Origin of the sequence: Edwardsiella piscicida, from assembly GCF_021733145.1 — a bacterium.
GTDB lineage: Bacteria > Pseudomonadota > Gammaproteobacteria > Enterobacterales > Enterobacteriaceae > Edwardsiella > Edwardsiella piscicida.
Genome location: NZ_CP090968.1, coordinates 2006142 through 2121484 on the forward strand (window position 1 = coordinate 2006142; position 115343 = coordinate 2121484).

Here is a 115343-nt window from a genome sequence, read left to right on the forward strand (position 1 = left end):
ATGAAAAACCGTCAATTCATTTTACTCCTCTCTCTTCTTCCCCTCACGACCCCACTGGCTTACGCTGCGCCTACCCGCGCAGCCCTCAGCGGTAGCTACCAGGCCGGCGGCGCGCTGGCCGATAGCCAAAACGCCATCGCCTTGGGCAACGGCGCCCATGTGACGACCGGAGCCCACAGCGCCGTCGCCGTCGGGGTCGGCGCCGCGATCACGTCATCCCTTGATGGCATCGCCATCGGCAGCCAAGCCGCGATCCAGGGCAAGGCCGACGGCGCCACCGCCATTGGCAGCGGCAGCCAGATCGACAGCAATAACGTCGGCAGTAACGCCATCGGGATCAATAGCCATGTCCACGCCGATGCCGCCGGCGCCAATGCCATCGGCGACACCGCCAGCGTCGGCAGCGCGGCCGCGGGCGCTAACGCCATTGGCACCTTTAGCCGCGTCGGCGACAATGCCAGCGGCGCCGTCGCCTTGGGCAGCGACGCCAGCGTCGGCGACAACGCCCGCAGCAGCGTCGCCATCGGCGATCATGCCAGCGTGGCCAGCGGCACCACCAACGCCGTCAGCATCGGCGATCACAGCACTAACCAGCGCAGCCAGAGCGTCTCATTCGGCGACGCCGCCCATCAGCGCCAGCTCACCCACGTCGCCGCCGGCACACAGTCTACCGACGCCGTGAATCTCGGGCAGCTGAACAGCGTGGCCAAGGCAGGACAGCAGCGTCAGCAGCAGCTGCTGCACAATAGCGTCAGCATTCACGCTAACCAGCAGAATATTGCCGGAAACAGTCAGCAAATCGACGATAACGGTCAGCAGATCACCGCCAACGCGCAGGAGGTCCGCGACAACGGCCAGCGTATCCATCGCAATGCGCAGACAATTCAGCGTAACTGGCGAGCGGTCAATGCGTGGCAAAGCGGCGTCAGCCGTCATCTTGGCGCCATGCAGCATCAGATCGACAACAACCGCCATGAAATGCGGCAGATCGCCGCCAAAGATGCCGCGCTGGCCGGACTATTCCAGCCCTATAGCGTCGGTAAGTTCAACGCCAGCGCCGCGCTGGGCGGCTATAAGGATCAGCAGGCCGTCGCCGTCGGCGTGGGCTACCGCTTTACCCATCAGCTGGCGGCCAAAGCCGGCGCCGCCTTCAATGACAACTCGCTGGAGTATAACGTCGGCGTCAACTACGAATTTAACTGAGTTACCCCCGCCCCAGCGGACGCTGACGGAGAAAAAAGCAGAGGGGATGCGGGAGGAAGAAACGAAAAACCCCGCGCGATGCGCGGGGTTTGAATTTGGCGGAAGGACAGAGATTCGAACTCTGGGAGCTGTTACACTCGACGGTTTTCAAGACCGCTGCCTTAAACCACTCAGCCATCCTTCCAATGGCTGAGGATATTAATCGGCTCCGAGCCCCTTGTCCAGTCCTAAAATCATCTTTTTACTCAACCGGCTAGCAAATGAACAGCCCCTTTGCCCCACCGCTGCTCAACCCTGTAGCCGACGGGTTTTGACGTCGCCCAGAGACGCTTTTAGCATCTTCATCGCCGTATTCCAGCGACTGGCGCTATGGCAGGCCAATGCATACTTGGCCACGCAGCGTGCGACCTGCAACCTTCTGCTATTCATAGGCTCCTCCTCGTCAACGTATTTCAGATAAAGCCTATACCCAACGGGTTCAATATTTGTATGAGAAATGTAAAGTTGACGGAGGATTTAACGACCGCGGTAACGCGGCCGCGGCGATCGGCTACGGCGCCTGGATCACGATCGCAACGCGTCGGTTCTCCGCCCGGCCCTGACGGGTCGCGTTGTCGGCGATCGGGTTGCTTTTCCCCATGCCGCGCGTCGTCAGGTTCGCCCGCGGCATCCCACCGCTGGCCATGGCATCCGCCACCTTATCGGCCCGCTTCAGCGACAGCTGCTGATTGTACTGATCCGTTCCGTAGTTGTCGGTATAGCCATCGAGACGAGCGTGCAGGATAGCCACCTGCGACAGCGCATGCCCAAGCTCGGCCACATGCGCCTGGCTCTCCGGACGCAGCGTCGCCTGATTATTCCCGAATAGCACCTTCTCCGACATGCCAAAGCTCCACCCCTCCGGCGTCGGCGTAAAGCCCTGCTGCTGCAGGACGGCAATCTGCTGAGGCGAAAACGTCGCCTGATGCTGACAGCCGCTTAACAGCGCGCAGCCCAGCGTTATCCCCAAAGCCCAGCCCTTTCGTTGTTGTATTCGCATCGTGGTGTGATTCCCTTGCCTGTTAAAGTACGCTCCAACCGCCGCCGCGCTGCTTACTGCGATACATGGCGGCATCGGCCTTATCCAGTAGCGCGGCCGGTTGGCTATGAGGAGACGACAGCGTAAAACCGATACTGAAGGTCATACTGACCCGGACGCCGTTGCTCAAAACAATCGGCTGCGGAACCGCCTGCAGGATGCCGCGGGCGACCCGCTCCGCCTCTCGCGGCGCTTCAATATTGCGCAGCAGGATGGCAAACTCATCCCCGCCAAGGCGTGCCACCATATCCGTCTTGCGGATCTGCTGGCTCAGGCGGCTGGCCACCTCCACCAGCACCCGATCCCCCGCCGCATGGCCCCAGGTATCGTTAACCGCCTTAAAACCGTCTCCGTCAAGAAACATGACGCAGACCCGCTCCTGGCGCGGATTAAAACTCTCCAGCATGTTCATAAAGCAGGTGCGGTTAGGCAGGCCGGTCAGCGGATCGTGCAGCGCCTTATAGGTCAGCACCCCATTTTCATTGATCAGCAGCGTATGCTGCGATTCGACCTCCGTCAGCAGGCTGTTAAAGCCCCGGCTCAGCTCCTCGATCTCGGCGATCTGTGAATGGGGCACCCGTAATGAATAGGTGCGCTGCTCGCGCACCTGGCGGGCCACTTTGGCGATCGCATACAGCTCGTCCACAATGCCGGCATGCATACGCCGCACCAGATACAGCGACAGCAGGGCGATCAGGATCAGGCAGCACAGCAGCCCCAGCAGCAGATAGCCCAAGAAACGCATCAGCATCGAGCCGTCCGCCTTCAGGGTCACAAAGCCGATCAGCTGGCCATTGTGTTCGATAGGGCCGCTGACCGAGCTGGGCAGCAGCCAGCCGCGCAGCAGGCGGTTTAGCGACTCATGGGACGGCGTAGAGGAGTTCCAGCGCACCCAGACCTGATGCTGTACATCGGTGATCGTCGCCTCGGCGATCTGCTCGCGCTTGGCTATCATATTCAGGGCATCCAACGCCGCCGGCTTATCGTTAAAGACCACCGCCGCCTCGCTGGTGTAGCTGATGGTCATGGCCACCAAATGCAGGTTATGCTCCGCGTAGGTACGCAGCGTAAACAGTGACAGCAGCGACAGCGGAATACCGGCCAGCAGCAGCGTCACCGCAATGATCATGATATGAATACGCTGAAACATGCGGCGCAGCGTCGGGCGATCCGTGCGTGATCTGGCTCTCTTGGAAAATAAGCGTTTCACCCTGTTACCCTTTTTTCTTTGCCAAGAGCAGCACATTAGGGTTTACCTGTATGTTACTGCGTGCCAGCGTATCCAGATTCAGCTCAAAAGTGACGTTATGCTCCCCCACCTGCAGACAAAAGGCGCTGCCTTTAACGCATTCACGGTTACCTTCCGCGATCGTCAGCAGGCCTTTTCCCTGCAGCTGCGCCATAACAGACTGCTGCAGCGCCGGACTGATATCGCCGTAATAGGCCACGTCGCACCGCTGTAAAATATTCTGCGGTGCAAAGGCAACCTCCTGTACGGTAAGCCGCGGCGTAGGCGGCATGGATAGCAGCTGCCGGGCATAATGCGTCGGTGGAATAATGCATAGACGAATGGGTTCAGACGGCGTCGGCCAACGGGTAAAGCTAATCATCCCGGTTACGATACGCGCGACATCACGCTCCCGCATACTCTGCAGGCTATCTGCCGGTAATGCGGCGACAGCCATACCGGCCGGCAGAAGTGCGCCTCCTGCCAGCAAACTGACGGCCATCATACCCACTAGCCATTTTTTAAGCGGATGAAACATTGTGACATTCATGCAGCAGGCTCAGCGACTCCCCGGTATTTTCTCTGATGCTCAGGGACGCGGCTCCCTGCAACCATCCGCCCCGAGGATGAAACCATTAAGTGTAAAAAAAGTACACAAGTAAACAATAGGATTTTTCTTGCCCCCGCGCGAATCCGCGCGGAAAGCCGCGTCGCTCCCCGCAGAGAGAGATGACCCTCTCACCGCGCCATTATTTATATACGGCGCTTAAATCCCCTTACTCTCTATCGGTGCATTTGCCGTTTTCTTTAATCACGGTCGATCGGGGATCGCGGCACAATAAGGGGAGCGGATTAAAATCCAATTATATATTGCGCAAGATAAAAGCCTATTGGCCATGGCCTAAACGGCGCGGCGGGTTATTTCATTTATTCAACGCAATTTTTGCTAAGATAGGCCGCACGGCCAGCGGGAGACAATACGATGGGAAAGCGGATCCTACGCGAACAGTTAACGATCCAGTGCATGATACGGCTCTATCAGTCCGCGGCGCCCGATGCGCTGCACACCGAGGCAACCCATTTCGATCAGCTGTATCAGTATGCCTGTCAGCGCCTGGCGCGCTGCCCGTTCGGCGAGGACAAACCCGCGTGCAAACGCTGTCCAATCCACTGCTATCAGCCGGCCAAGCGAGAGGAGATGAAGGCGGTGATGCGCTGGGCCGGGCCGCGCATGCTGTGGCGCCACCCTATTCTGGCCCTGCGCCATCTGTTGGACGATCGGCGGCCGGTGCCGCCGCTGCCGGAAAAATACCGCCGCCGGGAGCGCCGCTGAAGGTCGGCGACGCCCGCCCCGGAGGCGTTTAGCGCACCACCAAGACGCTGGTGGTCGCGTAGCGCACGATCTTGGTGGCGTTAGAGCCCAGCAGGTAGGTGGACATACTGGGGCGACGCGAGCCAACGACGATCAGATCGGCGCCGATCTCCGCGGCCTCCTTCAGCACCTCATCGTAGATAGACCCCTTCCGGATCTGGCAGGTCACGCTGCTGGGGTCGCTCAGGGCGATCGTCTCCGCCAGCGCCTGCATCTTATTCATGCACTCTTCCGCCAGAATATCCTCAAAGCGCAGGGTCTCTTTATTCAGGCGACTGAGTGAACAGTCGGGCACCTGCATGACATAAAGCAAACAGATCTGCACGGCCTCCTGGGCCGCCAGCGCGTTGACCTCCTGCAGCGCGGCCTGAGTCAACGCCATCTCGTCCAGATCGACAGGAACCAAAATCGTCTTATACATCGTTAATCTCCTGTTACGCTTGCCTGATGGGATGTTATCACCGCCATACCCAAAAAGGGGCATGGGCGTCCGGTTTATGGAGCCAGTTAACATTTTTCCCTACTGGCAGGCGGATTAGGAGAATAATTAATCAAACAATGGCACAGGACGGCCATCATCATCCACCGCGACAAAGTTAAACTGGCCGTTAATCACCTCTTCCCGGCCCTCGCGGTACATGTCTTCCAGGAAGATGGTCACGCTTACCGTCAGACTGGTGCGCCCGACGCGCGTCACTCGCCCATCCAGCTCGACGATAGAGCCCGAGGGGATAGGATGCTGAAAGTTAATCCGCTCGGTGGAGACCGTCACCAGACGCTTACGGCAAAAGCGGGTCGCGGTAATAAAGGAAACCTCGTCCATCCAGGCCAGGGCGGTGCCGCCAAACAGCGTAGCGTGGTGGTTGATGGTGGTAGGAAACACGACCTTAGCAACGCGGGTCGCCGATTGCGTTATTTTTTGTTCGATAGCAGGTGAGTTCATTGCGATGGTATACAGCTGATATGGATCGTATAGAGCCGACGATATTAACACAGGCCAGGTGCTACCCAGGCCACATATTTTACCATTCCTGGCTATAGCAGATTGAAATTCTGCATAATACGCACCATATACACTATATGAATAGTCGGTGTCCCGCGGCGAGCGACGCACGGTGGCATCGACGCTCAGCCAGGGCGGCCCCACCGGCGCCGGGACGCGCTGAGCAAACGCCGGCGCACCGACGGTGCCACGGGCGCCCGCGACGCGGGATCCCCCCACATAACCCCTGAGGAATGGGATAGATAGATGGCAGATGCGTTAATCGGATTTGTTCTGCTGGTCAGCCCCTGTGGCCACGATGCCTGTGATGCCCTGCCGGTCACAGAGGATATTTACCCGACCCGCGTCGAGTGCCAGCGGATGATAGATCGCCTGCACCAGCGTCGCCCTAACGTGGTGTTATTCTGCGGTGAAGTCTATCGCGATGAAAGTGAAAAGCCGCGCTAACGACGCGGCGAGGGGATAGCGGTAAATTGGGGCGCGCCGCCGACCTGCGCCCGTCGAGGACGACAGACGCGCCCCACCGCGAACTACACCGTGCCGCCTGCGCTACGCGCGCGGCGCCTAGCGCTCCTCGCGTACCGTGGGTTCACGGGGACCGAATGCAATAAGCGCCAAGAGACTGACCAGATAACTGACATGGCAGCTACGCAGGATTTGCCTGAACAGCTTCATGTGTGACTCCTTTGGAGGGATACCCAGTCTTACTCTACCCGTTCGCCCATAAAGCGCCAGTCCGCCGCATGATGGGGCTCACACTCCCGCCATCTTTCTTTATGTCCCCCCGCGGGACTCCTGACACAGACCAATGACAGCCCCATGACGCCGAATACGGCGATGCTCCCCCTGCCCCATCCCATTCGCCGAGCGACGGGATCGCGCGCGTCATCGCGAGAGGCAGAGGCAGAGGCAGAGGCAGAGGCAGAGGCAGAGGCAGAGGCAGAGGCAGAGGCAGAGGCAGAGGCAGAGAGTTTAAACGATTTGAATGAGTTAAACGATTTGAATGAGTTAAACGGTTTGAACAGTTTGAACGACTTGAACGGCTTGAACGGCTTGAACGGCTTGAACGGCTGGAACGGCTGGAACGGCTGGAATACGTCGATGGCTGTCGGGCACGCAGCCCGATAGGCCGCGTGCGTGCCGCTATGCTTAGTAGTAGTTCTGTGAGGTCAGCTGCAGCAGAACCGAGTTCAGATCGTGCATAAAGGATTTAACTTGTTTCATCTTAAACTCCTTAAAAGTGTGAGCTATATCTCTATTTCGAGAGAGATATTAGCGCATTCCCGGCATTAATCAACACGCAATCCAAACTTTTTTTTAATCATTCAAAATATTTTTGAGCCAAACGCCTCGCCAGACCGCGCCCCGCCTGGCATCTCCCCGTTTCACGCTGACGGCAAATGTTATGCAATATGAGTCAGTGTTGACGATACGTCAGCCATCACCAGGTGGTGTGTAAACAGAAACCAAGCGTCGTGGCAACAAATACCGGCGGCGCTTTTTGACCGCCTCAGAAAAATTGAACTAGCCTATTGAGAGAGCGCACGATGAATCTAACCAGGATCCCCCATGGCACTCCATACGACGCAGACAGTCACTCCCACGACCGCCGCCTATCGCCTCTCGCTGGCGGTGCTGGTGCTGGGCATCCTGTTATCCGCCGCCGGTGCCCGTTGGCTGTATAACCAAATCAAAAGCAATACAGAGGCCGACTTTGCCCGCAACGTTGAACGGGTCTCCGGCGAGATCAGCCGACGCTTTACCCAGCCCCTCTACGGGCTGAGCGCCGTCAGCGGGCTATACACCACCTATCACCAGGTCAGCTACGACCAGTTTAGCGACTACGTTCGCGCGCTGGATCTGCCCAGAGAGTACCCCGGGGTACGCGGCATCGGCTTTATTCAGCGCGTGGCCCGCGCCGATCTATCGCGCTTTGTGCAGCAGGCGCGCATCGACGATAAGATCGACTTCACCCCCCACCAGATCCAGCCGCAGCGCGATCCCGAGCTGTACCTGGTTAAATACGTCCAGCCGCTGACGCCCAACCAGGCCGCGCTGGGGCTGGATCTGCGCTCCGAAGCGGTGCGCTGGGCCGGGCTGCAGCAGGCCATCGACAGCGGTCTTCCCACCCTGACCGGCCATATCCACCTGGTTCAGGACAGCAAACAGCAGCCCGGGGCGCTGCTCTACCTGCCGGTCTACGCCGTCGATGCGGCGCTGCTGCAGACCCCGGAGCAGCGCCGCGCCGCGCTGCTCGGCGTGATCTACTCCCCGCTGGTCATCGCCGATCTGCTCAACAACATTCCCGAGTACGCCTCCGGGCGGGTAGATATCGAGCTGTATGACACCCGCGGCGAGATGAACAGCGACAACCTGATCTTTGACGCCGACGGCAGCAAGCGCCTGCAGCACGGCATTATCGATGACCATTCGCCCCAGGAGATGCGCGCCCGCGTCTTTATCCACACCCTGCCGCTATCCCTGCCGGGGCGTACCATGATGCTGCGCATCAGCAGCACCTCCCATTTTGAGGCCTCGATAAACTACTACTCACCCTGGCTACTGTTTACCTTCGGCGTACTGCTGAGCGTGCTATTCACCAGCCTGCTGCGCCAGCAAATCCTTGGCCGCTTCCGCGCCGAACGGCTGGCGCAGGGCATGACCGCCGATCTGGAGCGTCTGGCGCTGGTGGCGCGCAACACCTCCAACGCGGTGATCCTCACCGACCCCCAGCGGCGGATCACCTGGGTAAACGATGGCTTCGAGCGCATCACCGGCTATCGCCACGACGACGTTCTCGGCAAGGTGCCCGGCGCGCTGCTGCAGTGTGAAAAAACCGATCCGCGGGTGATACAGGCGGTGCACCAGGCGCTGGATCGCGGCCTGGCGTTTAAGGGGGAACTGCTCAACCGCGGCCGCGCCGGCGAGGAGTACTGGATCGAAATGGAGATCCAGCCGCGCTACGACGCGGAGCACCGACTGATCGGTTTTATGGCCGTCGAATCCGATATTACCGAGCGCAAGAATACCCAGCACCGGCTGGAGGCGGCGCTGCGCGACAACGATGCGCTGCTGGCGACGCTTAACGTGCACGGCATCATCGCCATCACCGACCGCCACCGTCGGCTGATCGAGGTCAACGACGCCTACTGCCAAATCACCGGCTACCCGCGCGAGGCGCTGCTGGGGCAGCCTCCCTCTATCGTTAACTCCGGTACCCAGTCCCCGGCCTTCTGGCGCCAGGCGTGGGAGCTGCTGTTGGCGGGGCAACCCTGGCGCGGCGAGGTGTGTAATCGGGCCAGAGATGGCCGGGTGTACTGGGTCGATACCACCATCGCGCCGTTCAAAGACGCCGACGGACAGATCGATAAATACATCTCCATTCAGTTTGATATTACCCAGGCCAAAACGCTGCAGACCAACCTGAGCATCGCGCGCAACCAGCTGCTGCGCGCCACCGAGGTCGCCGAACTCGGGGTGTGGAGCTGGAGCATGGCCGACGGTACGCTGATCTTTGACGAGACCATGAACGCCATCTACGCCATTCCCCCGGAGATGCAGGACCCCCACCGGCTGTACGCCTACTGGCACACGCTGATCCACCCGGACGACGTTGAAGAGGTCGATGCCACGCTGCAGGAGACCCTGCGCGCCGGACAGGGGCACGTATGTCGCCAGCGCTTCCGCATCCGGGTCGGCGATCAGGAGCGCATCATCGAATCCGCCGCCGTCGTCGAGCAGCAGGGCATCGGGGATACCCTGATGCTGGTCGGCATCAACCGCGACATCACCCGCCAGCGCCAGGCCGAAGCCACCCTGCAGGCCGCCAAGCTGGCGGCGGAAAACGCCAATCAGGCCAAGTCTGCCTTTTTGGCCAATATGAGCCATGAGCTGCGCACCCCGCTCAACGCCATTCTGGGCATGCTCACCCTGCTGCTGAAATCCGGCCTGACCCACCGTCAGGCCGACTACGCCACCAAGAGCGAGGCGGCGGCGCGCGCGCTGCTGCGCCTGCTCAACGACATTCTCGACTATTCCAAGATCGAGGCCGGCAAAATGGAGCTGGAGACCGAGCCCTTCAGCCTGTGCAACCTACTGCAGGATCTGGCCGTCATTCTCTCCAGCAGCTCACGCCAAAAGCCGGTCGAGGTGCTCTTCGATATCGATCCGAGCCTGCCGCACTGGCTGGTCGGCGACAGCCTGCGACTGCAGCAGGTCCTGATTAATCTGGGCGGCAATGCGCTCAAGTTTACCGAACGGGGCGAGGTGACCCTCTTTATCAGGCTGCTGGCCCAGGATCAGCAGACGGTCACCCTGCACTTCGGCGTTCGCGACACCGGCATCGGTATCGCGCCGGAAAAACAGCGCGCCATCTTCAGCGGTTTCTCTCAGGCCGAGGCCTCCATCACCCGCCGCTTCGGCGGCACCGGCCTTGGGCTCTCCATCAGCCAACGCTTTGTCACCATGATGGGCGGCACCCTGCAGGTTGAGAGCGAGCCCGGCAAAGGCAGCCTGTTCCACTTCACCCTGACCCTTCCGCTGGCCGCGGCCGACGCGCACCCCGACGATCAGTCGCAGCGTCTGACCCTGGCCGGGCTGCATGTCCTGATGGTGGATGACAACCCGACCGCCTGCACCCTGCTGCAGCGCATGGGGACCACCCTGGGCTGGGAGGTCGACACCGCAGGCTCCGGCGAGCAGGCGCTGGCGCGCATTGCCGAGCAGCAGCGCGCGGGCACCCACTACGATGTGATGTTTGTCGATTGGCTGATGCCGGGCCTGGACGGCTGGCAGACCATTCAGCGCCTGCACCAGCAGATACCGGATACCTCGATGCCGCTGCTGGTGATGGTGACCGCCAACGATCGCGACTGCCTGCTCCAGCGCAGCAGCGAAGAACAGGGGGTACTGGATGGCTTTCTGGTGAAGCCGGTCACGCCGCAGATCCTGCTGGAGACGGTGCTCAGCGCGCTGCATGCGCGGCAGGAGTCGAGCCAGCAGGCGATCGCCCTGCCGGCCCCGCGCGCGCGCGCCACGGGCAAACAGCTCAGCGGCGTCCGTATCCTGGTGGTGGAGGACAATCTGAATAACCAGCAAATCGCCCGAGAGCTGCTGGAGGATGAGGGCGCCAGCATCACCCTGGCCGCCCAGGGACAAGAGGCGGTCGACCGCCTGCGGGCCAGCCCGCAGGGGTTTGACCTGGTGCTGATGGATCTCCAGATGCCGGTCATGGACGGCATCAACGCCACCCAGTATATCCGCCGCCACCTTGGCCTGCGCAGCCTGCCGATCATCGCCATGACCGCCAATGCCATGGCCTCCGATCGCCAGGAGTGCCTGGCCGCCGGGATGAATGACCACATCGGCAAGCCCTTTAACCTGCGAGAGCTCATCCATGCGATTCAAAAACACCTGCCCACCCTCCCGGCGCCCGCGCCGGAAACCGAGCCGCCCCCGCCGCCGTCGGCCCTGCCAGAGGGGCTGACGCAGGCGGCGGCCCAGGCGGGAATTTCGCTGAGCGGCGCGCTGGAGCGGCTGGAGGGCGACCTGGCGCTCTACCAGCATCTGCTGAGCCTGTTCCTCGGCGAGCTGCACGATTTTCCCGACAGCTTAACCCGTCAGCTGGACGACCAGGATCTGGCCGCCGCGACGCGCTCGCTGCATACCCTGAAAGGGCTGGCCGCCCAGCTGGGGCAGGATGCCCTGTTCACCGCGGCGCGCGACGGCGAGGCCCGTCTGCGCCAGGCGCCCGGGGGACTGTTGAGCGCCGAGCTGCGCGAGACGGCGCTGGCCGTCGCGACGCTGTGCCGCCGCCGGGAGCCCGCGCTGATCGCGTTTTGTCAGCGCCTCGCCGACGATCTGCCGCCGACGGCGGCGGCGGCGACGCAGGCCCAGCCGCCCGCGCCGCCGCTGCAGACCCAGCTACACGATCTGATCGCCCTGCTGGAGCGCAGCGACATGGCGGCGCTGGAGCAGATGCGGCGTCTGGCCGCCAGCCCGCAGGGGCAATCGCTGGGCGACACGCTGAAAACGCTGGATGCCGCCGTCAATCGGCTCGACTTTAATCGGGCACAGGCGATTTGCCGCCAGTGGCTAGCCCAAGCATCGTCAACCGATAAGGAAATGGATTGATATGTTAGACCAACTGACTCCCTACAGCGCCTTTAACCTGCCCGGTCGAGAACGACCGCGCCTGCTTATCGTCGACGACGAGCCGATCAATATCCAGATCCTGTACCAGCTGTTCGCCGACGATCACACTGTGTTTATGGCCACCAATGGGCAGCAGGCCCTCAATATCTGTATGAACCAGCACCCCGATCTGGTCCTGCTGGATATTGAGATGCCGGAAATGAACGGGCTAGAGGTCTGCCAACGCCTCAAGGCGTCGCCGCAGACACAGGATATTCCGGTGATCTTCATTACCGCCCATATCGACGAAGCCATGGAGACCACCGGGCTGCGGGCCGGGGCGGTGGACTTTATCAGTAAACCCATAAACCACAACATTGTGCGGGCCCGGGTGAATACCCATCTGCTGCTGAAGATGCAGTCAGACCTGCTGCGCCAGCTGGCCTATCTGGATGGGCTGTGCGGGGTGTACAACCGCCGCTATTTTGACGTCCGTTTCGCCCACGAGTGGCAAAACGTCCAGCAGCACCAGATCCCGCTGAGCCTGATCCTGTTCGACGTCGATCTGTTCAAGGATTACAACGATCTGTATGGCCATCTGCGCGGCGATGATGCGCTGCGCCAGGTGGCGGCCACCCTGCGCGGAACCCTGAACCACCCCGGCGATCTGGTGGCCCGCTACGGCGGCGAGGAGTTTATCTGTCTGCTGCCGGCCACCCCGCTGGCCGATGCCCTCGCCTGCGCGGAGCGGATGCGCAGGAGCATTCTGGCGCTGAGCATCGAGCACGCCCGCTCGCCGGTCTCATCCTACCTGACCGTCAGCGCCGGCGTCTGCAGCGTCACACTGACCGGCGACGCCCGGGGCGTCGACTTCCTGCAGCAAACCGACTCGCTGCTCTACCAGGCCAAGTCACAGGGGCGTAACCGCTGCTGCGCGGCCCAGTTCAACCCGGAGGCCTAGACCGTACTCCGTCGCGGGACGCGTGCCAGAAGCATCGACGCCACGCACAGTGGCGGCCCCCAGCCTGGCCCCCCAAGCGCGACGGGGGGATTCATTCTTCGCCACGCTTTGTGCTACATTGAGCCCCGGCGGGCCTTCCCACGGCCGGGTACAGTCGGCGGAAAACGGAGAGATCAACATGAAGAAAATGGGTACGCTGCTGCTCCTGGGCGGTCTCTCCCTCGGCGTCAGCCTGCTGGGCGTCCTGCTGTTCCTGGCGGTGATCTATCTGGACAAGGCGCGCTTCTTCGCGCTGCTGCATCAGCTTTAACCCGGCGATAGCCTCTGCGCCGCCGCGCACCCTTTTCCCTGCGCCTTTCCCTGCGCCTGCCGGCGCCGCGCCACGCGATAGCCCTTATCCCCCTATCTCCCGATGACCTACGCCGCGGCACCCCCCCCAGTCTCCGCAGACGCTCTCCACTACGCCTCACCACGCCCACGCCCCCGGCATTGCACCCACATTGGTTAACCAAATACCCTAAAAACAATTAATTTGGCATACCAATATTACATTCATGATTAATATCACACATTAATGTTTATTTTTTATGTACTATCGCCTCATCGTTTTCACGCTGTGGAGACCCGCTGTTTTACGCATTGGCAAGGCTGTGGCACTACCCCAAACATAACAAAACCAACAACCGAATAACCAAGAGATTACTATGAAAAAGATCAAGAATTTTCGGTGGTATATGATCTTGCTGGTCTGCTTCATTACCATCATTAACTACCTCGACAGAACCGCGCTCGGCATCGCGGCACCCACGATCATGGAGAGTACCGGGATCACCAAAGAGCAGTACTCCTGGGTGGTCAGCGCCTTTCAGCTGGCCTATACAATTGGTCAACCAATCATGGGATTTTTCATTGATACCATCGGCCTGAAGCTCGGCTTCTTTATCTGCGCCATCGTCTGGGGGCTGGCCACCATGGGGCATGCGCTGACGGGCACCTGGCAGGGGCTGGCCTTTATGCGTGGCCTCATGGGATTCAGCGAGGCCTCCGCCATTCCCTCCGGCGTCAAAACGGCGTCGACGTGGTTTCCGGCCAAAGAGCGCGGCATTGCCACCGGGGTCTTCAACATGGGCACCTCATTCGGCGCCATGCTGGCGCCGCCGCTGATTGCCTGGTGTATCCTGTTCCACAGCTGGCAATTCGCGTTTATCGTCTCCGGTAGCCTGGCTATCGTCGCCGCCTTCGTCTGGTATTTTTGCTATAAGGATCCCAAAGAGGCCAAGCGCCTCTCCGATGAGGAGCGCCGCTATATTGAGGCGGGGCAAGAGTCGTTTCTGCAGTCCGCGACCCAAGAGAAAACCTCGGTTCGCCATATCATCACCCAGCGCAACTTCTGGGGGATCGGCATCGCCCGCTTCTTGGCCGATCCGGCCTGGGGAACCATTAACTTCTGGGTGCCGATCTTCTTCGTGGAGACCCTGCACTTCAGCCTGAAAGAGATCGCCATGTTTGTCTGGCTGCCCTTTCTGATGGCGGATCTCGGCTGTCTGGCCAGCGGCTTTGTGGCCAAGTTTTTCAACGACCGCGGCGTCACCCTGATCAACTCGCGCCGCATCACCTTTACGCTGGGCGCGCTGCTGATGACCACCATCGGCCTGGTCAGTATCGTGGAGAATCCCTATATCGCGGTGCTGCTGATCAGCATCGGCGGCTTCGCCCACCAGCTGCTGTCGACGGTGGCCGCGACGCTGGGTGCGGATTTGTTTAAGAAGAACGAGGTGGCGACGGCGGTCGGGATGGCCGGCGCCTGCGCCTGGTCCGGTCAGCTGATCTTCAACCTGTTTATCGGCGCCTTCGTCGGCATCATCGGCTTTGGTCCCTTCTTTATCGCCCTGGCGGTGTTCGATCTGATCGGCGCCCTGGCGCTATGGCTGCTGATCGTCGACCGCCCGCCCGCCGTACACGGCGGCGATGCGCCCCTGGCTGAACCGCGCTAACGCCCAGCGGGGCGGCCACGCCGCCGCCCTGCGCTGCGGGGTTAACGGCTCAGGATCCGGATGGAGCGGATGCGGTCGTTAAACCCGGTCGCCTCCTGCTCCCCGCCGCTGCGGGTATAGTATCCCCCGCTGTAATCTGTCCCTTCGTAAAAACGCACCGTCCACCCCTGCGGCACCGAGAACGAGGAGATACGATCGGCGAAGCGGTAGCGGGAAAGATCGGGGATGTCGCGATCGATGCTCAGCGACGCCCCGCGCTGACGCGAATCTTCATAGACCATCAGGCGATCGGCGCCCTGGCTGTAGCCCTCATCCAGCGTCGTGGTGCTGCAGGTAGCATCCTTGGGCCGACAGAACAGGCTGCCCTCGCCCTGTCCCCGCTCACAGCGCTGCCCCACCTTATAGCGGGCAATCTGCTCGCTGCGCGCGGCGTCGGCATAGACGCTGCTGAACGGCGTGAGCATACAGATAAAGATCCGCCCGCCGCTCTGTCCGCCGCGGTACCCAGATGTATTGTCGATATTATTAATAATGATGGACGCGTCGGCGCAGCCCCCCAGGGTCAGCAGCGATGCCACCAAAAGCGTTCTGAACATAAGTAGCCCTATCTAATAAGTATGCTGTCACGATAGCCCGTCGCACGTAATCCGGCGGCGGGCGCCCATAGTACCCAATAGCCCGGCGCAGGGAATTAAGGGATCGTCTGATTTTCCGCCGCGCCGAGAAGAGCCATCCGCCGTCGGCTCAGCCACGCACCCACGCGGGCAGCCACTCGCCGTGCGCCGCGATGAGATCGTCGATCAGGGCATAGATCTCATCGATGCTCAGCGCCGCGGCCGTATGCGGATCGAGCAGCGCGGCATGGTATATCCGCTCGCGGTTTTCCGTCAGCGCCGCCTCCGTCACCAACGTTTGCACATTGATATTGGTCTGCATCAGCGCCGCCAGGTGCGAGGGCAGCGCCCCGATCCGGGTCGGCTGGATCCCGTTGGCGTCGACCAGACACGGCACCTCCACGCAGCAGCCCTGCGGCAGATTATCGATCAGCCCCGCGTTACGCACATTACCATAGATCACCTCCGGCTCCCCGCTCCACAGCGCATTCATGATCCGGCTGGCATACTCCTGCGACGGCGTAATCGCGATAGGCTGCGCCGTCTGATACGCCGCCAGCTCGCGCTGCCAGTTCGCCATCTGCTCTACGCAGCGCTTGGGATACTCATCCAGCGGAATGCGATAACGCGCGATCAGATCGTCGCGTCCGGGCTTGATAAACCACGGCGTATATTCGGCCATATGCTCCGAGGACTCCGTGACAAAGTAACCCAGCTTCTGCAGCAGCGCATAGCGCACGATATTCTCGCAGCGCAGGTTGCCGTGGATGTTCGGCTTCGGCGCCCGCCCCTCTCGGTAGGCCTGCTGCAGCTGCGGGTAGAGATCGCGATACTGACCGTCTTCGCCGCGCTGCTCCAGCGAAAGATAGAAGGCCATATGGTTAATCCCGGCGCAGCGGTAGCGCAGCTGCGCCGGATCGATATCGAGATCCCGCGCCAGCTCCTCCGCCGTGCCCTGTACCGAGTGGCAGAGACCGACCTGCCGCAGCTGCGGATAACGCGCATACATGGCCCAGCTATTCATCGCCATCGGGTTGACATAGTTCAGCAGCGTCGCCTGCGGGCACTCCGCCATCATCATCTCGCCTAGCTGCCACAGGTGTGGAAAGGTACGCAGCGCGCGCATAATGCCGGCCGGGCCCAGGGTATCGCCGATGGTCTGGCGCAGGCCATGGCGCGCGCAGACCTCAAAATCGGTGACCGTGCAGGGCGTATAGCCACCGATCTGAAACGCCACCACCACAAAATCGGCCCCCTGCAGCGCCGGACGCAGCGTCGTATGGCACTGAATGCGTCCAGTGGCCCCGGTCGCTGCCATCAGCCGCCCCACGACGATCTGCGACTCGGCCAGACGCTGCGCATCGATATCCATCAGCGCGATATCCGCCCCTCGCAGCGCGGGGCGCTGGAAGACATCCCCGAGAATATTCTTCACAAAAATGGTTGAACCGGCGCCAATAAAGGCAATTTTAGGTGCGTTCATCGTCTCTCTCCCATAAAGGTCATCGCTGGGGGGCATCGTGACACGCCGGGCGGATCCACGCGTCCGCCTTCTGCCCAAAGCATTCCCATTTCCTCGGATTTGTCGATCTAGGTTCAAAAAAATAACTTTCTGGGAGAGAAATAGGTCAAAAGATGAGGAAAAGCGACAGAATAGCGGCGAGACTATCGACAGCGCGGTGATCCGGTGAGGCCTCTGCCGCACCGGAGATCAGCAGGAGGAAAACCATGGAAGCGCGTCGCCGCCAAGAGGCCCCCGCGGAGCTGATGTGCAACAGCACCGATCCGCAGCCGCACAGCCCCCTGATGCTCTATACCGAGCATCAGCGCCTGACGATCGCGCTCTGTCCGCCGCAGGCGATGGCCGCCAGCCACTGGCACGCCCAGGTCGAGCTCAATATCCCTTTCGACGGCGAGATAGACTACCGCATTCACGATCGGACGCTGCGCATCCCGCAGGGACATATCGCCCTGTTCTGGGCCTGCACCCCCCACCGCCTCGTCGATCCGGGGCGCTGTCGCAGCATGGCCCTGCTCAGCCTGCCCATGCATCTGTTTCTCGCCTGGCCGTTGGATCCGCAGCTGCTCAGCCACATTACCCACGGCAGAGTGTTGACCTCTGCGCATCCGGCGCGGCTAACGCCCGTTGAGATCGGGCGTTGGCAGCAGGATCTGCAGAGCCCATGCCCGCAGATGCGGCAGCTGGCCAGCGATGAAATCCTGCTGATGCTAAAGCGCTTTAGCCTCTCCGGCTGGCACGCCATGCAGCCCGGCGGCGACGATCCGCGCGCGGGCAGCGGCCAGGGACTCTCCCGCCATGCCTTGTTCTACGTCGGCCAGATGCTGACCTTCACCGCCGCCCACTACGATCGTGCGCTGACGATAGAGCAGGTCGCCCGGCACGTCGGCCTCAACGCCCACTATGCGATGGGGCTGTTTCAGCGGGTGATGCAGATGACCCTGAAGCAGTACATTACCGCCATGCGCATCCACCATGTCCGGGCGCTGCTGAGCGATACCGACAGAACGGTCCTCGATATCGCGCTCACGGCGGGGTTCAGCTCCAGCAGCCGCTTTTACAGCACCTTCAGCAAATACACCGGCATGTCGCCGCAGCAGTACCGTCGGCTGGCGCGCTCGGGCGCGGCGCAGCGCTCCTCAGTAGATTAATTTATCGCCATATTGCTATTTATTAGCAATAAATACTAAATTTAAATTTTTTAATAGCTGTAAAGTCCAACAAAATGGTATTTTCAGGATCAAGTCGCTAGCCAGACTCATTCATCACACATAATCAGCCAAACTCGTTGACACCCACCACGCCGTTTAACGTTGGTTTAATTTCAAAATGAATGCGTATGTAATAATTTATTACCAACGCAAGCATCGCTTTTATAAGCGTGTATTATAAGCAATTCATTAGATGCTGATTAAAATAGAACCGCCGCTTTTACAGATAGGTTCCGCTATTCTGTTAAGCGTATTAACCATGAGCGCAGCAGATGCTGCTAGCGCGCCTCAAGCGGTAAAAAATACCCTTGTCCTTTCTCAAGAAGCATTAAAAACGCACCCTCAGATTATTTTCCAAGGCATGATCCAGGCGGTGATAAAATCAGACGCCGCCGCCGTCAAGATCTTGCTGCCTCTTTATCAGGCGCAGGCAGGATACGATCCGACCCTGGCCGCATGGGGCAAGGCTATTTTAGCCAAAGAGGACGGTAACTATCGCGACGCCATTCGTTATTACCGCCGCGTCATCGCCAAGGAACCACAGCTAAATATTGCCCGACTGCAGCTGGCTATCGCGCTGTTTCAGAATAAAGACCGCGCCTCTGCGCTACTGCAATTCAATAAGCTGCGGGCTAATAGCAACGGCGAAAGAGTCAATGAGATAGTGGATGGCTATATCAGGGCAATACAGCGGAAAGACAGCTGGTCATTCAACGTAGGCGTTAACTATATTAATGAGAGTAACATTAATAATGCGCCAGACGCTAACGTAAAAATTGGTCAGTGGCAGGCTGAGAAACGGCAAAGCGGACAGGGCTTTTCCTACTATCTTAGTGGTAGCAAAACCTGGTCATTGCCGGAGGGGCTGTTCAGCGAGGTCCGTACGCTGGCCTACGGGAAGTACTTCACCAACAATCATCGCTACGATCAGGCAACGGCCCGTCTGAGCGCAGGTCTGGGCCTACGCGATATCAACGCCTCCCTGCTGCTCTTGCCCTTTATAGAGCGCGAATGGGCATCGGATAATCAGGCGCCCTCCCTTTCTAGCGAAGGAGCATCGCCGGGGCTGCGTATTGAGACAGAATACCGTCTGAGCCCTCGCTGGAAAATCGATGTTGACGCTGAGAAAAGTCACACTACGAATAAACATCACGCCCAACGCGACAGCAAAAATCATCTGCTGTCTGCGACACTCTATTATTTTCCCAGCCCCGAGCAATTTTGGTTTTGGGGTAGTGACTACCAGCGTGAAAACGTTGAGCGTAAGAGCATAGCCTTTCAGAAAATAAAGTGGCGAGGCGGCTGGGGAAATGAGTGGCCGGGCGGCATATCCAGCATCATGCAGATAAACTACGCCAATAAGTTTTACGATAGCGCTGACTTCTTCGGAATTCAGCAAAGAAATAAAGAGTACGGCGCCCTGATAACGCTCTGGCACCGTGACATTTATTACTTTGGTATCACGCCAAAAATCAACCTGTCATATTTTAAAAGTGACAGCAATCATCCATTTTATGAATACGATAAAAAAATGGTCTTCCTGACCTTTAGCAAGCTTTTTTAACGATAGGGATAACAATGAAACCACGCTATAGCACACTCTTCTTACTCTTATCCTCTGCGCTGTTGACCGCCTGCTGCGGCGGCGGCGGCGGCGGTAGCGATGCCGCGCAGGCGCAGGCCATCGCGCCGGTGGCCCCGGCCTCCCAGTCCATCGCGCCGGTAGCCCCGCCCTCCCAGCCCATCGCGCCGGTGGCTCCCGCCTCTCAGGCCATTGCGGCAGCGCCCGAGGTGCCCCCCGCCGCGCTCCCTGCCGCCGCCTTCGGTGAGCCAGGGGCGGTATACCGCGCACAGCTGCGGGAGATCGGCCCCCATGACACCATCAAGATATACGGTTTTGACGCACTCAGCCCCGACAGCGAGTTCACCGTTAAAGTCGAGGGGACCGATATCGCCATCGAGGTCACGCCCCTCCCCCAGCGCCATGAAAAGGATAGCCGCACCATTAACGATCAGACAGTCCTGACGCTGCGCGATGCCGATGGCAAGCTGGCGGGTTACTATGGCCATGTGCACACCTATACCCACCGCGAGACGGCGCAGGATGAAGACGATCAGGATCAGACAACCAGCAGCCTGGTCTACGCGGTCAACGCCAGCGAAAGGCACCGCCCTGAAACCCAGGCGGACTATGAAGGCACGCTGTTTTATAACCACTTCGATATCCAGCGCGAGGCCGCCATCCGCCTGCACTATCAGGACAACAAGATCACCGGCAATATCAAGGGCAGCGGCCTAGCCCGCGATATCGACTACGTTATCCGAGACGATGGCGGCAACACCGTCAGCGAGGAGGGCGCCTTCGGCGCCAGACTGCACCATGTCAACGCGCCGCGCAACGCGGTGAACGGCCACCTGATCGGCGGCTTCTATGGCAAAGAGGGTGAAGTCGCCGCCGGCGAAGTCAAATTTATCGATGACTACAGCGTAGAGCGCGGCGGCGTCTTCGGCGCACAGCGGGTCAAGCGCGACTGATCCGGCCTGGGCATGGCGATACCGCCATGCCCTATGCCTATGCCTCCCCGTCGGCGGCGCGCGCCAGCGTTAGGGGGATCTCCGCCCGGGCCATCGCCCGCACCGCCGCCTCCGGCAGCCCATCGTCGCTGATGATCAGCTCAAACTGCGCCAGCGGCAGGGCCAGCCAGGTCGCTATCTGGCCATACTTCGTCGAGTCACACACCAGCACCCGCTGACGGCTGGCCTGCGCCACCGCGCGCTTCACGCACACCTTCGCCTCATCGGGGGTGGTAATGCCGCGCAGGCTCCAAGAAGAGGCCGAGATAAAGGCCTGATCGATAATCACATTACGCAGCATTGCCGCCGCCGCCTCGCCGGTGCAGGAGCGGTTCTCCCGGCACACCGCGCCGCCGGTGTGAATAATTGTGCAGCTGCCGTGATCCATTAGAAAATCGGCGATCACAAAGTCATTGGTCACCACCGTCAGATCGGCCACCGCCGTCAGCTGCCGGGCAATGCTCAGCGTCGTAGTACCGGCATCCAGATAGATGCAGCTGCCCGCGGCAACCCGGCCGGCCGCCAGCTGACCAATGGCCTGCTTCTGCCGCTCCGCCATGGCCGTCTTGGCCTGATGCGACGGCTCCTGGGCCAGGCGCGCCGGCGACTGAACCCCGCCGGAAACCGCCACCACCGCCCCCTGCGCCTCCAGCTTCTGCACATCCCGCCGCACGGTCATATGCGAAACTTGCATACGACGGGTCAACTCCGCGATGCTTACTACCCCCTTCTCCGCCACGATGGTGAGGATCATCTGTCGCCGCTCTGCAGGGATCACCGGTGCCTCCTTAGTCTGTTTTCGCCAATTTTACGCCATTTATCTTACCGCAGTGTAGCCGGGCTACTATCGCAGCGCCCTATCTCACAAATATTCACGCATATGTGAATATTTGTGAGGATAAACACGGTTGCCGCGCGCCAGCACGCTTAATATTCACACAAAATAACATCCACTAACTTTAAGTAACATGGAGGGGCACTATGGCAACGACGACAGCCTACCGGGTTGGCGTAGTGGGGCTCGGCGCGATGGGAATGGGTGCCGCGCGCGCCTGTATCGACGCCGGACTGATCACCTATGGCGCCGATATCGATCCCGACGCCCGCCAGACGCTGCAGCGGTACGGCGGACGCGATGTCGCCGCCAGCGCCGTCGACTTTGCCGCGCAGCTGGATGCAGCGCTGATCCTGGTCGTCAACGGCGCGCAGGCCAAAGGGGTGCTGCTGGGGGAGAATGGCCTCGCGCGTCACCTGCGCCCCGGCACGGCGGTGATGCTCTCCACCACCCTCTCCGCCGCCGACGCCCGCGAGATCGCCACCGCTCTGGCGGCCTACGATCTGGAGACGCTGGATGCCCCGGTCTCCGGCGGCGCGCTCAAGGCCCGGGCCGGTGAGCTGACCGTGATGGCCGCCGGCAGCCAGCAGGCCTTTGCCCGCCTTCAGCCGCTGCTGGACGCCATCGCCTCCACGGTATATCCCCTGGGCGACGACATCGGCCAGGGCGCCACGGTCAAGATCATCCACCAGCTGCTGGCCGGCGTCCATATTGCCGCCGCCGCCGAGGCCATGGCGCTGGCGGCGCGCGCCGGGATCCCGCTGGAGCAGATGTACCAGATCGTCACCCACGCGGCGGGCAACTCCTGGATGTTTGAAGACCGTATGCGCCACGTCGTGGCGGGCGATTACCGGCCGCGCTCGGCGGTCGATATCTTCGTCAAGGATCTCACCCTGGTCGCCGAAACGGCCAGCGCCCTGCGCTTTCCGCTGCCGCTGGCCTCGACCGCCCTGACCATGTTTACCGCCGCCAGCAGCGCCGGACTCGGGCGGGAGGACGACAGCGCGGTGATCAAGATCTTCGCCGGTATTCCCCTGCCGGGTGTAGACGCTAAGGAGGCCCCATGAGCCGTCTGGGCGTCATCGCCGATGATTTCACCGGCGCCACGGATATCGCCAGCTTTCTGGTGGAGAACGGCGTCGCCACGGTACAGTTTAACGGCGTACCGTCGCAGGAGGCGCCGCCGACCTGCCGGGCGCTGGTCATCAGCCTGAAGATCCGCGCCTGCCCGCCCCACCAGGCGATCGCCCAGGCGCTACGGGCGCTGGCGTGGCTGCAGCGCCAGGGGTGTCATCAGTTCTACTATAAATACTGCTCCACCTTCGACAGCACCGCGCAGGGCAATATCGGCCCGGTCACCGACGCGCTGATGCAGGCCCTGCGGCTTCCCCTTACCGTCCTCTCTCCGGCGCTGCCGATCAACGGGCGCACCGTCTACCAGGGCTACCTGTTTGTGATGGATAGGCTACTGGCGGAGTCCAGCATGCGCCACCACCCCCTGAATCCGATGCGTGACAGCTACCTTCCCCGGCTGATGGAGGCCCAGGCCAGCGGGCGCTGCGCCGTGATCCCGCTACAGACGCTGGCGCGCGGCGCCGACGCAACGCGACAGGCCCTTGAGGCGCTGCGCCAAGAGGGCTACCGCTATGCGGTGCTGGATGCCACGGAGGAGCGCCATCTGCATATTCAGGGCGAGGCGTTGGCGGATCTGGCGCTGGTCACCGGCGGATCCGGGCTGGCTATCGGGCTGGCGCGCCGCTGGGCTCACCGCGCAGCCGCGGCACACGACGCCGGCTATCCGCGCGCCGGGCGGGCCATCGTGCTCTCCGGCTCCTGCTCCGCCATGACCCAGCGCCAGGTGGCGCACTACGCCGCCCGCGCCCCCTGGCGACAGATCGAGGTCGACCGCTGCCTGACGCCGGAGGCGCGCCGTCGCTACGCCGATGAGCTGAGCGAGTGGGCGCTGGCGCAGCCCGCCGCCGACCCGGCGCCGCTGCTCAGCGCCACGGTGTCCGTGCAGCAGCTGACGCAGACGCATGCCCAGCACGGCCCACGGGCCAGCCAGGCGGTAGAGGCGCTGTTCTCCGCGCTGAGCGAACGCCTCGCCGCCGGCGGGATCGTGCGCTTCATCGTCGCGGGGGGCGAGACCGCCGGGGCGGTCTCCCAGGCGCTCGGCGTCAGCGGGTTTTACATCGGCCCCACCATCGCCCCCGGCGTGCCGTGGGTCAACGCGCTGAACCGGCCGCTTTCGCTGGCGCTGAAGTCCGGCAACTTCGGCGCCGAGGCGTTCTTTACCCATGCCCAGTCGGCGTTTCCCGTATGACGCAGCGCGCAGACGCCATGCAAACCCAGCGCACTGAGATGGTGCAGCTCGCCGCCTCGCTGTTTCAGCGCGGCTACGCCACCGGCGCCGCCGGTAACCTGTCGCTGCGCCTGGCGGACGGCAGCCTGCTCGCGACGCCCACCGGCGCCTCGCTGGGGCGGCTGTCACCGCCGCGCCTGTCGCACCTGAGCGCCGACGGCGTATGGCGCGACGGCGACCAGCCCACCAAGGAGCTCCCTTTCCATCTGGCCCTGTACCAAAACAGCCCGCGCTGTCAGGCCGTAGTCCACCTGCACAGCCCCTGGTGTACCGCCCTCTCCTGCCTGGAGGGGCTGGATCCGCGCAGCGCCATCCGCCCCATGACCCCTTACCTGGTCATGCGGGTGGGCGATGTGCCCGTGGTGCCTTACCACCGCCCCGGCGACGCCCGGCTGGCCGATGCGCTGGCCGCGCTGGCGCCCAACCACCGCGCCTTTCTGTTGGCCAACCACGGCGTCGTGACCTATGGCGACAGCCTGCAGGAGGCCGTCAACAACGCCGAGGAGCTTGAAGCGACGGCCAGGCTGGTTTTCATTCTGGCCCGTCACCCCGTCCGCTATCTGAGCGCTGAGCACATCGCCCAGCTGAGGAGCTGATCATGCCGCGTTTTGCCGCCAACCTATCGACGATGTTCTGTGAATACCCCTTTACGGAGCGCTTTGCCGCCGCCGCACAGGCGGGGTTTCACGCCGTGGAGTTCCTGTTCCCCTACGGGCTGACGGCGGCCGATCTCCGCCGCCGACTGGATGCTCACCACCTGACCCTGGCGCTATTCAATACCCCGCCGGGCGACGCCAACGCGGGGCAGTGGGGGCGGAGCGCGCTGCCGGGCGCCGAGGCCGCCGCCCGCGCCGACATCGATCTGGCGCTGACCTACGCACAGGCGCTGGGGTGTCAGCGGGTCCACGTCATGGCGGGCGTCATTCCGCCGGGCGAGCGCCCCGCCGCCTGCCGCCGGGCGTTTATTCGCAATCTGCGCTACGCCGCCGACCGCTTTGCCGACCACGGCAAACAGATCCTGGTGGAGGCCCTCAGCCCCGGCATCAAACCCGGCTATCTGTTTTCCAGTCAGTACCAGGCGCTGGCGATCGTCGATGAGGTGGATCGCCCCAACCTCACCATTCAGCTGGATCTCTTTCACGCCCAGCGGGTCGATGGCAACCTCACCCAGCTGATCCGGGACGCTGCCGGACGCTATGGCCACGTCCAGATCGCCTCGGTGCCCGACCGCCGCGAGCCGGACGAGGGAGAGATCAGCTACCCGTATATTTTCAACCTGCTGGATCAGGTGGGCTACACGGGCTGGGTCGGCTGTGAATATACCCCGCGCGCCGAGACGCTCTCTGGGCTAGGCTGGCTGACCGCCCTGCGCTAGCCACGCCCCGCGGGGCATCGGATCCCGCCCAACGCCCGCCGCACGGCGGTGCATCACCACAGGAGGCCGACAGCATGTCAACCATCGCGCTACTCTCCATCGCCCTGCTCGGGGTGATCTTGTTACTGTGGCTGGTCATCCGTCTACGGGTACAGCCCTTTGTCGCCCTGCTGCTGGTCAGCTTTCTCGTCGCGCTGGCCAGCGGTATCCCGCCCGGCGAGGTCACCAAGGTGATGATCGCCGGCATGGGGGGCGTCCTCGGCTCGGTCACCATGATCATCGGCCTCGGCGCCATGCTGGGCAAAATGGTCGAGCGCTCCGGCGGCGCAGAGTCGCTGGCCAACGGCTTCAGCCGCCGTCTGGGGCCGAACCGCACCGTCGCCGCCCTGACGCTGGCGACCTTTTTCCTCGGGATCCCGGTGTTCTTTGACGTCGGCTTTATCATCCTGGCCCCCATCATCTACGGCTTTGCCAAGGTCGCCCGGACATCGCCGCTCACCTTCGGCCTGCCGGTGGCCGCGGTGATGCTGACGGTGCACGTGGCGCTGCCGCCCCACCCCGGGCCGGTCGCCGCCGCCGGGCTGCTGGCGGCAGACGTCGGCTGGCTGACCCTTATCGGTCTGGCGGTGTCCATTCCGCTGGGCGTCATCGGCTATTACGCGGCCAAGTGGCTCAGCCGACGCCGCTACGCGCTCTCCATCGAGGTGCTGGAACAGATGCAGCTCACCCCCGCCGACGCGGGCAACGCCCCGCCGCAGTCCGATCGTATCAATCCGCCGAGCGCCGCGCTGATCGTCGGGCTCATCGTGGTTCCCATCGGGCTTATCATGATCGGCACCGTCTCGGCGACGCTGATGCCGGCCGATCACCCCCTGCTCGGCACGCTGCAGCTGCTGGGCGCCCCGGCCACGGCGCTGATGATAGCCCTGCTGCTGGCCTTTTGGCTGCTGGCGCTGCGCCGCGGCTGGAGTCTGCCGCATACCGGCGACGTCATGGGCAGCGCGCTGCCGACGGCGGCGGTCGTGATCCTGGTGACCGGCGCCGGCGGCGTCTTTGGACGGGTGCTCGTGGCGTCCGGGGTCGGCGCCGCGCTGGCCGCTACGCTACAGGCCATGGCGCTGCCGCTGCTGCCCGCCGCCTTCATCATTTCACTGGCGCTGCGCGCCTCGCAGGGGTCGGCGACCGTCGCCATCCTGACCACCGCCGGCCTGCTGGCAGAGGCCGCCGCCGGACTCGATCCGCTACCGCGCGTTCTGGTCACCCTGGCCGCCTGCTTCGGCGGACTGGGCGCATCGCACATCAACGACTCGGGGTTCTGGATCGTCACCCGCTATCTTGGGCTGTCGGTGGCCGACGGCCTGAAAAGCTGGACGCTGCTAACCACCCTGCTCGGGTTCAGCGGGTTTATCATCGTCTACGGGATCGGGCTGGCTATCGGCATGTGATGCGCCGCCGCGGGCGGCAGCCCGGCGGGCTAGCGGGAGCGCGGCGCCGTATGCTCACGCGCGGCATACGGCGCCCCGAGGGGGAGGGAGAAATTACCTGCGCGCGCTGGCGTCCGGATGGGCGGCCAGCCACGCCTTCATCTCGTTGATCTCTTTCTCCTGAGAGGCAATGATGCTTTTCGCCAGCTGACGCATCTGCGGATCTTTACCGTACTTCAGCTCGACCTTGGCCATCTCAACGGCGCCGATATGGTGCGGCAGCATCCCGGCGGCGAAGGCCACATCGGGATCGTTGCTCATCATGCCCTTCATCATATCCTCATGCATGGTGCCCATGGCACCGTGCAGCTCATGGTGCATCGCCGCCGCCTGCTCTGCGGGCAGATCGGCCGCCAGCGCGGGCGCCGCGGCAGCGGCCAGTAATAACGCGCTCGCTAACGCTATCGTTTTCATACAACGCTCCTGTTCGGTGGGATACTGCAGATAATCCTAATCCCTCCCCTAAGGGGAAGGTCAAGGGGGCTTTCGCCGCACGCCCGGCGCCCGAGTCATATTCATTTCCGTTCTAACTGTTTACTTTATATTCTTTAGCGAGCTAACCGCGCCACGCTATAGTCCGGACTACCGCTCACTCACCCGGGCCCCTTATGATCACGGACTCCCTACTGGATTTAATTGGCAATACGCCGCTGCTGCGCCTATCGCGCTTCGACAGCGGCCCCTGCGAGCTGCTGCTAAAGCTGGAGAATCACAATCCCGGCGGCTCGATTAAGGATCGCGTCGCCCTGTCGATGATCAGCGCGGCGGAGCGCAGCGGCGCCCTGCGCCCCGGCGGAACCCTGATCGAGGCCAGCGCGGGCAATACCGGACTGGGGCTGGCGCTGATTGCCGCCCACCGGGGCTACCGCCTGATCCTGGTGGTGCCGGACAAGATGAGCGGAGAGAAGATCGCCCATCTGCGGGCGCTGGACGTCGACGTTCGGCTGACCCGCTCCGACGTGGGCAAAGGTCATCCTGACTACTATCAGGACTATGCCCGCCGCCTCGCCGAGCAGACGCCGGGCAGCCTGTATATCGACCAATTCGCTAACCCGGCCAACCCCGCGGCCCACGAGGAGACCACCGCCCGCGAGCTCTGGCGCCAGACCGGTGGCCGGATCGACGCCATCGTGGTTGGCGTTGGCTCCGGCGGTACGCTCCACGGCCTGCACCGCTTCTTTTCCCGCTATTCGCCGCACACCCGCTTCATCCTCGCCGATCCCTGCGGATCGATCCTGGCCGACGCGGTGCAGCACGGCCGCCACCGGGCGGCGGGCAGCTGGCTGGTCGAAGGGATCGGCGAGGACTTTATTCCCCCGCTGATGAAGACGGAGGCGATCAGCCAGGTCTACCGCATCCCGGATCGGGAGGCGATTGCCACCGCCCGCGCCCTGCTGAGCCGCGAAGGGGTGCTGGCCGGCTCCTCCACCGGCACCCTGCTCGCCGCGGCGCTGCGCTACTGTCAGGCGCAGCCCCGTGCTCAGCGCGTGGTGACCTTTGCCTGCGACAGCGGCAACAAGTATCTGTCCAAGATGTTTAACCCCCAGTGGCTCAGCCAAAACCAGCTGATTTAGCCCACCGTTGTTAAGGAGACGCCATGCGTCAGTTTGCGACCCAAAGCGTACACAGCGGCAGCCATGACGACGCCTATGGCGCGGTAATGCCGCCGATTTATGCCACCTCAACCTTTGCCCAGCGCGCGCCGGGCGAGCACCGCGGCTTTGAATACGCCCGTAGCGGCAACCCCACGCGCCAGGCGCTGGAGCAGGCTATCGCCGAGCTGGAGGGGGGACGACAGGGCTATGCCTTTGCCTCTGGGCTGGCGGCTATCGCCACGGTGCTGGAGCTGCTGGACAGCGGCAGCCACATCATCGCGCTGGACGACGTCTACGGCGGCACCTGGCGCCTGCTGGAGTGCGTGCGCAGTCGCAGCGCCGGGCTGCAGGTCAGCTGGGTGAGCCCCGACGACCTGGCGGGAATCGAGGCCGCCATTCGGCCACAGACCAAGATGATCTGGGTAGAGACGCCGACCAATCCCCTGCTGAAGCTGGCGGATCTGCGCGCCATCGCCGCGCTGGCGCAGCGCCACGATCTGCTCTGCGTCGCCGACAATACCTTTGCCTCTCCGGCGCTGCAGCGGCCGCTGGAGAGCGGGTTTGATATCGTCGTGCACTCGGCCACCAAGTACCTCAACGGTCACTCCGACGTACTGGCCGGGCTCGCCGTGGTGGGCGACAACCCGCCGCTGGCCGAGCGTCTGGCCTATCTGCACAACGCCCTCGGCGCCGTACTTGACCCGTTCAGTAGCTTCCTGACGCTGCGCGGGATCCGCACCCTGGCCCTGCGCATGGAGCGCCACAGCACCAATGCGAGCGCGCTGGCGCAGTGGCTGGCGCAGCACCCGAGCGTCGAGCGCGTCTACTATCCCGGCCTGCCAAGCCACCCGCAGTACGCGCTGGCGCAGCGGCAGATGCGCCACCCCGGCGGCATCATCTCCTGCGTGCTGCGCGGCGATGCCGAACAGGTCGCTCAGCGCATCGGGCGGCTGCGTTTGTTTACCCTGGCCGAGAGCCTGGGCGGCGTGGAGAGCCTGGTCTGTCAGCCCTTCAGCATGACCCACGCCTCGATCCCGCTGACGCAGCGGCTGGCGCGCGGCATCGCTCCCCAGCTCATCCGCCTGTCGGTCGGCATCGAAGATGTCGCCGATCTGCAGGCAGACCTCGCACAGGCGCTCGACTGAGCGCCTGTGCGAGGAGCCGTAATGAAACAAGCGGCCATCCTCCGATGGCCGCCCCGCGCCTCAGGCGGAGTAGAGCGACGTCAGCGCGCCGTGCATCTTCTCCAGCAGCTCAGAGGTGACATACTTATCGGTGACGACCTCGATATAGGCGCCGCAGTCACCGGCTTCGGCATGGCGAATCGCCTCATCCAGCGCCTCGCAGGTGGTCACCCGGGCGGTAAACCAATCGCGGCAGCCCAGCCCCGCCGGCAGTTGACTGTAGTCCCACTGCGCCAGATCGTTGTAGTAGATGTCGCCGTCCTTGCACAGCATACGCTCGACCAGATAACCGCTGTTGTTCACCACAAAGATCAGCGGCTTCAGGCCAAAGCGATAGAACTGGCCGATCTCCTGCGCCGTCATCTGGTGCGAGCCTTCGCCGGTGATCAGAATGGTGCGCTTCTCCGGCTCCGCCATCGCTACGCCGAATGCCGCCGGCGTCGCCCAGCCGATGGAGCCCCACAGGGTCTGCTGATAAAATACGGCGCCCTGCGGCATCTGGGCGAACGCCAGCCCCATGGAGGTGGTGCCGGTCTCCGCCACCAGCCGATCGTTCGGCTTCAGCATCTGCTGCCAGCGTGCGTAGAGGTACTCCGCGGTCAGCTTGCCGCTGCCGCTCACCGCGGGGATCCCCTGCACCGTCGGCATATCGTGACGGCGGGCCCGGCGGGTCACCCGCCCCACCAGTCCGTTCAGCACATCCTTCATCAGCACGTTTTCATAGACCGCCTTACCGATACGGACCGACTCCGGCTCTACGCTGATGCACTGCGCCTCGTCCAGGTTCGAGGTAAACGCCCCGGTGTTAAAGTCGCTCATGATGGTGCCGATTTGCAGTACGCAATCGCTGCTCTCCACAAACTGGCGTACCCGTTGGTCCATCAGCTGACCGACATACATCCCAACGTAGTTCGGATGGGACTCATCGATCACGCACTTATCCATCATCATGGTGGCAAACGGCAGGTTAGCGGCGTCGATCAGCGCCGTCGCCGCCTTCTGTGCGCCGTGGCGGGCCAGATAAATCCCCGGCAGCGCGCAGACGCTATCGCTGTTATTCAGCCGCTCGGCGATAACATCGATCACCGCGTTCAGGGTCAGCGGATCGCTGACGGGGGCTACCGGCTGCGGCGCGGCGCTCACCACGATCGGCATCGTGGCGTAATCGCTGGGAAAAGCCATATACACCGGCTTACGGTAGCGCAGCGCCGCCGCGATCAGACGCTCGGTCTCGGCGATGCAGTTTTCCGGCGTCATAATAGCGCGGGCGCAGACAAAGGAGGCCGTGGCCTCATAGAACGCCGTAAAGTAGCCGTTGCCCAGCGTATGGTGCACCCGCTCCCCCTGCGCCTGGACGTGGCTGGCCGGCATGCCGACCAGGTGAAACAGCGTGACCGACTCGGCGCAGGCGCCGGCGATGCCGTTTATTGCGCTCAGCTCACCCACGCCAAAGGTGGTGCTCAGCGCGGCCAGGCCCTGGGTGCGGGCATAGGCATCGGCCGCATAGGCGGCGTTCAGCTCATTACAGTTGCCTATCCAGCGCAGGCGTTTGTCCGCACAGATGGCATCCTCAATCGGGAAGGCGTAATCCCCCGGAACGCCGAAAATGTCATGAATACCCAACTCATATAGCCGTGACAGCACATATTCGATAACCGTTGTAGACATAATAAATTCCCGTTTTATCAGATTGTTCAGTAGGCGTTGGTGCTTTATCGATAGTATTTGGCCGGAGGAAAAATAATAACAACCAGTTATTTTCGTTAGGGCTATAGGAAAAATATATTTGTATTACTAATTAACCTTTACTGATACGGGGACAAATAAAGTCACGTTTCGCCATCGCCTCGCGCGTGCCCCCGTACGACGCGCCGCCCGACCCAACCGGTGACGATAATCACACGAAATCCCCGCGTGACGCGGCCTGCACGTCGCGGCGACGCGGTGTGCCCCGCCAGCGCCCCTACGGCGCAGGGTCGCCCTGAGCGTGCCGCACATATCGAGCGCTACGCTATGCCTTAGCGTTATTCTAGATAGGCCAAAAGATAATCACAGCCCGTAATGCTAAATCGCGTAACGGTTCCCCGTGCCACTATCTTATTCTGGTAAAAATAGATAAAAATCGACGTCCGTTTTCCACGCCCGCAGAAAAAGACAACGCCGCCGACGTAAGCGGCCATATCAGTTAGGAACAAGCCGCCGCAGAATACCGAAGCGGGCCATCAGCCACAGCACCGCCAGCGCCAGTCCGTGGGTCAACGTATTCTCCAGCCAGGCATGCTGCCAGAGGCCGAAGCGCACCCACTGACTGATCGCCATCACGACGTACAGATGCAAAATAAAGACATACAGCGAGTTCTGCCCCATCAGAATAAAAAACCAGCCGACGGCGCGGCTGATCGGCAGCCACAGATAGCTCAGCAGCAGATACAGGGCCAGCAGCAGGCAGGCGTCGTTCACCACCCGCAGCAGCCCCAGCTCATTCTTTCCCGCCAGCACGTTGTTGATATAGTCAAAGCGGTAGTCGGGCAGCACGTGCAGAAAGAAGCGGGCGGGGATAAAGGGGTTGGTATTATTCTGGATCACGAAGAACAGCACCAGAAATATGACCATCATCAGGCCGATCACCCGTTTGCCGGGCCGCGTTTTCGCCAGCGACTGCAGCTCGCTTTTATACCAGCCGCACATCACCCCCAGCGTATAGATAAACTGCCAGGCCAGCGGGGGAAAGGCATACTCGAACTGCGCATCGATAATATCCACGGGATACAGCTGATAGGCGATGTACAGCTCCAGCGAAATGATAAACAGCGCGCCGCCGTACCCCCGCTGCAGCATCCACACCACCAGCGGCGTCCCCAGCAGCAGATAAAAATAGAGCCCCAGGATCTGCGTCTGCTGCGGCCCTATCTGTAAAAAGAGGATCTGGTTAAGCCAGGCTTCGCGCGACTGCGCGGCAATCGGATAGAGGGAATAGATCAGCTCATCGTGACGCTGGGTAAAATGGGTTACCTCAAAGCTATTGAGCCACGGTAGCTGGCTGAGGGCCAACACCGACACAATGATCACGATATTCACCGCATACAGCGTCACCGCCCGGCGCAGCAGGGAGTAGGAGACGGTCGGCATATCGCTGTGCTGCAGCTGGCGGCGCTTCGTCTGCCCCAGCACAAAGCCGGACAGAATGACAAAGATTTCGGCGCCGGTGGTAAAGCCAAAGCGCTCTGAGGTAAACAGGTTAAAGACAGAGATAATCTCAACGTGCGTGACGATCATCAGCATCAGCGCAATGCCGCGCATAAAGTCGATGCGCAGATCGCGCGGGCCGTCCGGCACATAGCGCCAGCGGCGCAGATACCCCAGCCCCCTCACCCCTTCTCTGCGTATCCCCGTCATCAGCATGGCACTCTTCATCCACTCCGCGTCGCCGCCCTCTTTGCAGTGTAGAAACAGAGTGAAAAAAAGCCAACTTACGCGGGCGGCGCGGAGTGCCGCAGGAGACGCCCCGACACTCTGCGCCAGCGATCAGCCGACGATCGTCGCCAAGCGGTGATTGACCGGAATATTGTGGCTCTCCAGACCCGGCGTCTGGCCCCCGAGATCGAACTCGATATTGACCTGCGGCCCGAAGAACAGGCAGTGGGTCGAGCCGCCGAAGTGGAACATCCCTATCTGTTCGCCCTTCTTGACATGCTGCCCTTCATACACCGTCACATCGCAGGTGGAGACCTCGGCCATTCCGACCGCCATAAAGCAAAACAGTCCAATTTTGGGATTATCCGCCTGAATGAAGACCAGCGCGCGGGTGGCCAGCTCGGTGATATAGCCCTGAGAGGCATTCGGCCCGGCGGCGTCGTCGCCCTCGCTGAGGGTCTCGGAGTAGTAGCTGCCGGGGATCACACGCACCTTGACCACCTTACCGGAGAGCGGCGCGTGCCAGCGATGGTAGCTCAGCGCGCTGAGGAAGGCCTGATAGACAGTGCCGCCGACAAAGTGGCTGACCAGCGCATCGTTATCCATCATAAACTGCAGCGCGTAGGGCTGTGACTTGATCCAGAACCGATCGCGCAGCTGGACACGGCGGGCCAGGCGGTAGGGCGCCGACTCGCACGCATTGACGATCACGTCGTCATTGTCCGGCTCCGCGACAGGCCGCACCCCCTCGCGAAACTGACGGGTAAAGAAATTATCCCATGAGGTAAAGCCATAGTGCGGCAGCGTGGGATCGCAGATAAAGTCCGAGGCAAAGGTCGGCATTGCCCTGCGCGCATCCTCGCCAAACCAGCCGGAGCGCGGATCCTCGCTCAGTACGTAGGTGCTGTCGGCAGAGCTTAGGAACACGGCCCACGCGTCAAGGATCGTTTTGATATGCTGGTTGATGCGTGCATCCAGAAAACCGCTCCAGCCGCCCTGCGTTGCCATCGACCAGTTAAGAATGGCGTTAAACGGAAAGCCCACCAGCCCGCTCTCATCAAACTCTGGCGCATGGGTCATAATCACATTCATCAGCGCGAGCATATGCTGGTAATCGCGCACCTGGGGTAATCCCACCGGGGAAAGGGGGTGATCTTTTTCCGATACCTGATCAAACATCTGCGTAAACAGCATAAATGCTTTAGGGTCGTTTTCAATAAACTGTTTAAACGATGCAATAACCGGCAGCAGCGGCCCCGTTTGCTGCTCGGCCTTATTCATGATCTTTAGCATCCAGCTGTGAAGCGTCCGCTGATCAGAGGGCATCCATTTCCCTACCGTGTAGGTCTTTTTACAGGGTTTAGCGTTACTATTCATAACAACCTCACTATTAATGGGTGGATTATGACATGCTGTAGACTTGCGGTAAGTGTCCCGTCAGCAACATCCATAGCCCAACGACGGCGGCGATAACAATAAAGAGTGCGAACAGAATCTCCCAGCGCGTAAATACCGCTTCATGGGGCGCCTGCTCTTTACGTGCGACGATAAACACGATCAGTCCAACGGCGTAAATAGCGCAGCCCACCAGAATAAATGACAGCCCCGCGGCGTAGACCAACCAAATACCAAACAGCGTTGCGATCGCGCTGGTAATAAACGCATTGGCGCGGCCACAGCTGGCCTTGGGCGGATATTTTCCGGTCGCCATCACCTTCCAGAGAAATGCCGCGGAGCCAATATATGCCGGCAGGATAACCACCCCGGTAATAGAGAGCATCACGTTCCAGGCATTATTGGAGAAGAAGACCAACAGCATCGCCGCCTGCATGATGAGGGTGGATACCCACAGCGAGTGGGAGGCGACGCCGTTTTTATTCAGCGTAGAAAAGAACGTTGGAAAGGTCCCATCTTTGGCGCAGGCCCAGGGGAGTTCGGCAACCAACAGCGTCCATACCAGCCACGAGGAGAGCAGCGCGATAATCACGCCAATATTGATAAAGACGCCGCCCCATTTCCCCACCAGCGACGCCAGGATCGCCGCCGTCGAAGGGGGTGACATCGTGGCCAGTTCGCCCTGGGAGAACACGCCGAACGGAATGATGCTGACCAGCACGAACAGAACGGTAGCAATGATAAAGCCGAGGATCGTGGCGCGGCTGACCGTCCGCTCGTCAGACTTATCTGACATCACCACCGCCCCCTCAATCCCGATATACATCCACAGCGTCACCAGCATGGTGCTGCGGATCTGGTCAAAGATATCGCCCAGCGGCTTATCGTGCAGCGCGCGGTTATACGCCTCGCCCCAGAAGTCGATGGTCAGCATATGGTGATGAAATGAAAAGAAAAGTAGGATAGCGATAAACAGCAGAATCGGTATAAACTTCGCGATCGTACCGATATTATTCAGCACCGAGGTACCTTTCACCCCCCGCATCACCAGTATGCTCAGTCCCCAGATAATGACCGAGGCAACCGTAATCGCCTGCCAGGTATTACCGCCTTTGAAATAGGGAGGGAAAAAGAAGTTCAGCGCATCCATCAATAGTACGGCATAGCCCACGTTACCAAACGCGGCGGACATCCAATATCCCCAGGCGATAAGAAACCCGGTCAGCTTACCGAAGCCGGCGCGAGAATACATATAGATCCCGGAGGTCATTTCCGGATGAATCGCAGAGAGAATTTGAAAGGTTCTCGCCAGAGTAAATATACCCACCCCGGTGATAACCCATGCGATTAATATCGCCCCCAGCGCGGCCGACTGCGCCATATTTTGCGGGATATTAAAAACACCACCGCCAAACATCGCGCTGATGACTAATAGCGTCATCGCCAACACGCCTAGCGGCTTTGCTTTTCCTTCGTCTTGCTGATGACTATCGGACATAATTATCTGCTCCAGATGACGAAAAAATTATTATGGCAGCGCCCCCATACAGTTAAAAGCGACTTTATCGAATCAGCGTATAAATTTATCTATCCGGTGTATTTTTTAGGCTGTTAATTACTTACGTGGATAAATAGCCATGTATTATATTTGATAAGAAAACACAACTAACCGTATGATAATAAGTAAAAACACCGCCGTCAGATTATATATCAAGGTGCCCGACGGCAAATCCCGCGCTATTTTCACCGCGGCACAGATGACGGCGATGTTAAACAATCGCCGGCGCCGCGCCATTTTGTGAAATATTCTATTTAATCAGCAGGGTGGCATAATAATATAGGCGCCCGGCGCCCTTTCCACCGCCCCCGCCTCGCGGGATTCGCCGGTCCGTCTCCGCCGCGCCGATAGGGGATATAGCATCCTCATCGGCGCGAACGATTTATCCTGCCCGTCGCCTTGCCGCCTGTTAAGCCTACGCTACACTGATACGGTAAAGCGCTGTCATCATGCGAAGGATCCGGGGAGACTGCCATGCACTTTTATTTTTCACCGTTTGAAGCGCGGCGTCCCCCGCCCCCTCTGATCAACCATCCCTGGATAAACTTTCTCTGGCAAATGCTGATCGTGGCGGCCCTGCTGCTGGGGGCCAACTATATTCGCTGGCGCTGGATGGACTCCCTCAATTACGACGCGCTCTGGTACTCCGTGCCGCTGGCGTTGGCCGAAACCCTGGCCTATATCGGCACCTGTCTGTTTACCATCAACCTCTGGCAGGTGCGGGACCCTCTGCCGCATCCGGCCCCCGACGATATCCGCCAGTGTCTGGCCGACCCCGAGGGGATCGCGGCGCGCCCGCTGAAGGTCGACCTGTTTATCGCCACCTACTCCGAAGACCCCGAGCTGGTGCGTCTCTCCATTCAGGATGCCAAGCGGATCGACTACCCGCATCCCCTGGAGTATAAAATCCACGTGCTGGACGACGGCCGCCGCGACGCCATGCGCCAGGTGGCCGAGCAGGAGGGCGTCAACTACCTGACCCGCGACAATAACGCGGGCTTCAAGGCCGGCAACCTGCGTAACGGCATTGAGCAGACCGACGGCGACTTTATCGTCATTTGCGATGCCGACACCCGGGTCTTTCCCACCCTGCTGACGCACACGCTGGGCTATTTCTGCGATCCGAACGTCGCCTGGGTACAGACCCCGCAGTGGTTTTACGATCTGGCGCAGGGCACGCCGCTGCCGCACTGGCTGGCGCGCAAGGCCGGGCGCGTCGGCGCGCTGACCGGGCGACTGATCGAGCGGCTGGTCGGTCCCCTGCGCGTCGGCGAAGATCCCTTCATGAACGATCCGCAGATGTTTTACGACGTGATCCAGCGTCGCCGCAACTGGGCCTATGCCTCGTTCTGCTGCGGCGCGGCCTCGCTGCACCGGCGTGAGGCCATCATGCAGACCGCCCTGCGCCAATACGCGATGGATATCGAATACGAGATCGATCGCCATACCCACGCGGTGGACGATCCGCAGCTACGCCGGGATCTGCAGCAGGCCATGCTGCCCCACGTCGCCTATGATATGGAGCTGATGCCCTACCGTTTTCACGTCTCGGAGGATATCTATACCTCGATCATGCTGCACGGCGACCTTGAGCACCCCTGGCGCTCCGTGCTGCACCCGCAGGTCGAGTCCAAAATGCTCTCGCCGCAGGATCTGCAGACCTGGATGATCCAGCGCTTTAAATACGCCGCCGGTTCACTGGATATTCTGCTGCACGACGGCGTACTGCACAGCCGGCAAATCCGCCTGTCGCTGGCGCAGAAGCTGCTGTACGGCGCCACCTTCTGGTCCTATCTGGCCTGCCTCTGGAACCTGATTTTCCTGATTGCGCCGCTGGTTTACCTGTTCAGCGGGATCCCGCCGCTCTCCACCTACTCCACCCCGTTCTATCTGCACTTTGTGCCGTACCTGGTGCTGTGCGAGCTGGCGTTTATGTTCGGCACCTGGGGGATCGCCTCCTGGAACGGCAAAGCCAGCTATCTGGCCCTGTTCTCCATGAATCTCCGGGCGCTGGATACCGTGCTGCGCGGGGAGAAGATCCGCTTTCGCGTCACGCCCAAGGAGCGGCAGCAGGGCAACTTTCTCAGCCTGATCAAGCCACAGCTGGCCATCGTCACCCTGACTCTGCTGGGGCTGACCTGGGGTGCGATCCAGCTGGCGCTGGGGAACATCCGCGATCCCTCCGGCTATATCATCAATATCTTCTGGGGCGGTATGAACATCCTGGCGATGCTGCCGATGATCAGCGCCGCCCTCTGGCAGCCGCCGGCGGAAGACGCCGAAGGCGGGGAGCGCTGATATGAGGCTATCGACCCACCTGCTGCGCGCCAGAAGCTATATCGCCACGCTGTGCGGTTTTCTGCTGGCCCTCGCCATCGTGCTGCATATCGAGCGCCACCAGCCGCCGCCGCCCATTCCGCTGACCCTGCAGACCCTCGGCGGCGACTTTCCCCAGCTGCCCGCGACGCGCGGCCTGACCTTTCAAGAGGCCATTTGGGCGCGCATCGCCTGGCAATACTTCATCAATAACACCCAGCCCAGCGGGCTGGTCAACGCCGTCGATCGCCAGCCCTACGCCAGCCTGTGGAGCAGCGGCGATCAGCTGATGGCGCTGATGGCCGCCCAGCGGCTGGGGATCATCGGTCAGGCCGAGCTGGATCGGCGCCTGGATGCGACGCTGCAGGCGCTCGCCGCCCTGCCGCGCTCGGCGCAGCGAATGCCCTGGCAGTACTACCACAGCGCCACCCTGCAGCCCCTGTCACCGCAGACCGATGACGGGGTCACCTGGTCCGCCAACGACATCGGGCGCCTGCTCAGCGCGCTGCAGATCTGCGCCGCCCGCTATCCCGAACACGGCGCGGCGATCAACCGTCTGCTCGCCGACTGGCCGCTGGCACAGATGTTTCGCCAGCGCCCCTACGCCCCCTTCGCCCTGCGCGATACCCCGCGCTGGCGCCTGATCGGGCTGAATGACCGCCCCGGGCTCGGCTACCGCCTGTACGCCCAGGCGACGCTGGGCGGCATCACCCCCAGCGCCGCCGTTACGCTGCAGCAACCGCTGAGCGATCAGCCCACCGTTAATATCGACGGCATGGTGCTGCCCTACGATGCGCTGATCACCCTACGCCAGACCGACCACCCGCTGATCTTCGTGCAGCCCTACATCCTGGCGGCGCTGGAGTATGGATTCAGCCTCGACAATGCGGCGGTCACCTGGCGCATGGTGCTGGCGCAGGAGAGCCGCTATAACCCGCAGACGGGCAAAAACTTTATCTTTGACGATCGCGAGTCGCCCACGCTCGCCGCGCTGAGCGTCCGCCCCACGACCACGCCGCCCCCGCTGCTGTTTTCGGCCAAGGCCGCCTTCGGCTGGTACGCCCTGCTGGGCACCCCGTGGAGCGAACGGCAGCGACAGCAGGTTCTGCCGCTGCTGCAGCCTGGCCGCGGGTGGCATGATGGCCTCCGCCTGGACGGCAGCGTCAGTCCAACCCTGAGCGCCGCCACCAACGCCCTAATCCTGGAAAGTCTGCTATACCAAATACAGGGACCGCTGCGCTGTGCCTACTGCCAGCCCGACGATCCGCCGCTCTCCGCCCCCCCTGCGGGAATACAGATGCAATAAGGAATGCCTATGTCACTGCCCATGCCGCACCCACGTTCCCTCCTGCGCCTGATCGGCTTGCTGTGGCTGGCGCTGCTGCTGATCCTGGGCGGCGCCGCCGCGCGAGCTGAAACCATTCTGCCGGCGGCCGGCTACCCGCCGCGCCACGGCGATCTGACGCCGCAGGAGATGGCGGTCGCCCAGAAGGCCTGGTCCTACTTCGTCACCAACTATCAGCCGACCACCGGGCTGGTTAACGCGGCCAACGCCTACCCCTCGACCACCATGTGGGATACGGCGTCGTACATAGCGGCGCTGACGGCGGCGCGCGAGCTGGGGCTGGTGGATAAAGCCACCTTCGATCAGCGCATGATTAAGCTGCTGGCCACCCTGAATAACCTGGATCTGTTTCAGGGACAGGCGCCGAATAAGGCCTATAACACCCTGACCGCCCAGAAGGTGAACTACATCAACCAGCCGGGCGAAATCGGCTACTCCGCGCTGGATCTGGGGCGCATGCTGATCTGGCTGAAAATCATCAAAGATCGCTATCCCGAATACGCCAACGATATCGACAATCTGGTGCTGCGCTGGGACTTTAGCCATATCATCGATCCCTGCGGCACCCTGTATGGCGCCGTGCTGGACGGAAAAAATCAGCCGCTCTACGTGCAGGAGGGACGCCTGGGCTACGAGGAGTACGCCGCCGCTGGCTTCCAGCTGTGGGGGTTTAACACCTGCCAGGCCTCCCGCGCGGAGCCCTACCAGCTGGCCGATATTTATTGCGTGCTGGTCCCCTACGATGCGCGCGATCCCAGACCGACCCAGCAGCACAACTATGTCACCACCGAGCCCTATGTGCTGTATGGCATCGAGCTGGGCTGGAATAAGGCCGGCGCCGCGCGCGCGGCCGATGGCAAGGAGAACCACCCGTGGATGCATGACTTCGCCAACCGCGTCTATCAGGCGCAGGAAAACCGCTACCAGATAGCCGGGATCGTGACCGCCCGCTCCGAACACCAGCTGGATCGCGCCCCCTACTTCGTCTATGACACGGTCTTCTCCGACGGCTACGACTGGAATACCATCACCGACAAAGGGGTATACACGCCGGAGGATGCGGCCGTCTCCCTGAAGGCGGCGCTGGGAATGTGGGCGCTGTGGCAGTCCCCCTATACCGATCTGCTGTTCAGCACCATTGAGAATGCCAACGACGCGCCCAAAGGCTTTTACGAGGGGCTGTACGAAAACGGCAGCGGCCCGATCCGTGAATTCACCGCCAACAACAACGGTATCATGCTGGAGGCCCTGCTGTTTAAAAAACAGGGTAGCCTGTTCGCCCCCGCGCGCGCCGGCGGCGATGGCGCCGCCCCGTCGCTGTGGGATAAAACCCTGCTGAACGCCTTTGATGAAAGCAACCGGACCCATAATCGCCCCTACCTGTCGGCGACGCCCCATCAGAGCAGCTGGTGTAAACAGCAGGGGATCGCCCTGCGCGCCGCGCCGGCCTGCCCGAGCTGCCAGTGCGCCGCCTGCACCTTGGACGCCCCCATCCAACTGCCGCCGGTCAGCGCATCATGCTTAAAACCCTGATCGGCGCAGCCGCGATCGCTATCCTGGCGCTGACGGCCTGGTCGCTGTCGGCGCCGCCGACGGCGCTGGAGACGGGCTGGCGCTACCTCAGCCAGGGAGGCTGGCACCACGCGGGCCGACTGGGGCAGCTTACCCCCGACGAGCGCCAGTGGGCGACCATCGCCTGGCGCTATTTCCAGAACAACACCCAGCCCGACACCGGGCTGGTCAACGGCCAGGACAACTATCCGCTGACCACCCCGGCGCAGATGGGCGATACCCTGGTGGCGCTGGTCGCGGCGCAGCGGCTGGGGCTGCTGGAGGCCGAGGAGTTTGACCGGCGCCTCTCCGCGCTGCTGGCCACCCTCTCCCGTCTGCCCTTAAACGGCGCCGGCTTGCCCAACCGCTACTACGACAGCCAGCGGCTGACCATGGTGAACGGGGCGCGCCAGCCCGCCGACGACGGCTGGTCAGCCGGCGACATCGCCCGCCTGCTGCTGGGGCTGCGGCTGGTCACGCTGGCGGCGCCGCAGTACGGCGGCTTTATCGATCGCATCGTCATGGGGTGGAACTTCTGCCCTATGCTGACCCCGCAGGGGGCGCTGCAGGACGGCGAGTGGCGGCAGAATCACTGGCAAACCCGCCCTATCGCCAATCTGGCCCAAAGCCAATACGCCGCCGCCGCGATGGGGCTGTGGGGTTTTGATGCCCCGCTCAGTGCGGCGCCGCCCTATAAGCACGCCATCATCGGCCCCAATTCCATCGCGACGGCAGACCGGGATCCCCGCCTGGGCGGCGGCAACCTCAGCGTCGACTCGACCCCCTATCTGCTGGCCGGTCTGGAGTTCAACTGGTCGCCGCCGGGCAAGGCTTCGCTCACCCTGCAGGATCTCAGGTCGCGCGCCCAGTCGGTATACCAGGCGCAGGCCTGGCGCTGGCAGCGCGACGGTATCCTGACGGCGCGTGCAGACTATGCGCTCAACCGCGCGCCCTGGCGGGTCGATAACGCCGTCTTCGCCAACGGCTATCCCTGGAACGTACTGACGGAGGGGGGAGAGTTCCGCCCCGAGCTGGCGTTGACCGCAACCCGGGCGCTGTTCGGCCTGTGGGTGCTGTGGGATAGCCCCTATACCGATGCCCTGATGCAGCTGGGGCGCTGGCCGCGGGACGATCGGCGCGGCTGGTACGAAGGTCGCTTTGAGCGCAGCGGCGAATACAATCCGGTGATGACGCTCAGCACCAACGCCATGGTGCTGGAGTCTCTGCTGTATAAGCAGAACAACGGCCCGCTGATCGACCGCCTGCCGCCGCCCGGCTATCTGGAAAGCCAGCTGCGCGAGCCCCTGAACTGGCCGCGGCGCTGTCTGCCCCAGGAAGGACGTTAACGTTACTACGCCAAGGAGCGCACATGACCCGAACGCCGATCACCGCGCTGACGCTGCTGCTGAGTCTGCTGCCGCGCCCCGGCGCCAGCCAGACGCTGAGCCTGGACGGCGCCTGGCAGACCCACGACGCCAATCCCCCCTTCAGCACGCCCGAGACCCTGCGCCAGCAGGGCGAAGCCTGGCGGACGCTGCGGGTTCCCGCCAATTGGTACAGCCAGGGGATCGATCACCAGGGCGCCCTCTGGTACCAGCGCGAGTTTACCCTGCCGCCCTTGGCGCCAGACCGCATGGCCACGCTGATCTTTAACGGCGTCGACTACCGGGCCGACGTCTGGCTCAACCAGCGCTACCTGGGCGCCCATCAGGGCTATTTCCAGCGCTTCGCACTGGACGCGGCGCCGGCGCTGCGGCGCCACAACCGCCTGCTGGTGCGCGTCGACAGCCCCTTTGAAACGCCGGGGCGCGCCTGGCCGCTGCACAAACAGAGCATCAAGGGTATCCTGACCCAGCACGACACGCGTCCCGGCGGCGCCTGGTCGGCGCAGGGGCAGGATGCGAACTCCGGCGGCATCTGGCAGCCCGTCAGCCTGAAAATCAGCCGCCGGGCCGCCATCGATAATCTGCTGCTGACCCCGACCTTCTCCGCCGATGGCCAGCAGGCCTCGCTGGCGCTGCGTCTGGACTACCGCGCCCAGGAGACGCTGCCGGCCACGCTGACGCTGCAGATGACGCCCTACAATTTTGTCGGGCGCACCTACCGCCTGACGCTGCCGCTGACCCTGCGGCGCGACGGCGAGGTCGAGGCCCAGCTGCCGCTGCCGCGGGTCGTCCGCTGGTGGCCCGACGGCTATGGCTATCCCGCGCTGTACCACGTCCGCGTCGCGCTGCGCGATGCGCAGGGCGTGATGGACAGCACATCGCAGATCACCGGCATCCGCCAGTTCAGCCAGAATGCGCAGACCAAAGCCTGGTATATCAACGGCAAGCGGATTTTCCTGCGCGGCACCAACTACATCGCCTCGCCCTGGCTCGGCCAGGTCAGCGCCGCGGACTATCGCCGCGATCTGCTGATGATGAAGCGCGCCAACGTCAACACCGTGCGCGTCCACGCCCACGTCGCCGGACAGGCGCTGTACCGTCAGGCCGACGAACTGGGCATGATGCTGTGGCAGGATATGCCGCTGCAGTGGGGCTATGACGACTCCGCCGCCTTCGCCGCCGAAGCCGCCCGACAGGCCACCGCGCTGGTGCGTCAGTTTGGCTCTCATCCCTCCATCATTATCTGGGCCGGACAGAACGAACCGCCGTTCAACGCCCCGTGGATGAAGGATCTGTTCGCCGACTGGCGGCCAGACCTGAACCGGAATCTGGCTCAGCGGGTCGCCGAGGCGCTGGGACAGGATAGATCCCGCGGCCTGCACCCTTGGTCGAAGGTCGATGAACACTTTTGGCAGGGCTGGTACTTCGGTAAGGTCACCGATGTGCTGAAGCCCGCCTACAGCGCCATCATCACCGAATTTGGCGCCCAGGCCCTGCCCTCTCTGCCGACGCTGCAGACCATCATTCCCCCGGCGGATCGCTGGCCGGCCAGCGAGGATGGCCGCGATCCCGCCTGGCGAGTCTGGATGTACCATGACTTCCAGCCCGGCAATGCCTTTGGGCTGGCCGGGCTGCACCGGGGCCGCGATCTGGCCGACTTTATCACCCGTACCCAGCAGAATCAGGCGCACATCATCCAGCTGGCCGCCGAGAGCTATCGCCGCCAGCGCTTTCAGCCGGTCACCACCCTGATGCAGTTCATGTTCAGCGAGAGCTGGCCCTCGATCAACTGGGCGGTGGTGGACTACACCCGCCAGCCTAAGCCGGGGTACTTCGCCCTCCAGCGCGCCTTTCAGCCGATTCTGCCCTCCATTGAGCCGATCACCCTGCAGTGGCACCCCGGCCAGCCGGGGCAGATCGCGCTGTGGGCCATTAACGATACCTGGCGCGCCCACCCCGACAGCCGCCTGGTTTGGCAGCTGCGTCAGGGCGGTATCGTGTTAAATCAGGGGGAGTTGACCTTTGCCCTGCCCGCCGACAGCGGACAGCGGCTGCGCCAGCTGACGGTAACCCCCCGCGACCAGCAGGATATGTGGCTCTACGCCACGCTGTATGATGCACAGGGGGAACCGCTGGGGAAAAACAGCTACCGTATCGAGGTGCAGGCACCGACCCCGCGCTAGCGACGCGCGGGGCTCAAAACGGCAGCGTCCAGCTCAGGTTGAGGGTGCCCTGGCGGAAGTTGGCGTTGCGATCGCCGCGCCAGGCATAGCGCGTGCCGCTGTAGTTATCATAGTGAATCGACAGCGATCCGGGCTCATAGCCGGAGACATAGCCCACGCTGTAGCTATAGTCGGAATCCCAGGGCTGCTGCTGCCCGCGGTCTGGGTAGTAAAACGCGGAGACGCGCAGAAAGTAGTGCTGCTTCAGGGTATAGCCGCAGCTGCCCAGCAGCGTATTTTTCCCACGCTTCATCTGATTGTCCTGCAGGGAGTAGTAGCGCGGGCCATAGCTGTAGCCCACCTGACAGGACAGGCTGTCCTGGGGGAACAGCAGCAGATGCTTATTCCAGCTCTCCGGCAGGGCAAACTTATAGGCCGCGGTGATGGTTCCCTGCTCGATATAGGTCCGCCGCTGCCCCTGCTGGGGGTAAAAATGGTTGTTATCGCCATAGTTACTGTATACCAGGCTAAAGGTGCCGGGATGCCAGTCGTCATAGCCAAAGCTGTAGACAAAGTCAGTCTGATAGCGGTTGAGATCCTGCAGCGGGACCCGCACCGTCATATTGGCAAAAAAGTAGCTCAGCGGTGAATACTGAAAGCTGGCCAGCATGCGCTGGTTGACGATATTACGCATCTCGCTCTGGGTGTCGTTCACCGGCACATTTATCCACTGATGCGACAGCGGCGTGCTGTAGGTCAGCGCCGTGGAAAACGTCGCCTCACTGCCGGAGAACAGACGCGCCCATGGGGTGGTAAACACCTTTACCGGCGGCGGCGTTCCACCGCCCTGATCGGCCTGCGCCGCCAGCGGCGCAGTACAAAATAACAATGCCAAACCTACGCTAATACCAACCTGCTTATCCATTATGTTATCCGCCTATTATTCGCCGCGGCGCTCCCTATCATAAAGGATAGATAACATTTGAACCCTCTACCAGTTCGCTCAATAAAAAATAGAGCATCATCATTTAGTTAACCGTCGAGCCCTCGGCGTCGTGCCATTCAGACAAGCGACCGCACCGCCGCGCGCCGCGAAGAGGCAGAGTCGTCAATCTTCTCTATACTCAAATAAGCACTCCTCAGCCTAAGGCAGGACGTCCCGACGATGTTTATCAAATATGTCATGATCGGTATTTTGAATACCGCCTTGCACTGGGCGGTGTTTTTTACCCTGCACAGCCAGGCGGCCCTGTCGCAGTCATTCAGCAACCTGTATGCCTTTATCGTCGCCGTCACCTTTTCGTTTTTCTGTAATGCCCGCTTCACCTTTCAGGATCGCCCCACCCTGAAGCGCTATCTGCTGTTCACCAGTTTTATGGGATTTCTCAGCTGGCTGACCGGTCATCTCGGCGATCGGCTGCATATTGCGCCGCTGCTCACCGTCATGGCCTTTTCGCTGATCAGCCTGATCATGGGCTTCTTCTATTCCAAATACATCGTCTTCCGGAGCGCGGCGTAATGAAAATATCCCTGGTAGTCCCGGTATTCAACGAAGAGAGCGCTATTCCCCTGTTTCACGACGCGGTAAGGCAGTGTGACGATCTGGCGCCCTACCGCATCGAAATCGTCTTCGTCAACGACGGCAGCAGCGACCGGACGGAAGAGGTCATCTCCGGAATAATCGATGACGATCCGCTGGTGATTATGGTCAACTTTTCACGCAACTTCGGCAAAGAGGCCGCGCTGTTCGCCGGGCTGAAGTACGCCACCGGCGAGGCGATAATCCCTATCGACGTCGATCTGCAGGATCCTATCGAGCTCATTCCACAGCTGATCGCCCGCTGGCGCAACGGCGCGGACGTGGTGCTGGCCAAGCGCATCGATCGCACCTCAGACACGCTGATGAAGCGCCTGACCGCCAGCCTGTTCTACCGGGTGCACAACCAGATAGCCAACCCCAAGATCGAAATGAACGTGGGGGACTACCGTCTCATGAGCCGCCAGGTGGTCGATGCGGTTCTGATGCTGCACGAACGCAACCTGTTCATGAAGGGGTTGCTCAGCTGGGTTGGCTTTAAAACCGCCGTCGTCACCTACGCCCGCCATGAGCGGGTGGCCGGCAGCAGCAAGTTTAACTTTTGGAAGCTCTGGAACCTGGCGCTGGAGGGGATCACCTCCTTCAGCACCATCCCCCTGCGGCTGTGGACCTATATCGGCACCTCGATTGCGGCGTTTTCCCTGTTCTACGCGCTATACGTGATAATCAAAACGCTGATCTTTGACAACCCGGTCCCCGGCTATCCCTCGATTATGGCCGTTATTCTGTTCCTCGGCGGTATCCAGCTGATCGGCATCGGGGTGCTGGGCGAATATATCGGGCGAATTTACGTGGAAACCAAGCAACGGCCCCGTTTCATTGTCAAAGAGCTTAAGGGAAGAAAATGAACCATCTGCTGAAGCGGCCGCTCTCGAACCGAGATGCCTTTCTGTTTATCATCGCGCTGCTGCTGCTCTACGTGGTGCCGCTCATCCTGGCCAACGTCTATTACCGGGACGACACCGAGCGCATTCTGAACCCGGCCGCGCCCTGGTATACCTTAGGACGCCCAGGCGCCGATCTGCTGATGCGCCTGTTTACCTTCAACCTGTACGAGCTGACCGACACCGCGCCGCTGACCCTGCTCCTCGGGGTGCTGTTCTTCGCCTGGACGCTGGTGTATGCGGCGCGCCGCGCCGAGGGCACCCTCAGCATCGCCGCGCTGTCACCCTATATCCTGTTATTTTTTAACCCGTTTTTCCTGCAAAACCTCTCCTACAAATACGACAGCTTTCCCATGGTGGTCGCGCTGGCGCTCTCGATCTTAGCCTTTTTCTGCCCGCGTAACCGCGGTCTGCTCAGCTACCTGCTGCCGACCCTGCTGCTGTTTTGCGCCCTGACGCTCTACCAGCCGTGCGCCAATATCTTCATCGGCCTGTACGGCGCCAACCTGATGATCAACTTTCTCAAGGTCGAGCGGAGCCCGCTGCAGGAGACCGTTTGGGCGGCGGTGGTCATGCTGCTCACCAACTCGCTGTACATTCTGATCATCGACCACCTCTTGGCGCTGGGCGGCGGTAACCGCGGCAACATGATCGGCGCCCAGGACGCGCTGTTCTGGCTGACCCAGGACTGGTTGATGCTGAAAAAGCTGCTCACCTTTGTCCTCAGCAAGGAGCTGAAATTCCTGTTCTACCCGGCGCTGCTCTGCGTCGTCTGGATCTTTGCCCTGCGCCTGACGCAGTTCTGGCGCGCCCAGCCCCTGACGCTCAGCAGGCTGCTGTCGCTGCTGCTGATCCTCTGTTCGCCGCTGGTGCTGTTTATCGCCCTGCTGGGGCCGCTGTTCCTGCTGAAGGAGGGGGTGACCGACGTCCGCGTCCTGTGCGGCTTCTCCGCCACCCTGTTCGTGTTTGCCCACGCCGTCTACCAGGTACTGGCGCGCTGGCGCCCCGCCTGGCTGCCGCTGTGCACCCTGCCGCTGTTCTATTTCCTGGCCTTCAGCTTCCAGTACGGCAACGCGGTACGCAATCAGCGCGACTATGAGGCCCGCATATTTGGCTGGCTGAGCTATGACCTGCTCTCCCTCAACGCCACCGGCCACGGTAAGATCCTGCTCAACAACTACCCCGATACCGCGCCGGTAACCCAGAAGATCGTCGAACATCAGGCGCTGATCGACATGATGTTCAGCCCGGCCTATAACTGGACCGCCCGGCGCATCATCGCCTCCTACGGCATCAGCAATATCGACGCCGGCTGGGGGCCGGACTACCGCGATCGGCTGAATGTCCTCTGCGCTGAGCAAACGGCGCCGCTGCGCGACAATAAGTTTTACGCCATCTACGCCCTGAATGACGACACCATCGTCTGGCTGAAGAACAAGTACTTCACCGTCTGCGGCCCGGCACACTGAGACGATGCTCCCGGCGCAAAGCGCATGATTTCAGCCGGGAGTATTCACATAATGCGCGCCGCTATTCGGCGCGCATGTTTAGATAAATAAAAAAATAAAAAAATGGGCGGCCCTTTGGCCGCCCACCGAACATCATTAAACCATTACTGTTTCTGCGTCGCTTCGTTGCTCATCATCGTTTTTTCATGCGCGGCTTTCGATTTTTCCGTTGCCATGTGAGATTCTTTCTTCGCCTCTTCGTGCTTACCTTCCGCATGCAGCTTGGCGGCTTTTTTATGGTGTTTAACCACGGCCTCATGGTGCTGCGCAGCATCCTCATGCTTCACTACCGCAGTGTCTGCGGCCAGCGCTGAGAAGGAAACCACACCGGCGGCCAATGCAGCAACAGCGAATGCCTTTTTAAACATGATAATCTCCTTGTGAAATAAGTCCTGCATTAAAAACCTAGTACAACGCAGTAATAATTCAAGACCAAAAGTTAACTTTTGAAAAAAGAGCGCGCGCAATAAAAAATAGCCTGGAGAGGCTCTACAATAAGTATAAAATTATGCTATGAGCCGCCGTTGATTAACGCCGCGCCGCTACGTTGAGGCCCATGAAATAGGCACCGAGCCGCGCCTTGAATTAAATTCGCGCCCGGTTACACAAAGACACAGTTTAGCGCACGCAACCCCGGCACACTCGACAACGCGATAGCCCGGTTGCGCCGTCAAGGGGCAATCGCCCCTTCGTCGCCCGCGCGTCGCGTTGGCGACGCTTTACTCACACAGCACGTCGCAGCGGCGCCGCTGCCGCGGATCCAAAGGAGATATCCCATGTCGATTTACCCGGCGACCCCCGCCGATGCCGAACGCATCAACCCGCTGTTTATCGCCTATCGCCAGTTCTATGACGTTCCCTCCGACCCGGCACAGACCCTGCGCTATCTGCAGCAGCGCCTGACTAACGCCGAGTCGGTGATCTTTTACGCCGTCGATACGCAGGGAGAGTGCGTCGGCTTTACCCAGCTCTACCCGCTGTTTTGCTCGCTGGAGATGAAGCCGACCTGGCTGCTGTACGACCTGTTTGTCGCACCGCAGGCGCGCCGTCACGGCGTCGCGCGCGCGCTGATGCAGCGGGCGGAGGCCTTTGCCCGCGACGGCGGCGCGGCGTTTATCGGCCTGGATACCGGCACGGACAACACCCGCGCCCAGGCGCTGTATGAAGAGCAGGGCTACCTCCGCGACCGCGCCTTCTACCACTATCAACTGACCCTGTAAGCCTCCCGGGCCGGCGGGTACCCTCCGCTGGCCCTGCGCCAATCAAGGCGCCCGCCCTGCAACATCAAAAGAAAAGTCTGATATTAACTTTATTACCGACATAATTTACCATGTTACTATCTCGGTATGGCCTTTTATCAAGGATAAGCGCGTCACAGTCCGCAAGATGTATGGCGCCGTCCTGTTCGGTGTAAGCTACGCTTTCCCTGCGTCTTCCCGGATCGCAGAACGGTTGCCATCGTTCAGACAGTGATTATATTTAATAAACCGACAGAATTAATCATCCCCGTTAGGCGATAATTCAATGCAAAACAAACGATTGAAAGTCAGCTATGGCATCGCCACCCCCTTGGTCAGGGTGACCGACTTTCTGATGATTAACCTCTGCCTTATCGGTAGCGCCTGGATCTGGCTCAGTGACCAGCTCAACGTCGCCATCACTGTTAGCCTGCTGTTTTCACTCTCGTTCTTACTTATCGGTGAATATACCGGCATCTATCTGCACCGGATCAAAAAGATCAACTGCACCGAAATATCTCGCCTGGCCGCGACCCTGCTGCTGACCATCGCCTTTATCGAGGCCATCTACCTGGTGTTCCACTACCTGCTGCTCAGACACTATCTGCACCCCTTTCTGGGCCCCGATGTCATGACCTCGCTGTTCTGGTATCTGGCCCCGCTCTCCGGCCTGCTGCTGCTGCGCCTGCTGAGCTTTCTTTATCCACATGCGCCACACCCGGGTGCGGGTGGCCATTCTCGGCCTGACGCCCGGCGGACTCGCGGTAGAAAAAGCGCTGTTCAAAGAGTACGCCAACATGCGTCTCGACCTGGCCTTCTATGACGATCGCAGCGCGGGGCGCTTTAGCTACCTGACCAAGAGCCCCTACCGGGGCGCCGTCAGCCGCCTGATCGCCGAGGCCAAGGCGGGCCGCATCGACGAGGTCTATATCGCCCTGCCCATGGTCGCGCTGGAGCGTATCCGCCACTTTCTCTCTCTGCTGTCGGACACCACGGCCAACACCTATATCGTCCCCGATCTCTACTCCTACAGCACCCATGTCTCCCAGCTGCGGATGATCGGTAACATTCAGGCCATCAGCATCTTTGCCTCTCCCTTTGACGGCCCGGGCGCGCTGACCAAGCGCATCGAAGATCTGATCCTCGGCACTCTGATCATGCTGCTCATCGCGCCGCTGATGCTGCCGATCGCGCTGGTGATCCGGCTCACCTCGCCCGGCCCGGTGCTGTTCAAGCAGGCGCGCTATGGGCTAAACGGTCAACATATCAGCGTCTGGAAGTTTCGCACCATGCGGGTTCAGGAGAATGGTGACAACGTCATGCAGGCAACCAAGGGCGATCCGCGGGTAACCCCCTTCGGTGCCTTTCTGCGCCGCACCTCGCTGGATGAGCTGCCCCAGTTTATCAACGTATTGCAGGGCAGCATGTCGATCGTCGGGCCGCGCCCGCACGCCGTCGCGCACAATGAGCAGTACCGCCGATTGGTCGATAACTACATGATCCGCCACAAGGTTAAACCGGGTATTACCGGACTGGCGCAGATTAACGGCTACCGCGGGGAGACCGACACGCTGGACAAAATGGAGGGGCGGGTCCAGTACGATATCGACTACATCCAGCGATGGTCGCTGTGGCTGGATCTGAAAATCATTTTTCTTACCCTCTTTAACGGCTTTAGGCATGAGAACGCCTATTAGCCTGTTACTGCTGACCGGGCTGGGGCTAACCCCGGTCAGCTGGGCCGATCTGACGCCGAAGTCCCACATCGGGATCGCTGGCATCGATTTTCAGAGCCAGCTGGCCATCGACCGCGGCTACATGGGCAACGTGACCTATCTGCCCGCGGTCGCGCCGGCCCGCAACGCGGCCTTTTGGGGCGTCCGGCCGCAGCTACAGGCGCTCGCCGAGCGCGGGCAGGATCGCTATCAGCTCCACTACCGCGGCGACTACCGCCGCTATCGCCAGGCGGGCGCAGACGACTACCGCGATCACGATCTCGGCCTGCTCGCCCGCTGGCGCTATGGCGCCATGCAGGGGCTCACGCTGACCCTGCAGGATACCCTGGGCCACGAGCTGCGCGGACGCGGCATCAGCGAGGGCTTTCTGCCGCAGCAGTTCATCCGCTACGGGATCACCACCCCGCTGCGCACCACTCTGCAGGATGGTCAGCTGCGCTACAGCTACGGCGCCGATGAGGGGCGCGGCAAGGCGGAGATGATGCTCTCCTACCGACGCCTGCGCTACGGCAATACCCGCCAGGCGCAGCAGGCCGATGACGCGTTTTATAACTATATCCGCGAGCAGGAGTGGCACGAGAACGGGCAAACCCTTGAGCTGTTCGACCAGTACAGCCCCCAGACGCGTTTCCGCTACAGCCTGGTGACCCACCAGCGCTACTACCGGAGCAATGGCCAGAAAAACAGCAACGAATACTCTCTGCTGTACGGCGTCAAAAGCCAGCTGACCGGCAACAGCGCCATCGATGCCAACGTCTCCTGGCTGTATAAGACCTTCAACGCCGACCCTGCCCGCCCCTTCAGCGGCCTCAACTGGGACGTCTCGGCGCGCTGGCAGCCCCATCCGCAGCGCAGCGTCGTGCTGCACAGCGCCCAGCGCATCAAGGACCCCTCCCAGGTCGGCGGCTATATTTTGGTGTCCGAATACGGACTCTCCTATACTCAGGATCTGTGGCGTAACCGGCTGTCATCCACGCTGGACTACCGCTATCGCACTGAGGATTACAAAAAGCAGGCGGATAGCCGCCGCGATCGCAACGCGATCCTATCGCTGGCGTTGAACTATGACTTTCGCCCATCCATCTGCTTTCAACTCAAATACATGCGCGACACGCTGCGCTCCTCTAAGCGCAGCGACCTCTTCTATATCGGCCCCGATGAGGATCAGCCGGTGGAGAGGACCCTCGGCTATGACAACGATCTGATTATGTTTACGGCAAAGGTGCAGATTTAACGTGAAATGGATAAAACGGAACGTCCTGCTGCTGGTCGGCTGCCTGCTGACGGCCTGCAGCTCAACGCCCCCCCTGCAGGATCCGCCCGATCCGCAGCCCCGCTACCTGCTGGGCGCCGGGGACACGGTCAATATTCTGGTCGCCGGTGAGCCGGAGATGAGCATGCGCCTGACGCTAGACAGCAGCGGCACCCTCAACTTTCCCTATATCGGCACCCTGACGCTCTGCGGCAAAACCCCGCAGCAGGTGGCCCTTGAGCTCACCGAGCGCCTGCGCGGCGACTACCTGCGCCAGCCGATGGTAACCGTCAGCGTCGCCCAGTTCCGCGACTTCTTTATTCTGGGCCAGGTGAAGCGCCCCGATGGCTATGCCTACCAACCGGGGCTTACGGTAGAGAAAGCGCTGGCGCTGGCCGGCGGGTTCACCGATCGCGCCGATCACGGCGACTTGAGCATTCGGCAGGCCGGCAGCGACCGTCTGTTGAAAAATGTGGCCATGACCCACAGGGTGCAGCCCGGCGACACCGTCATCGTCGGCATGAGTTTCTTTTAGCCTATGAGACAATCCATGGTAGCGCGCGGAAGCCAGCGCGAAAGCAGTATCGATTTTGCCCCGCTGGTGCGCGCCCTGCGCCGCCAGGGCGGGAAGTGTCTTCTGGTCGCGCTGGTCGCCGGGCTGCTCGCCTACCCGCTGATCCGGATGCTGCCGCAGCACTATACGGCGCACGCCACGCTGCTGCTCAAGGCCCAGCCGGATAACATCACCCCGCTGCCGCAGGTCTCCGGCTACGATGCCTCGCGCAGCGACTACTACCAGACCCAGTATGCGCTGATGCAGTCCCGCAGCGTACTGATGCGGGTGATCAACACGCAGGGGCTGCTGCAGGATCCCGCCTTTAACGGCGGCCTGCGCGACGACGGCCCGGAGAGCCTCCGCCTGCGCCAGGCGAATGCGCTGGAGCACCTGCGACAGAACCTGACCGTCAGCGGCGTGCGCGGCACCCAGCTGGTGAGCATCGCCTATGAGTCCACCTCGCCCAGCCAGGCGGCGCAGATAGCCAATGCGGTAACGCAGGCCTATCTGGCGGAAAACGTCGCCCAAAAGCAGCGAAAAACCCTGGCGGCGCGCGACTGGAACCAGCGGCAAATGCGCGAAGTTCGCGCGCAGGTGGACGCCCAAAAGGCGCAGATAGAGGCCTACCTCAAGCAGCAGGGGATCCTGACCTTCCGCGGCGTGGACGGTTTTCAGACCGAAGAGCTGGGCATCGTCACCAACCGCCTGGCCGACGCCACCCAGCGGCGGATCGCCGCCCAGGCGCAGTATGATGAGGTACGCCAGGCCGTCGCCGGCTCGCTGGAGAACGCCCTCTCCGTCCCGGCGATTGCCGACCACGCCCAGATCCAGGATCTGCGGATTGCGCTGATCCAGACCGAACGCAGCCTGTACGAGCTGCGCAAACGCTATGGGCCGGACCACCTGCAGATCCGCCAGGCCCAGGCCCAGGTCGCCGCGGTGCAGAGCCAGCTGCATCAGGTGTTGACGGAGCTGGTCGAGGGGATCCACCGCCAATACCTGGCGGCTCAGGATGACGAGCGCCGCTATCGCCAGATGCTGACGCAGCAAAAAGTCGATTTTCAGGGGCTGACGGCCAAGCGCGACCGCTACAACTCCATGCAGACGACCCTGAACAAAACCGAAGAGCTGTATAAATCCCTCTACCAGCGGGCGCAGGAGCTGACCCTCTCCGACTCGCTGGAGCAGGCCGACGCCGAGATCGTCGATCCCGCGATCGCCCCGGTGCACCCCGCCAAACCCAACCGGACGCTGCTGCTGGCCATGGTCATCACGCTGGCGCTGACGATCGCCCTGCTGTTTAGCGTGGTGCGCGCCGCGCTGGATACCCGGATCTACACCCTGAGCCAGCTGGCCCGGCGACTGCGCCTGACACCCCTGGGCGAGCTGCGCGTCTTTGACGACGCGGGCGATGGCGCGCGGCTGGCGCAGGCCATCATGAGCAATCCCGCCGAGGCCGAGGCGCCGTATGCCATGCGCACCCGTCTGCTGCTGGCGTCATCGCCCGCACAGGTCCTGGCGCTGGTCTCCGTCGACGCCCGCGAGGGCCGCTCGCTGTGCGCCGCGCTGCTGGCCCGCGCCTTCAGCGCGGATCGTCGTACCCTTCTGATCGACATGGACTATCTCAATGACGACGGCCTGTCGACCGCGCTGGCGCCGGCAAGCGACGCCGGCCTGGCCCCGTGGGTGATGAGCGACGCCGATGCGCCGCCGTGCGTCCCGCTGAGCGGGCAGCTGGATTTCCTGCCGCGCGGTACCCTGAACGGCTCTGCGCTGCTGCTGCTCTCCTCGCCGCAGCTGGCGCAGCGGTTGACCGAGCTGCGCCGCCGCTACGCGCAGATCGTCATCGACCTGCCGGCCCTGAGCCAGGCTCAGGATAGCCGGCTGGGCGCCGCGCTGGCCGACGCCTGCGTGACGGTGGTTCAGGCGGGCCGCCTCCCTACGCCGCCGCTGATCCAAGCGCTGGCGGCGCTGGACGGACTGCCCCAGGCCGGCGTCATCCTTAACCGGGTCACCCGCGCCAATCTGGAGAGCCGCGAGGCGCTGCGGGCGCTCAGCGTGGGCATGGCTCTGACGCTGCCGGCCACAAAACCATGAACCTGCTGCGCGGCATCTCCACCCTGGCCGGATCGTCGGTGCTCTCCCAGCTCATCGGCGCCCTCTCCCTGTGGCTGGTCTCCCACCGCTATGGCATGAGCGAGGTCGGCACCTATGGCCTGATGTACAGCATGGTGCTGATCGGCGCCCAGGTCAGCACCTTCGCCTCACAGCTGCTGATCCCGCGCCAAACGGCGGAGACGCTGGGGCAGAACGTCGCGTTCTGCCTGCTGCAGAGCCTGCTCCTGGCGCTGCCCTATGCCCTGCTGTGCGCCTGGCTCTTTCAGCGCAGTCCGCTCCAGCTCTACCTGCTGACCTGGAGCTACGCCCTGGTGCTGATCGCCGAAAACCTGTGCCTGCGCGATGGGCACTACCGCGCCCTGGCGCTGCAGCGCCTGGCGATGTCCGGCGTCGTCGTGGCCGCCCTGCTGCTGACGCGCAGCCCCGCCCAGTTCTACTGGGGCTGGACGCTGGCCATGCTGCTGCTGATGCTGATCTGCCTGCTGTGCCGCCTGCGCCACCAACGCCTCACCCGCCGCCAGCTGGCCCCCGCGGCCAATCTGGCCTTCGCCCGCGCCCACTGGCGCCACCTGAGCCGGGTCGGCAGCGCAGAGGTGCTGGCCATGGCCAACAACAACCTGCCCATTATCCTGATCAACTTTTGGTTCTCGTCGCTGACGGCGGGCTACTTCGCCATCGTCAGCCGCTTTTGTCTGGCGCCGGTGATGATCGCCGGCAACGCGGTGCGCAGCGCCATCTTTTCCCGCTGGTCGGCCGACTTCCGCCAGCGGCGCTTCAACGCCGCAGAATACCGGCGAATTCGCCTGCTGCTGCTGGGATTGGGGGGCGCCGCCGTCCTGGGGGTGGCCACGCTCTATCCGCCGGTGATGCACCTGGGGCTGGGCCACGGCTGGGCCGACTCCATCCCCACCTCCCGCTATATGCTGCCCTATCTGTTCGCCGCGTTGGCCATCAGCCCCCTGACGGTCATTGAGCTGATCTTTGGCTCCCACGCCTATTTCCTGCGGATCCAACTCGATCAGCTGGCGATTATTCTGCTGGCGCTGCTGGCGCTGCCGGCTCTGGGACCAGGCTACGGCGTCAGCCTGCTGCTGTTCTCCAGCCTGACGCTGCTGCGCTATGGCTTTATCTTCCGGCGCATGAACCGACGGGCGCAGCAGCTGCGCCAGCGAGGGGTGACGCCATGCGCCTGAATACCGGCACTTATTTACAGGCGTACCTCTATATCACCCTGATCGTCTGCGGTACGGCGCAATACTTCAGCGGCATCGGCGCCATTCTGTGGATCCCCTTCTTTATGACCCTGGCGATCCCCGTGCTGATGCTGCTGCAAAACCGCACCGAGCGGCTGGATCTGACGCTGCCGGAGCGGATTATTCTGCTGCTGTACCTGGCCTTTATGGCGCTGAGCACGATCTCTACCCTGCTGCAGGGGGGGCTGACGGTGACCCTGGTCGGGTTCAAAAACGAGCTGGCCCTCTCCCTGATCGCGATGAGTCTGCTGCTCGGCTTTTGTCGCGAGTCGCAGGTCTACCGCCTGCTGCGCAGCCTGGACTGGGTGTTCTACGCCCAGTTTCCACTGGTGATCATCCAGATCCTGTTTATTCTGCCCAAACGCATCGCCCTGCGCGGCGAGAGCGAGATGTGGGACGCGGTGGTCGGCACCTTCGGCGGCGATCCGATGGGGGGCGGCAACACCGCGGCCCTGGGGCTATTTTGCCTGCTGATCATGCTGCTGAAGGTATCGGCGTACCGTCACGGCGTCATCTCCCTGCGCTCGGCGCTGCTTCACGTGGTGCTGGCCTTTGCCCTGTGCGTGGTCGGCGAGGTCAAGTTCGTCATTCTGCTGGCGCCGCTGCTGCTGCTGCTGGTCTGGGTGATGCCCAGCTACCTGCGCGGCATGGGGCGGATCAACCTGAAATCCCTGCTGCTGATCCTGCTGGGCGCGCTGCTGCTGGTGGCGCTGGCGATCCTGGTCCTCGCCTCCGGCTACACCGCCGCCTTCGGCGGCGAGCAGGGCCGCAGCGCGCTGGCCATCTTTTTTGACTCCATGGGCTATATCGTCGATCCCCATTTCATCATGCCATCCGGCGAGCTGGGGCGTCTGACCACCCTGTTCTTCTGGCTGCAAAACAACGATCTATGGGGCATCTCCAGCCAGCTGTTCGGCTACGGACTCAATGCGACCAACAGCGGCAGCAGCGTCTCCGCCGGTTATCTGCACACCCTGTTTAACCTGATCCTCGACGCCACCTCCCTAAGCATGCTGCTGTGGGAGGTCGGTATCGTCGGCACCCTGCTGTTTATCGGCCTGATCGTCGCTATCCTGGCGGCGACCTGGCCCCGCCCGTTACTCTCGCCGACGGGCCTGAGCGACGCGGATCGCTATCTGCTGAGCAGCGCCCCGGCGCTGACGATCTTTGCCATTGGCTGCCTGCTCAGCCTGCCCTACAGTCAAATACTGATGATCATCCCCATGCTGCAATGTCTGTTTTATCTGGCGCTGGGCGCCCTGCTGGTGATCCGACGCGGCGTACGCCACTACCGGGAGGCGACCAATGACTGAGCGCCCGTTTATCACCGTGAGCATTAAGACCTTTAACGAGGCGCAGGGCATCGCGGCCACGATTGACAGCGTACGGCGCCAACTGGCCGACTACCCTCACCAGATCATCGTCGCCGACGGCCTATCGACGGATTCTACCGTCGCGCTGGCGCTGGCGCAGGGGGCTCGGGTGGTCACCCTGACCCACCCAGCGGATCGCTGCTGCGGCGTCGGCCACCAGATGGGCTACCTGTTTAGCCAGGGCGAGTATCTGCTGCTGCTGGACGGCGACATGATCCTCGCCCCCGGCTTTATCGACGCCGCGGTCGACTTTTTATCCCACCATCCCGACTACGCCGGCGTGGCGGGCCAGGTCGAGATGGATGACGCCGCCAACCATGACTTTCGCTCGCGCCGGCAGCGTCTGGCGCGCATCTACCCGCTGGGCGACTGCGATCACCTGGGGGGCGGCGGCCTGTATCGGCGCAGCGCCATCGCGCAGATAGGCTACCTGACCAACCGGAATCTGCACGGCCTGGAGGAGGCCGAGCTGGGCATGCGTCTGGGGGCCGCGGGCTACCGCCTGCGGCGGCTGGCCATCCCCTACTTTCGCCATCGCTCTCACGCGCTGCCGACCGCGGCGATGCTGAAATACCGCTGGCGCAGCGGCTTTCTATGGGGGCCCGGCGAACTGCTGCGCAGCGCATGGGGCAAGCCCTACGTCGGCGCCGCGCTGCGCTGCGTCAGAAACGAGCTGCTGTTTACGCTCTACCTGCTGGCGCTGCTGCTGACCCTGCCCGCCCTGTGGTTTAGCCCGTGGCCTCTGCTGCTGATGCTGCTGCCGCTGGCCGCCTTTACCCTGCGTAAAAGCCTGCAAAGCCGCTCGCTGGCCGACGGTGCCCTCAGCGTTGTCACCCTGACGCTGTTTGCCGCCGGCCTGCTGCGCCCACAGCGCGATCCGCGCCAGCCGCCGGCGTGCCGGGAACGCGTCGCGGAGGGACGTCTATGAAGGTCGTTCTGGTCAATAAATTCTTCTTTATCAAAGGCGGCGCGGAAACCGTCTATTTTCAGCAGCGCGATGGGCTGCGGCGGGCCGGGGTTCAGGTGATCGACTTCTCCATGCAGCACCCGCGCAACGCCCCCTCCGCCTATGCGGCGGACTTTGTCTCCAACGTGGACTACCACCGGCAAGCAGGCGTCACGCAGGCGCTGAAAACCGCCTGGCGCTTTATCCGCAACGGCGAGGCCTGCCGTCGGCTGCAGGCGCTCCTGCAGCGAGAGCGACCGGATATCGTCCACTTTCACAATATTTACCACCAGCTGACCCCGGCGCTGATCGGCGTGGCGCAGCGCTTCGGCTGCAAGACGGTGCTCACCGCCCACGACTATAAAATCGTCTGTCCGGCCTACTCCTGCCTGCGCGACGGCCACCCCTGCGAGGCCTGCCTGACCGGCACGGTATGGAACGCCTTTCGCTACCGCTGCCAGCAGGGCTCCGCGACAAAAAGCCTGCTGCTGACGCTGGAGGCGCTGTGGCAGGATCTGGCGCGGGACTACCAAAAGCTCGATATGATCGTCTCGCCCAGCCGCTTTCTCCGCGATCTGCTCCAGCGCCGCCTGCCGCAGATCCCCATGACGGTGATCCCCAACGGCCTCGATGACAGCCAGCCCTTTAGCGCGGGTCAGGATCAGGGCTATTTCCTGTTCGTCGGCCGGCTCAGCCCGGGCAAGGGGGTCGCGACGCTGGCGCAGGCCCACGCGATGATGGCGCACCCGCTGCCGCTGAATATCGCCGGGGACGGCCCGCTGTTCGACGCGCTCGCCTCCCGCTTTCCGACGGCGCACTTTTTGGGCTACTGCCAGCAGGGGGCGCCGCTGGATACCCTGATCCGCGGCGCCCGGGCGATCGTCGTCCCCTCCGAAAGCTATGAAAACTGCTCAATGGCGGTGCTGGAGGCTATGGCCCAGGGTAAACCGGTGATCGGGGCGCATATCGGCGGCATTCCGGAGCAAATCCGCGACGGCGTCGAGGGGCTGCTGTTCCCCCCCGGCGATGCCCGGGCGCTGAGCGCGGCGCTGAGCCGCCTGGCGGACGATCCGGCGCTGGCGCGACGTCTGGGAGAGCATGGTCGCCGCCGCCTCTGCCGCCATTTCTCGCTGCATCAGCACACCCAGGCGCTGCTGGCGCTCTATCAACGATTACTGCGCGGACAACATCATGAAGAATAAGATAATCGTACTGGGAACCCGCGGGATCCCCAACGTGCAGGGCGGCGTAGAGACCCACTGCCAGCGGCTGTACCCGGCGATCCTGCAGCGGGCCGCCCTGAATATCTGCGTGCTGGCGCGCGCCCCCTACGTCAGCTTCCGCCGCGGCGCCTACCGCGGCGTGCAGATCCGCGCGCTGTGGGCCCCCCGGCGCCGCGCCCTCGAAGCCATTGTCCACTCGCTGCTGGCGGCCGGCTACTGTCGCCTTCACGGCGCGGACCTGGTCCATGTGCACGCCATCGGCCCCGGCCTGGTGGTGCCGCTGCTGCGCCTGATGGGGCTCAAGGTGGTCTTCACCCACCACGGGGCCGACTACCAGCGGCAAAAATGGGGCTGGCTGGCCCGGCGTATGCTGATGCTGGGGGAACGCCTGGCCGTCCGCTACGCCAATCAGGTGATCGTCATCTCCGCCGGCATCGAGGCGCTGGTTCGCCAACGCTATGGCCGCGGCGATGCCCACCTGATCCCCAACGGGGTCTGCGCCCCGGCGCCGCTGCCGTCCCAGATAGCCCGGGATACGCTGGCGACATACGGACTGCAGGCCGGGAGATACCTGGTGGCGGTCGGGCGCTTTGTCGAAGAGAAAGGGCTGCATGATCTGATCGACGCCTACCGCCTCAGCGGCGTCACGCTGCCGCTGGTGCTGGTGGGGGATGCCGACCATCCGGATGCCTATAGCCGCCGGCTGAAACGGCTGGCGCACCAGACCCCTAACGTGGTCCTTACCGGCTTTCTGCGCGGCGAGCCGCTGCAGGCGGTCTTTTCCCAGGCGGCGCTGTTCGTGATGCCCTCCTACCATGAGGGGCTGCCGATCGCCCTGCTGGAGGCGATGTCCTACTCCCTGCCAGCGCTGGTCAGCGACATTCCGGCCAATCAAGAGGTGGGGCTGTCGCCCGACGCCTACTTCCCGCGGGGCAACGTCGCCGCGCTGGCGGCCGCGCTGCGGGAGCGCGCCGCGCTGCCGCGCGAGGACTACCGTTCGCTGCTCACCCGCTACGACTGGCAGCAGATCGCTGACCAAACGCTACGGGTCTATCATCAAGCCAATCATTCAATAGGTTAACTGTGGATACCCAGACCAAACAGCCGCGGGCTGTCACCTACTTTTATCAATCCCTGGACCCGGACGTCGCGGCGGGTCTGAGCGCGGAGCAAAAGCGGGCGCTGGAAGAGGCGGTGATCGCCATGACCCTCTCCTCGCGGCACCGCATTGACATCCGCCACGGCTTTCCTTTCTTCCACGCCCGCTTCTATTTCGTGTTCCTCTTTGGCCGCGACCTGCGCCGGCGGCCCCGGGAGCACCCGCGCTGGTACGACGCGCTGATCACCCTGCTGATCGTCATCGGCCTGCTGTTTTGCACCGCATCGGTGCTGCTGGCGCTGTATATGATTAAATCCGCCCTGCATATAGATATCTTTAAAGACTATCATCTGGGCGTATGGGACTGGTTTATGTCGCTGTACGGCAATCCGCCGCAGCGCTGAGGGAGACCGCATGACGCACCGCCTACGCCGTTTACTGAGCGGCCTCTCGCTGCTCCTGAGCCTGCCGCTCTGCGCCGCCGGAGCCACCGAGTGGGTCACGGTCACCCCCCGGGCCATCGACGATATCCTGACCAACCCCGGCATCGGCGTCGCCAGCTTCCACGACGGCTACGGCGAACACCTGGGCCTGGCGCAGTACCCCGACACCGGCTATGAATACTTTCGCTTTTACTGGAACCAGCTTGAGCCGCAGGAGGGGCAGTTCAACTTTGCGCCGATCGATCGGGTCTTTGCCCTGGCCGCCGCCCATCGACCGGCCATGAACGTGGCGCTGCGCATAATGGCGCTGGATGCGCCGGAAAGCGGCTCCATGGTACCGAACTGGCTGATCCAAAAGGGAATAAACGGCAGCTGGAGCGCCAATGGCCAGACCTTTATCCCCGATCTCAGCGATCCGCGCTTTATCCGCTATGCCCAGCGTCTGATGAACGCCCTGGGCCGGCGCTACGACGGCAACCCGGCGCTCGCCTTTATCGATATTGGTCTGGTCGGCGCCTGGGGCGAGTGGCATAACAGCAACTTTCCCAGCCAGCCTCCCCTGCTGCAGCGCTACACCACCGCCCAGCTCAACCGCTATGTCGACATGCACTTCTCCGCCTTTCCCCAGACCCCGAAAGTGATGCAGATAACCGGCGGCGCTTCGCTGCCCTACGCCGTACAGCGCGGCGCCGGGTGGCGGGCCGACTGCTGGGGCGACTGGCATAACTTCTCCCACACCTGGAGCCATATGAAGGACGCCTACCCCGCGGCGCTGCAGGCCGCGCGCCAGCGCGACCCCAGCTTCAGCGAGGCCTGGCGCCATGCCCCGGTCAGCCTGGAGATCTGCGGCTATATGACCCAGTGGCAGACGCCGCTGGACTACACCCGCGCCCAGGTGCAGGCGACCTTCGACTGGGCGCTGGCGCACCATGCCAGCACCATCAATCTCAAGTCGCGCCCGGTGCCGCCGGCGTACCGCGACATTGTCGACCAGGCGCTGCGACGCCTGGGCTACCGCTTCCGCCTGGCGCAGCTGCGCTATCCGGATGCCCCGCAGGCCGGGCAACCGCTGCGGCTGGAGGCGCGCTGGCGCAACGACGGCGTCGCCCCCATCTACCTGCGCTATACCCTGGCCTATCGCCTGCGCGATAGGCAGCAGCGCACCGTTGCCCAGGGCAGCGCGCCGGACGATATCCGCCGCTGGCAGCCGGGCGAGAGCGTCAGCGACTATGCCCTGCCGCTGCCCGCCGACCTGCCCGCCGGGCGCTATGCTCTGGAGACCGCCCTGCTCGACGACCAGGGCAAGGCACAGATCAGCCTGGCCAACGACGGCCGCCAGCCCGACGGCTGGTATCGCCTGACCACCCTAACGCTGCGCTGACGTCGGTCAGCCGCAGAGGAGAGCGCACCATGACCATCCTTCGCTACATCCGCAGCGATCTGCACCGCTACGTCGGCCCGGAACGGATCGGCGTAAGGACGTTTATTGTCGAATACGTGAAAAACCCCGGGTTCAAGTTCAGCGTATGGCTGCGCCTGTGCCATAGCCGCTGCCGGCCGCTGCGGGCGCTGGCGCGGCTACAGCATTTCCGCTTTAAACGAAAGTACTTCCTGGAGATCCCCTACCAGACCCGGATCGGCTACGGACTTTATCTGGGGCACGCGGGCTGTATCGTGGTCAGCCCCACGGCGAGCATCGGTAATAACGTTAACCTGTCCCACTTCTCTACCGTCGGCGCCGTACACACGCCGGCGGCCGTCATCGGCGATCGGGTCTACGTCGGCCCCAGCGCCTGCCTCGTCGGCGCCGTCACCATTGGCAGCGATGTCAAAATCGGCGCCGGCGCCGTCGTCACCCACGATATTCCGGCGCACAGCGTCGCCGCCGGGGTTCCCGCCCGCCCGATCGGCGCCTGCGCAAACAATGACTATATTCAGTGGCCCTGGCCCGTCGAGGCGCCCACGCCGACGGAAGAGCGCTGAGACTGGACTGGGGCGGGGGAAATAACCTGCCTCAGCGCCGCTGAAAAAACAGACATCTCCGCATTGACATTAACCAATCCTAATAAAATATCAACAATCACTATATAAATATATGACTGTAACAATTTGTAATGTATCATAAGGAAAAACGAAATATAAAGGCATTGCTATGTTGTTCAAATTTTCGGGGTGGGATGAGTGCGGTATCGATGAGTATATGGAATGCTGCTCAAAATATGGCTACAACTCAGAGTCATCGCCTCATTATATTAAATTTATGTTACACCATGGTGCGGATCTGCGATTTGTCGCCTACAGAAAAAAGAAGTTGCTGGGCGCCGCCTGCCTTGATGGGAAATGGCTGGTCAATGACTTTAAAAATCCGAATAAGTCGATAAGCAGTCTGCCTATTCCCAATTCTTCGATCGTTCTGCCGTTCTCTTCGGACGTCAAATGCATTGCGCCATTCAAAACCAAGTGCCTTAGTCCGCTCAAGAAAAATATCATCAATTCGTCATTTAACCTTTTTACTAAGCGGACCGCGGCCTTTGCAAAAAACGTAAGGGAAGACTTTTCTAAAAAGACCGTCTCCACCCGACGACGTGAAATTAAAAAATTTATCGCCGACGGTGGATACTTTGTCGACGTCAGCCAACTTAGCGGTGAAGAATTATTTTCAATATATGAAAATCTATTTTTTATGCGTAGAGGCGCGATTATTCCCGAGCGAGAGATTAATATCGATTTCTTTGTTAAGTTTAAAGATGACTTTATCGGCGAGGTTCTCTACCTCAATGATAATCCCGTTGGGATCCAGCTACTCATCACCTCAACCTCGACGCTGGGCTTCTTCGTCGACTTTATCAACATTGGTTATGATATGGAGATAAAGGCGCACTCGATAGGCACTATCCTGATGTGGAACAATCTGGAAAAAGCGACCGAGAAAGCCCATGCCCTCGCGCTCCCGCTGCATTTCTCCTTCGGCTTTATGTCAGGAAAATACAAGCAGCGGTGGTGCAATCCGGTCGGCGTCGGCAGAACCCTGATATAGCCGCCCGACGGCGCTAGCGCCCATTTCGCCCCACGCCGGGCGCGCCGCCTAAGCCCACTGTGCCAGAGTGCAGTGGGCATATCGCCCCCCCTTACCAACGCCTCGCAGAGGGCGCCATCGGCAGCTGAAAATAATCTCAACTTACCTTCACCGAGATAACTATGATAGTATTTGTAATACCATTAAAATAGTATTACCTAACGAGATAATACCGTGAATAAACAACATTTATTTTTCCTCTGTATCCTATCTACCGCCCCCCTACTGCTCTCCGCCTGCGCCCAACCTGAAAGCAGCGCCGCGCGCCACGCTAAACACCTCACCTACGCCTCCGATGATAATTTCGACCCTAACTACCGCACTAAACTCTATGACTCATACCAATCCTCCATCCCCTTTTTGCAGCAGTTCTGGGAACTAGGGAAAAAAGATCGCGCCGCCGCCATCACCCAGGCTCAGCAGCAGCAGCGCATCGACGAATTTAAAAGCCAGGCGTTTCTGACCAGAATAAATGGCAAAGAGCATTTCGCGGGAAAAGCGTACAACAGCTATAGCCATCGGGAACAGAAATGGCGTCAGGCGATGTCCGATGCCATCATACAAACCTATATGGATGGTTATAACGGTATTAAGTAAGCCGTTTTCTCTGCAATCAATAAAAGATGCCCCGCCTTGGCGGGGCATCTTTTATTTCTATCGATCGTTTCTGCGGCGCAGAGGCGCGGATCCGCACGTCGAATAGCGAAAGCTCGCACCGTCAGCGCTGGCGCGCCTTAAAGCGGGGGTCGCTTTTGCAGATGACATACAGCCTGCCGCGGCGGCGCACGATACGGCAGTCCGGGTGGCGATGCTTGGCCGTTTTCAGCGAGGAGAGGATCTTCATCGGCGCGATCCCCCGCCCAGCGCGGCGGCGCGAATGCCCCGCAGAGAGAGTACATCCGCCGCCGTCGTGACACAGGGCGTCCGGCGGCACGCCGGGTAAATAGGTGGTTTCATCTCGGCTCCTAGCATATGTTATGTTATAACAATACCATTGTAATTGAGATCGGATCGCATTCGCAAGCTCAAGTTAGCCCAGTCTCGCCAGATCGCGCCGCCCCCTCCGCCTGGTCGGCGGATACCAAGGGCGCACCGCACCACACAGCGCCTGTTCCTGTTCCTGCCCCACGCCTCACATGCTAATAATTTTCATTTACATCAATATTGATATTGATTAGCGTTATCACTTTATTATTCCTACGGTATTCCAGCCATGAAAACACCCTACTCCACAGGGGTCGCCGCGCCCCGCGAAGCCGACGAGCCGCTCAGGCCAGGCGTAGACGCCGTCGCCGTCCAGCGCGCCTATCGCCGCATCCTGCGGCGGCGCCTGTGGCTCATCGCCGCGATGCTGGCCGCCATCGCCGCCTCGCTGCTGCTCGATTTCACCCTTGGGCCGTCGGATCTGTCGCCCTCACGCCTCTGGCAAACGCTGTGGCATCCCGCCGCCGCCGAGGCCGCGGCGCAGGTCATCGTCTGGGATATCCGCCTGCCCTATGCCCTTATGGCCGTCACGGTCGGCATGATCCTGGGGTTGGCCGGCGCTGAAATGCAGACCATCCTCAATAATCCGCTGGCCAGCCCCTTCACCCTGGGCGTCTCCTCCGCCGCCGCCTTCGGCGCCGCCCTGGCCATCGTGCTGGGGCTCAGCGTGCCGGGACTCCCGGCGCAGTGGGCGATCTCCGCCAATGCGCTCCTCTTCGCCCTGCTCGCCACCCTGCTGCTGTATGGTATCACCCGCTGGAGCCGCGTCGCCGCCTCCGGCGTCGTGCTGTTTGGGATCGCGCTGGTGTTCACCTTCAACGCGCTGGTCGCCCTGATGCAGTTTATCGCCAGCGAGGATACCCTGCAGGGGCTGGTGTTCTGGACCATGGGCAGCCTGGCCCGCGCCTCCTGGACGACGCTGGGGATCCTGGGCACCGCCCTGATCGTGCTGCTGCCCCTCTCCCTGCGCAGCGCCTGGCAGCTCACCGCCCTGCGCCTGGGCGAGGATCGGGCGAGCAGCTTCGGTATCGACGTCCGTCGACTGCGCCTGAGCACCCTGCTGCGCATCAGCATCCTGTCCGCGCTGGCGGTCGCGTTCGTCGGGCCGATCGGCTTTATCGGCCTGGTCGCGCCCCATATCGCCCGTCTACTGTTTGGCGAGGATCACCGTTTTTACCTGCCCGGCAGCGCCCTTAGCGGCGCGCTGGTGCTCTCGCTGGCCTCCGTCGCCGCCAAGAACCTCTTTGCCGGCGTCGTCATTCCCGTCGGTATCGTCACCGCGCTGGTCGGCGTGCCGTTTTTCCTCAGCATCCTCTTCCGCCAGCGGGGGCTCCTATAATGTCGGGTCTACAGATAAACGCGCTGAGCGCAGGCTACGGCGAGCGCCGCGTGATTGACGGTCTCAGCGTCGAACGGCTGGCGGGTGGCCAGGTCTGCGCGCTGCTGGGGCCCAACGGCTGCGGAAAGTCGACCCTACTGCGGGCGATGGCCGGCCTACACCCGGCGCGCGGCAGCCTGCTGCTCAACGGATGCCAGCTGGTGGGGTGCTCTGCGGCTCACCGTAGCCGTCAGGTGGTCTACCTGCCGCAAACGCTGCCGGAGGGGGTACGCCTGAGCGTGCTGGAGTCGGTCATGGTGGCCCGCCATGCCACCGCCGAAGGCGACGCCAACGAGCGCGAGGTGCTGGCGCTGCTGACCCGGCTGGGGATCGCCCACCTGGCGCTGCACAGCCTGACGACCCTGTCCGGCGGGCAAAAGCAGCTGGTTGGGCTGGCGCAATCGCTGATCCGCCGCCCCGCGCTGCTGCTGCTGGATGAACCCCTCAGCGCGCTGGATCTCAACTACCAGTTTCACGTCATGACGCTGCTGCGTGAGGAGACGCAAAAACGTGACATTGTCACAATTGTGGTGCTGCACGATCTGAATATCGCCCTGCGCCACGCCGATCATGCCCTGCTGCTCTCGCAGGGGCGGCGCATCGCCGATGGCCCTCCGCAGGCGGTGATCACCCCAGCCCACCTGGCCGACGTCTATGGCGTCCGCGGCCGGGTCGAGTCCTGCTCCCGCGGACGCCCCCAGCTGGTGGTGGATGGACTCAGCGCCCCGCCAGCACCCTGACCCGGTCGCGCCTCCCCGTCGCCGTCGCTCCCCGCCGCGGCGACAGGGCGCGGGATAATCACAATAACCATAATAAACATACTGTTATATAACACTGCCGCCGCCGCCAGCCGCCGCCCCGCTCCGACGCATTCTGAAATAATTTGCAACAATTATTCACTATCTCACCACGATCATCCCCGCTAGATTAATTTGAATGAAAATCATTACCATTATCATTAATAACTATGCTGGAATTATCGCTCCCCGCTAAGCTGGGTAAACAGCCGGTTTTCGGCATCCTCAATTCGCTGCTCCACCCCCTGCTGGTGGAGATGATCGCCTGCGCCGGGTATGACTTTGTCATCCTGGATATGGAGCATCTGCCCCACGATGAGGAGCGCCTGCAGCACTGCATTCATCTGGCCCAGAGCCACGGCTGCGCGCCGCTGGTGCGCGTTCCCGACGCCACGGCCAAGCGCATTGGCCGCGTGCTGGATCTCGGTGCCCACGGCATCGTCCTGCCGCAGGTCGAGTCCATCGCCGAGGTCACCGCGGCGCGCGACGCCATGCGCTTTCCGCCCCTTGGACGACGCGGTATCACCGGCGGCGGCGTCACCGGCTTCGGCACCCGACCGCTGGACGCCTATTGTCAGCAGGCCAACCAGGGACTGATGCTGATCCCGATGATCGAGTCAGCCGCCGGGCTGGCCATCCTCGATGAGCTGCTGGCGCTCGACGGGGTCGCCATGATCCTGGAGGGGGCGCTGGACATGGCGCTCAGCCTGGGGCTGGGCGCGCAGCCGACGCACCCGCGGGTGACCCGCCAGCTGCGCCGCATCGCCCGCCGCTGCCGCGCCGCCGGCGTCCCCTTCTGCGCCAACCCCCGCAGCGAACGGCAGCAGGCCGACTGGCTGCGCCGCGGGATCGACGCCTGGCTGTGCGGCGAAGATCGCGGCCTGCTGTTCCGCGCGTTACGTCAGCGGCGCGACGACCTCCGCGCCGCGACCTCCCGTGGCCCGCGCGCCACCGATCTTTCCCTGTAAAACGGATACCGCCTATGTCTCGTTCCGCACCTCTGGTCATCGTCAGTCACGTGGTCAATGCCGCCACCACCCAGGGCTTTGTTCCCGCCGCCCTACGGCTGGATCTCCCCGTACTGCTGCTGACCGATCGCGCCGCCGAACACCGCGCCTGCCTCGCTGAGCCAGTGACGGTGGTCGAATGCGATGTCTTTAATCCGCTCGCCATCCTGGAGACGCTGACGGCGCTGGACGTCACGCCCCGCGCGCTCTTCACCAACAGCGACCACCTGCAGAGCGCCTGCGCCATCGCCGCCGCCGCGCTGGATCTGCCGGGAAAACCCTGGCCCATCTGCTATGCGGCCAAGGAGAAGTGGCGTATGCGCCAGCGCTTAGCCCAGTTGGGCCTGCCCTCCCTCTGGTCGCAGCGGCTGCTGCCGGAGACCCCCATCGATCCCGACTGGCCCTGGCCGCTGGTGCTCAAGCCCAGTCAGGGCGTGGCGTCGATGAACGTCACGCGGGTCGACGATCCCGCGCAGCTGGCCCGGGCGCGCGCCGCCTTTCCCCCCGGCTGCACGCTGCTGCTGGAGCAGTACCTCGACGGACCGCTGTTCACCCTGGAGACCCTGGGCGACGGCGAGCGGCTGATCGCGATCGGCGGCTTCGACGTCACGCTCGGCGCCGCGCCTCACTTTATCGAAGCCCAGGCGCGCTGGCCGGGGACGCTAAGCCAGCGCTGGCAGGCCCAGGTCCTGGCGCAGCTGCAGCGCTTCGGCGTCGGCCTGGGGGTATGCCACAGCGAGTTTATCGCCGACGCGCAGGGGCCGCGGCTGGTCGAGATCAACTACCGCAGCATCGGCGATGGGCGCGAGTTCCTGCTGGATAGACTGCTGCCCGGCGGCTGGTTTACCCCGATTCTGCGCCTGCATCTGGGGCAGCCGCTGCCCGACGTCACCCCACCCGCCGCCGCCGCTCTGATCCACTATCTGATCGCGGAAAACAGCGGCACCCTGCACCGCCCGCCGCAGCCCCACTGCCCGCCCGGCGTCAGCTACCGGGCGCTGCGCCAACGCGGCGAGCGCATTACGCAAACCCACTCCAACAAAGACTACCTGGGCGTGCTTTACCTGCAGGCGGCGGACCCGATGCGGCTGCAGAGCCTGGCGGAGCGCGTCCTGCCATCACTGACCTGGGAGATCGCGCCATGAACCAACGCCGCTATATTACGCAGCGCATTATCGATGCCTGCCTCCGCGAGGATGTCGCCGGGGTACTGAGCCGCGCGACGCTGCGCCGAGAGGGCGACACCCACTGGCTATACGCCTCGCACTTCGCCGTTCCGCTGCGCCTGGCGGTCTCTCCCCACGACTACATGCAGTCCTGGCGGGCCACCGCGCCGCGCTGGCAGGAGTATCACGACGGCGAATGGCGCGACTGCGAGGGCTACGATGCCTGGCTGGCGCGCCTGACGCCGCCGGACGATCCCGAGGCGCAGCGGCTGTACCACGCCTACCGCGCCGAAGCCGACGCCGCCTGCGCGCAGGGCGAGCTCTGCCGCGCTATCTTCGCCGAGCAGGCCGCCGCGCTGACCCCCGATCTGGCGCGCTGCAGCTGGGGCGAGCGACTGCGCCACGCCGATCGCATGGCCAGCTTCCTCGACCACCCCTACTACCCCACGGCGCGCGCCAAATTTGGCTTCGACGCCGCACAGCTGCGCCGCTACGCCCCGGAGTTCGCCCAGCCCTTCGCGCTGCGCTGGCTCGCCGTGCCGCGCGATGCCGTCACCCTGTGCAGTGAGCAGCCGCGGCCGGCCTGGTGGCCCCGCCCCGCGCAGGTCGGGCTGCCGCCGCAGATCGCCGGCGACCACGTTCTGCTGCCGGTGCATCCGCTGACCTGGCCCCAGCTCAACGCGCTGCCGCCCGATTTTCTGCCCGCCCCCGACCCGTATCTGGAGGTCTACCCCACGCTGTCGGTTCGCACCCTGCAGCTGGCCGAGCACCCCGATTGTCATCTTAAGGTCCCCCTGGCGATGCGCACCCTGGGGCAAAAAAATCTGCGCTTAATCAAGCCCTCTACGCTGTATGACGGGCTGTGGTTCGCCGACGTTCTGCCGCGGCTGGCGCAGCGCGATCCGCTGCTGCGCGGGCGCCTGCGCCACGTCGATGAAAGCGACGGCGGCCACGTAGGCGATGAGATGCTGCTGGCCTTCCTGCTGCGCCGCTATCCGGCCCCCCGCGCCGACGAGACCCTGGCGCCGGTGGCCGCGCTCGGCAGCCCGATGCCCGACGGCGGCAGCTATCTCGCCTTTGTCCTGCGTCAGCCCAACATGCCCACGCTCTACCAATGGTGGCAGTCATACTGCACACTGATGGCCGAGGTACACCTGACCCTGTGGCTGCGCTACGGCATCGCGCTGGAGTCTAACCAGCAGAACGCCATGCTCAGCCTGGCTCCCGGCCAACCGCTGACGCTGGTGCTGAAGGACAACGACGCCGCCCGTCTCTGGCCCGCGCGCTTCTGCGCCGCCTGCCCCGATCTGGCCCCGCGGCTGGCGCAGCTGCGCGATCCGCGCATCTGCGTAGACGACGAACGGGCGCTGGCGCAGATGTTCATCACCATCACCCTGCAGCTGGACCTGGCCGCGGTGCTGGAGAGCCTGGCCGCCGCCGGCGAGCTTAACCGCGCCGCCGCCTACCACATACTGCGCCAGGCGCTGGCGAACACCCTCGCCACCCTGGCACAGCGCGGCGTCGATACCGCCTTCGCCCAACGCTGCCTGTTCGAGGATCCCCACCAGCCGGTGAAATACCTGCTGCAAAGCGGCAGCCTGCTCAGCAAGCAGGCCTCCGGCGCGGCGGACATCAACAAGTTTTACGGCCACAGCGGCCCTAACTTCCTGCGCGCCGAGACGAGCTGATATGGCGCCGATCCTGCCCATCGTGCTGGCCTGCCACTTTTTGGCCGCCTTTACCGTCCTTGGCGTACCGCTGTTTCTGCCGACGCTGCTGCGTGGGTTTTCGGTGGCGCCGGACAGCCCCTGGATCGGCCTGATCGCGACGCTGCCGACGGTCCTGATGGCCCTGAGCACCCCCTACTGGGGGCGCTTCGCCGACCGCTACGGCCGCCGCCGCTCGCTGCAGCGGGCGCTGCTGGGGCTGGCGCTGGCCTTTGCCTGGGCAGGCGTCGCCCCCTCACTGCCCTGGCTGATCGCAGCCTTGGCGCTGCAGGGGCTGGCCGGCGGCACGCTGGCGGCCGCCAACGGCTATCTTTACCGCGCCTGCCCGGGCGAGAGGCTGGCCCATGCGCTCAACTGGACCCAGTTCTCCGCCCGTCTGGCGCTGCTGACGGCCCCGCCGCTGATCGGCGCGGCGCTGGAGTTCGCGCCGTTGCAGGCGCAGCGTCTGTGGCTCTGGCTGGCCCTGCTGCCGCTGCTCGCGCTGCTGCTCACACGCTGGCTGCCGGACGATCGCGGCCCGGCCTGGGAAAACGGCGAGGATCGCCCCCAGCGCGGCGCGGCGGCGTCAACGGCGGCGCCGGCGGGCTATACGCTGCTCAGGGTGCAGCAGATCCTGTTCAGCTTCGCCATGGTCGTCACCTTTCCCTACTTTTTGCCCTACGCCCAGCCGTGGGTCGCCGGTTCGGCGATGGTCGGGGCGCTCTACAGCTGGCCCCACCTGCTCTATTTGCTGCTGCTGCCGCCGCTGCACCGCACGGCCGCGTCCCGTCATCATCTCCCGCTGGGGCTAGCGCTGCTGGCGATCGCCGCCCTGTGGCAATACGCCCTCTCGGGCGCGGCGGCGCTGCTGGCCGCCAGAACCCTGTTCGGCGTGGGCATTCTGCTGGCCTACGCCGGGCTTAACCGACGCATCGCCGAACGCCTTCGCGCCCATGACGCCGCCTACCGCCTGGCGCAGCTGGATGCCGCCGGCAAATGGGCCGGCGTCGGCGCCGGCCTGTGCGCCGCGCTGCTGAGCGCGCAGGCTTCGCCGTCGGCCCCCTTTATCGCGTCTGCCGTCGCGGCGCTTGCCGCACTGGCACTCTGTCTCGTTTTTCCCTTTAAGGAGCCCTGCCATGACCACCGATGCCCTGACACCTAATCCCGAGGTCACCGCCGTCGCCTGTCACGCGACCTTTACCGCGCTGCTGAATTGCTATATTCGCGAGTTTGCTCTGGCGGATGACGGCGTGCGTCTCTGCCCCCACGGCGATATTCCCCAGGCGCTGACCCGCGCGCAGGTGGCGGGCGAGCCCCTGCGCCTGACGCTGCCCGCCAGCGACTGTCTGTTGGCTATCCAGGCGCGGCGTTGGAGCCTGCTGGGGCGCGGCGACTTCGACATGGTCCCCTTTGTCAAATCCTTTGGCCGCCCCTGGCGCCCGCTCTCGCCGGCGCAGGCCATCGACCTGCTGCTGTCGGAGATGGCCGCGCGCCTGGAGGTGGCGCACAACGAGGCGCTGGCGGCGCAAATCGCCAACAGCAGCGCCGTGACGGCGGCGTTTCTCGCCCATGCGTTTCGCCCGGGCGCGGACTTTATCGGCAGCGAGCAGGGGCTGATCTGGGGACATCCGCTCCACCCCAGCCCGAAAAGCCGCAGTGGGGTCGACCCCCGGGCGCTGCTGGCCTGCTCTCCCGAGGTCGGCGCCCGCTTTCCGCTGTTCTGGTTTCGCATCGATCCGCGTCTGCTCAGCCAGCGGGGCATCGATGATATCGGCGGCGTACTGAGCGAGCTGGGCGGCGAGCCCCACCTGTACCCCTGTCATCCCTGGGAGACGGCGCACATCATGCGCTCCCCGCTTTATCTGCGCGCCGCGCGTCAGGGGCTGATTACCCCGCTGGGGCCGCGTGGGGCGGCGCTGGCGCCGACCTCCTCGGTGCGCACGCTGTACCACCCCGCGCTGCCGTGGTTCCTCAAGTGCTCTATCCACGTGCGGCTGACCAACTGCATCCGCAAAAACGCCTGGTATGAGCTAGAGAGCGCGGTCACCCTGAGCGCCCTGCTCAATGAAGACTTTCGTCAGCTGGAGCACGCCGTTCCCGGCCTGACCATTCTGCGCGAGCCCAACGCCACCACGCTGGACTTTAGCCCCCTCGCCCGGGCGGATGAGCAGGAGGCGGTGCGCCATCTGCAGGAGTGCTTTGGCATACTGTATCGCCAGGCCCTGCCGCTCAGCGTCCGCGAGGATGGACAGACCGCGCTGGCGGGGACGCTGTTCGGCCTCGATCGCGACGGAGCCAGCCCGCTGCAGCGCCTGATTCGCGAGTTGGCGGCCACCCGCGCGCTCGACTACCGAGAGACCGCGCTGCTGTGGCTGGATCACTACCTGACGCTGCTGCTGCCCAGCGTCCTCACGGCCTTCTTCGATCGCGGGATCGTCTTTGAACCCCATCTGCAGAATGTGCTTATCGGGCTACAGGATCATCTGCCCTGCCGCCTGTGGCTGCGCGATCTGGAGGGAACCAAGCTCGACAGCGCCCGCTGGGACGCCGCCCGCCTGGCCACCCTCTCCGACGCGGCGCGGCGCTCGGTCAGCTACACCCGCCACCAGGGCTGGCAGCGCACCGCCTACTGCCTGTTCGTCAACCATCTCGCCGAGGCCCTGTTCCGCCTGGCCGACGGCGATCGCACGCTGGAGCAGCGGCTATGGGATCGGCTGGCGCACCACCTGCAGCGCTGGCGTCACCAGCCGGAGATCGCCGCCCTGCTAGAGGGCGCGCCGCTGCCCAGCAAAAACAACCTGCGGACGCGCCTGCTGCAGCGCCGCGATCGCCACGCCGACTACACCCCCTTGCCCCACCCGATGAGGAGCCGCCCATGACGCCCTTGGTAACACGTGAAATACAGCGGCTGCAGCAGCGCCATACCCCGTTTTGCGGCTACCTTTACGATCTCTCCGCCCTGCGCGAACGCATCGCGACGATGAAGCGCCTCCTGCCCGAGCACTGTGAGCTGTTTTACGCCGCAAAGGCCAACGCCGAAGCGCCGATCCTGCACACCCTGGCGCCGTGGGTCGATGGCTTTGAGGCGGCCTCCGGCGGCGAGCTGGCCTGGCTGGCGCAGCAGTCGCTGGACAGCCGGCTCCTGTTCGGCGGCCCCGGCAAGCTGACCCGCGAGCTGGAGCAGGCCTGCGATCTGCGCGTCGACGCTCTGCACGTCGAAAGCCTGGGCGAGCTGCGGCGCCTGGCGGCGCTGGCCGAACGCCGGCGCCAGACGCTGCCCCTGCTGCTGCGCATGAACATTCCGCTGCCCGGCGGCGCGGAGACGCCGCTGATGATGGGCGGCAAGCCGACCCCCTTCGGCCTGGACCCCGCCGATCTGGCGCCGGCGCTGCGGCTCATCGGCGACGCCCGCTGGCTGCGGCTGCGCGGCTTTCACTTTCACCTGCTCTCCCACCAGCTCAGCGTGGACAGCCACCTGGCGCTGATCCAGCACTGCCTGACCCAGGTCCAGCGCTGGTGCCAGCAGTTTCACCTGCAGATAGAGATGGTCAATCTCGGCGGCGGCTTCGGCATTAACTACCGCGATCCCGCCCGCCACTTCGACTGGGCCGACTTTTGCCAGCGGCTGCCCGCCGTTCGCCGCGCCTGTCGGGCCGACCCCTGGCTGCTGCGCTTTGAGTGCGGGCGCTACATCAGCGCCCCCTGCGGCTATTACGTCATGGAGGTGCTGGACATCAAGCGCAATCTGGGCGAGTGGTTCGCCGTCGGCCACGGCGGCACCCATCACTTTCGCACCCCGGCGGCGCAGGGCCATGACCATCCGTTCCAGGTGGTGCGCCGCGACACGCCGCCGGAGATCCGCGATCGGCGCGTTACGCTGGTCGGCCAGCTGTGCACCCCCAAGGATGTCCTGGCGCGCCGCCAGCCTATCGCCGCGCTGGCGACGGGCGACTGGCTGGTCTTTCCGCTGGCGGGGGCCTACGCCTGGAACATCTCTCATCGCCACTTTCTGATGCACGCCGAGCCGCACACCGTTTGGCTCGAGTGATGCGAACGGCCCGGCGTCGAGCCCCATTCACCCCTTGAATGAGATCCATGTATGAAGCTTATGTTCCTCTCCCTCGCGTTGATGCTGTGCGTCGCCGCGCCGCTGCGCGCCGCCCCCCTGACGCTGACCGATCTGGCGGGGCGTCAGGTCACCCTCAACGCCCCCGCGCAGCGGATCGTGCTGGGCGATAGCCGTCTGCTGCTGGCGCTCAGCCTGCTGCACCCCGGCGATCCGCTGCGCGGCATCGTCGCCTGGGATGACTCCCTGCGGCGACGCGCGCCGGACATGGCGCGCCGCTACGCTCAGGCCTACCCGCGCCTGACGCAGATCCCCGTCTTCGCCAACCCCTACCGCAGCGACCTCAGCGTGGAATTTCTGCTGCCGCTGCGCCCCGAGCTGGCGATCTTCGATCTCGGCCTGCTACCGCGCCTGCGGGAGAGCGGCACCCTGGCGCTGCTGGAAAAAAGCGGCGTCGCCACCCTGTTTATCGACTTCCGCCGCCAGCCGCTGCACAACACCGTCCCCTCCCTGCGTCTGCTGGGACAGGCGCTGGGCGAATCCGCCAACGCCGAACGCTTTATCGCCCGCTATCAGCAGCTGCAGCAGCGCGTACAGCGGCGGGTGGCCACGATTCCGGACGCCGAGCGCCCCGGCGTGGTGTTCGAAAACCACGCCGGCATGACCGGCGATAGCTGCTGCGCCGTCTTTGGTCGCAGTGGCTTCGGTCAGTTTATCGAGGCCGCCGGCGGGCGCAATCTGCTGGCCGACCGCGTCCCCGACGGCGGCGGCGACGTCAATCTGGAGCAACTGATCGCCGTCCGCCCCGCGCGCTATCTGCTCAGCGGCGCCGACTGGAGCCAGCGCGGCGGCCTCTCCCTGGCGGTGCCCCTAGGCTACCAGGCGACCGAGGCCAGCACCCGACCGCGCCTGCAGCGCCTGCTGACGCGCCGCGGCTTCGCGACCCTGCCGGCCATCCGCGACGGCCAGGTCATGGCTATCTATCACCAGTTCTACGACAGCCCGTTCAACGTCATCGCGCTGGAGGCCATCGCCGCGTTTCTGCACCCGGCGCGCTTTGCCGATGTCGATCCGCGCGCGGATCTGCAAACCCTATACCGGCAGTACGCCGGCGTGGAGGAGCATGGCCTGTTTTTCCTGCGGGCCGACGCGACGCCGTAACCACCGTCCGAGCGGCGCGCAGCCTGTCCCGCGCGCGTTCGGACGTCATGACACACAACGGCACCCACCTTTTATCACCAGACTCAATAAGGGATCATAATGAAAACAGCCTGCCTCTCTCTCAGCCCCATCGCCGCGGCCCTGTTGCTCTCCGGAGCCGGTTTTGCCCATGCGGAGGAGCGCGTCGTCGTCAGCGGCAACCTGCTGGGCGACGCCCGGGCCGACGCGGTAAAAACCTACCCCGGCAGCCGTAGCGTCATCAGCAACCAGCAGCTGACCCAGGATGCCAACCGCTCTATCGATGACGCCCTGCAGCGCGTTCCCAACGTAAAGGTACAGGATGAAACCGGCACCGGGATACTGGCGCAGGTCGCCGTGCGCGGTCTGCAGGACAGCCGCAGCGGCTACGTGCAGATGCTGCTCGACGGCATACCGCTGGCGCTGGCGCCCTACGGCCAGACCGGCCTCTCCCTCTTTCCGGTCACCTTTCAGACCCTCGACAGGATCGACGTGGTGCGCGGCGGCGCGGCGGTGCAGTATGGCCCCAACAACGTGGGCGGGGTGATTAACCTCATCAGTAAGCCGATTCCCTATCGCTGGCAAAACCGGATATCGCAGCGCACCACGCTGGCCGGTCACGGGCGTAATCTGTCCGACACCTATATCAGCAGCGGCGGCATGCTGAATGCGCAGTTCGGCCTGCAGCTCGAAGGCAATCTGGTCAACGGCAGCGCGTTTCGTGAGCACAGTCGGCAACGGGTGCAAAACTACCGGATCAAAGGGCTGTGGAATATCAACGACGACAGCAGCCTGAATCTGACCTATCAGTACTATGATGCCGACGCCCAGCTCCCCGGCGCGCTCTCCGCCGCCGACTATCAGCAGGATCGCACCCAGAGCACCCGGCTGCAGGACGGCTATCAGGGGCGCACCCAGCGCCTGAGCGCGGTCTACAACACCCTGCTGGACAGGGTTGGCCCCTTCGATACCGGCGAGCTCAACTGGACGCTGTTCGGCCACCTGTCGCACCGCAGCTTCGACGTCGGCCTGAGCCAAGCCGCGGGGATGGTCTGGGCGCCGGATCGCCCGGCGGATATCAAGCAGAGCTCGCCGCGCGACTTTAAGGTCTGGGGCACCGAACCGCGCCTGACGCTGTATCACGCCGGGGAGTACCTCAATCAGAAGTTCACCCTGGGCGCCCGGCTGATCGATGAAAACATCGACTACCTGGTCCAACGCCGCTATTTGACCCAGGCTCGCCCGGACGAGGTGACCCGCGACTGGAAGTTCCATAACCAGGGCGTGGCTGGCTACCTCAGCGACGCCGTGATGCTGTTTGACGACAGCCTGACCATCACCCCCGGGATACGCTTCGAGCGGGTTAACGAGCGCTATCGCGATAACCGCAGCGGCCAAACGGTGGAGAACCGGGATCAGCAGTGGCTACCGGGCTTGACCCTGGGCTATCAGGCGACCCCCGCCTGGTTCCTGTATGCCAACGCGCAAAAGAGCCTGCGCGCCCCGCAGGTGACCCAAATCGTCAAAGGCGACCAGCGCGGCGCCGAGCTGGCCTGGAACTACGAGTCCGGCGTGCGCTACACCCCCTGGCCGGCGCTCAGCCTGCAGGCCGACTACTACCGCATCGACTACACGGACAGTAAAATAATCTACGACAACGCCAGCGCCAGCTTCGTCAACCTGGGGCGCGCCCGCTATCAGGGTATCGAAATGGAGGCCTTCTACTCCCCCGCCTTCCTGGAGGGGATGAGGCTGCACGCGGGCTACGCCTATCTCGACAGCGAGCAGCTGATCGGGGCCAACGCCGGGCGTCAGATGCCCTACGCCTCCCGTCACCAGCTGGTGCTGGATGGCCGCTACCAGTGGCGCGACACCACCTTTGCACTCTCCGGCTACTATTACAGCGCCGCCTTCTCTGACAAGGAGAACACCCGTGCCGAAACGGCGAAGGGGGATGCAGGACGCCTGCCCTCCTACACCGTATGGAACGCGCAGGTGACCCAGGCGCTGTACCACGATCGCGACAGCCAACTCTCCGGCTATATCACGGTAAATAACCTGTTTAACAAGGACTATTATTACCGCGGGATCGATACCAGCCCATGGGGCCGCCAGCCGGCGCCGGGACGCTCCGTCACGCTGGGCGTCGACTATACCTTCTAAATCCCGCGCGGCGCGCGGTAAAACGGTAAAAACGGCGCCCCGCATTGGAGGGGCGCTGTAGATGGCCTGCAGGACTCGCTAACGCGAATAAGATAAATCAATATAGGCCATCATTTCATCTAAATAGCTTCAGCAAAGCGGGGAGCTTTAGAAAATGAATGATCGATCACCGGTAAGTCAGCAGATATTTTCTTCCTTATCGCTAGCGTTTCATAATAATGCTGAGCGGCAACCGTCTCCACAAAATCAACATCCTCCCCGGCAATGTCATGGACGGCAGATTTAATTTCTTGCAAACTCACACTAAAAAACTCTTTTCTTCGATTAATCAAATTAGTCCGTTTACTATCGAAAAATTGATGGAGCGAACTCTCAAGCGCAGGGGCATCCTCACTATGAATCATTGCATGTACATCAAACAGAAATGGAACCGAAGCACTACCGAGTTCATTAACCCGATCCAGCGGGTCTAAGCGGCGAGTCATGCCAATTTTGAACACATCCTCCCCAAAAGAACCAATGTTAGAGATAATATAGACATGACCGCGTTTAGTCTGCTGTGCCATACTCAACGCTTTCTGCCCTTTACGCTCAGCATCCGTCAGTGCAGCCTGCAGCGCATCGATTTTTTCCTGATATGCTTCGGCTTGCTCGGCGGTCATTTTTGCAATTTTCGTTTCCATTTCCTTACGCGCTTTATCAAGCGCCTTCTGCGCTCTCATTTCCTCAGCCTCCGCCTCCTTGATAGCCCTGTCAATCTCTTGCTGAACTTTACGATCTTCAGCCATTTGCGCCCTTATCTCTCGCTGCTCTTCTTTCTCTGCCTGCTTCTTCATTTTATAGTGATGAACGAGATCAAGCTCCTGCGTCTTCAACTCAAGATAGTCCCTACTAATATGAATATCATTAACCTCATTTAATGAGTTTATTTTATTAAATGCAGCGTGAATACGATCATACATGATCGACCAATTTTTAAATGTACAATTGGCAATTGCCGCATCACATTCTCCGTTGAAGGCTCGGGCGGTAAGGTTTATCGCTCTCGTCGTCATTTTTTTACCCTCTGCTCTTGAGTTATGAACAGACCAATCGGTAGCGCACCAAATCGCACCGTCACGATTTTTTATACGTAATAGTTCTTTTTGTTTATCCCGGTTTTTTTTGATGGCAAGCTTAAACTCTTCGGATGTATCGAAGTCAAAATGAGGCTGATACATTCCCATTTCAGAAAACTCAACATCCTCACGATAAATAGAGATAGCTTTTTCAAGCTCATTATAAATAGCTTTCTTTTCAGCATAAGACAGGCGAAGCTTGGCAATATCAGTTTGCATGCTTTCAACTTTTACCTCGGCATTAGTTAACAATGCCGAGGCCTCGCGCTCTAACGTTAGCGCTATATTTTTAGCCTGCTCTATAGTGTCATCTGCCTGAGCTGTCGCCGTCGCCAGCAATTGCTTAGCCTCTGCCTCAGCGTCAATAATCGCGGAGTATTTCTCCAACTGTCTCGACTTACTGAGCTCTGACATCTGCACTTTTTTTAATTTTTTTAAAGAAATAGCAAAAGCCACTGCAAAAGCAAACATTATAAAAATAAAAATGACTGAGAGATACATTATGCTCACAATGAAACCATCCTTATCATTAAAAAAAAGGTCCTACCAATCTGTTAAGTAACAACGTCCACTAATGAATCATAGCAACAGCAGCAATATAGCAGAATGTGACATGTAAATCCCTTTGCACATTAAACGTAGAAGCTGGATAACGCTTTGCCTGCATAGTATATGGATAGTATTAATAATTTTATTTATAATCGACAAGTTAAATAAGAAAATAACCTCGTGAGCGACATAGTTGCCAAGAGGTATTATATAACTTCAATATACAGTTAAAAAGAGACTTGATACCTCTCGAAGCGTACAAAGCGAAGGCGGGTGATATTTACATACTATCAGAAACGGCATGACCACAGAGGATTATAGATGTTAAGCAGCTGAATATCCTTATACTTAATATTCGCTAAGGAGAGAGGATAAGCATATTACGTTTGCAATATTAATTTAAAGATAAGTCATCAAATCGACTATACCTTCTAAATCCCGCGCGGCGCGCGGTAAAACGGTAAAAACGGCGCCCCGCATTGGAGGGGCGCCGCGGTGAGCGTAGCTACTCGGCGGGCGGGATCAGGCGATCCCCGTGGTCAGCCAGAAACTGCGGCTCTGCTGCGGTGCCAGCTGCAGCAGCGTGCCGCTGCGCTGCGCCGCCAGATGGCCCTCTGGACGGCAGGTCGCCGGCAGCGCAAAGGCGGCCACCTGCTGATCGCCGTTGTACAGGATCCAGCGCGTCACGTAGTTAAAGTCGCCGCTGGAGAAGCGGGTCACAAAGGTCGTCCCGTCCGGCGCCTGCATCCGAAACTCCTGCCGCTCGCCATAGCGATCCAGCCGATCGGCGAAGAAGACGATCTCCGGATCGTAGCACTGCGGCGCATCCAGACGCGTCAGCGTCGCCTCCCCCTGACGCAGGCGTTCGGTGAAGCGCTGCCACTGCGGCGTCGGCACCACGTGGGCCGGTACCGACTCGCGCAGGATCAGCGCCGCGTCCGGGATCGTCTGGCTAAACAGCGCATCGGGAACATAGGCGTAGTTCATGTGGCACATGTACTGCAGCGGCATGGGTACCGACGCCAGGTTGGTCACCCGCATCCCGATATCGAACAGCGCGCTCTCCCCGCGCAGCACCACCGTCGGCTGAGCCCGGTAGTGATGACCGAAGCCCATCACATACTCATAGCTTCCCGTGATACTCAGGCTGTCTCCGTCCAGCTCCAGCCAAGCCTCATCCATCGGCGCACAGGGCATCTCACCGTGCAGCGGGTGGCTGTCCTCCGGCGATGGACAGCCGTTGGCCAGCAGGCCGGAGTGAAAGGCGAAACAGCCGTAGGTCTCGACCACCTGCGTCGCCGCCTTCGGCTGGCGGAACATGTTGCGCATGGTCAGATCGCGCCCATCGAAGCAGGCCTCCCAGATCATCTGCCCCATCCAGGGCAGGATCACCAGATGCCCGCGGCGGTTCTCGATCCGCAGCCCCTCTACGCCGCTGTCGTAGCGCTGCGCCGTTACGCGAAAATCATCATTGCTCAACAACGTGCGCGGCTGCGCGTCAAACAGCGACCGCCATAGCATGATTTTGCTCTTCATGATGCCTCCCCCTGCACCGCGTCGCGCGCCGGTGATCCCTGCGCCTCGCGGCTCTCACGCCAAAAATAGAGGCCGACGTAGATAAAGCAGAGCATCGAGACCAGGAAGGAGAGCTGCAGCGAATGGAACATGTCGGCCACATACCCCTGTACCGCCGGCACCACCGCCGCCCCGACAATCGCCATCACGATGACGGCGCCGGCCATCTCGGTATGTTCGTTGTCTACGGTATCCAGCGTACCGGCATAGATGGTCGCCCAGCAGGGGCCAAACAGGATGCTGACGGTAACCGCGACATACACCGCGCTGAAGCTCGGCGCCAGCGAGACATAGGCCAACAGCAGCGCGCCGATCAGCGAATAGAGCACCAGCACCCGCTGCGGGTTAAAGCGGGTCATCAGGATATTGGCAATAAACTTCCCGATGAAGAAGCAGCCGAAGCTGTAGACCATAAAGGTCGAGGCATCACGCTCGTTGATATCACCCAGCTCCAGCGCCAGACGAATGGTAAACGACCAGACGGCGACCTGCATACCGACGTACAGGAACTGCGCGACGATACCGCGGCGGAAGCGGGCGTTAGCCGCCAGATAACGCAGCGTCTCCCCTGCCGAAGGGCGTGGCCGACCGGCCGTCTGCGCCACCTTACAGGTGGGGAAGCGGGTCAGTAAGAACAGCGCCATCACCACCAGCAGCACCATGATCATGTACTTATACGGCTCCAGGGTATTCTCCAGCATGGCCAGCTTAAAGGCATGGATCTGCTCGGCATTCATGCCAGCCATCTGTTTCTCTAGGCTATCGCCCTCGGAAAACACCAGGTATTTCCCCAGCAGGATCCCCGCCGCCGCGCCGATCGGGTAAAAGGTCTGGCTGATATTCAGACGCAGCGTAGCCTGCGCCTTTGGCCCCAGCATCGAACTGTAGGTGTTCGCCGCGGTCTCCAGAAAGCTCAGCCCGATGGCGATGGCGAATATCGCCGCCAAGAACATCGTATAGGTGGCCATATGCGAGGCGGGGAAAAACAGCGAGCAGCCGGCGATATACAGCGCCAGACCCATCATAATGGCTATCTTATAGCTGCTTTTCTTAATCACCAGAGAGGCGGGGATGGCAATCAGAAAATATCCGCCATAAAAGGCGCTTTGAACTAATGCCGAGGCAAAGTTACTCAATTCGAATACGCTTTTAAATTGCGTGATCAGAATATCGTTCAATGCCGCTGCGCATCCCCAGAGTGGAAATAGACAGGATAATAAAATAAATTGAAACAGAGGTGTTCGATTCAGATAGCCATCTGGCATCTGAATGATGCTTTTATTATTCATAATGAATGCTACCTTGCTATGGTTTTATTATGCGTTCAATGCCAAAAACTCATTGAACTGTTCGATACTGGGATAGGACGATTGCGTTCCTTTCCCCGTTACGCTGAATGCGGCGAACAGTGATGCCTTCTTCATCGCCGCCTCCACATCGCCGTCCTGCACATAGTAGTGGGCAAAGCAGCCAATAAAGGCATCGCCGGCGCCGCTGGTGTCCACCGCACACACCTTGAATGCAGGCACGTGCACCTCCTGATCGCGCGTCATCCACAGCGCGCCCTTCTCTCCCATGGTGACAATGATATTATTCAGTCCCTTCTCGATCAGCGTTCTGGCCGCCGTCCGCGTATGCTCATAGGAGTCAACCGGCAGCCCGGTCAAGATCTCCAGCTCGGTTTCATTGGGGACAAAGAAATCACATTTACAGGCATAGGTCATATCCAGCTCACGCAGCGCCGGCGCCGGATTCAGCAGCACCTTAATCCCATGCTTTTTGCCAAACTCAATCGCGTGATAGACGGTTTCCAGCTGAACCTCCAGCTGTAATACGATCAGCTGGCATTTCTTTAAATCCTCCGCCGCCCGATCAATATCCTCCGGAGAGAGAAACTTATTGGCGCCCTTGATAATCAGAATGCTGTTACTGGAGTTGGCGTTAACAAAAATCGGCGCGACGCCGCTGCTGGTGCAGGGGACCTTTTCCACGTAGGTGGTATTGATCCCCCAGGACTCCAGGTTACGGATCGTATTGTCCGCAAAAATATCATCGCCGACCTTAGTCAACATCATCACGTTTGAATTGAGCTTTGCCGCCGCCACCGCCTGATTGGCGCCCTTGCCGCCGCAGCCAATTTTAAATGCCGGTGCCTCCAGCGTCTCGCCCTCCTTGGGCATCTGATTGGTATAGGTAATGAGATCAACCATATTAGAACCGATAACTGCAATATCCATGCCCTTACTCCTTAGTAACGCCAATGCAACAATGATATTGAAGTAACATTATCATGTTGCTAAAGCATCATTTGTGATTATGATCGCGATTAATCACGATGAGTCGAAGAGAATGTATACAGTGAGAGCCAGGTCAGAAAAGCGCAGCGCGGCGTGTCATGCCATCGGTCGCAGGCCGCATCGCCATATAAAAACAATAAATAACAATGTGATAAATTGACATTGCGCCGAACTAGGCTTTATTTTTTCCCTATCCGGCTGTATAGTAAGCACATATTTTATATGTTCCCAGACGCGCAAAATGTTATAGAAGAAACATTTTCATCGCCGGGAGCGGAGAAAACCCATGGAAACCAAGCAAAAAGAACGCATCCGTCGTCTGCAGGCCCTGCTGCAAAAATCCGACCGCATCCATTTAAAGGATGCCGCACGCATGCTGGAAGTTTCTGTTATGACCATCCGCCGCGATCTGAGCCCGGATAACCACCCGCAGGGGCTCCCCCTCACCCTGCTCGGCGGCTATATTGTGGCGGTCAACGCGCCGCATCCGCCGACGACCCACCCCAGGCAAAACAGCCCGCGGCATCATCAGGACGATCTGCCGATCGCGATCCTGGCCGCCGGGCTGATCGCCGACGGCGACGTGGTCTTCTTTGACAACGGGCCGGAAATGCCGCTGGTGGTCAGCCTGATCCCGGAGGATATCCGCTTCACCGGGATCTGCTGCTCACACGCCGTCTTTCTGGCCCTGCGCGACAAGCCCCAGGCCGCCGCCATCCTCTGCGGCGGCAGCTATCGACCCCAAAACGACACCTTTTACGACAACGCCAACCCCTCCATGCTCGACACGCTGAACCCGCGCAAGGTCTTTATCTCCGCCGCCGGCGTAGACGAACGCCATGGCGTCACCTGGCACGAACTGGACGATGCGGCGACCAAGCGCCGGGCCATCGCCCACGGCATCCGCAGGATCCTGCTGGCCCGCAGCGGGCTGTTCGATGAGGTCGCGCCGGTCAATATCGCCCCGCTCTCCGCCTTTGACGTGCTGATCAGCGACTGCGCCCTTCCCGGGGAGTACCCCTCATACTGCCGGGCCGCCGGGATCCAGGTCATTACCCCGGACTCCGACGCAGAGTCTCTGCTCCAGTAGCTCAGGGGCGACGTCAGGCGCTGCGCGCCCTGGCGCCGTCTCCGCCGCCCGTGCGCCAAGCGCACGCACCCCATCCCGCCCGCCGGGCTTCGCCCCCTCCCGCCGCCCCGGCCTGGCGACAATCCGACTATTGCTACAATAGACGATAGTACAATCGCTATACAGTTTACTTATGTTATTAATAACAAGGATCTCGCCCCCCTGACAAAAGGAAGCCGTATGAAAAAAATCTACCTTATCGCCGCCGTATCGGCCTGGATGGTTAACCCGGCGTTCGCCGCGACAGCGCAGTGCGTCAGCGTGACTCCGCAGCAAATCGCCGCGCTGTTTGACCAGTGGAATGCGGCGCTAAAGACGGGTGACCCGCAGAAGGTGGTCGATACCTACCAGGCCGACGCGGTTTTACTGCCCACCGTATCCAATAAAACGCGCTATACCCAGGAAGAGCGGCTGGATTACTTCAGGTACTTTCTCGCCAAGAAGCCGGTGGGCGTCATCGATAGCCGCACCATAAAAATAGACTGCAATACCGCCACCGATATTGGCACCTATACCTTTACCTTTGCGGACCGGTCGAGCGCCGCCGCCCGCTATACCTTTACCTACGCCTGGAACGGCCAGGCGTGGAAGATAGCCACCCACCATTCATCGCTGATGCCCTCGTCCTAATCCCCCCACGGTAGGATGGCGGCCAACGCGCGGGCGCCATCCCGCCCGCCTCACCGGGCGGCCGGCGTTGATGCGATGCCCCCCGCGCCTCTTCAAAAACGAAACCATAGCAACAAATTTGTTACGCTCTAGGCGGCCCTCGCCGCGGTGAAAAATAAATCATCTTATTTTTCATTTAATTAAAAAAATATCCCGTCAGGAAAAAGCTGGCACGTAATCTGCTATGGCTATGGTGACGCTGCGTTAACGCCATCGCGGGGAGAGCCATTGCAATGCGGGATCAGACTGTTAGGGATTCAGTGGTACGGGACATGGCCCGCGCCGGTCGGGCCCTTCTGCGGCTGCTGCTCGCGGATATGGCCACGCACGTCATCAAAATTGAGACGCAGGAGCACGGCGGTGACCGCCGCCGCTTCGCGTCGTTTATTCACGGAGAAAGCGCCTGACTCGCCAGGGTGCGCGATGAGCCGCGCGAGACAAAGACGCTGACGTTGACCGAAATACGAATGTGTGGCTGGCCCGCGCAGGTTAGCCTGAGCGACGTCTGCCCACGCGACGGGCTGCAGGACTCTCACCGCCGGGATCCCGGCGCCGGAGAGGCGAACGCGCATCGATGGCCTGATGGCCAGCGGCCTGACGCGGATCGAAGCGACCGCGTTTGTGCACCCGGCGGCACTCCCGCAGAGGAAGGTGTATCGACATCGTCGCGCGCTATGCGCTGGCCTCTCCGCACTCCGTGGCCACCGCTGCCCTGACCGGCAGCATCCTTTCACCGCAACGCGTCTGTGAGGTCCCCGATGGATACGCGGCTACACGGTAATGTCTGGACGTTTGGCAACAATATCAACACCGATATCATCTCACCGCCGCAGCATATGGCGCTGAGCATCGCCGAGGCCGCCCCTTACTGCCTGGCCGCCGTCAACCCCTACTTCGCCGAACAGGTGCGCCCCGGGGATATTCTGGTGGCCGGCAATAACCTGGGCTCCGGCTCGTCGCGCGAAACCTCGCCGCTCACCCTCAAGTATCTGGGGATCCAGGCGGTGGTGGCCCGCTCCTTCGCCCGCATTTTCTACCGTAACTGCATCAATCTGGGGATCCCCGCGCTCAGCGCGCCGCGCGCCAGCGAGATCCGCCAGGGCGATGCGCTCTCCATCGATATCGCCCAGGGCATTATCCTCAATATCACCCAGCAAGAGATCTACCCCTGTACCCGCCTGCCGGATCACATCATGGCGATGATCCGCGCCGGCGGCCTCGTGAACTATCTCAGACAAACCGGAGGTCGTGATGCAAACTGAAGTGACCGCACTCCCCGTCGCTATCGTGCGCGGAGGCACCAGCAAGGGCATCTTTATCATGAAGAATGCCCTCCCCACCGATCCCACCCTGCGCGATCGGGTGATCCTCTCCGTCTTCGGCAGCCCGGATCTGCGCCAGATCGATGGGCTGGGCGGCGCCGACCCGCTGACCAGCAAGCTGGCCATCATCGCCCCCGCCAGCCGGCCCGACGCGGACGTGGATTACATCTTCGGCCAGGTCAGCCTTAGCGAGGCCTTCATCGACTACGCTGGCAACTGCGGCAACATCTCGGCAGCGGTCGGCGCCTTCGCGATCCAGAAGGGGATGATCGCCGCCGACGCGCCGTTGACCCGGGTGCGTATCCATATGGTGAACACCGGACGGGTCCTGATCGCCGATGTGCCGGTCGCCGACGGTATGCCGCGGGTTGAGGGCGACTGCCGTATCGACGGCGTACCGGGCAGCGGCGCCCGCATCGAGATCGACTGGGCCGACTGCGGCGGGGAGAGCACCGGGGCGCTGCTGCCCAGCGGAGCGCCCTGCGACACCCTTGAGGCCGGCGGGCGGACGTATCAGGTTTCCATCATCGACGCGGGCAACGTCACGGTGTTTATCGACGCCGAGGCGCTGGGGCTGCGCGGCACGGAGACCCCGGCCGAGATCGGCGGCGATGCGCAGCGGATGGCGCTGATCGAAGAGATCCGCGCCAAAGCGGCGCAGCGGATTGGGCTGATCGATGACTGGCGCGCGGCGGCGCAGCGGATCCCCTATGCGCCCTTTTTCAGCATTGTCAGCCCACCGCGCGCGCATGATACCTTTAACGGAAAGCACATCGCGGCGGAGCAGTGCGACATTGTCTCACGCCTGGTGTTTATGCAGGCGGTGCATAAGGCCCACCCGGTGACGGGCACCGTCGCGCTGGGCGCCGCCGCCCGCATCCCCGGCACCCTGGTATACCAACGGATGGCGCCGGCGGCGCACGCCGGCGATCGCCTGCGCATCGGCCATCCCAGCGGGGTGATCGTGATCGACTGCGCGGTCGAGCGTCTGGGGGAGACATACCGGCTGCATAAGGCGCGGGTGACCCGCACCGCGCGGATCCTGCTGGACGGGCAATTTTACCTGCGCAACAGCCTGTTGGCTCCGACGTCCGACGGGCGATAGCGCCTCACGCCGGAGTGCGCCGCGAGGGGCCGCGCACGCGGCTCCTCTGCGCTCGCGCTCACCTGGCCGCGTTGACCAAGGAGTTTCCATGAGCGCCGAATTTCACTTTGCCTTTATTGCCCCCTACCCCCAGCTGGCGACCCTGGCACGACAGCAGGCGGCGGCGCTGGGCTGCCGCCTGACGGTGATCGACGGTGCCTTTGACGCCGTCGCCCGCCAGATCGCGCGCCTGCCGGACGATATCGCGGCGGTGATCAGCCGCGGCGGCACCGCGGAGAAAATCCGTCTGTATACGCTCAAGCCGGTGGTCTCTATCGAAACCAGCGCCCTCGACCTGCTAACGCTGCTGCTGCCGCTGCGGGGAGCGGTCACCCGGGTCGGCGTGATCAGCTACCGCCAGCCGCTGCCCGGGGTGGCGCCGATTGCCCAGGCGCTGGCGATGACGATCCGGCAGGATGTGTTCCACGGCCTCGACGATATCGACGCGCTGCTGCTCAGCGATGAGATCCGCGCCCTGGATGTCGTCATCGGCGGCATTCTGGTGGTGCGGGCGGCGCAGCGGCTCGGCGTGAGCGCGCGGCTGCTGACCGCCGACGACGACGCCATTTACCGGGCGCTGCATCAGGCGATGCTGCTGGCGCACGCGGAGGATGAGAGCCGCAATAAGGCCGCGCAGCTGGACACCATGCTGGCGACCATCGCCGAGGCGCTGATCGTCACCGACGCGCAGGATCGCATCATTCAGGTTAATCCGGCGGCGCTGGCGATCCTACGCCGCGAGCTGCCGGCGGTGATCGGCCGTGAGGTCCGTACCCTGATCCCGGACTCGCGCACCCGGGATGTGCTGAAGAGCCAGCGGAGCCAGCTGGGCCAGGTGGTGGAGGTCAACGGCGATACCTTTATCGTGAACCGGGTGCCCATCGTCAGCCAGGGGCGCAGCCTCGGGGTGGTCTGTACCCTGTCGGCTTCGCGCCTGATCCGCCACGCCGAGCACCGCCTGCGCCAGCAGGAGGGGCGGCGGCAGGGGTTTGTCGCGCGCTATGACTTTGACGATATCCTCACCGCCGATCCGGCGATGCAGGATATCAAAACCCTGGCGCGTCACTACGCTGCCACGCAGGCCAACGTCTTGATTCAAGGGGAGTCTGGCACGGGCAAGGAGCTGTTTGCCCAGAGCCTGCACCGCAGCAGCGCGCGGCGCAGCCAGCCCTTTGTGGCGATTAACTGCGCGGCGATCCCGGAGAACCTGCTGGAGAGCGAGCTGTTTGGCTATGTGGACGGCGCCTTCACCGGCGCCAATCGCAGGGGCAAGGCCGGGCTGTTCGAGCTGGCGCACGGCGGCACCCTGTTTTTGGATGAGATAGGCGAGCTGCCGCTGAGCATGCAGACCAAGCTGCTGCGCGCCCTGCAGGAAAAGGAGATCATGCGCATCGGCGGTAGCGAGGTGCTGCCGGTCGACGTGCGCATCATCACCGCCACCAACCAGGACCTGCGACGCCGGATCGATGAGCGGCTGTTCCGCGGCGATCTCTACTACCGGCTGAACACGCTGCATATCCTGCTGCCGCCGCTGCGTAGCCGCGACGACGATATCCGCCTGCTGGGGCGCCGCTTTCTGCACACCCTGGGGTGTCGCCTGGACGAGGAGCAGGAGGCGGCGCTGCTGACGGCGCTGTGCCGCCACCCGTTTCACGGCAACGTCCGCGAGCTACGGGCCATCATCGAGCGCTTCGCCATCCTCTACCGGGTGTTCCCCGCCCTGACCCCGACCCAGATCCTGCTGCGCTACTGCCAGCCAGACGAGGCCGACGGCGCGGCGAGCGGCGACGTCTTGACCTGTCGCATCCCGCTGCTGGATGACTTCAAGCTCATGACCGGCCATTGCCAACGCCAGATCGTGCAATATTATCTGGCGCGCAATCAGCAGAATCAGCAGAAGGCGGCGCGCCAATTAAATATCAGCAAAATGAGTATCTACCGTCACATTCACGACCCATCCTCGGAGGCGGATCGGCGCGAGGCGTCCGAACCATAACAAAGTTGTGACGCTTTACGCCGCGCCTGTTACCCCCGCGAAAATAAAGTGTGACGGGGGCAGCAACAGCGCGGCGTATCCCCTGGATATATTTGATTCATATCACAAAAAAATCCCATTTCCAGCTTGGCACACCTCTTGCTTTCCTCTCTGTCATCATTAAAAAGAGGACACACTATGCTGGATATCAATACCCTTATCATCCTGGCCATCGTCGCCTCCATCGCCCTTGGCTATTTCATCAAAATAAATATCGGTATATTCGCCATTATTTTTGCCTTTATCCTGGCCAACATGGCGGGCCTCTCCAGCGGAAAGCAGCTGGCGCTATGGCCGTTAAATCTCTTTTTCATCCTCTTCTCCATCACCTATTTTTATGGCTTTGCCATCGCCAACGGCACGCTCAACCGCGGCGCCCAGCACGCGATATACATGAGCCGCCACTTTCCCTGGCTGATGCCGGTGATCTTCTACCTGTGCGTGGTGGTGTTTTCCGGGATCGGACCGGGGCACTATGCCGCCTTCGCCTTTCTCTCGCCGCTGATCATGCTGATTGCCACCCAGATCCGCATGAGCAAGATGCTGGCGGCGGTGATCGTCTACAGCGGCGCCTGCGCCGGGGGCTTCAACCCCTTTACCCTGGGGGGACGGGTGGTCAACGGGATGCTGGAAAACCTGAACATTCCCGCCCCGCTGGCGCTGCACTATACCTACACCTACGCCATCGGGCTAAGCATGTTTTTGGCCCACACGGCGATCTTTGCCGTCAGCTACCTGCTGCTCAGGGGATACCGGATTCAGGCCGTGGAAAACATGGCGCGGCCGGCGCCGTTTACCGCCGAGCAGAAGCGCACCCTGTGGCTGGTCTGCGGCGTCTTCCTGCTGATCATCCTTCCGGCGCTGCTGTCATCGCTGCTACCGGCGTCGACGGCGCTCAAAGCGGCGTCCCGGGCGCTGAATCCCACCTTTCTCTCTTTCATCGGCATCGTCGCCAGCCTGCTGCTGAAGGTGGCCGATGAGCGCAAGGCGATGGAGAATATTCCCTGGTCGATCATTATCATGATCTGCGGCCTGGGGATGCTGATCAACCTGGCGGTCGATCGCGGCGCCGTTGACCAGATAGCCCATTGGGTTAACGACGTGCAGGGGGAGGACAGCCGCGGCTATGGCGTGGTGTATATCATGGGGGGCCTCTCCTCTGCCATGTCGCTGTTTGCCTCCAGCATGGGGGCGGTGATGCCGACCATGTTCCCCATCGCCGCCAAGATCCATACCGAACATACCGCCCTGCTGTTCTCGGTGATCGCGGCGTTCGCCACCTTTACCGGCTACTCGCCGTTCTCCAGCGGCGGGGCGTTGGTGCTGGCCGGCGTGGGGAACGATGCGGCCGAGAGTCGACGCCTGTTTGTGCAGCTCATCGTGCTACCGATCGCCATTATCATCTGCGCAGCGCTGCTGCTGATGCTGGTGCTCTCCCTGCGCTAGCCCACTCGCCGCGCGCACGGCGCGCGGTCCGCTATCGACGCCGCCGCGGCCGCCGGCGGGCTCACCCACCCCCTGGCGCCGCGCATCGTGACATTCCCCCATACGCACTATCCGCAGCCCCCGGCCAAATACGCTGTGGCCGGGGGTGTACCGCGATGGCTAATAACCCCAGTTATAATTCAAAATAAAAATTATTATTAACATCTATCCCGTTTACCTGGCATTGATTCTTGGCGGCAAAAATTAGGTATTATTTATCCTGACAGATAAATCACACAATTACGCGCGCGCAGTAAAAATAACACCATTCGGCATTAGCTTTATTTAAGGGGAAGTCCGCCATGCAGGCTAAATGGCTATTAAAAAGGGTGGAGTATCGGCTAAAGATACTACGCACCCTGCTGCTCAGCGATAAACGATTCAAAGCCAGACGTTTCAAATATGACTTCGGCCGTGAGATTCAACTTTCGCCGCCGCAGACGTTCAATGAAAAGATCATATTCCGCATGTTGTTTGATAGAAACCAACGCTTTACCGAACTAGCGGACAAGGTCAACGCCCGGAAATTTATCGCCCAGCAGATCGGTGAGAAATATGTGGTACCCACGCTGGGGATCTATCCTTCTTTCGATCAGATCGACCTTGACGCGCTACCGCAGCAATTCGTTATCAAGTGCTCCCACGATAGCGCCAGCGCCATCATCTGTACCGATAAGGATAAATTTGATATCGCCAGCGCGCGCGAAAAAATAAGCTTTTACTTATCTCGAAATATGTATGTCACCACACGCGAAAGACACTATAAAAATATCGTTCCGAGAATCATCTGTGAAAAATACCTGGATGTATTCGCCCACGCGGATCGCGACATTACGCCAGAGCTGTTTCGGGTACATTGCTTTGCGGGGCAGCCTCAATTTATCGAGGTGGATTTTACCGACGCCCGCGGCGAGGAGTCCGTCAATATTTATGATCCGGCGTGGCGGCGCCAGGAGGTGTGCGTAGGCTATATCGAGAGACGCTACCCCAACAACCTTGATACGCGCATCCGCAGGCCCGCCAGGCTCGATGAGATGCTGGCCCTCTCACGCCAGCTCAGCGCCGACGTCGATTACTGCCGGATGGACTGGTTCTTGGTCGGCGACGATATTTACTTCAGCGAGTTCACCTTTACGCCCTGCGCCGGGCGGATGCGCTTCTTTCCGGCCAGCGTCGACCTGCGCTTCGGGGAGCTGTGGCAACAGCGGATTCAGCCCTAAGCGCGTCGTGCGGCGCACCGCGCCCAGGGCCATCAACGCCGTGCATTGCAAGAAAAATCCGATTAAGCGCCGCGCCGAGCCTAGGCTAGAATCAGCGCATCAATCGGCACCAGGAGATAAATCAACATGAAATGGTCGGCCATCGCGTCAATCACCCTACTGCTGTCCGCGCTCAGCGCGACCGCCGTCGCCGCCGGCAGGCAGATCGACGTCGTCTTCCCCAAAGGGCATGACAGCGCACGCTACTCCGGCACCATCAAGGGGTACGACTACGACGCCTATTTCTTCCGGGCCAATAAAGATCAGCGCCTGCGCCTCACCCTGCCCAAGGAGACGGTCGCGGCGGTTTTATTCGGCCCAGGGATCGACGATGCGGTCGACTTAGGGAAATACTCTCCGGCGCTGGATAGCCAGGGGCGCTATACCCTGCCCGCCAGCGGAAAGTATGAGCTGCGGATATTGCAAAGCCGCGCGGAGGCCCGGCGCAAAGAGGTGAAGCCGTATCGCTTTACGCTGCAGATAGCGCCCTAACCCCGCCCAACGCCGCCGTGCGGGCGGCGCCGGGGCGACCGCCTGCGGCCCTACTCCGCTTTAATCTGCACGCCGATCCCGGAAACCACCAGCCACACCGCCTGCGCCGCCTGCGCCAGCCGTTGGTTCGCCCGGCCGGCGATATCGACAAAGTGGCGCGCCAGTCGGTTCTCCGGGGTGATGCTCATCCCCAGCTCATTGGTCACGATGAACACCGGCGCCGCCGACTGCTGGCACGCCGCGATCAGATCGTCCACCTGGCGCTGCAGCACGGCCTCAAGCGCCGGGAAATCCAGGGTCTCCGGCGAGGCGCCGCCGCTGGCCTCATAGAGCAGGTTGGCCAGCATGGTGGTGATACACTCCAGCACCACCCCTTCGCCGGGGCGCACCTGGTGGCGAATCACCTCGCCCAGATCGCGATACCCCTCCCAGGTGCGCCAGTGCGACGGGCGCTGGGCGCGGTGCTGCGCGATGCGCGCCGCCATCTCGTCATCGGTGACGCTGGCGGTCGCAATATACAGAATGCGCTCGCAGCGCTGAGCCGCCAGCCGCTCGACGTGCGCGCTCTTTCCGCTGCGCGCACCTCCGGTCACTAAAATCATGCCTCCGCCTCCCGATGCTCGCGCATTATTTTATAAATTGCTTTAATATCAATATGCTCTCTCATTGCGCTGGCCAGAGTATCGATCTGCTGGGCTTTGTAGGCCGCATAGTCCAGCGTCCTTTGCCGCGGCGCCAGCCCCTTGCGATGACGCAGGCTGTCCACCAGGGCGTGCGTAAAGGCATCGCTGTCGAACAGTCCGTGCAGGTAGGTGCCGATCACCAGCCCATCGTCGCTGATGGCGCCATCCGCCACCCGCTCGCCGTTTCTCTCGATAAACAGCGCCGGACGGCACCCCGCCGCCCGCTGCGTTTCTCCCATGTGGATCTCGTAGCCTTTCAGCGCCACACCGGCGGCGGCGTGCAGCCACGCCGGCGGCGTCATCGTCACCTGCGCCGCGGCCAGCGCGGTGGTTTTACGCGGCGCGAAGCGGGTGACGATATGCAGCAGGCCGAGGCCGGGCTGCGTCCCCAGCCCCGACTCCACCTCGTCGATAATGGTGCTGCCCAGCATCTGGTAGCCGCCGCAAATCCCTATCAGCGGCACCCGCTGACGGTGGGCCTGCAGCAGCGCATCGGCCATGCCGCTTTCACGCAGCCAGGCCAGATCGCCCAGCGTATTTTTACTGCCCGGTAAAATCACCAGATCGGCGCCGGCCAGCGCCTGCGGATGGCTGACATAGCGCACCCGTACATCCGGCTGCGCCGCCAGGGCGTTAACGTCGGTAAAGTTCGAGATATGCGGTATCTGCACCACGGCGATATCGATATCGCGCGGCGCCGTTTGCCGGTATTTGCCCTTCTGCAGCGCGACGCCGTCCTCGTCGTCGAGATCCACCTCGAGCCACGGCATCACCCCCAGCACCGGCACCCCCGTCAGCGCTTCAATCTGTTCAATGCCGGAGTGCAGCAGCGCCACATCGCCGCGAAACTTATTGATGATCACCCCTTTCACCCGGGCCCGTTCGCCCTGGCGCAGCAGCGCCAGCGTGCCATAGATCGACGCGAAGACGCCCCCTTTGTCGATATCCGCCACCAGGATCACCGGGCAGCGCGCCATTTCGGCCATCCCCATGTTGACGATATCGCGATCGCGCAGGTTGATCTCCGCCGGACTGCCGGCCCCCTCCAGCACCAGCGCCTCATACTGCTGCGCCAGGCTCTGGTAGACCGCCAGAATGCGCTCGCGCAGACGCGGCTTGTACTGGTGGTAGCTGACGGCGTCCATATCGGCCGCCACCTCCCCCATCAGCACCACCTGCGCTTTGCGATCGCTGGTCGGCTTGAGCAGCACCGGGTTCATCCGCACGTCCGGCGCAATGCCCGCCGCCTGCGCCTGAAAAATCTGGGCGCGCCCCATCTCTTTGCCATCCGGCGTAATGCCGGAGTTCAGCGCCATATTCTGTGACTTAAAGGGCGCCGTACGCAGGCCGTCCTGATAAAAAATGCGGCACAGTCCCGCCACCAGCACGCTTTTGCCTACGTCAGAGGCGGTCCCCTGCAGCATAATCGCCATCGCCTGCGTCATCGGGCCTCCTTTATCGCGTTGTGTCGCATACGTTGAAAAAACTCATCCTCACGCTTACACAGCGGCAGCCCCAGCTGCGTGTGCAGCTTCACCAGCCAAGGCTGCGTCAGCCCGGCCGCCCTCATCAGATCGGCGCGGGCGAAGACCTCGCCCGGCGCCCCCTGCGCCAGCACCTCGCCTTGGCGCAGCACGTAGACGGCATCGCTGACCTCGTAGATCAGATCGATGTCATGGCTGGAGATCACTACGTGGTTCCCCTGCGCCGCAATCCGCCGAACGATCGCGATCATCTGCGCCCGCCCGGCGGGATCGAGGCCCGCCGTCGGCTCGTCCAGCAGCAGGTATTTCGCCTGCAGCACCAGCGCCCCGGCGATGGCCACGCGTTTTTTCTGCCCATGGCTCAGGCACTGGATCGGCTGATGTCGAAACGGGTGCGCATCCACCAGCGTCAGCGCATCCTCTACGCGCCGGGCGATCTCCGCCTCTGCCACGCCCAGGTTGCGTAGGCTGAAGGCGATATCGCTGTCGATATCGGTATAAAAAAGCTGCTGATCGGGGTCCTGAAAGACCGTCGCCACCTGCTGACGCAGCGCCAGCAGACCGCGCTTACTGTAATCCAGCGGTTGGCCCTGCCACAGCACCGCCCCCTGCTGCGGCCGCAGTAGCCCGCTCAGGTTCATAAACAGCGTGGATTTGCCGCAGCCGTTGGCCCCCACCAGCCCGGTCACGGCGTGGGCGGCGAGATCCAGCGACACGCCCTTCAGTACCTGCGCCTCCTGATAGCGAAATCCGAGGTCGAGGGTAGCCAGCATGGTGCGTTCCTTAGAGGTGAAAATCACCCTGATACAGTTTGACATCCAGCGCGGTGGCCATCTGCTGATAGCGGATCAGCACCCGGCTAAACAGCAGCCCGACCAGCATCGCCAGGGAGCGGTAGCTCTGCGGCAGGCGCCGATAGCCAAAGCGCAGCGTCTGCGCGCGATGGATGGCCAGCGCCTCGTCCAGCAGAATAAAGATAAAGCGCCAGATCAGCAGGATCTGCTCGATCAGCAGCCGCGGCACCCGCCCCCGCTTAAGCAGCAGGAGCAGCTGAGGAAACGGCAGGTTCAGCACCAGCCAAAGCGTCGCCGCCAGCGCGGCGAGGCTGCGCCACAGGGTTTCATTGGCGGTGACGAGCCCGGCGGCGGCGATCCCCAGCCAGCGATCGCCCAGCGGCAGCCCCACCACCAGCGTCTGCGGGTCGCGGCTGACGCTGACCAGGATCGTCAGCACGCCGATCAGCAAAAAGCCAAACGGCAGCGCCATCCAGCGGCACCAGCGCCAGAGGCTGATGCGCAGCAGCCAGCAGGTCAGCGCGGCGGTCACCGCCAGCGTCACCCCCTGCCCCAGCGGCGGCAGGGTAAACGCCAGGATCATCAGCAGCAGCCACAGCAGAAACTTCCGCTCCGGCGCGACGTGGAGCCAGCGGCTCTGATAGCTCAGCCTATCAAGTCCGGTCATCACGGCGCTGCCTGCCCTTGGCGTATCCCAGAATGTAGAAGATCACCGCCGCGCCAAGGGAGCCCTGCAGGGTAAACAGCAGGCTCTCTATCTCGCCGCTGGCGGGTTGATACAGCGGCTGGAACCAGGGCTCATAGTGCGGCGCGATCGCGAGGATCTGGCTTTCGGCCTCCCCACCCGCGCCGCCGAACTCGCCCCCGTGATCGATAAAGAAAGGCAGGATCACCAGCGCAATCACCATCGCCAGCAGTATTAACGTCTTTTTCATCGCCCTCTCCTTATGCCCTAATCAGCCGGCGTTTGGTCAACTGGTCGTAGATCATGACGGTGAGCAGCCCTTCGGCAACGGCGATCGGAACCTGCGTCAGACAGAAAATGGTCATGAACTTCACGATAGAGGCGGCGGCCCCCGCCGTCGGATCCGGGAAGGCCAGCCCCAGCTGTACCGAGGTCACAACGTAGGTCATCAAATCCGCCAGCATGGCGCACAGGAAGACCCCGACGTCGCGGCGGATCCCGGCGCGACAGGCCAGCGTCCATACCCAATAGCCGACGATAGGCCCCATCACGGCCATCGACATGCCGTTGGCGCCCAGGGTGGTTAACCCGCCGTGCGCCAGCAGCAGGGCCTGAAACAGCAGGACGATGGCCCCGAGGATGGCGACCACGCCGGGCCCAAACAGGATCACCGCCAGGCCGACGCCCGTCGGGTGTGAGCAGCTGCCGGTCACCGAGGGGATCTTCAGCGCCGAGAGGACAAAAATAAACGCGCCGCACAGCGCCAGCAGCACCTTCTGATGGCTCTCCTCCTGCACGATGCTGCGCAGGCGCACCAGGCCGTACCACAGGCAGGGCAGAAAGAGCAGCCACCACGCCAGCGCCCAGGTCGGCGGCAGAAACCCCTCCATGATGTGCATCGCAAACGCCTGCTGCGGCGCCATCAGCAGCAGCAGCGCCGCCGCCAGACCACTGAATGACAGCCGCTTGAGCTGCTGTTCGAGGTTCATCGTGATCCCCCCCACCCCTTATTGACTAAAATGGTCGAAAAATACGGCAGCGCCTGCTCGTCGTCGACCTCATTCAGGTGGCGCCAGCACCGCTCGCCGGGCAGCGTGGCGTCGGACATCATCAGCGCGCACTCCAGCAGGCCGGCCTGCGCCAGCAGCGCCTTGATGCGCGCAAACCGGCCATAGACCTTCATCAGCACCAGCGTGTCATGGCGCGAGAGCGCCTGCGCGATCTCCGCCTCCGGCGCGGTGCACGCCATCACCGCCAGCGACTGCTGCTCCATCGCCAGGGGCGTCCTGGCGCGCGCGGCGATCGCGGCAAACGAGGTCACGCCCGGAACGATCTCCAGCCAGTCGGGGCTGCCGAGACGCTGGAGTAAAAAGACCCAGGTGCTGAACAGCATGGCGTCACCGAGCGTGATAAAGCCGACCTGCTTGCCGGCCTTCACCGCCGCCTCCAGCGCCGCCGCGACCGCGTCCCAGACCGCCTCTTTCTCCGCGCCGTCGGCGCTCATGGGAAAGTGACAGCAGCGCACCTCCGTCCGCGGGCCGACATAGTCGCCAACGATGGAAAGCGCCAGGCTATCGCCGCCTTTGCGTCCCGCCGGGGCGTAGAGGATATCCAGCGAGCCGAGGATCCGCGCGGCGCGGACGGTGATCAGATCGGCGGCGCCCGGCCCCGTGCTCAGGGCGTACAGTTTGCCGCTCATGCCGCCGCCTCCATCGCGCCGCTCAGCGCCTGCTGCAGGTGCGCCACGAACATCGCCCGCACGGCCGGATTTTCGCCCAGGCCGTTCAGCCACGGCGTCGCCGGGATCCCGGCGGCGTTGAACTGCGTTCGCCAGGAGTCCGCCTCCTCTGAGGCCATGTCATTGATCGCATGATCCCCGGCCACCAGCATCAGCGGCATCAGATGCACCGCGCGAACCCCCTCCCGAGCGAGGCTCTCGATCAGAATATCGACCTGCGGATAGCTCTCTACCGCCCCCACGCAGGCCGGAAAACCCTGCGCCCGCATCATGTGATCGAGGCAGGCATAGGCCGCAAAGGCGTGGTGCGTCGCGCCGTGTCCCATAAACACCACTTTCTCCTGCGCCCCCAGCGGCGGCATCTGCTGCCGCAGCGCCCGCATCAGCTGCACGTAGTCCTCATGGCTGCTCAGCAGCGGCGCCCCCAGCGTCAGGCGGGAAAACAGCGGGCGCATGCTCTGCACCTCGCGGACCACCTTCTCATACTCATCGCCGTTAATAATGTGCAGCGACTGAATCGCAACATCCTGATATCCCTGCTCCGCAAGCCGCTGCAGCGCCTGCAGCGGCGTGTCGATCGCAATGCCGTCGCGCTGCCTGAGCTTGCGGATGATCATGCCGGAGGTAAATGCCCGGAACAGATCGCGATCGGGGCAGTGGCTCGCCAGATCGCGCTCGCAGGCCGCGATATTCTTCTCACCGGTCTCGCGGTAGCTGGTGCCAAAGCTGACCACCAGAAGCGCCTTTTTCATCTCATTCTCCTTAAGCCGTGGCCAGCCAGCGCGCCAAGCGCCGTTGAAAGTCGGCCAGACTCTCCAGTAACTCCGCGCCCGTCACCTGCGGCGCCGGACGTGTAATAACGATGCAGGGAATACCGGCATCCAGACAGGGCTGCACCTTTTCCTGATAGCCGCCTTCGGCGCCGGAGGCTTTGGTTATCACCACGTCAGCCCGACAGTGGCGATAAAACGCCGCGTTAAACGCCGCGCTAAAGGGGCCGCACAGCGCGAAGATCTGCCCGACGCCGAAGCCGAGTTCGGCGCACTGCGCCATCACCTCCGCCAGTGGCAGCACGCGCACCAGCAGCGTTTTCTCCGGCAGCGCCGCGCGCCAGCGCGCCAAATCTTTGCTGCCGGTGGTCAGCAACACCCGTTCGCCAAAGCGTCGCGCCAGCGCGCTGGCCGCCTCAATGCTGGCGACGCGGTGGAGCAGCGGGTGGGTGAGATCGCTGAGCTGCTCCGGGCGCTGATAGCGGCTGAGCAGCACGCCCGCGGTGTGACAGGCCTGCGTGATGCTGCGGCTGACCAGCTCGGCATAGGGGTGCGATGCGTCGATCACCCAGCGGGTCCGGTGCGTTTCAAGCCAGGCGACCATCTCCGCCTGCGTCAGGCGCCCACAGCGCACCCGCCCGCGGATCTCGCCGGCGAGGGCCTCGCCGGTCGGCGTCGCCACCGATAGGGTGTAGGCCACCTGGGCCGCATCCAGCTGCTGGCACAGCGCCCGGGCGTCGCTGGTGCCGCCGATCACCAGCACCTCGCCAGGGTTCACAGCGCGTAGCCCCGCGGCGTGATCATCAGGCCGTCCTGCACGTAGGTGGTCTTATTGCCGACGATCACCAGGCTGGTCATATCCACCGGCGCAAAATCCATCTCCCCCAGGGTGGTCAGCCACTTCTCCTGCTTTTTACGCCCGGCGGACTTCACCACCCCCACCGGGGTTTGCGCGCTTTTGACGGCGGACAGCAGCGCAAAGGCGCGCGCCAGGTGCCCCTCGCGGCCGCGGCTGCGCGGGTTGTAGAAACAGATCACAAAGTCGGCCTCGCCGGCGGCGACGATGCGCTTTTCGATGACCGGCCAGGGGGTCAGCAGATCGCTGAGGCTGATATGACAGAAGTCATGCATCAGCGGCGCCCCGAGCAGCGACGCGGCGGCGATGCTGGCGGTCATTCCGGGGATCAGGCGAACCTCGACCGCCAGCCCCTGCCGGCCGACCAGCTCCAGCACCAGCCCCGCCATGCCATAGATCCCCGCGTCGCCGCTGCTGATCAGGGCGACGTTATGCCCCGCCTGCGCCAGATCAATCGCCGTCTGGCAGCGTTCGATCTCTTTGCACATGCCGGTCTTGATCACCTGCTTGTCGCCGGTAAAGGCTTTCACCAGGTGGGTATAGGTTTTGTAGCCGACGATGATCTCTGCCGCCTGCAGCGCCTCAGCGGCCTCCATCGTCATCATGGCCTGTGAGCCAGGGCCGATTCCAATAACGGTTAACATCCGGATGAAACTCCTAAGGTAATCGTGACGCCCTGCTCACGCAGGGTATCGCCTACGAGCTGTCCATGACTCAGCAGCCAGGCCGCCGGTCCCGAGACACTCCCGACGCCGACCGTGCGACGCACGAAGGGCGAGATCGGAAAGCGCTGCTCATGCGCGCGCAGCGCGTCGGTGGTAAAGGTGTGAAACGGGATGCGCCAGCGGGCGGCGAGCTGGATCAGCCCCGGCTCATCGCGCTTGAGCGCCGCGCTGCCAATCGCCTTCAGCGCCAGCGGATCGAGCCCCTGCGCCTCCAGCTGGCGCGCCAGCAGCGCGTCCAACAGCGGGAAGGGGGTATTCCGCCGACAGCCGATGCCGGCGACCACCCGCTGCGGCACCAGCTTCCAGTGCGGCAGCGGAATTTCCGGCAGATCGCGGCGCAGGGTGATGCACACCAGCGCATCCAGCGCGGGCAGCGCCTGCAGGTCGCTCACGGTGATAAATCCCCGCCGATCGCAGCGGCTGACCTCTGCCGCCAGCGCCGGATCCCACCACAGCCCGACCCGCCGCTGGCTGACCAGCATCGAGTTAACCTCCCGAACCGCCGAGCGCAAGTCGGCCATCCGAGCGTCAAGCTGCAGCGCAAGCGTATCCAGCGCGGCCATCTCGTTCACGTCCGTGGCGGTGGTGATCACCGGATCGGCCCCCAGCATGCCCGCCAGAGCGCGGGTCAAGGCGTTGGCCCCCCCCACATGTCCGGAGAGCAGGCTGATCACGTGCTGACCGCGCTCATCGATCACCACCACGGCCGGATCGCTGAACTTGTCATTGAGCAGCGGCGCCAGCACGCGCACGGCGATCCCCGTCGCGCCGATGAAAATCAGCGCCGAATAGTGGGGAAAGGCGCGGCGAACGGTCTGGGCGAGGCCGCCGTCGAACGGGATAAACCCCGCCTCCCACAGCGCCTCGCCGGTAAAACAGGTCAGCGGCAGCCGCGCCGCCAGCCGCTTGGCCAGTCGCACGCCGCCGGGCGTCAGGCAAAATAGCGCGATGGACTCAGGCTTTACGGTATTCATGGCTAAAGTCCGCCGCATAGAGCTTTGAGTAGTGATACTCATCGCCGAGGAAGCTACCGACAAGGATCAGCGCCGTTTTACGGATCCCCGCATCGCGCACCCGATCGCCGATGTCCGCCAGCGTGCCGCGAACGGTGCGGCTCTCCGGCCAGGTTGCCTTATAGATCACCGCGACCGGCGTAGCGGCCGGATAGCCCCCCGCGATCAGCCGCTCCGCAACCCGGTGGATCCGCTGAACGGAGAGGTAAATCGCCATCGACGTCTGATGGCGGGCGAACGACTCCAGCTGCTCACGCGCCGGCACCGGCGTGCGGCCTTCGAGGCGGGTGATGATCAGACTTTGCGCGACGTCGGGCACGGTATACTCCACGCCGAGCTCCGCCGCCGCGCCGAGAAAGGCGCTGACCCCCGGCACCACCTGCCAGGCGATGCCGCGCTTGGTCAGCTCCTCCCCCTGCTCACGCACGGAGCCGTAGAGGGAGACATCGCCCGTCTGCAGACGCACTACGGTTTTCCCGGCCCGGACCCCGGCCTCCATCAGATCGAGGATCTGCGCCAGATGCAGCGCCGCGCTGTCGTGGCACTCGGCCCCGGGGGGGCAGTACGCCAGCAGCTCAGGGTTGATCAGCGACCCGGCATAGATGACCACCTGCGCCTGCTGCAGCAGCCGATAGCCCTTGAGGGTAATCAGCTCACGATCGCCGGGCCCCGCGCCGACAAACCACACGCAGCGGGGATCGAATGTCTCAGACATGATGCTCCTCCTTCTGACAGGCGATAACAAAAACGGGATTATTCGGTTTAAAGTAGTGGCCCTTGCCGAGCGGAACCCACGACGCCGTCTGTATCTGCTGGCACGTCACGCCCTGCGCTCCCCGCTGCGCCAGGTAGGCCAGCGCGCTATGCAGGTTCTCCATCAGGATAAAGGTCATCACCAGGCGCCCGCCGGGATGCAGCTGCGCCATGGACCAGTCCATCAGCGCCGTCAGGTGGCCGCCGCTGCCGCCCATAAACACGGCGTCGGCCCGCGCCGCCACCGGCATCGGCGCGGTGCCGGGCAGAATGCTGACGTTGTCGCAGGCAAAGCGCCGGCAATTTTCCGCCAGCAGGCGCAGCGCCGCGGGGTTTTTCTCGATGGCGGTCACCCGCAGGGAGGGAAACTGCAGCGCGGCCTCAATCGACACGCTGCCGGTTCCCGCCCCGATATCAATCAGATGGCGGGCTCGGTGCAGCGCAAGTTTGCTGAGGGCCAGCGCGCGCACCGCCTCTTTGGTCATCGGCACCGTTTCGCCGCGCAGAAAAAGCTCATCGTTCATCGAGGATCACCACCGCGTTCATCTCATAGTCGGCGCGGACCTCACTGACGGGCAGCCAGTAAATCCGCTCTCTCTCCATCGCCAGGTTTTCACCGATCACCATCCAGCGATGCCCTTTCCCCCGCGCAACCAGCTGCGCGGCGATCTCTTTCGGTCCACAGCGCGCGTCGGTGACCATCGCGACCTTGCTATGGCGCGCCAGCTCATCAAAATTGACCCGGCGGCCGTGGCTGCTGGTGAGCCACATCTCGTTCATGTCGACGCCCGCCTGCGCGCAGAGATACTGCACCGCGCTGATGCCGGGGATGATGCACACATGCTCAATACCAAAGTGCGCCACGATCCGCGTGCCGATGCCGTAAAACAGCGGATCGCCGGAGGCCATGATCACCACGCGGCGCCGGCGCCGGGCCTCCAGCCAGGCCAGCAGCGCCGCGACGTTGGCGCCGAGGGTGAAGGTCTCGCCGCGAAAGGTCGGGAACTGCTGTAAATGACGCGCCCCGCCCACCAGGCTCTCCGCCTGCGCGATCGCATCGCGCGCCGCGGGGGTCATCAGATGGACGCCCGCCGGCCCCACCCCCACGACCGTCAACATTGCAGATCCGCCACGATCGCGGCGACCGGGCGGTTGCTGCCCAGCGTCTGGTTATCAAACGAGAACAGAATGGCGTCGCAGATCGGCAGATGCTGGGTAAAGCGCAGCCGCTGTATGACCCGCTGGCAGATACGTTCGGCGAGATGGTCATACAGCGACTGAAAGCCGTAGGCGTCGATATGCTCCATCGCGGCCTCGGTCGTGTCGCAGTCGCGCACCCGCGTCAGCAGCGCCAGCGGCGCGCCAAGCAGCGCCAGATGTGCCACCAGCGTCTCCATGCGCGCATCGGCCATATGGCTGTGGGTGTGGAAGATCCCGGCGGCGACCTTGATCAGTTTGCCCGGGTGGCCGACCAGCACGATCTGGCGAAACCCCAGGCGCACCGCCTCTTCGATCATATAGCCGACGAAGTTGCTCATCGTCACCACCGCATCGGCCTCGATCCCCATCTGCTCACGCACAAAGCGCTCGCCGTGGTTGCCCGGCACCAGCACCACCCGCGTCATCCCGGCGGCGCGCTTCATCTCCAGCGTCAGCGCCAGCGAACGCTTCCAGCTCTCCTCCGACATCGGCGTCACGATGCCCGTGGTGCCGATGATCGAGATGCCGCCCAGGATACCCAGGCGGGCGTTGTAGGTTTTCTGCGCCCGCGCGACGCCCTCCGGCGCAAAGATCTCGACCGCGGCGCCGCGCGTCGGGCCGATCGCCTCGCGCACGGCCGACTCAATGGTGTGGCGGGGCGTGCGGTTGATCGCCGCGCTGCCGATGGGCAAGCCAATTCCCTTGCGCGTCACGGTGCCGACCCCCTCGCCCCCCGACAGCGATATCGTGCCGCTGTCGTTGAGCGTGACCCGCGCAAAAATCAGCATACCGTGGGTCGCATCGACATCATCGCCGCCGTCTTTGCGAATGGCGGCGATGGCCTGCTCCCCCTCGATATGCGGCGATTCAACGCTCAGGTTCAGCGTGACGCCGGAGGGGGTGACGATGGAGACCTGGTGGATCGGCTGCTGGCGCAGCGCCATCAGCGCGGCGACCTTGGCGGCCGCGGTGGCGCAGGAGCCGGTGGTATAGCCCTTGCGCAGCGCCTTTCCGTGGTGCCACACCGGCGTATCGAAGGCCCGATCGTTCATTTTTCCCCCCGCAGGTGGTACAGCACGGCGTTAACGATCGCCGCCGCCACGTTGCTGCCGCCCTTGCGCCCCAGCGCCGCGATGGCGGGCAAGCCGCTGTGCGTCAGCGCCGCTTTCGACTCCGCCGCGCCGACAAACCCCACCGGCACCCCCACCACGCCGCCGACGGCGACATCGTGCTCCAGCAGGCGAAACAGCGCCGTCGGCGCATTGCCGAAGACAAACACCGGGCGCTCCGCCTCCGCCACCGCCCGATCGACCGCCGCCATGGAGCGGGTGATCCCCTGCGCCTTCGCCTGCGCCACCACCTGCGCATCGCTGATATAGCAGCGACACTCGCCGCCAAACGTGGCCAGCAGGGGTTTATTGATCCCCGAGAGGGCCATCGTCGTATCGGTGTAGATAACGGACGGCCGGCTCAGCGCCGCGCACAGCTGCGTCAGCGCATCCGGGGAGAACCAGAGGATATCCAGCCAGTCAAAGTCGGCGGTGGTGTGGATAACCCGCTTGACGATCGCCTCGTGCAGCGGGCTGGCGAACTGGTACGTCGGGCGCGTCTCACGGATGATCTCGCCAATGATGTCGAAACTTTTGGCCTCAATCGCCTGGGGTTGCTGGATATATTGCATGATCTCGTCTCCTCAGGCCGCGCCGACCAGCAGCCAGCGCACCGCCATAAACAGCGCCAGCGCCAGGGCTGACGCGACCCACATCAGTCGAATCGTTCGGGAAATATCATCTGGGGTAACCGCGCGGCGCGCATCGCCGATCCAGGGCTTCTCCACCCGCTGGCCAAAATAATCGTTCGGCCCGCCCAGCCGGATCCCCAGCGCACCGGCCACGGTCGCCTCCGGCCACGCGCAGTTGGGGCTGCTGTGGCAGCGGCGATCGCGCCAGCCGATGCGCAGCGCGCGGGCAACATCCTCGCGGCATAGCCACGCCGCCGCGCTCAGCAGCAGCCAGCTCAGCCGCGCGGGCAGGTAGTTCGCCGCGTCATCCATCCGGGCGCTGACCATGCCGATCGCCCGGTACTTTTCATGCTTGTAGCCCACCATCGAGTCGAGGGTATTGACCGCCTTGTAGGCCAGCGCCAGCGGCGCGCCGCCCAGCAGCAGGAAGAACAGCGGCGCGATGATGCCATCCACCGTATTCTCGGCGACGGTCTCCACCACCGCCCGGTTGATCTGCGGCGGCTGCAGCGACGAGGTATCGCGCCCCACGATCCAGGAGAGCTTTTCGCGGCTCGCGGCGAGCGCACCGGCGCGCAGCGGCCGTTCGACCTCCCGGGCGGCATCCGCCAGACAGCGGCCGGCCAACGCAGTAAAGATCATCCAGACCTCGACCGCCCACCCCAGCCACGGATGGATCGCCCGCGCCAGCGTCAATCCCCCCCAGGCCACGCCCCACGTCACCCCCACCACCGTCAGCCACAGCACGCCGCCGCCGATGCGCAGCGCGCCCTCGCTGCGGCAGCAGCGGCGCACGCACCGCTGCACGACGGTGATCAGGCGCCCCATCCAGCGTACCGGGTGCGGCCAGCGCGGCGGATCGCCGATCGCGGCGTCGAGGAGCCAGGCGAGGCACCAGGCCAAGAGCGTCATAGGGCCGCCCTGGCGGCCGCCAGCCAGCGGCTCAGCATCCGCGGGCGCTGGGCGAAATGAACGTGCAGATAGCTGGCAAAGGCGCTGCCGACCTGCCATCCCCCGTCCCACGCCTGGGTGGTCACCCCATCGCGCACTTTGCGACACGCCAGCAGCGCGGGGGTGTGGGGGGAAAAGTCGGAGTAGTGGAACTCATGTCCGCGCAGCGTTTCGCCGCTATCCGCCAGCAGCGTCGGCTGACGCGCCTGCGCCTCGCAGTAGCCAAAGCGGGTCAGCCGTTGCCCCATTTTACTGTGACCGGGAATAATATTGGCCATCGGGTGGATCGCCCCGTCGGCATCCTCTAGCGTGCTGCCCAGGTACATCAGCCCGCCGCACTCGGCGTAGATCGCCGCGCCGCGCCGGTGCGCCGCGCGCAGGCTCGCCAGCATCGATGCGTTGGCCGCCAGCCTCTCGGCATACAGCTCCGGGTAGCCGCCGCCCAGCCACACCATCTGGCAGTCGGGCAGCTGGGCGTCATGCAGGGGGCTAAAGCGGACGATCTCGACGCCCATGCGTTCGAGCAGCGCAACGTTGTCCGGGTAATAGAAGTTGAACGCCTCGTCCTCGGCCATGGCCAGCGTCAATCCGCGGCCGGCGTCGGCGGCGGGCAGCGCAGGCCAGGCGCCGGGCGGCAGCGACGCCATCGGGCACAGGGAGAGTAAGCGATCGATATCCAGGGTGCGTTCGAGCGCGGCGGCAAACGCCTGCCAGGGCTGCGCCCGCACGACGGACTCCCGGGCCGTCACCAGGCCGAGGTGGCGCTCAGGCAGGGAAACGCCCGCCATCTGCGGGATATAGCCGAGCACGGGAATGGCGCAGTAGTGTTCGATGGCCGTTTTAAGCAGCGCGAAATGCGCCTCGCTGTTGACGCGATTCACCATCACGCCCGCGATATTCAACGTGGGATCAAAGTGCTGAAAGCCCATCACCGTGGCGGCAATCGAGGTGGAGACCGCCTTGCCATCCACCAGGAGGATCACCGGGCAGCCGAGCTGCTTGGCCATCCCCGCGCTGCTGCAGTAGTTCGGATCGGTGCCGTAGCCGTCATACAGCCCCATCACCCCCTCGATGACCGCGACGTCGGCCCGCTGCATCCGTTCGCCAAACAGCGCGTTAAGCGTCGGTGCGGGCAGCATAAAGCTATCGAGGTTGCGGGAGGCGGTGCCGCACACGGCCGTATGCCAGCCGGTATCGAGGTAGTCCGGCCCCACTTTGTACGGCTGAACGCGCAGCCCACGCTGTTTCAATAGACTCAGCAATCCCAGCGTCACCGTGGTTTTGCCACAGCCGCTGCCGGTGCCCGCCAGAACGAACGCGTACTGCTGTGCCGCCATGCCCCTGATCCTGTTCAGGGTGGTTGGAGGGTATAGATACACCGTTACCCAGTCTTGCGACTGTATGCATCAGATCAACCCACTTCCCACCGAAGTTGTTGGTAGTTACCGACGGGCAGGTCTTCTGGCTTAGCGTCCTCCTCGCCCGTCCTTCCCAATCTTGCGATCAGTGGTGTACACGGGGTCGTCAGCATCACAGCAGCGGGGGCTGCGGGGGAGTTACACCCCCTTCCCTACCATTAATATGGCAAACCTGTCGGCTTATTACATGGTGAGCGAGCAACGCTCGCTCACCGTCACAAAGATCTCTTCATGCTCACGCCTGCGCGGCGCTCGTCGCCCATCACAGAAGTAAAGACGGCGCAATTTAGCATAAAAACCGCATGAGGGTACGTCTTCCACCCGTTATTATCATGCAAATAGCGTTACCGCTGATTCTCAGACTATCACCATAGCACGCTTTTTCCCCACGCTCCCGCCGGCGCGGCAGGGCGAGGGTGAAAAGCGTGGCTTTCCTGCCGTCGCCATGCCACTATGCGGCAAAATTATCGGTTCAAAGGTGAAGGCGTGGCCGTTGCGCAGTGCCCCGCCTCCTGCGGGGAGCTTATCCAGGGCTGGATCCTGGGCAGTGAAAAGCTGATCTCCTGCCCCATCGGGTGGTACAGCACCGTTGAAGTCAGCCGCGGCGCGCCTCGGGCGGACGAACGCCCCCTGGCCCGCGCCATGGTTACGCGCCTATTGCAGCACTGGCGCTACCCGGCGCAGATGAGCCGCGAGATACGCATCGATATCCACTCCACCATTCCGGTGGCCAAGGGGATGGCCAGCAGCACGGCGGACATCGCCGCCACCGCCGTCGCCACCGCGCACCATCTGGGGCATACCCTGGATGAGGGGACGCTCGCCGCGCTTTGCGTCTCCCTGGAGCCCACCGACAGCACCCTGTTTCGCCAGCTGACCCTGTTCGATCATAACGATGCCTCCACGCAAATCGCCTGCGCGGCGCCGCCCGCGCTCGATCTGCTGGTGCTGGAGAGCCCGCTGACGCTGCGCACGGCGGACTATCACCGCGCCGCGCGCCGGGCGGCGTTACAGGCCGGTGCCCCCGCGCTCCAGCGCGCCTGGGACAAGGTACAGGCGGCCTGCGCGACACAAGATCCCTATCGGATGGGCGAGGCCGCCACCCTCAGCGCCATCGCCAGCCAGCGGCTGCTGCCCAAGCCCGGCTTTGATGCGCTGCGGTCGCTGGTCGACGCCTGTGGGCTATATGGCATCAACGTGGCGCACAGCGGCAGCGTCGTCGGGCTGCTGCTGGATCGAGGCAAAAATGACGTCGACGAGGTTAAGTGGCGGCTAACCCAACAGCGGCTTACCCGCCATTGGCCCGTGCAGCACCTGCTCAGCATGGTGCCGGGCGGAGTCACCCTGCTATAGCCGGCGCCCTCCCCACCTTGCCCTCTGCCCGCGGCGCGGCGGCGTAGTTGACCAACCGCGCGTGAATGTGCGCCTGGGGCACCGGATCCGGGGGCGCGGATTTGCCGACGTCGACGAGCCACACCTTGCCGTTATTCATGCCCCGCGCCTCGGATAAAATAGGCCGGTCCGCCGCGCAGGAGTGAATAATGCGGATTGCCAGCGCATGCATTTCCCCACCAATAATAAATAATGCCGTCGGTACTATTTATTCATTTGCGGAATAATTTTATAGCCTATATCGATGGAGTTATATCGCATTGATGGTTAAAAATCGCAGCCTATCGCCGACCTGCGATGCGAAATAGGTCGATATCGCTTATCGAACCACCCTATTTATGCCGCGCCCGCGCGTGTTTTTTATTGATGGCGTCGGGCTCAAGGCGCTGCGGCAGCGCGCTGCCACGCACCGCAGGCGGAAAAGCGGACGCGCCGACCTCTATCAACAATAATTAAACAAATCACGACGCGCGCTACCAAATAAGCAATGTGCAGATACAATCATCTATATAAATCGATATAACCGACGCGACATAAGACTATTTGACGAAGACTATCGTCATATCGCAAAAAGACGTTCTCCTTTCACTTTCGGCATATAAAGAGTGTGCGCAATGAATATTAACGCCCTGCTGCATTTATTTCAGAAAAACCATAGTTACGATATAAACGACAATGCATCCAACCACGCCGACAGGGTGAATCTGGCCAGCTTTAGAAAAATATCAGAAGACAGCCATGATGCTCGCATTACATTCGATCTCACCATGCGTCAGTGCGATGACCTGCTAAAGCTTGGCTGCAATAAGCCGCTGGATAAAGTCCAGACGCTCTGCGATATCTGCACCGATTTAGCCAACAGGCTGATTATGGAGGCCACGTCTATCTCTCATGCCCGCCATGCGGTCAATCACCGCCTGGCGCAGGATATTGACTCCTATATCGGCTCACGCGCCAATGCGGTGCTCGACGACGTGCGGCACCAGCGGCAGAGAGAGATCCCCAAAAACGCCCGCGCAGAGATCGTGCGATCGGCGATGCTCGAGGGCGGCTACGAAAAAATCGTGGAAGAGAAAAGCGATGATAAATTACTGAGCTTTGCCAGACCCGGCCTAACCGCCGAGATAAATATCTTAGCCGACCAAAAATTATCGTTAACCAGCCGAGAAACCAACTATTTCAATAAAGAGATCAAACCGCTCATCTACGATCTCACCTACGATGCCATCGTCTCTCACCCCGAGATTGCTCAGCAGCACCTGCAGCAACAGCATTATATGCCAGCGGCGCAGGTATTAGCGCTGGTCAGAGAGAAAGCGGAGCGGTGGCTCGCGGAACATTGATCGCCGCCCGGCTCATTATCCCTCCCCCGCGCGGCCGCTGCCCGCCTAAGGCCGTTCTCCCCCGCCGCCGGCGCGGCCTCAGCTCACCCCCGCCGCGAGGCACCCCCCCTTCCCTGCGGCCAACGGGCCGCCCCTCTCCCCCTGCCGTCGCGGCATCCCCGCGACGCGGCGCCGCCGCATGTGCGCCGCACTTGCCGGAATATGATGCGCCGCTGAGAAACCGCCGGCGCAAAATTCGATAATCGGGGTTTGCCTGCGCCGAGCCACCGGGATACCTGCATGCGCTTTTTAAGAGGGTTATACCCACGACGATTACGCAATCAAATGATACTCATGGCGATCCTGATGGTCATCGTACCGACGCTGTCGATTGGCTATATCGTCGAGATCGAGGGGCGCTCCGCGGTGCTGGCCGAAAAAGAGAAAAAGCTGGCCGCCGTCGTGCAGCTGCTCGACCAGGCGCTGGACGAACGCCTGGACCACTTCTCGGCGCTGCCGCGCGCTGAGCGTATCCGGGCGCTGAATGCCGAGCTCAGCCCCATCACCGAGCGCATCACCCAGGCGTTTCCCGGCATCGGCGCGGGCTACTACAGCAAAACGCTGGATGCGATTATTACCTATGCCCCGTTCGCGCTGTATCAAAGCAACGTCGGCGTGACCATTGCCGCCGACCACCCCGGACGCGAAGTGATGCGCAGCGATACGCCGATCGTCTTTTCCGGCCACCAGGTGCGCGGCGATATTCTCAACTCGATGCGCCCCATTCGGCGAGACGGCGAGGTGACGGGCTACATCTGGGCCAATGAGCTGACGCAGGATATTCACCGTCAGGCTCGCCAGATGGATCTGCGCATTATGGCGGCGCTGGCGGCGGGTCTGCTGTGCAGCCTGCTGCTGATCGTCCTCTTTTCACGGCGCTTCAGCGCCAATATCGACATCATCACCGAGGGGATCTCGACGCTGGCGCATAAAACGCCGGCGCCGCTCCCCGAGCTGCCCGGCGAGCTGGGGCAAATCAGCCGCAGCATCAACGCGCTGGCGCAAACGCTGCGCGAGACCAAAACCCTTAACGATCTGATCATTGAAAACGCCGCCGACGGGGTGATCGCCATCGACAGGCTGGGTGCGGTCACCACCATCAACCCCGCGGCAGAGGCCATCACCGGCTATACGCGGGATGAGCTGGTGGGACAGCCCTACGCCGCCCTGTTCTCCGACTCCCATTTCGCCAGTCCGGTGCTGGATACCCTAGCGCACGGCACCGCCCACCTGGCGCAAGAGGTCAGCTTCCCGGCGCGTCATCGCACCATTGAGATCAGCGTCACCACCAGCCGCATCCACAATCCCCATGGCGAACTGATGGGGGCGCTGGTGATCTTTTCCGATCTGACCGCCCGCAAAGAGACCCAGCGCCGCCTGGCGCAAACCGAAAGGCTTGCCACGCTGGGCGAGCTGATGGCCGGCGTCGCCCATGAGGTGCGCAATCCGCTGACCGCCATCCGCGGCTACGTGCAGATCATCCGCCAACAGACCACCCAGCCAGCGCATCAGGAGTACCTGTCCGTGGTACTCAAAGAGATTGACTCTATTAATAAAGTCATTCAGCAGCTGCTCGACTTCTCCCGGCCGCGGCAAAGCCAGTGGCAGCAGGTGTCGCTCAACGCGCTGATCGACGAGGCGCTGATCCTGGTGCAAACCTCCGGGGTTCAGGCGCGGATCGCCTTCCACTGCGCGCTGGACAGGAGGCTGCCGGCGATCGTGGCCGATCGCGAGCTGCTCAAGCAGGTGCTGCTGAACATCTTAATCAATGCGGTGCAGGCCATCAGCGCGCGCGGCGAGATTCGCATACGCACCTGGCAACCCGCCCCGGCGCAGCAGGCGGTGGCGATAGAGGACAGCGGCTGCGGCATCGATATCGCGCTACAGCAAAAAATCTTCGATCCCTTCTTCACCACCAAGGCCTCGGGGACTGGCCTGGGGCTGGCGCTGAGCCAGCGCATCATCAACGCCCACCGGGGGGATATTGACGTGGTCAGCACGCCGGGAGGCGGTTCGACCTTTACCCTCACGTTACCGCGCAATCCGCCGGAGAGCCCTGCAGAATGAAAACCCGCAACCGTATTCTCATCGTGGATGACGAAGATAACGTACGCCGCATGCTCACCACCGCGTTGACGCTCCAGGGGCATGAAACACACGCCGCCAGCCACGGGGCCGAGGCGCTGCAGCGCTTTGCCGACGCGCCGCCGGACGTGGTGCTGATGGATATCCGTATGCCGACCATGAACGGGATCGACGCCCTGAAAGTCATGCGCGCCCGGCAGCCGCGCACCCCCGTCATTCTGATGACCGCCTACGCCGAGGTGGAGACCGCCGTCGAGGCGCTGCGCAGCGGCGCATTCGATTATGTGATCAAGCCCTTCGATCTGGATGAGCTGAACTTACTGATCCAGCGCGCGCTGCAGCTGCAGGCGATGAAGCAGGAGATCCGCAGCCTGCATCAGGCCCTGAGCACCCGCTGGCAGTGGGGACATATCCTGACCAACAGCCCGCGTATGATGGATATCTGCAAAGACACCGCGAAAATCGCCCTTTCGCAGGCCAACGTGCTGATCAGCGGGGAGAGCGGAACCGGCAAGGAGCTGATTGCCCGCGCCATTCACTACGGCTCGCGGCGCGCAAGCGGCCCCTTTATCAAGGTCAACTGCGCCGCCCTGCCGGAGTCGCTGCTGGAGAGCGAGCTGTTCGGCCATGAGAAGGGCGCATTCACCGGCGCGCAGACCCAGCGCCAGGGGCTGTTTGAGCGCGCCCATCGGGGCACCCTGCTGCTGGATGAAATCGGCGAAATGCCGCCGCCGCTGCAGGCCAAGCTGCTGCGGATCCTGCAGGAAAGGGAGTTCGAGCGCGTAGGTGGACACCAAACCATTCGGGTGGATATCCGCATCGTGGCCGCCACCAACCGGGATTTACAGGCGATGGTGCGCGAGGGCGGCTTCCGTAACGATCTCTTCTATCGCCTGAACGTCATTCATCTGCCGCTGCCGCCGCTGCGCGAGCGGCGGCAGGACATCGCCCTGCTCGCCAACCATTTCTTACAAAAGTTCAGCTCGGAGAACCAGCGCGAC

The 115343-nt window shown here is 62.6% G+C and carries 101 protein-coding genes, 1 tRNA gene, 2 pseudogenes and 1 riboswitch (2 of these 105 cut by a window edge); of the genes and pseudogenes, 63 read left to right on the plus strand and 41 right to left on the minus strand.

Translation table 11 applies throughout. From position 1 onward, the window contains the following. A protein-coding gene (locus L1P05_RS09130; RefSeq protein ID WP_012848739.1) for a YadA-like family protein crosses the window boundary here: on the plus strand, positions 1-1203 show its 3' portion. Its footprint begins 3 nt before the window's first position; 1203 of the gene's 1206 nt are visible here — the last part of the coding sequence; its start codon lies off the left edge, out of view; the stop codon is at positions 1201-1203. A 96-nt stretch (positions 1204-1299) separates the two neighbouring features. Here L1P05_RS09130 and L1P05_RS09135 read toward each other — a convergent pair. The 5 genes from L1P05_RS09135 to yfiR all read right to left on the minus strand — a co-directional run bounded on the left by L1P05_RS09135 (position 1300) and on the right by yfiR (position 4014). Next, positions 1300-1387, minus strand: a tRNA-Ser gene (locus L1P05_RS09135). Between the two features lie 104 nt (positions 1388-1491). Beyond that, positions 1492-1632: a hypothetical protein gene (locus L1P05_RS09140; protein WP_165362055.1), complete on the minus strand. Its 141-nt coding sequence runs from the start codon at positions 1630-1632 to the stop codon at positions 1492-1494. 121 nt (positions 1633-1753) lie between these two features. After that, positions 1754-2242: an outer membrane lipoprotein YfiB gene (yfiB, locus tag L1P05_RS09145; RefSeq protein WP_012848741.1), complete on the minus strand. Its 489-nt coding sequence runs from the start codon at positions 2240-2242 to the stop codon at positions 1754-1756. A 22-nt stretch (positions 2243-2264) separates the two neighbouring features. Continuing rightward, the gene (gene dgcN / locus L1P05_RS09150) at positions 2265-3431 is read right to left on the minus strand and encodes a diguanylate cyclase DgcN/YfiN (RefSeq protein WP_012848742.1); all 1167 of its coding nucleotides are present in this window, start codon (positions 3429-3431) and stop codon (positions 2265-2267) included. A gap of 64 nt (positions 3432-3495) precedes the next feature. Then, the gene (gene yfiR / locus L1P05_RS09155; protein ID WP_225857125.1) at positions 3496-4014 is read right to left on the minus strand and encodes a regulatory sequestration protein YfiR; all 519 of its coding nucleotides are present in this window, start codon (positions 4012-4014) and stop codon (positions 3496-3498) included. Between the two features lie 477 nt (positions 4015-4491). Here yfiR and L1P05_RS09160 point away from each other — a divergent pair, with 477 nt between their 5' ends. Next, positions 4492-4842: a nitrous oxide-stimulated promoter family protein gene (locus L1P05_RS09160; protein ID WP_012848745.1), complete on the plus strand. Its 351-nt coding sequence runs from the start codon at positions 4492-4494 to the stop codon at positions 4840-4842. Positions 4843-4870: 28 nt separating this feature from the next. Here L1P05_RS09160 and L1P05_RS09165 read toward each other — a convergent pair whose 3' ends face one another. Beyond that, positions 4871-5302: a universal stress protein gene (locus tag L1P05_RS09165; protein ID WP_012848746.1), complete on the minus strand. Its 432-nt coding sequence runs from the start codon at positions 5300-5302 to the stop codon at positions 4871-4873. A gap of 126 nt (positions 5303-5428) precedes the next feature. Beyond that, complete coding sequence (locus tag L1P05_RS09170) at positions 5429-5824, minus strand: acyl-CoA thioesterase (RefSeq protein ID WP_015461580.1); 396 nt, start codon at positions 5822-5824, stop codon at positions 5429-5431. 306 nt (positions 5825-6130) lie between these two features. Here L1P05_RS09170 and L1P05_RS09175 point away from each other — a divergent pair, with 306 nt between their 5' ends. From L1P05_RS09175 to L1P05_RS09195, 6 genes are all read left to right on the plus strand, one after another. Next, the gene (locus L1P05_RS09175) at positions 6131-6331 is read left to right on the plus strand and encodes a hypothetical protein (protein ID WP_012848748.1); all 201 of its coding nucleotides are present in this window, start codon (positions 6131-6133) and stop codon (positions 6329-6331) included. Positions 6332-6703: 372 nt separating this feature from the next. Further along, on the plus strand, positions 6704-7012 hold the full coding sequence (locus L1P05_RS09180; protein WP_041692522.1) for a hypothetical protein: 309 nt from the start codon (positions 6704-6706) through the stop codon (positions 7010-7012). A 441-nt stretch (positions 7013-7453) separates the two neighbouring features. Further along, the gene (locus L1P05_RS09185) at positions 7454-12016 is read left to right on the plus strand and encodes a CHASE domain-containing protein (protein ID WP_012848749.1); all 4563 of its coding nucleotides are present in this window, start codon (positions 7454-7456) and stop codon (positions 12014-12016) included. A 1-nt stretch (position 12017) separates the two neighbouring features. Beyond that, positions 12018-12977, plus strand: coding sequence for a diguanylate cyclase domain-containing protein (locus tag L1P05_RS09190; protein ID WP_012848750.1), 960 nt, complete (start codon positions 12018-12020; stop codon positions 12975-12977). A gap of 178 nt (positions 12978-13155) precedes the next feature. Beyond that, positions 13156-13287 (plus strand): hypothetical protein, encoded by a 132-nt coding sequence (locus L1P05_RS17515; protein ID WP_012848751.1) that lies wholly within the window; start codon positions 13156-13158, stop codon positions 13285-13287. 394 nt (positions 13288-13681) lie between these two features. Then, on the plus strand, positions 13682-14971 hold the full coding sequence (locus tag L1P05_RS09195) for an MFS transporter (protein ID WP_012848752.1): 1290 nt from the start codon (positions 13682-13684) through the stop codon (positions 14969-14971). A 41-nt stretch (positions 14972-15012) separates the two neighbouring features. Here the strand turns inward: L1P05_RS09195 and L1P05_RS09200 are convergent, their stop codons facing one another. Then, positions 15013-15567 (minus strand): beta/gamma crystallin-related protein, encoded by a 555-nt coding sequence (locus L1P05_RS09200; protein WP_012848753.1) that lies wholly within the window; start codon positions 15565-15567, stop codon positions 15013-15015. 148 nt (positions 15568-15715) lie between these two features. Next, positions 15716-17068 carry an alpha-glucosidase/alpha-galactosidase gene (gene melA / locus L1P05_RS09205; RefSeq protein ID WP_012848754.1) on the minus strand — a complete coding sequence of 451 codons (1353 nt, stop codon included), beginning with the start codon at positions 17066-17068 and terminating at the stop codon, positions 15716-15718. Positions 17069-17313: 245 nt separating this feature from the next. Here melA and melR point away from each other — a divergent pair, with 245 nt between their 5' ends. The 3 genes from melR to L1P05_RS09220 all read left to right on the plus strand — a co-directional run bounded on the left by melR (position 17314) and on the right by L1P05_RS09220 (position 20850). Next, positions 17314-18255 carry a transcriptional regulator MelR gene (gene melR / locus L1P05_RS09210; protein ID WP_012848755.1) on the plus strand — a complete coding sequence of 314 codons (942 nt, stop codon included), beginning with the start codon at positions 17314-17316 and terminating at the stop codon, positions 18253-18255. 253 nt (positions 18256-18508) lie between these two features. After that, positions 18509-19879, plus strand: a complete 1371-nt coding sequence (locus L1P05_RS09215) for a surface lipoprotein assembly modifier (protein ID WP_012848756.1) — start codon at positions 18509-18511, stop codon at positions 19877-19879. 14 nt (positions 19880-19893) lie between these two features. Continuing rightward, positions 19894-20850 (plus strand): transferrin-binding protein-like solute binding protein, encoded by a 957-nt coding sequence (locus tag L1P05_RS09220; RefSeq protein WP_012848757.1) that lies wholly within the window; start codon positions 19894-19896, stop codon positions 20848-20850. 37 nt (positions 20851-20887) lie between these two features. Here the strand turns inward: L1P05_RS09220 and ygbI are convergent, their stop codons facing one another. Then, positions 20888-21667 (minus strand): DNA-binding transcriptional repressor YgbI, encoded by a 780-nt coding sequence (gene ygbI, locus L1P05_RS09225; RefSeq protein ID WP_012848758.1) that lies wholly within the window; start codon positions 21665-21667, stop codon positions 20888-20890. 203 nt (positions 21668-21870) lie between these two features. On the opposite strand from ygbI, the gene ltnD reads away from it, so the two are divergent. The 5 genes from ltnD (at position 21871) to L1P05_RS09250 (ending at position 26906) form a co-directional block, all read left to right on the plus strand. After that, complete coding sequence (ltnD, locus tag L1P05_RS09230; protein ID WP_012848759.1) at positions 21871-22791, plus strand: L-threonate dehydrogenase; 921 nt, start codon at positions 21871-21873, stop codon at positions 22789-22791. Further along, positions 22788-24047 (plus strand): 3-oxo-tetronate kinase, encoded by a 1260-nt coding sequence (gene otnK, locus L1P05_RS09235; protein ID WP_012848760.1) that lies wholly within the window; start codon positions 22788-22790, stop codon positions 24045-24047. The genes ltnD and otnK overlap by 4 nt, the downstream gene beginning before the upstream one ends. Then, positions 24044-24682: a 3-oxo-tetronate 4-phosphate decarboxylase gene (otnC, locus tag L1P05_RS09240; protein WP_012848761.1), complete on the plus strand. Its 639-nt coding sequence runs from the start codon at positions 24044-24046 to the stop codon at positions 24680-24682. The genes otnK and otnC overlap by 4 nt, the downstream gene beginning before the upstream one ends. Before the next feature lie 2 nt (positions 24683-24684). Continuing rightward, positions 24685-25461, plus strand: coding sequence for an HPr family phosphocarrier protein (locus L1P05_RS09245; RefSeq protein ID WP_012848762.1), 777 nt, complete (start codon positions 24685-24687; stop codon positions 25459-25461). 74 nt (positions 25462-25535) lie between these two features. Continuing rightward, positions 25536-26906, plus strand: coding sequence for a GntP family transporter (locus L1P05_RS09250; protein ID WP_012848763.1), 1371 nt, complete (start codon positions 25536-25538; stop codon positions 26904-26906). A 93-nt stretch (positions 26907-26999) separates the two neighbouring features. Here L1P05_RS09250 and copM read toward each other — a convergent pair whose 3' ends face one another. Then, positions 27000-27359, minus strand: coding sequence for a CopM family metallochaperone (gene copM / locus L1P05_RS09255; RefSeq protein ID WP_012848764.1), 360 nt, complete (start codon positions 27357-27359; stop codon positions 27000-27002). Between the two features lie 194 nt (positions 27360-27553). On the opposite strand from copM, the pseudogene L1P05_RS09260 reads away from it, so the two are divergent. After that, positions 27554-28516 (plus strand): annotated as a pseudogene (locus L1P05_RS09260) (PLP-dependent cysteine synthase family protein); the annotation flags it as partial. Positions 28517-28542: 26 nt separating this feature from the next. After that, positions 28543-29685, plus strand: a complete 1143-nt coding sequence (locus tag L1P05_RS09265) for a trans-sulfuration enzyme family protein (protein WP_012848766.1) — start codon at positions 28543-28545, stop codon at positions 29683-29685. Positions 29686-29745: 60 nt separating this feature from the next. Here L1P05_RS09265 and L1P05_RS09270 read toward each other — a convergent pair whose 3' ends face one another. From L1P05_RS09270 to L1P05_RS09285, 4 genes are all read right to left on the minus strand, one after another. Beyond that, positions 29746-31392 (minus strand): alpha-keto acid decarboxylase family protein, encoded by a 1647-nt coding sequence (locus L1P05_RS09270; RefSeq protein WP_012848767.1) that lies wholly within the window; start codon positions 31390-31392, stop codon positions 29746-29748. A gap of 513 nt (positions 31393-31905) precedes the next feature. Then, complete coding sequence (gene opgC / locus L1P05_RS09275) at positions 31906-33126, minus strand: OpgC domain-containing protein (RefSeq protein WP_012848769.1); 1221 nt, start codon at positions 33124-33126, stop codon at positions 31906-31908. A 123-nt stretch (positions 33127-33249) separates the two neighbouring features. Continuing rightward, entirely contained in the window at positions 33250-34515 is a 1266-nt protein-coding gene (locus tag L1P05_RS09280; RefSeq protein WP_012848770.1) for a phosphatidylserine decarboxylase family protein, read from the minus strand. A 25-nt stretch (positions 34516-34540) separates the two neighbouring features. After that, entirely contained in the window at positions 34541-36031 is a 1491-nt protein-coding gene (locus tag L1P05_RS09285) for a basic amino acid/polyamine antiporter (RefSeq protein ID WP_012848771.1), read from the minus strand. A gap of 534 nt (positions 36032-36565) precedes the next feature. Here L1P05_RS09285 and L1P05_RS09290 point away from each other — a divergent pair. Genes L1P05_RS09290 through L1P05_RS09310 form a run of 5 tightly spaced genes read left to right on the plus strand, consistent with a single transcriptional unit; the run spans position 36566 to position 44871 of the window. Further along, positions 36566-38389 carry a glycosyltransferase family 2 protein gene (locus L1P05_RS09290; RefSeq protein WP_012848774.1) on the plus strand — a complete coding sequence of 608 codons (1824 nt, stop codon included), beginning with the start codon at positions 36566-36568 and terminating at the stop codon, positions 38387-38389. A 1-nt stretch (position 38390) separates the two neighbouring features. Next, positions 38391-39713, plus strand: a complete 1323-nt coding sequence (locus L1P05_RS09295) for a DUF3131 domain-containing protein (RefSeq protein WP_012848775.1) — start codon at positions 38391-38393, stop codon at positions 39711-39713. A gap of 9 nt (positions 39714-39722) precedes the next feature. Then, on the plus strand, positions 39723-41285 hold the full coding sequence (locus L1P05_RS09300) for a DUF3131 domain-containing protein (RefSeq protein ID WP_012848776.1): 1563 nt from the start codon (positions 39723-39725) through the stop codon (positions 41283-41285). Beyond that, on the plus strand, positions 41270-42649 hold the full coding sequence (locus L1P05_RS09305) for a DUF3131 domain-containing protein (protein ID WP_012848777.1): 1380 nt from the start codon (positions 41270-41272) through the stop codon (positions 42647-42649). The genes L1P05_RS09300 and L1P05_RS09305 overlap by 16 nt, the downstream gene beginning before the upstream one ends. A 23-nt stretch (positions 42650-42672) precedes the next feature. Then, positions 42673-44871 (plus strand): glycoside hydrolase family 2 protein, encoded by a 2199-nt coding sequence (locus L1P05_RS09310; RefSeq protein WP_012848778.1) that lies wholly within the window; start codon positions 42673-42675, stop codon positions 44869-44871. Between the two features lie 13 nt (positions 44872-44884). Here the strand turns inward: L1P05_RS09310 and L1P05_RS09315 are convergent, their stop codons facing one another. Beyond that, positions 44885-45775 carry a hypothetical protein gene (locus L1P05_RS09315; RefSeq protein WP_012848779.1) on the minus strand — a complete coding sequence of 297 codons (891 nt, stop codon included), beginning with the start codon at positions 45773-45775 and terminating at the stop codon, positions 44885-44887. Positions 45776-46015: 240 nt separating this feature from the next. Here L1P05_RS09315 and L1P05_RS09320 point away from each other — a divergent pair, with 240 nt between their 5' ends. The 3 genes from L1P05_RS09320 to L1P05_RS09330 are packed head-to-tail and all read left to right on the plus strand — an operon-like array spanning position 46016 to position 48800. After that, on the plus strand, positions 46016-46369 hold the full coding sequence (locus L1P05_RS09320) for a GtrA family protein (RefSeq protein ID WP_012848780.1): 354 nt from the start codon (positions 46016-46018) through the stop codon (positions 46367-46369). Continuing rightward, positions 46369-47295, plus strand: a complete 927-nt coding sequence (locus L1P05_RS09325; RefSeq protein ID WP_012848781.1) for a glycosyltransferase family 2 protein — start codon at positions 46369-46371, stop codon at positions 47293-47295. Before L1P05_RS09320 ends, L1P05_RS09325 begins: the two co-directional genes overlap by 1 nt. Further along, the gene (locus tag L1P05_RS09330; protein ID WP_012848782.1) at positions 47292-48800 is read left to right on the plus strand and encodes a glucosyltransferase domain-containing protein; all 1509 of its coding nucleotides are present in this window, start codon (positions 47292-47294) and stop codon (positions 48798-48800) included. Before L1P05_RS09325 ends, L1P05_RS09330 begins: the two co-directional genes overlap by 4 nt. 143 nt (positions 48801-48943) lie before the next feature. Here L1P05_RS09330 and L1P05_RS09335 read toward each other — a convergent pair whose 3' ends face one another. Next, on the minus strand, positions 48944-49207 hold the full coding sequence (locus tag L1P05_RS09335) for a hypothetical protein (protein ID WP_012848783.1): 264 nt from the start codon (positions 49205-49207) through the stop codon (positions 48944-48946). Between the two features lie 408 nt (positions 49208-49615). On the opposite strand from L1P05_RS09335, the gene L1P05_RS09340 reads away from it, so the two are divergent. From L1P05_RS09340 to L1P05_RS09415, 15 genes and pseudogenes are all read left to right on the plus strand, one after another. Continuing rightward, on the plus strand, positions 49616-50059 hold the full coding sequence (locus tag L1P05_RS09340) for a GNAT family N-acetyltransferase (protein ID WP_012848784.1): 444 nt from the start codon (positions 49616-49618) through the stop codon (positions 50057-50059). Positions 50060-50363: 304 nt separating this feature from the next. Beyond that, positions 50364-51774: pseudogene (locus tag L1P05_RS09350) on the plus strand (undecaprenyl-phosphate glucose phosphotransferase). After that, entirely contained in the window at positions 51758-53047 is a 1290-nt protein-coding gene (locus tag L1P05_RS09355) for an outer membrane beta-barrel protein (protein ID WP_012848787.1), read from the plus strand. The pseudogene L1P05_RS09350 and the gene L1P05_RS09355 overlap by 17 nt, the downstream one beginning before the upstream one ends. 1 nt (position 53048) lies before the next feature. Then, complete coding sequence (locus L1P05_RS09360) at positions 53049-53600, plus strand: polysaccharide biosynthesis/export family protein (RefSeq protein WP_012848788.1); 552 nt, start codon at positions 53049-53051, stop codon at positions 53598-53600. Between the two features lie 15 nt (positions 53601-53615). Further along, positions 53616-55718 carry a GumC family protein gene (locus L1P05_RS09365; protein WP_012848789.1) on the plus strand — a complete coding sequence of 701 codons (2103 nt, stop codon included), beginning with the start codon at positions 53616-53618 and terminating at the stop codon, positions 55716-55718. Beyond that, positions 55715-56932, plus strand: coding sequence for a lipopolysaccharide biosynthesis protein (locus L1P05_RS09370; protein ID WP_012848790.1), 1218 nt, complete (start codon positions 55715-55717; stop codon positions 56930-56932). Before L1P05_RS09365 ends, L1P05_RS09370 begins: the two co-directional genes overlap by 4 nt. Then, positions 56923-58305, plus strand: coding sequence for a hypothetical protein (locus L1P05_RS09375; RefSeq protein WP_012848791.1), 1383 nt, complete (start codon positions 56923-56925; stop codon positions 58303-58305). The genes L1P05_RS09370 and L1P05_RS09375 overlap by 10 nt, the downstream gene beginning before the upstream one ends. Next, complete coding sequence (locus L1P05_RS09380; protein WP_012848792.1) at positions 58298-59293, plus strand: glycosyltransferase family 2 protein; 996 nt, start codon at positions 58298-58300, stop codon at positions 59291-59293. Before L1P05_RS09375 ends, L1P05_RS09380 begins: the two co-directional genes overlap by 8 nt. Further along, entirely contained in the window at positions 59290-60513 is a 1224-nt protein-coding gene (locus L1P05_RS09385) for a glycosyltransferase family 4 protein (RefSeq protein ID WP_012848793.1), read from the plus strand. Before L1P05_RS09380 ends, L1P05_RS09385 begins: the two co-directional genes overlap by 4 nt. Next, entirely contained in the window at positions 60503-61615 is a 1113-nt protein-coding gene (locus tag L1P05_RS09390) for a glycosyltransferase family 4 protein (RefSeq protein WP_012848794.1), read from the plus strand. The genes L1P05_RS09385 and L1P05_RS09390 overlap by 11 nt, the downstream gene beginning before the upstream one ends. A gap of 2 nt (positions 61616-61617) precedes the next feature. Then, positions 61618-62037 carry a hypothetical protein gene (locus L1P05_RS09395; RefSeq protein WP_012848795.1) on the plus strand — a complete coding sequence of 140 codons (420 nt, stop codon included), beginning with the start codon at positions 61618-61620 and terminating at the stop codon, positions 62035-62037. A gap of 10 nt (positions 62038-62047) precedes the next feature. Beyond that, the gene (locus L1P05_RS09400; protein ID WP_012848796.1) at positions 62048-63457 is read left to right on the plus strand and encodes a DUF4832 domain-containing protein; all 1410 of its coding nucleotides are present in this window, start codon (positions 62048-62050) and stop codon (positions 63455-63457) included. Positions 63458-63486: 29 nt separating this feature from the next. Then, on the plus strand, positions 63487-64059 hold the full coding sequence (locus L1P05_RS09405; protein WP_012848797.1) for a serine O-acetyltransferase: 573 nt from the start codon (positions 63487-63489) through the stop codon (positions 64057-64059). Positions 64060-64228: 169 nt separating this feature from the next. Continuing rightward, positions 64229-65113, plus strand: a complete 885-nt coding sequence (locus L1P05_RS09410; RefSeq protein WP_012848799.1) for a GNAT family protein — start codon at positions 64229-64231, stop codon at positions 65111-65113. 213 nt (positions 65114-65326) lie between these two features. Next, on the plus strand, positions 65327-65749 hold the full coding sequence (locus L1P05_RS09415) for an Exc2 family lipoprotein (protein ID WP_012848800.1): 423 nt from the start codon (positions 65327-65329) through the stop codon (positions 65747-65749). Between the two features lie 121 nt (positions 65750-65870). On the opposite strand, the gene ykgO is transcribed toward L1P05_RS09415, so the two are convergent. Further along, positions 65871-65996 carry a type B 50S ribosomal protein L36 gene (gene ykgO, locus L1P05_RS09420; RefSeq protein ID WP_012848801.1) on the minus strand — a complete coding sequence of 42 codons (126 nt, stop codon included), beginning with the start codon at positions 65994-65996 and terminating at the stop codon, positions 65871-65873. Between the two features lie 369 nt (positions 65997-66365). On the opposite strand from ykgO, the gene L1P05_RS09425 reads away from it, so the two are divergent. From L1P05_RS09425 to L1P05_RS09470, 10 genes are all read left to right on the plus strand, one after another. Further along, positions 66366-67475 (plus strand): FecCD family ABC transporter permease, encoded by a 1110-nt coding sequence (locus L1P05_RS09425; RefSeq protein ID WP_012848802.1) that lies wholly within the window; start codon positions 66366-66368, stop codon positions 67473-67475. Further along, positions 67475-68254, plus strand: a complete 780-nt coding sequence (locus tag L1P05_RS09430) for an ABC transporter ATP-binding protein (protein WP_012848803.1) — start codon at positions 67475-67477, stop codon at positions 68252-68254. Before L1P05_RS09425 ends, L1P05_RS09430 begins: the two co-directional genes overlap by 1 nt. 227 nt (positions 68255-68481) lie before the next feature. Then, complete coding sequence (locus tag L1P05_RS09435; RefSeq protein WP_012848804.1) at positions 68482-69279, plus strand: HpcH/HpaI aldolase family protein; 798 nt, start codon at positions 68482-68484, stop codon at positions 69277-69279. 14 nt (positions 69280-69293) lie between these two features. After that, positions 69294-70463: an ATP-grasp domain-containing protein gene (locus L1P05_RS09440; protein WP_034168255.1), complete on the plus strand. Its 1170-nt coding sequence runs from the start codon at positions 69294-69296 to the stop codon at positions 70461-70463. Next, positions 70460-72172 carry an IucA/IucC family protein gene (locus L1P05_RS09445; RefSeq protein WP_012848806.1) on the plus strand — a complete coding sequence of 571 codons (1713 nt, stop codon included), beginning with the start codon at positions 70460-70462 and terminating at the stop codon, positions 72170-72172. Before L1P05_RS09440 ends, L1P05_RS09445 begins: the two co-directional genes overlap by 4 nt. 1 nt (position 72173) lies before the next feature. Beyond that, positions 72174-73352: an MFS transporter gene (locus tag L1P05_RS09450; protein WP_012848807.1), complete on the plus strand. Its 1179-nt coding sequence runs from the start codon at positions 72174-72176 to the stop codon at positions 73350-73352. Next, positions 73327-75069: an IucA/IucC family protein gene (locus tag L1P05_RS09455; RefSeq protein WP_012848808.1), complete on the plus strand. Its 1743-nt coding sequence runs from the start codon at positions 73327-73329 to the stop codon at positions 75067-75069. Before L1P05_RS09450 ends, L1P05_RS09455 begins: the two co-directional genes overlap by 26 nt. Beyond that, positions 75066-76238, plus strand: a complete 1173-nt coding sequence (locus L1P05_RS09460) for a type III PLP-dependent enzyme (protein WP_012848809.1) — start codon at positions 75066-75068, stop codon at positions 76236-76238. Before L1P05_RS09455 ends, L1P05_RS09460 begins: the two co-directional genes overlap by 4 nt. A 51-nt stretch (positions 76239-76289) precedes the next feature. Beyond that, positions 76290-77417: an ABC transporter substrate-binding protein gene (locus L1P05_RS09465; protein WP_012848810.1), complete on the plus strand. Its 1128-nt coding sequence runs from the start codon at positions 76290-76292 to the stop codon at positions 77415-77417. A gap of 99 nt (positions 77418-77516) precedes the next feature. Then, complete coding sequence (locus L1P05_RS09470; protein WP_012848811.1) at positions 77517-79598, plus strand: TonB-dependent receptor family protein; 2082 nt, start codon at positions 77517-77519, stop codon at positions 79596-79598. Positions 79599-79717: 119 nt separating this feature from the next. On the opposite strand, the gene L1P05_RS09475 is transcribed toward L1P05_RS09470, so the two are convergent. The 4 genes from L1P05_RS09475 to rbsK form a co-directional block, all read right to left on the minus strand. Beyond that, positions 79718-81226 (minus strand): SNIPE associated domain-containing protein, encoded by a 1509-nt coding sequence (locus L1P05_RS09475; protein ID WP_012848812.1) that lies wholly within the window; start codon positions 81224-81226, stop codon positions 79718-79720. Positions 81227-81787: 561 nt separating this feature from the next. After that, positions 81788-82801, minus strand: coding sequence for an aldose 1-epimerase family protein (locus L1P05_RS09480; protein WP_012848813.1), 1014 nt, complete (start codon positions 82799-82801; stop codon positions 81788-81790). Then, positions 82798-84129 carry an L-fucose:H+ symporter permease gene (fucP, locus tag L1P05_RS09485; protein ID WP_012848814.1) on the minus strand — a complete coding sequence of 444 codons (1332 nt, stop codon included), beginning with the start codon at positions 84127-84129 and terminating at the stop codon, positions 82798-82800. The genes L1P05_RS09480 and fucP overlap by 4 nt, the downstream gene beginning before the upstream one ends. Positions 84130-84156: 27 nt before the next feature. Beyond that, a complete protein-coding gene (rbsK, locus tag L1P05_RS09490) occupies positions 84157-85077 on the minus strand; it encodes a ribokinase (RefSeq protein ID WP_012848815.1) in 921 nt (306 codons plus the stop codon). A gap of 346 nt (positions 85078-85423) precedes the next feature. On the opposite strand from rbsK, the gene L1P05_RS09495 reads away from it, so the two are divergent. Together L1P05_RS09495 and L1P05_RS09500 are read left to right on the plus strand one after the other, a co-directional pair. Further along, positions 85424-86227, plus strand: a complete 804-nt coding sequence (locus L1P05_RS09495) for a DeoR family transcriptional regulator (RefSeq protein WP_012848816.1) — start codon at positions 85424-85426, stop codon at positions 86225-86227. Positions 86228-86446: 219 nt separating this feature from the next. Next, complete coding sequence (locus tag L1P05_RS09500) at positions 86447-86896, plus strand: SgcJ/EcaC family oxidoreductase (RefSeq protein ID WP_012848817.1); 450 nt, start codon at positions 86447-86449, stop codon at positions 86894-86896. Between the two features lie 296 nt (positions 86897-87192). Here L1P05_RS09500 and L1P05_RS17520 read toward each other — a convergent pair whose 3' ends face one another. After that, positions 87193-87327, minus strand: a complete 135-nt coding sequence (locus L1P05_RS17520; RefSeq protein WP_012848818.1) for a hypothetical protein — start codon at positions 87325-87327, stop codon at positions 87193-87195. Between the two features lie 366 nt (positions 87328-87693). Between L1P05_RS17520 and L1P05_RS09505 the strand changes: the two genes are divergently transcribed. The 6 genes from L1P05_RS09505 to L1P05_RS09530 all read left to right on the plus strand — a co-directional run bounded on the left by L1P05_RS09505 (position 87694) and on the right by L1P05_RS09530 (position 94672). Next, positions 87694-88197: a LeuD/DmdB family oxidoreductase small subunit gene (locus tag L1P05_RS09505; protein WP_012848819.1), complete on the plus strand. Its 504-nt coding sequence runs from the start codon at positions 87694-87696 to the stop codon at positions 88195-88197. Continuing rightward, entirely contained in the window at positions 88187-89362 is a 1176-nt protein-coding gene (locus L1P05_RS09510; protein ID WP_012848820.1) for a 2-methylaconitate cis-trans isomerase PrpF family protein, read from the plus strand. Before L1P05_RS09505 ends, L1P05_RS09510 begins: the two co-directional genes overlap by 11 nt. An 88-nt stretch (positions 89363-89450) precedes the next feature. After that, entirely contained in the window at positions 89451-91397 is a 1947-nt protein-coding gene (locus tag L1P05_RS09515; protein ID WP_012848821.1) for a sigma 54-interacting transcriptional regulator, read from the plus strand. Between the two features lie 177 nt (positions 91398-91574). Next, complete coding sequence (locus L1P05_RS09520) at positions 91575-92882, plus strand: SLC13 family permease (RefSeq protein ID WP_012848822.1); 1308 nt, start codon at positions 91575-91577, stop codon at positions 92880-92882. 506 nt (positions 92883-93388) lie between these two features. Next, positions 93389-94141 (plus strand): ATP-grasp fold amidoligase family protein, encoded by a 753-nt coding sequence (locus tag L1P05_RS09525; RefSeq protein WP_231295882.1) that lies wholly within the window; start codon positions 93389-93391, stop codon positions 94139-94141. 126 nt (positions 94142-94267) lie between these two features. Then, the gene (locus L1P05_RS09530; protein WP_012848824.1) at positions 94268-94672 is read left to right on the plus strand and encodes a PPC domain-containing protein; all 405 of its coding nucleotides are present in this window, start codon (positions 94268-94270) and stop codon (positions 94670-94672) included. Between the two features lie 50 nt (positions 94673-94722). On the opposite strand, the gene cobU is transcribed toward L1P05_RS09530, so the two are convergent. Genes cobU through L1P05_RS09620 form a run of 18 tightly spaced genes read right to left on the minus strand, consistent with a single transcriptional unit; the run spans position 94723 to position 109402 of the window. Further along, the gene (gene cobU / locus L1P05_RS09535; RefSeq protein ID WP_012848825.1) at positions 94723-95274 is read right to left on the minus strand and encodes a bifunctional adenosylcobinamide kinase/adenosylcobinamide-phosphate guanylyltransferase; all 552 of its coding nucleotides are present in this window, start codon (positions 95272-95274) and stop codon (positions 94723-94725) included. Beyond that, entirely contained in the window at positions 95271-96800 is a 1530-nt protein-coding gene (locus tag L1P05_RS09540) for a cobyric acid synthase (RefSeq protein WP_034168633.1), read from the minus strand. The genes cobU and L1P05_RS09540 overlap by 4 nt, the downstream gene beginning before the upstream one ends. Continuing rightward, on the minus strand, positions 96797-97612 hold the full coding sequence (locus L1P05_RS09545) for an energy-coupling factor ABC transporter ATP-binding protein (protein WP_015461633.1): 816 nt from the start codon (positions 97610-97612) through the stop codon (positions 96797-96799). The genes L1P05_RS09540 and L1P05_RS09545 overlap by 4 nt, the downstream gene beginning before the upstream one ends. A 10-nt stretch (positions 97613-97622) precedes the next feature. Then, positions 97623-98300 (minus strand): energy-coupling factor ABC transporter transmembrane protein, encoded by a 678-nt coding sequence (locus L1P05_RS09550; RefSeq protein WP_012848827.1) that lies wholly within the window; start codon positions 98298-98300, stop codon positions 97623-97625. Then, the gene (locus L1P05_RS09555) at positions 98287-98568 is read right to left on the minus strand and encodes an energy-coupling factor ABC transporter substrate-binding protein (RefSeq protein ID WP_012848828.1); all 282 of its coding nucleotides are present in this window, start codon (positions 98566-98568) and stop codon (positions 98287-98289) included. Before L1P05_RS09555 ends, L1P05_RS09550 begins: the two co-directional genes overlap by 14 nt. Before the next feature lie 10 nt (positions 98569-98578). After that, on the minus strand, positions 98579-99307 hold the full coding sequence (gene cbiM, locus L1P05_RS09560; RefSeq protein ID WP_012848829.1) for a cobalt ECF transporter S component CbiM: 729 nt from the start codon (positions 99305-99307) through the stop codon (positions 98579-98581). Continuing rightward, the gene (locus L1P05_RS09565) at positions 99304-100017 is read right to left on the minus strand and encodes a cobalt-factor II C(20)-methyltransferase (RefSeq protein WP_012848830.1); all 714 of its coding nucleotides are present in this window, start codon (positions 100015-100017) and stop codon (positions 99304-99306) included. The genes cbiM and L1P05_RS09565 overlap by 4 nt, the downstream gene beginning before the upstream one ends. Then, positions 100014-100808: a sirohydrochlorin cobaltochelatase gene (gene cbiK / locus L1P05_RS09570; protein ID WP_012848831.1), complete on the minus strand. Its 795-nt coding sequence runs from the start codon at positions 100806-100808 to the stop codon at positions 100014-100016. Before cbiK ends, L1P05_RS09565 begins: the two co-directional genes overlap by 4 nt. Positions 100809-100818: 10 nt before the next feature. Continuing rightward, entirely contained in the window at positions 100819-101604 is a 786-nt protein-coding gene (locus L1P05_RS09575) for a cobalt-precorrin-6A reductase (protein WP_012848832.1), read from the minus strand. After that, entirely contained in the window at positions 101601-102326 is a 726-nt protein-coding gene (locus L1P05_RS09580; RefSeq protein WP_012848833.1) for a precorrin-3B C(17)-methyltransferase, read from the minus strand. Before L1P05_RS09580 ends, L1P05_RS09575 begins: the two co-directional genes overlap by 4 nt. Next, a complete protein-coding gene (cbiG, locus tag L1P05_RS09585; RefSeq protein WP_012848834.1) occupies positions 102320-103381 on the minus strand; it encodes a cobalt-precorrin 5A hydrolase in 1062 nt (353 codons plus the stop codon). The genes L1P05_RS09580 and cbiG overlap by 7 nt, the downstream gene beginning before the upstream one ends. Further along, positions 103362-104135 (minus strand): cobalt-precorrin-4 methyltransferase, encoded by a 774-nt coding sequence (locus L1P05_RS09590; RefSeq protein WP_012848835.1) that lies wholly within the window; start codon positions 104133-104135, stop codon positions 103362-103364. Before L1P05_RS09590 ends, cbiG begins: the two co-directional genes overlap by 20 nt. Next, positions 104128-104697: a decarboxylating cobalt-precorrin-6B (C(15))-methyltransferase gene (locus tag L1P05_RS09595; protein ID WP_012848836.1), complete on the minus strand. Its 570-nt coding sequence runs from the start codon at positions 104695-104697 to the stop codon at positions 104128-104130. The genes L1P05_RS09590 and L1P05_RS09595 overlap by 8 nt, the downstream gene beginning before the upstream one ends. Beyond that, on the minus strand, positions 104687-105292 hold the full coding sequence (locus L1P05_RS09600; protein WP_012848837.1) for a cobalt-precorrin-7 (C(5))-methyltransferase: 606 nt from the start codon (positions 105290-105292) through the stop codon (positions 104687-104689). The genes L1P05_RS09595 and L1P05_RS09600 overlap by 11 nt, the downstream gene beginning before the upstream one ends. Next, entirely contained in the window at positions 105286-106425 is a 1140-nt protein-coding gene (cbiD, locus tag L1P05_RS09605; RefSeq protein ID WP_012848838.1) for a cobalt-precorrin-5B (C(1))-methyltransferase CbiD, read from the minus strand. The genes L1P05_RS09600 and cbiD overlap by 7 nt, the downstream gene beginning before the upstream one ends. Beyond that, positions 106422-107054: a cobalt-precorrin-8 methylmutase gene (locus L1P05_RS09610; protein WP_012848839.1), complete on the minus strand. Its 633-nt coding sequence runs from the start codon at positions 107052-107054 to the stop codon at positions 106422-106424. Before L1P05_RS09610 ends, cbiD begins: the two co-directional genes overlap by 4 nt. Before the next feature lie 12 nt (positions 107055-107066). After that, positions 107067-108026 carry an adenosylcobinamide-phosphate synthase CbiB gene (gene cbiB / locus L1P05_RS09615; protein ID WP_012848840.1) on the minus strand — a complete coding sequence of 320 codons (960 nt, stop codon included), beginning with the start codon at positions 108024-108026 and terminating at the stop codon, positions 107067-107069. Next, positions 108023-109402 carry a cobyrinic acid a,c-diamide synthase CobB gene (locus L1P05_RS09620; protein WP_012848841.1) on the minus strand — a complete coding sequence of 460 codons (1380 nt, stop codon included), beginning with the start codon at positions 109400-109402 and terminating at the stop codon, positions 108023-108025. The genes cbiB and L1P05_RS09620 overlap by 4 nt, the downstream gene beginning before the upstream one ends. Positions 109403-109499: 97 nt before the next feature. Beyond that, positions 109500-109674: riboswitch (cobalamin riboswitch) on the minus strand. Between the two features lie 295 nt (positions 109675-109969). Here L1P05_RS09620 and L1P05_RS09625 point away from each other — a divergent pair. The 4 genes from L1P05_RS09625 to atoC form a co-directional block, all read left to right on the plus strand. Continuing rightward, positions 109970-110836 (plus strand): GHMP family kinase ATP-binding protein, encoded by an 867-nt coding sequence (locus tag L1P05_RS09625; protein WP_012848843.1) that lies wholly within the window; start codon positions 109970-109972, stop codon positions 110834-110836. 653 nt (positions 110837-111489) lie between these two features. After that, positions 111490-112218: a microtubule-disrupting T3SS effector EseQ gene (gene eseQ / locus L1P05_RS09630; RefSeq protein ID WP_012848846.1), complete on the plus strand. Its 729-nt coding sequence runs from the start codon at positions 111490-111492 to the stop codon at positions 112216-112218. 279 nt (positions 112219-112497) lie between these two features. Further along, positions 112498-114324, plus strand: a complete 1827-nt coding sequence (gene atoS, locus L1P05_RS09635) for a two-component system sensor histidine kinase AtoS (RefSeq protein WP_071818521.1) — start codon at positions 112498-112500, stop codon at positions 114322-114324. After that, positions 114321-115343 carry the 5' portion of an acetoacetate metabolism transcriptional regulator AtoC gene (atoC, locus tag L1P05_RS09640; RefSeq protein WP_012848848.1) on the plus strand. 363 nt of this gene lie beyond the right edge of the window, so only the first 1023 of its 1386 coding nucleotides appear in the window; its start codon is at positions 114321-114323; its stop codon lies off the right edge, out of view. The genes atoS and atoC overlap by 4 nt, the downstream gene beginning before the upstream one ends.

Bases quoted from the DNA above. Each gene is read 5' to 3' on its own strand.
- L1P05_RS09250 (WP_012848763.1), top strand. From the start codon at position 25,536: ATGTCAACCATCGCGCTACTCTCCATCGCCCTGCTCGGGGTGATCTTG.
- cbiG (WP_012848834.1), bottom strand. From the start codon at position 103,381: ATGAATACCGTAAAGCCTGAGTCCATCGCGCTATTTTGCCTGACGCCC.
- cbiM (WP_012848829.1), bottom strand. From the start codon at position 99,307: ATGAACCTCGAACAGCAGCTCAAGCGGCTGTCATTCAGTGGTCTGGCG.
- L1P05_RS09355 (WP_012848787.1), top strand. From the start codon at position 51,758: ATGAGAACGCCTATTAGCCTGTTACTGCTGACCGGGCTGGGGCTAACC.
- L1P05_RS09440 (WP_034168255.1), top strand. From the start codon at position 69,294: ATGTCTCGTTCCGCACCTCTGGTCATCGTCAGTCACGTGGTCAATGCC.
- otnK (WP_012848760.1), top strand. From the start codon at position 22,788: ATGAGCCGTCTGGGCGTCATCGCCGATGATTTCACCGGCGCCACGGAT.
- eseQ (WP_012848846.1), top strand. From the start codon at position 111,490: ATGAATATTAACGCCCTGCTGCATTTATTTCAGAAAAACCATAGTTAC.
- L1P05_RS09340 (WP_012848784.1), top strand. From the start codon at position 49,616: ATGTCGATTTACCCGGCGACCCCCGCCGATGCCGAACGCATCAACCCG.
- L1P05_RS09580 (WP_012848833.1), bottom strand. From the start codon at position 102,326: ATGTTAACCGTTATTGGAATCGGCCCTGGCTCACAGGCCATGATGACG.
- L1P05_RS09370 (WP_012848790.1), top strand. From the start codon at position 55,715: ATGAACCTGCTGCGCGGCATCTCCACCCTGGCCGGATCGTCGGTGCTC.
- L1P05_RS09335 (WP_012848783.1), bottom strand. From the start codon at position 49,207: ATGTTTAAAAAGGCATTCGCTGTTGCTGCATTGGCCGCCGGTGTGGTT.
- L1P05_RS09165 (WP_012848746.1), bottom strand. From the start codon at position 5,302: ATGTATAAGACGATTTTGGTTCCTGTCGATCTGGACGAGATGGCGTTG.
- ltnD (WP_012848759.1), top strand. From the start codon at position 21,871: ATGGCAACGACGACAGCCTACCGGGTTGGCGTAGTGGGGCTCGGCGCG.
- L1P05_RS09175 (WP_012848748.1), top strand. From the start codon at position 6,131: ATGGCAGATGCGTTAATCGGATTTGTTCTGCTGGTCAGCCCCTGTGGC.
- L1P05_RS09495 (WP_012848816.1), top strand. From the start codon at position 85,424: ATGGAAACCAAGCAAAAAGAACGCATCCGTCGTCTGCAGGCCCTGCTG.
- L1P05_RS09160 (WP_012848745.1), top strand. From the start codon at position 4,492: ATGGGAAAGCGGATCCTACGCGAACAGTTAACGATCCAGTGCATGATA.
- L1P05_RS09385 (WP_012848793.1), top strand. From the start codon at position 59,290: ATGAAGGTCGTTCTGGTCAATAAATTCTTCTTTATCAAAGGCGGCGCG.
- L1P05_RS09400 (WP_012848796.1), top strand. From the start codon at position 62,048: ATGACGCACCGCCTACGCCGTTTACTGAGCGGCCTCTCGCTGCTCCTG.
- opgC (WP_012848769.1), bottom strand. From the start codon at position 33,126: ATGCTGATGACGGGGATACGCAGAGAAGGGGTGAGGGGGCTGGGGTAT.
- yfiR (WP_225857125.1), bottom strand. From the start codon at position 4,014: ATGATGGCCGTCAGTTTGCTGGCAGGAGGCGCACTTCTGCCGGCCGGT.
- L1P05_RS09480 (WP_012848813.1), bottom strand. From the start codon at position 82,801: ATGAAGAGCAAAATCATGCTATGGCGGTCGCTGTTTGACGCGCAGCCG.
- L1P05_RS09430 (WP_012848803.1), top strand. From the start codon at position 67,475: ATGTCGGGTCTACAGATAAACGCGCTGAGCGCAGGCTACGGCGAGCGC.
- cbiD (WP_012848838.1), bottom strand. From the start codon at position 106,425: ATGAACGATCGGGCCTTCGATACGCCGGTGTGGCACCACGGAAAGGCG.
- L1P05_RS09425 (WP_012848802.1), top strand. From the start codon at position 66,366: ATGAAAACACCCTACTCCACAGGGGTCGCCGCGCCCCGCGAAGCCGAC.
- L1P05_RS09530 (WP_012848824.1), top strand. From the start codon at position 94,268: ATGAAATGGTCGGCCATCGCGTCAATCACCCTACTGCTGTCCGCGCTC.
- L1P05_RS09325 (WP_012848781.1), top strand. From the start codon at position 46,369: ATGAAAATATCCCTGGTAGTCCCGGTATTCAACGAAGAGAGCGCTATT.
- L1P05_RS09305 (WP_012848777.1), top strand. From the start codon at position 41,270: ATGCTTAAAACCCTGATCGGCGCAGCCGCGATCGCTATCCTGGCGCTG.
- L1P05_RS09515 (WP_012848821.1), top strand. From the start codon at position 89,451: ATGAGCGCCGAATTTCACTTTGCCTTTATTGCCCCCTACCCCCAGCTG.
- L1P05_RS09470 (WP_012848811.1), top strand. From the start codon at position 77,517: ATGAAAACAGCCTGCCTCTCTCTCAGCCCCATCGCCGCGGCCCTGTTG.
- L1P05_RS09460 (WP_012848809.1), top strand. From the start codon at position 75,066: ATGACGCCCTTGGTAACACGTGAAATACAGCGGCTGCAGCAGCGCCAT.
- L1P05_RS09285 (WP_012848771.1), bottom strand. From the start codon at position 36,031: ATGTCCGATAGTCATCAGCAAGACGAAGGAAAAGCAAAGCCGCTAGGC.
- melR (WP_012848755.1), top strand. From the start codon at position 17,314: ATGGAAGCGCGTCGCCGCCAAGAGGCCCCCGCGGAGCTGATGTGCAAC.
- L1P05_RS09265 (WP_012848766.1), top strand. From the start codon at position 28,543: ATGCGTCAGTTTGCGACCCAAAGCGTACACAGCGGCAGCCATGACGAC.
- L1P05_RS09610 (WP_012848839.1), bottom strand. From the start codon at position 107,054: ATGCAATATATCCAGCAACCCCAGGCGATTGAGGCCAAAAGTTTCGAC.
- melA (WP_012848754.1), bottom strand. From the start codon at position 17,068: ATGAACGCACCTAAAATTGCCTTTATTGGCGCCGGTTCAACCATTTTT.
- L1P05_RS09590 (WP_012848835.1), bottom strand. From the start codon at position 104,135: ATGTCTGAGACATTCGATCCCCGCTGCGTGTGGTTTGTCGGCGCGGGG.
- L1P05_RS09180 (WP_041692522.1), top strand. From the start codon at position 6,704: ATGACGCCGAATACGGCGATGCTCCCCCTGCCCCATCCCATTCGCCGA.
- L1P05_RS09280 (WP_012848770.1), bottom strand. From the start codon at position 34,515: ATGAATAGTAACGCTAAACCCTGTAAAAAGACCTACACGGTAGGGAAA.
- L1P05_RS09520 (WP_012848822.1), top strand. From the start codon at position 91,575: ATGCTGGATATCAATACCCTTATCATCCTGGCCATCGTCGCCTCCATC.
- L1P05_RS09215 (WP_012848756.1), top strand. From the start codon at position 18,509: ATGCTGATTAAAATAGAACCGCCGCTTTTACAGATAGGTTCCGCTATT.
- yfiB (WP_012848741.1), bottom strand. From the start codon at position 2,242: ATGCGAATACAACAACGAAAGGGCTGGGCTTTGGGGATAACGCTGGGC.
- L1P05_RS09320 (WP_012848780.1), top strand. From the start codon at position 46,016: ATGTTTATCAAATATGTCATGATCGGTATTTTGAATACCGCCTTGCAC.
- L1P05_RS09380 (WP_012848792.1), top strand. From the start codon at position 58,298: ATGACTGAGCGCCCGTTTATCACCGTGAGCATTAAGACCTTTAACGAG.
- L1P05_RS09505 (WP_012848819.1), top strand. From the start codon at position 87,694: ATGGATACGCGGCTACACGGTAATGTCTGGACGTTTGGCAACAATATC.
- L1P05_RS09545 (WP_015461633.1), bottom strand. From the start codon at position 97,612: ATGCTGGCTACCCTCGACCTCGGATTTCGCTATCAGGAGGCGCAGGTA.
- ykgO (WP_012848801.1), bottom strand. From the start codon at position 65,996: ATGAAGATCCTCTCCTCGCTGAAAACGGCCAAGCATCGCCACCCGGAC.
- L1P05_RS09185 (WP_012848749.1), top strand. From the start codon at position 7,454: ATGGCACTCCATACGACGCAGACAGTCACTCCCACGACCGCCGCCTAT.
- L1P05_RS09445 (WP_012848806.1), top strand. From the start codon at position 70,460: ATGAACCAACGCCGCTATATTACGCAGCGCATTATCGATGCCTGCCTC.
- L1P05_RS09300 (WP_012848776.1), top strand. From the start codon at position 39,723: ATGTCACTGCCCATGCCGCACCCACGTTCCCTCCTGCGCCTGATCGGC.
- fucP (WP_012848814.1), bottom strand. From the start codon at position 84,129: ATGAATAATAAAAGCATCATTCAGATGCCAGATGGCTATCTGAATCGA.
- L1P05_RS09525 (WP_231295882.1), top strand. From the start codon at position 93,389: ATGTTGTTTGATAGAAACCAACGCTTTACCGAACTAGCGGACAAGGTC.
- cobU (WP_012848825.1), bottom strand. From the start codon at position 95,274: ATGATTTTAGTGACCGGAGGTGCGCGCAGCGGAAAGAGCGCGCACGTC.
- L1P05_RS09565 (WP_012848830.1), bottom strand. From the start codon at position 100,017: ATGAGCGGCAAACTGTACGCCCTGAGCACGGGGCCGGGCGCCGCCGAT.
- L1P05_RS09510 (WP_012848820.1), top strand. From the start codon at position 88,187: ATGCAAACTGAAGTGACCGCACTCCCCGTCGCTATCGTGCGCGGAGGC.
- L1P05_RS09270 (WP_012848767.1), bottom strand. From the start codon at position 31,392: ATGTCTACAACGGTTATCGAATATGTGCTGTCACGGCTATATGAGTTG.
- dgcN (WP_012848742.1), bottom strand. From the start codon at position 3,431: ATGTTTCAGCGTATTCATATCATGATCATTGCGGTGACGCTGCTGCTG.
- copM (WP_012848764.1), bottom strand. From the start codon at position 27,359: ATGAAAACGATAGCGTTAGCGAGCGCGTTATTACTGGCCGCTGCCGCG.
- L1P05_RS09550 (WP_012848827.1), bottom strand. From the start codon at position 98,300: ATGACCGGACTTGATAGGCTGAGCTATCAGAGCCGCTGGCTCCACGTC.
- L1P05_RS09405 (WP_012848797.1), top strand. From the start codon at position 63,487: ATGACCATCCTTCGCTACATCCGCAGCGATCTGCACCGCTACGTCGGC.
- L1P05_RS09595 (WP_012848836.1), bottom strand. From the start codon at position 104,697: ATGAACGATGAGCTTTTTCTGCGCGGCGAAACGGTGCCGATGACCAAA.
- L1P05_RS09195 (WP_012848752.1), top strand. From the start codon at position 13,682: ATGAAAAAGATCAAGAATTTTCGGTGGTATATGATCTTGCTGGTCTGC.
- atoS (WP_071818521.1), top strand. From the start codon at position 112,498: ATGCGCTTTTTAAGAGGGTTATACCCACGACGATTACGCAATCAAATG.
- cbiB (WP_012848840.1), bottom strand. From the start codon at position 108,026: ATGACGCTCTTGGCCTGGTGCCTCGCCTGGCTCCTCGACGCCGCGATC.
- L1P05_RS09290 (WP_012848774.1), top strand. From the start codon at position 36,566: ATGCACTTTTATTTTTCACCGTTTGAAGCGCGGCGTCCCCCGCCCCCT.
- L1P05_RS09140 (WP_165362055.1), bottom strand. From the start codon at position 1,632: ATGAATAGCAGAAGGTTGCAGGTCGCACGCTGCGTGGCCAAGTATGCA.
- L1P05_RS09555 (WP_012848828.1), bottom strand. From the start codon at position 98,568: ATGAAAAAGACGTTAATACTGCTGGCGATGGTGATTGCGCTGGTGATC.
- L1P05_RS09295 (WP_012848775.1), top strand. From the start codon at position 38,391: ATGAGGCTATCGACCCACCTGCTGCGCGCCAGAAGCTATATCGCCACG.
- L1P05_RS09620 (WP_012848841.1), bottom strand. From the start codon at position 109,402: ATGGCGGCACAGCAGTACGCGTTCGTTCTGGCGGGCACCGGCAGCGGC.
- L1P05_RS09390 (WP_012848794.1), top strand. From the start codon at position 60,503: ATGAAGAATAAGATAATCGTACTGGGAACCCGCGGGATCCCCAACGTG.
- L1P05_RS09220 (WP_012848757.1), top strand. From the start codon at position 19,894: ATGAAACCACGCTATAGCACACTCTTCTTACTCTTATCCTCTGCGCTG.
- cbiK (WP_012848831.1), bottom strand. From the start codon at position 100,808: ATGAAAAAGGCGCTTCTGGTGGTCAGCTTTGGCACCAGCTACCGCGAG.
- L1P05_RS09450 (WP_012848807.1), top strand. From the start codon at position 72,174: ATGGCGCCGATCCTGCCCATCGTGCTGGCCTGCCACTTTTTGGCCGCC.
- L1P05_RS09600 (WP_012848837.1), bottom strand. From the start codon at position 105,292: ATGTTGACGGTCGTGGGGGTGGGGCCGGCGGGCGTCCATCTGATGACC.
- L1P05_RS09200 (WP_012848753.1), bottom strand. From the start codon at position 15,567: ATGTTCAGAACGCTTTTGGTGGCATCGCTGCTGACCCTGGGGGGCTGC.
- L1P05_RS09465 (WP_012848810.1), top strand. From the start codon at position 76,290: ATGAAGCTTATGTTCCTCTCCCTCGCGTTGATGCTGTGCGTCGCCGCG.
- L1P05_RS09540 (WP_034168633.1), bottom strand. From the start codon at position 96,800: ATGACGCAGGCGATGGCGATTATGCTGCAGGGGACCGCCTCTGACGTA.
- L1P05_RS09330 (WP_012848782.1), top strand. From the start codon at position 47,292: ATGAACCATCTGCTGAAGCGGCCGCTCTCGAACCGAGATGCCTTTCTG.
- L1P05_RS09435 (WP_012848804.1), top strand. From the start codon at position 68,482: ATGCTGGAATTATCGCTCCCCGCTAAGCTGGGTAAACAGCCGGTTTTC.
- rbsK (WP_012848815.1), bottom strand. From the start codon at position 85,077: ATGGATATTGCAGTTATCGGTTCTAATATGGTTGATCTCATTACCTAT.
- L1P05_RS09190 (WP_012848750.1), top strand. From the start codon at position 12,018: ATGTTAGACCAACTGACTCCCTACAGCGCCTTTAACCTGCCCGGTCGA.
- L1P05_RS09500 (WP_012848817.1), top strand. From the start codon at position 86,447: ATGAAAAAAATCTACCTTATCGCCGCCGTATCGGCCTGGATGGTTAAC.
- L1P05_RS09245 (WP_012848762.1), top strand. From the start codon at position 24,685: ATGCCGCGTTTTGCCGCCAACCTATCGACGATGTTCTGTGAATACCCC.
- L1P05_RS09170 (WP_015461580.1), bottom strand. From the start codon at position 5,824: ATGAACTCACCTGCTATCGAACAAAAAATAACGCAATCGGCGACCCGC.
- L1P05_RS09365 (WP_012848789.1), top strand. From the start codon at position 53,616: ATGGTAGCGCGCGGAAGCCAGCGCGAAAGCAGTATCGATTTTGCCCCG.
- L1P05_RS09455 (WP_012848808.1), top strand. From the start codon at position 73,327: ATGACCACCGATGCCCTGACACCTAATCCCGAGGTCACCGCCGTCGCC.
- L1P05_RS09315 (WP_012848779.1), bottom strand. From the start codon at position 45,775: ATGGATAAGCAGGTTGGTATTAGCGTAGGTTTGGCATTGTTATTTTGT.
- L1P05_RS17515 (WP_012848751.1), top strand. From the start codon at position 13,156: ATGAAGAAAATGGGTACGCTGCTGCTCCTGGGCGGTCTCTCCCTCGGC.
- L1P05_RS09410 (WP_012848799.1), top strand. From the start codon at position 64,229: ATGTTGTTCAAATTTTCGGGGTGGGATGAGTGCGGTATCGATGAGTAT.
- L1P05_RS09310 (WP_012848778.1), top strand. From the start codon at position 42,673: ATGACCCGAACGCCGATCACCGCGCTGACGCTGCTGCTGAGTCTGCTG.
- L1P05_RS09375 (WP_012848791.1), top strand. From the start codon at position 56,923: ATGCGCCTGAATACCGGCACTTATTTACAGGCGTACCTCTATATCACC.
- otnC (WP_012848761.1), top strand. From the start codon at position 24,044: ATGACGCAGCGCGCAGACGCCATGCAAACCCAGCGCACTGAGATGGTG.